At 56.6% G+C, this 115343-nt stretch carries 102 protein-coding genes and 2 pseudogenes (2 of these 104 running past the window's edge); 35 read left to right on the plus strand and 69 right to left on the minus strand.

Annotation, left to right across the window (positions count from 1 at the left end; genetic code table 11):
* Positions 1-669, plus strand: the 3' portion of a protein-coding gene (locus ACI7MX_RS01085; protein WP_314486291.1) for an OmpA family protein. Its footprint begins 111 nt before the window's first position; only the last 669 of its 780 coding nucleotides appear in the window; its start codon lies beyond the left edge, outside the window; its stop codon occupies positions 667-669.
* Positions 670-1084: 415 nt separating this feature from the next.
* Here ACI7MX_RS01085 and ACI7MX_RS01090 read toward each other — a convergent pair whose 3' ends face one another.
* From ACI7MX_RS01090 to prfB, 7 genes are all read right to left on the minus strand, one after another.
* Positions 1085-1408, minus strand: coding sequence for a hypothetical protein (locus ACI7MX_RS01090; protein WP_314486293.1), 324 nt, complete (start codon positions 1406-1408; stop codon positions 1085-1087).
* Positions 1405-2322 (minus strand): alpha/beta hydrolase, encoded by a 918-nt coding sequence (locus ACI7MX_RS01095; RefSeq protein WP_314486295.1) that lies wholly within the window; start codon positions 2320-2322, stop codon positions 1405-1407. Before ACI7MX_RS01095 ends, ACI7MX_RS01090 begins: the two co-directional genes overlap by 4 nt.
* A gap of 191 nt (positions 2323-2513) precedes the next feature.
* Positions 2514-3791, minus strand: coding sequence for a flavohemoglobin expression-modulating QEGLA motif protein (locus ACI7MX_RS01100; protein WP_314486297.1), 1278 nt, complete (start codon positions 3789-3791; stop codon positions 2514-2516).
* A 23-nt stretch (positions 3792-3814) separates the two neighbouring features.
* Positions 3815-4363 carry a hypothetical protein gene (locus ACI7MX_RS01105; RefSeq protein WP_405586165.1) on the minus strand — a complete coding sequence of 183 codons (549 nt, stop codon included), beginning with the start codon at positions 4361-4363 and terminating at the stop codon, positions 3815-3817.
* Between the two features lie 12 nt (positions 4364-4375).
* The gene (locus ACI7MX_RS01110; RefSeq protein WP_314486301.1) at positions 4376-5092 is read right to left on the minus strand and encodes a TetR family transcriptional regulator; all 717 of its coding nucleotides are present in this window, start codon (positions 5090-5092) and stop codon (positions 4376-4378) included.
* 95 nt (positions 5093-5187) lie between these two features.
* Positions 5188-6690 (minus strand): lysine--tRNA ligase, encoded by a 1503-nt coding sequence (gene lysS / locus ACI7MX_RS01115; RefSeq protein ID WP_405586161.1) that lies wholly within the window; start codon positions 6688-6690, stop codon positions 5188-5190.
* A 115-nt stretch (positions 6691-6805) separates the two neighbouring features.
* Positions 6806-7901 (minus strand): peptide chain release factor 2 gene (prfB, locus tag ACI7MX_RS01120; RefSeq protein ID WP_122782459.1). Its coding sequence is split into 2 segments (ribosomal slippage): positions 6806-7828 and positions 7830-7901, totalling 1095 coding nucleotides; the frame shifts between segments, so codons are not numbered across the junction.
* Between the two features lie 548 nt (positions 7902-8449).
* Here prfB and ACI7MX_RS01125 point away from each other — a divergent pair.
* Positions 8450-8812: a DUF3077 domain-containing protein gene (locus ACI7MX_RS01125; RefSeq protein ID WP_314486305.1), complete on the plus strand. Its 363-nt coding sequence runs from the start codon at positions 8450-8452 to the stop codon at positions 8810-8812.
* A 112-nt stretch (positions 8813-8924) separates the two neighbouring features.
* Here the strand turns inward: ACI7MX_RS01125 and ACI7MX_RS01130 are convergent, their stop codons facing one another.
* From ACI7MX_RS01130 to ACI7MX_RS01180, 11 genes are all read right to left on the minus strand, one after another.
* Positions 8925-9926, minus strand: a complete 1002-nt coding sequence (locus ACI7MX_RS01130) for a diguanylate cyclase (protein ID WP_405586505.1) — start codon at positions 9924-9926, stop codon at positions 8925-8927.
* Between the two features lie 50 nt (positions 9927-9976).
* Positions 9977-10987 (minus strand): chemotaxis response regulator protein-glutamate methylesterase, encoded by a 1011-nt coding sequence (locus tag ACI7MX_RS01135; protein ID WP_405586157.1) that lies wholly within the window; start codon positions 10985-10987, stop codon positions 9977-9979.
* Complete coding sequence (locus ACI7MX_RS01140) at positions 10984-13275, minus strand: hybrid sensor histidine kinase/response regulator (RefSeq protein WP_405586154.1); 2292 nt, start codon at positions 13273-13275, stop codon at positions 10984-10986. Before ACI7MX_RS01140 ends, ACI7MX_RS01135 begins: the two co-directional genes overlap by 4 nt.
* Positions 13272-13958, minus strand: coding sequence for a chemotaxis protein CheW (locus ACI7MX_RS01145; RefSeq protein WP_314486312.1), 687 nt, complete (start codon positions 13956-13958; stop codon positions 13272-13274). Before ACI7MX_RS01145 ends, ACI7MX_RS01140 begins: the two co-directional genes overlap by 4 nt.
* Entirely contained in the window at positions 13955-15223 is a 1269-nt protein-coding gene (locus tag ACI7MX_RS01150; RefSeq protein WP_405586150.1) for a CheR family methyltransferase, read from the minus strand. The genes ACI7MX_RS01145 and ACI7MX_RS01150 overlap by 4 nt, the downstream gene beginning before the upstream one ends.
* The gene (locus tag ACI7MX_RS01155; RefSeq protein ID WP_405586147.1) at positions 15220-15735 is read right to left on the minus strand and encodes a chemotaxis protein CheW; all 516 of its coding nucleotides are present in this window, start codon (positions 15733-15735) and stop codon (positions 15220-15222) included. The genes ACI7MX_RS01150 and ACI7MX_RS01155 overlap by 4 nt, the downstream gene beginning before the upstream one ends.
* The gene (locus tag ACI7MX_RS01160) at positions 15735-17357 is read right to left on the minus strand and encodes a methyl-accepting chemotaxis protein (RefSeq protein ID WP_314486318.1); all 1623 of its coding nucleotides are present in this window, start codon (positions 17355-17357) and stop codon (positions 15735-15737) included. Before ACI7MX_RS01160 ends, ACI7MX_RS01155 begins: the two co-directional genes overlap by 1 nt.
* 1026 nt (positions 17358-18383) lie before the next feature.
* On the minus strand, positions 18384-19148 hold the full coding sequence (locus ACI7MX_RS01165) for a tellurite resistance TerB family protein (protein ID WP_405586144.1): 765 nt from the start codon (positions 19146-19148) through the stop codon (positions 18384-18386).
* Positions 19149-19191: 43 nt separating this feature from the next.
* On the minus strand, positions 19192-20298 hold the full coding sequence (locus ACI7MX_RS01170) for an NADH:flavin oxidoreductase/NADH oxidase (RefSeq protein ID WP_405586141.1): 1107 nt from the start codon (positions 20296-20298) through the stop codon (positions 19192-19194).
* Positions 20299-21336: 1038 nt separating this feature from the next.
* Entirely contained in the window at positions 21337-23046 is a 1710-nt protein-coding gene (recJ, locus tag ACI7MX_RS01175; RefSeq protein ID WP_405586138.1) for a single-stranded-DNA-specific exonuclease RecJ, read from the minus strand.
* Between the two features lie 43 nt (positions 23047-23089).
* A complete protein-coding gene (locus ACI7MX_RS01180; RefSeq protein WP_122782471.1) occupies positions 23090-23632 on the minus strand; it encodes a YaeQ family protein in 543 nt (180 codons plus the stop codon).
* 168 nt (positions 23633-23800) lie between these two features.
* Between ACI7MX_RS01180 and ACI7MX_RS01185 the strand changes: the two genes are divergently transcribed.
* The gene (locus ACI7MX_RS01185; protein ID WP_314491669.1) at positions 23801-25000 is read left to right on the plus strand and encodes a CaiB/BaiF CoA-transferase family protein; all 1200 of its coding nucleotides are present in this window, start codon (positions 23801-23803) and stop codon (positions 24998-25000) included.
* Between the two features lie 33 nt (positions 25001-25033).
* Positions 25034-25918: a TIGR02285 family protein gene (locus ACI7MX_RS01190; protein ID WP_314491667.1), complete on the plus strand. Its 885-nt coding sequence runs from the start codon at positions 25034-25036 to the stop codon at positions 25916-25918.
* Between the two features lie 140 nt (positions 25919-26058).
* On the opposite strand, the gene ACI7MX_RS01195 is transcribed toward ACI7MX_RS01190, so the two are convergent.
* From ACI7MX_RS01195 to xerD, 6 genes are all read right to left on the minus strand, one after another.
* Entirely contained in the window at positions 26059-26499 is a 441-nt protein-coding gene (locus tag ACI7MX_RS01195) for a response regulator (protein WP_314491665.1), read from the minus strand.
* A gap of 124 nt (positions 26500-26623) precedes the next feature.
* Positions 26624-28720, minus strand: coding sequence for a transporter substrate-binding domain-containing protein (locus ACI7MX_RS01200; protein WP_314491663.1), 2097 nt, complete (start codon positions 28718-28720; stop codon positions 26624-26626).
* A gap of 119 nt (positions 28721-28839) precedes the next feature.
* The gene (gene thrC / locus ACI7MX_RS01205; protein WP_405586132.1) at positions 28840-30249 is read right to left on the minus strand and encodes a threonine synthase; all 1410 of its coding nucleotides are present in this window, start codon (positions 30247-30249) and stop codon (positions 28840-28842) included.
* 105 nt (positions 30250-30354) lie between these two features.
* The gene (locus ACI7MX_RS01210; RefSeq protein ID WP_122782476.1) at positions 30355-31659 is read right to left on the minus strand and encodes a homoserine dehydrogenase; all 1305 of its coding nucleotides are present in this window, start codon (positions 31657-31659) and stop codon (positions 30355-30357) included.
* Positions 31660-31796: 137 nt separating this feature from the next.
* The gene (locus ACI7MX_RS01215; protein WP_405586128.1) at positions 31797-32528 is read right to left on the minus strand and encodes a thioredoxin fold domain-containing protein; all 732 of its coding nucleotides are present in this window, start codon (positions 32526-32528) and stop codon (positions 31797-31799) included.
* A 169-nt stretch (positions 32529-32697) separates the two neighbouring features.
* Entirely contained in the window at positions 32698-33594 is an 897-nt protein-coding gene (xerD, locus tag ACI7MX_RS01220) for a site-specific tyrosine recombinase XerD (protein WP_314491655.1), read from the minus strand.
* 121 nt (positions 33595-33715) lie between these two features.
* Between xerD and ACI7MX_RS01225 the strand changes: the two genes are divergently transcribed.
* Positions 33716-35521 (plus strand): sodium:proton antiporter, encoded by a 1806-nt coding sequence (locus tag ACI7MX_RS01225; protein ID WP_314491652.1) that lies wholly within the window; start codon positions 33716-33718, stop codon positions 35519-35521.
* A gap of 65 nt (positions 35522-35586) precedes the next feature.
* Here ACI7MX_RS01225 and ACI7MX_RS01230 read toward each other — a convergent pair whose 3' ends face one another.
* From ACI7MX_RS01230 to ffh, 6 genes are all read right to left on the minus strand, one after another.
* Positions 35587-36006, minus strand: coding sequence for an acyl-CoA thioesterase (locus ACI7MX_RS01230; RefSeq protein ID WP_405586124.1), 420 nt, complete (start codon positions 36004-36006; stop codon positions 35587-35589).
* A 97-nt stretch (positions 36007-36103) separates the two neighbouring features.
* Positions 36104-36454: a 50S ribosomal protein L19 gene (rplS, locus tag ACI7MX_RS01235; RefSeq protein WP_003175895.1), complete on the minus strand. Its 351-nt coding sequence runs from the start codon at positions 36452-36454 to the stop codon at positions 36104-36106.
* Positions 36455-36499: 45 nt separating this feature from the next.
* Positions 36500-37252 (minus strand): tRNA (guanosine(37)-N1)-methyltransferase TrmD, encoded by a 753-nt coding sequence (gene trmD / locus ACI7MX_RS01240; protein WP_003440270.1) that lies wholly within the window; start codon positions 37250-37252, stop codon positions 36500-36502.
* 2 nt (positions 37253-37254) lie between these two features.
* Positions 37255-37794 (minus strand): ribosome maturation factor RimM, encoded by a 540-nt coding sequence (gene rimM, locus ACI7MX_RS01245; protein WP_048363294.1) that lies wholly within the window; start codon positions 37792-37794, stop codon positions 37255-37257.
* Positions 37795-37799: 5 nt separating this feature from the next.
* Entirely contained in the window at positions 37800-38057 is a 258-nt protein-coding gene (gene rpsP / locus ACI7MX_RS01250) for a 30S ribosomal protein S16 (RefSeq protein ID WP_262124375.1), read from the minus strand.
* 249 nt (positions 38058-38306) lie between these two features.
* Positions 38307-39683 carry a signal recognition particle protein gene (ffh, locus tag ACI7MX_RS01255; RefSeq protein WP_153379701.1) on the minus strand — a complete coding sequence of 459 codons (1377 nt, stop codon included), beginning with the start codon at positions 39681-39683 and terminating at the stop codon, positions 38307-38309.
* A 207-nt stretch (positions 39684-39890) separates the two neighbouring features.
* Between ffh and ACI7MX_RS01260 the strand changes: the two genes are divergently transcribed.
* From ACI7MX_RS01260 to ACI7MX_RS01270, 3 genes and pseudogenes are all read left to right on the plus strand, one after another.
* A complete protein-coding gene (locus ACI7MX_RS01260; RefSeq protein ID WP_405586114.1) occupies positions 39891-40703 on the plus strand; it encodes an inner membrane protein YpjD in 813 nt (270 codons plus the stop codon).
* Between the two features lie 198 nt (positions 40704-40901).
* Positions 40902-41594: pseudogene (locus ACI7MX_RS01265) on the plus strand (transporter associated domain-containing protein); the annotation flags it as partial.
* Between the two features lie 257 nt (positions 41595-41851).
* The gene (locus tag ACI7MX_RS01270) at positions 41852-43168 is read left to right on the plus strand and encodes an MFS transporter (protein ID WP_314490065.1); all 1317 of its coding nucleotides are present in this window, start codon (positions 41852-41854) and stop codon (positions 43166-43168) included.
* 159 nt (positions 43169-43327) lie between these two features.
* Here the strand turns inward: ACI7MX_RS01270 and purT are convergent, their stop codons facing one another.
* The 5 genes from purT to ACI7MX_RS01295 form a co-directional block, all read right to left on the minus strand.
* Positions 43328-44509, minus strand: a complete 1182-nt coding sequence (gene purT, locus ACI7MX_RS01275; RefSeq protein WP_405586111.1) for a formate-dependent phosphoribosylglycinamide formyltransferase — start codon at positions 44507-44509, stop codon at positions 43328-43330.
* 98 nt (positions 44510-44607) lie between these two features.
* Positions 44608-45072 (minus strand): VUT family protein, encoded by a 465-nt coding sequence (locus tag ACI7MX_RS01280; protein ID WP_314490069.1) that lies wholly within the window; start codon positions 45070-45072, stop codon positions 44608-44610.
* Between the two features lie 300 nt (positions 45073-45372).
* Positions 45373-45576, minus strand: a complete 204-nt coding sequence (locus ACI7MX_RS01285) for a DUF1289 domain-containing protein (protein ID WP_314490071.1) — start codon at positions 45574-45576, stop codon at positions 45373-45375.
* On the minus strand, positions 45569-46096 hold the full coding sequence (locus ACI7MX_RS01290) for a gamma carbonic anhydrase family protein (protein ID WP_314490073.1): 528 nt from the start codon (positions 46094-46096) through the stop codon (positions 45569-45571). The genes ACI7MX_RS01285 and ACI7MX_RS01290 overlap by 8 nt, the downstream gene beginning before the upstream one ends.
* Positions 46097-46137: 41 nt before the next feature.
* Positions 46138-46740 (minus strand): CoA pyrophosphatase, encoded by a 603-nt coding sequence (locus ACI7MX_RS01295; RefSeq protein WP_314490075.1) that lies wholly within the window; start codon positions 46738-46740, stop codon positions 46138-46140.
* Positions 46741-46885: 145 nt separating this feature from the next.
* Here ACI7MX_RS01295 and ACI7MX_RS01300 point away from each other — a divergent pair, with 145 nt between their 5' ends.
* Together ACI7MX_RS01300 and ACI7MX_RS01305 are read left to right on the plus strand one after the other, a co-directional pair.
* On the plus strand, positions 46886-47443 hold the full coding sequence (locus tag ACI7MX_RS01300; protein WP_314490077.1) for an NUDIX hydrolase: 558 nt from the start codon (positions 46886-46888) through the stop codon (positions 47441-47443).
* A 33-nt stretch (positions 47444-47476) separates the two neighbouring features.
* Positions 47477-48043, plus strand: a complete 567-nt coding sequence (locus ACI7MX_RS01305) for a L,D-transpeptidase family protein (protein WP_314490079.1) — start codon at positions 47477-47479, stop codon at positions 48041-48043.
* A 71-nt stretch (positions 48044-48114) separates the two neighbouring features.
* On the opposite strand, the gene ACI7MX_RS01310 is transcribed toward ACI7MX_RS01305, so the two are convergent.
* Positions 48115-48426 carry a YqfO family protein gene (locus ACI7MX_RS01310; RefSeq protein ID WP_314490080.1) on the minus strand — a complete coding sequence of 104 codons (312 nt, stop codon included), beginning with the start codon at positions 48424-48426 and terminating at the stop codon, positions 48115-48117.
* 20 nt (positions 48427-48446) lie between these two features.
* Positions 48447-52343 (minus strand): phosphoribosylformylglycinamidine synthase, encoded by a 3897-nt coding sequence (purL, locus tag ACI7MX_RS01315; protein WP_405586104.1) that lies wholly within the window; start codon positions 52341-52343, stop codon positions 48447-48449.
* Positions 52344-52628: 285 nt separating this feature from the next.
* On the opposite strand from purL, the gene mltF reads away from it, so the two are divergent.
* Positions 52629-54086 (plus strand): membrane-bound lytic murein transglycosylase MltF, encoded by a 1458-nt coding sequence (gene mltF, locus ACI7MX_RS01320; protein ID WP_314490085.1) that lies wholly within the window; start codon positions 52629-52631, stop codon positions 54084-54086.
* Between the two features lie 174 nt (positions 54087-54260).
* On the opposite strand, the gene pdxJ is transcribed toward mltF, so the two are convergent.
* From pdxJ to lptF, 8 genes are all read right to left on the minus strand, one after another.
* Positions 54261-55004 (minus strand): pyridoxine 5'-phosphate synthase, encoded by a 744-nt coding sequence (gene pdxJ, locus ACI7MX_RS01325; RefSeq protein ID WP_314490087.1) that lies wholly within the window; start codon positions 55002-55004, stop codon positions 54261-54263.
* Positions 55005-55054: 50 nt separating this feature from the next.
* Positions 55055-55744: a DNA repair protein RecO gene (gene recO, locus ACI7MX_RS01330; RefSeq protein WP_314490089.1), complete on the minus strand. Its 690-nt coding sequence runs from the start codon at positions 55742-55744 to the stop codon at positions 55055-55057.
* 145 nt (positions 55745-55889) lie between these two features.
* A complete protein-coding gene (gene era, locus ACI7MX_RS01335) occupies positions 55890-56792 on the minus strand; it encodes a GTPase Era (protein WP_122782496.1) in 903 nt (300 codons plus the stop codon).
* Positions 56785-57474, minus strand: coding sequence for a ribonuclease III (gene rnc / locus ACI7MX_RS01340; RefSeq protein ID WP_122782497.1), 690 nt, complete (start codon positions 57472-57474; stop codon positions 56785-56787). The genes era and rnc overlap by 8 nt, the downstream gene beginning before the upstream one ends.
* Positions 57475-57735: 261 nt before the next feature.
* Entirely contained in the window at positions 57736-58590 is an 855-nt protein-coding gene (gene lepB, locus ACI7MX_RS01345; RefSeq protein WP_405586097.1) for a signal peptidase I, read from the minus strand.
* Between the two features lie 5 nt (positions 58591-58595).
* On the minus strand, positions 58596-60395 hold the full coding sequence (lepA, locus tag ACI7MX_RS01350; protein WP_122782499.1) for a translation elongation factor 4: 1800 nt from the start codon (positions 60393-60395) through the stop codon (positions 58596-58598).
* Positions 60396-60557: 162 nt separating this feature from the next.
* Complete coding sequence (gene lptG, locus ACI7MX_RS01355) at positions 60558-61619, minus strand: LPS export ABC transporter permease LptG (protein ID WP_405586093.1); 1062 nt, start codon at positions 61617-61619, stop codon at positions 60558-60560.
* Positions 61612-62730 (minus strand): LPS export ABC transporter permease LptF, encoded by a 1119-nt coding sequence (gene lptF / locus ACI7MX_RS01360; protein ID WP_314490098.1) that lies wholly within the window; start codon positions 62728-62730, stop codon positions 61612-61614. The genes lptG and lptF overlap by 8 nt, the downstream gene beginning before the upstream one ends.
* Positions 62731-63048: 318 nt before the next feature.
* Here lptF and ACI7MX_RS01365 point away from each other — a divergent pair, with 318 nt between their 5' ends.
* The 5 genes from ACI7MX_RS01365 to rlmF all read left to right on the plus strand — a co-directional run bounded on the left by ACI7MX_RS01365 (position 63049) and on the right by rlmF (position 69511).
* Positions 63049-64539: a leucyl aminopeptidase gene (locus ACI7MX_RS01365; RefSeq protein ID WP_405586090.1), complete on the plus strand. Its 1491-nt coding sequence runs from the start codon at positions 63049-63051 to the stop codon at positions 64537-64539.
* A 59-nt stretch (positions 64540-64598) separates the two neighbouring features.
* Positions 64599-65039, plus strand: coding sequence for a DNA polymerase III subunit chi (locus tag ACI7MX_RS01370; RefSeq protein WP_240891778.1), 441 nt, complete (start codon positions 64599-64601; stop codon positions 65037-65039).
* Between the two features lie 7 nt (positions 65040-65046).
* Positions 65047-65415 carry a DNA polymerase III subunit chi gene (locus tag ACI7MX_RS01375; protein ID WP_314490096.1) on the plus strand — a complete coding sequence of 123 codons (369 nt, stop codon included), beginning with the start codon at positions 65047-65049 and terminating at the stop codon, positions 65413-65415.
* A 140-nt stretch (positions 65416-65555) separates the two neighbouring features.
* Positions 65556-68402, plus strand: a complete 2847-nt coding sequence (locus tag ACI7MX_RS01380) for a valine--tRNA ligase (protein WP_405586085.1) — start codon at positions 65556-65558, stop codon at positions 68400-68402.
* 89 nt (positions 68403-68491) lie between these two features.
* Positions 68492-69511: a 23S rRNA (adenine(1618)-N(6))-methyltransferase RlmF gene (gene rlmF / locus ACI7MX_RS01385; RefSeq protein ID WP_405586082.1), complete on the plus strand. Its 1020-nt coding sequence runs from the start codon at positions 68492-68494 to the stop codon at positions 69509-69511.
* 149 nt (positions 69512-69660) lie between these two features.
* Here the strand turns inward: rlmF and ACI7MX_RS01390 are convergent, their stop codons facing one another.
* Positions 69661-69942, minus strand: coding sequence for an HU family DNA-binding protein (locus ACI7MX_RS01390; RefSeq protein ID WP_122782507.1), 282 nt, complete (start codon positions 69940-69942; stop codon positions 69661-69663).
* A 398-nt stretch (positions 69943-70340) separates the two neighbouring features.
* On the opposite strand from ACI7MX_RS01390, the gene yejK reads away from it, so the two are divergent.
* Complete coding sequence (yejK, locus tag ACI7MX_RS01395; protein ID WP_146385357.1) at positions 70341-71345, plus strand: nucleoid-associated protein YejK; 1005 nt, start codon at positions 70341-70343, stop codon at positions 71343-71345.
* A complete protein-coding gene (locus ACI7MX_RS01400; protein WP_314490218.1) occupies positions 71345-71719 on the plus strand; it encodes a glutaredoxin family protein in 375 nt (124 codons plus the stop codon). Before yejK ends, ACI7MX_RS01400 begins: the two co-directional genes overlap by 1 nt.
* A 58-nt stretch (positions 71720-71777) precedes the next feature.
* Here ACI7MX_RS01400 and ACI7MX_RS01405 read toward each other — a convergent pair whose 3' ends face one another.
* The 4 genes from ACI7MX_RS01405 to ACI7MX_RS01420 form a co-directional block, all read right to left on the minus strand.
* The gene (locus tag ACI7MX_RS01405; RefSeq protein WP_405586501.1) at positions 71778-72086 is read right to left on the minus strand and encodes a GIY-YIG nuclease family protein; all 309 of its coding nucleotides are present in this window, start codon (positions 72084-72086) and stop codon (positions 71778-71780) included.
* Entirely contained in the window at positions 72073-72537 is a 465-nt protein-coding gene (locus tag ACI7MX_RS01410) for a nuclear transport factor 2 family protein (protein ID WP_405586077.1), read from the minus strand. Before ACI7MX_RS01410 ends, ACI7MX_RS01405 begins: the two co-directional genes overlap by 14 nt.
* Positions 72538-72602: 65 nt before the next feature.
* Positions 72603-73901 carry a CynX/NimT family MFS transporter gene (locus ACI7MX_RS01415; protein ID WP_314490212.1) on the minus strand — a complete coding sequence of 433 codons (1299 nt, stop codon included), beginning with the start codon at positions 73899-73901 and terminating at the stop codon, positions 72603-72605.
* The gene (locus ACI7MX_RS01420) at positions 73891-74550 is read right to left on the minus strand and encodes a FadR/GntR family transcriptional regulator (protein WP_314490209.1); all 660 of its coding nucleotides are present in this window, start codon (positions 74548-74550) and stop codon (positions 73891-73893) included. Before ACI7MX_RS01420 ends, ACI7MX_RS01415 begins: the two co-directional genes overlap by 11 nt.
* 91 nt (positions 74551-74641) lie before the next feature.
* On the opposite strand from ACI7MX_RS01420, the pseudogene ACI7MX_RS01425 reads away from it, so the two are divergent.
* Positions 74642-75052 (plus strand): annotated as a pseudogene (locus tag ACI7MX_RS01425) (type II toxin-antitoxin system MqsA family antitoxin); the annotation flags it as partial.
* Positions 75053-75155: 103 nt separating this feature from the next.
* Here ACI7MX_RS01425 and ACI7MX_RS01430 read toward each other — a convergent pair.
* From ACI7MX_RS01430 to ACI7MX_RS01445, 4 genes are all read right to left on the minus strand, one after another.
* Positions 75156-75920, minus strand: a complete 765-nt coding sequence (locus ACI7MX_RS01430; protein ID WP_314490206.1) for an amino acid ABC transporter ATP-binding protein — start codon at positions 75918-75920, stop codon at positions 75156-75158.
* A 9-nt stretch (positions 75921-75929) separates the two neighbouring features.
* Positions 75930-77027 carry an amino acid ABC transporter permease gene (locus ACI7MX_RS01435; RefSeq protein WP_314490203.1) on the minus strand — a complete coding sequence of 366 codons (1098 nt, stop codon included), beginning with the start codon at positions 77025-77027 and terminating at the stop codon, positions 75930-75932.
* A 10-nt stretch (positions 77028-77037) separates the two neighbouring features.
* Complete coding sequence (locus ACI7MX_RS01440; RefSeq protein ID WP_405588842.1) at positions 77038-78219, minus strand: amino acid ABC transporter permease; 1182 nt, start codon at positions 78217-78219, stop codon at positions 77038-77040.
* A 68-nt stretch (positions 78220-78287) separates the two neighbouring features.
* Entirely contained in the window at positions 78288-79316 is a 1029-nt protein-coding gene (locus tag ACI7MX_RS01445; protein WP_405588839.1) for an amino acid ABC transporter substrate-binding protein, read from the minus strand.
* 423 nt (positions 79317-79739) lie between these two features.
* Here ACI7MX_RS01445 and ACI7MX_RS01450 point away from each other — a divergent pair, with 423 nt between their 5' ends.
* Together ACI7MX_RS01450 and rhlB are read left to right on the plus strand one after the other, a co-directional pair.
* Entirely contained in the window at positions 79740-80396 is a 657-nt protein-coding gene (locus ACI7MX_RS01450; RefSeq protein ID WP_405588836.1) for an alpha/beta hydrolase, read from the plus strand.
* A gap of 85 nt (positions 80397-80481) precedes the next feature.
* Positions 80482-81972, plus strand: a complete 1491-nt coding sequence (gene rhlB, locus ACI7MX_RS01455; RefSeq protein ID WP_405588833.1) for an ATP-dependent RNA helicase RhlB — start codon at positions 80482-80484, stop codon at positions 81970-81972.
* Between the two features lie 86 nt (positions 81973-82058).
* Here rhlB and ACI7MX_RS01460 read toward each other — a convergent pair whose 3' ends face one another.
* From ACI7MX_RS01460 to moaC, 12 genes are all read right to left on the minus strand, one after another.
* Complete coding sequence (locus tag ACI7MX_RS01460; protein WP_405588830.1) at positions 82059-82652, minus strand: hypothetical protein; 594 nt, start codon at positions 82650-82652, stop codon at positions 82059-82061.
* 127 nt (positions 82653-82779) lie between these two features.
* Positions 82780-83172: a hypothetical protein gene (locus ACI7MX_RS01465; RefSeq protein ID WP_405588827.1), complete on the minus strand. Its 393-nt coding sequence runs from the start codon at positions 83170-83172 to the stop codon at positions 82780-82782.
* A gap of 123 nt (positions 83173-83295) precedes the next feature.
* Entirely contained in the window at positions 83296-84363 is a 1068-nt protein-coding gene (locus ACI7MX_RS01470) for a DUF6708 domain-containing protein (RefSeq protein ID WP_405588825.1), read from the minus strand.
* 78 nt (positions 84364-84441) lie between these two features.
* A complete protein-coding gene (locus tag ACI7MX_RS01475) occupies positions 84442-85506 on the minus strand; it encodes a DUF6708 domain-containing protein (protein ID WP_405588822.1) in 1065 nt (354 codons plus the stop codon).
* Complete coding sequence (locus tag ACI7MX_RS01480; protein WP_405588819.1) at positions 85499-86566, minus strand: DUF6708 domain-containing protein; 1068 nt, start codon at positions 86564-86566, stop codon at positions 85499-85501. Before ACI7MX_RS01480 ends, ACI7MX_RS01475 begins: the two co-directional genes overlap by 8 nt.
* Entirely contained in the window at positions 86559-87284 is a 726-nt protein-coding gene (locus ACI7MX_RS01485) for a hypothetical protein (protein WP_405588816.1), read from the minus strand. Before ACI7MX_RS01485 ends, ACI7MX_RS01480 begins: the two co-directional genes overlap by 8 nt.
* Positions 87269-89962 carry a toxin VasX gene (locus tag ACI7MX_RS01490; protein ID WP_405588813.1) on the minus strand — a complete coding sequence of 898 codons (2694 nt, stop codon included), beginning with the start codon at positions 89960-89962 and terminating at the stop codon, positions 87269-87271. Before ACI7MX_RS01490 ends, ACI7MX_RS01485 begins: the two co-directional genes overlap by 16 nt.
* Complete coding sequence (locus ACI7MX_RS01495; RefSeq protein WP_405588810.1) at positions 89959-90846, minus strand: DUF4123 domain-containing protein; 888 nt, start codon at positions 90844-90846, stop codon at positions 89959-89961. Before ACI7MX_RS01495 ends, ACI7MX_RS01490 begins: the two co-directional genes overlap by 4 nt.
* Positions 90833-92881: a type VI secretion system tip protein TssI/VgrG gene (gene tssI / locus ACI7MX_RS01500; protein WP_405588807.1), complete on the minus strand. Its 2049-nt coding sequence runs from the start codon at positions 92879-92881 to the stop codon at positions 90833-90835. The genes ACI7MX_RS01495 and tssI overlap by 14 nt, the downstream gene beginning before the upstream one ends.
* A 131-nt stretch (positions 92882-93012) precedes the next feature.
* Positions 93013-93465, minus strand: a complete 453-nt coding sequence (moaE, locus tag ACI7MX_RS01505; protein ID WP_314490169.1) for a molybdopterin synthase catalytic subunit MoaE — start codon at positions 93463-93465, stop codon at positions 93013-93015.
* A 2-nt stretch (positions 93466-93467) separates the two neighbouring features.
* On the minus strand, positions 93468-93713 hold the full coding sequence (locus ACI7MX_RS01510; protein WP_314490167.1) for a MoaD/ThiS family protein: 246 nt from the start codon (positions 93711-93713) through the stop codon (positions 93468-93470).
* Entirely contained in the window at positions 93710-94183 is a 474-nt protein-coding gene (moaC, locus tag ACI7MX_RS01515) for a cyclic pyranopterin monophosphate synthase MoaC (RefSeq protein WP_314490166.1), read from the minus strand. The genes ACI7MX_RS01510 and moaC overlap by 4 nt, the downstream gene beginning before the upstream one ends.
* A 158-nt stretch (positions 94184-94341) precedes the next feature.
* Here moaC and ACI7MX_RS01520 point away from each other — a divergent pair, with 158 nt between their 5' ends.
* A complete protein-coding gene (locus tag ACI7MX_RS01520) occupies positions 94342-94788 on the plus strand; it encodes a DMT family transporter (protein ID WP_405588802.1) in 447 nt (148 codons plus the stop codon).
* Here the strand turns inward: ACI7MX_RS01520 and ACI7MX_RS01525 are convergent.
* Together ACI7MX_RS01525 and ACI7MX_RS01530 are read right to left on the minus strand one after the other, a co-directional pair.
* Complete coding sequence (locus tag ACI7MX_RS01525; protein ID WP_314490163.1) at positions 94777-95685, minus strand: LysR family transcriptional regulator; 909 nt, start codon at positions 95683-95685, stop codon at positions 94777-94779. The genes ACI7MX_RS01520 and ACI7MX_RS01525 overlap by 12 nt on opposite strands.
* 223 nt (positions 95686-95908) lie before the next feature.
* Complete coding sequence (locus ACI7MX_RS01530; RefSeq protein ID WP_405588799.1) at positions 95909-97303, minus strand: PhoH family protein; 1395 nt, start codon at positions 97301-97303, stop codon at positions 95909-95911.
* Positions 97304-97777: 474 nt separating this feature from the next.
* Here ACI7MX_RS01530 and ACI7MX_RS01535 point away from each other — a divergent pair, with 474 nt between their 5' ends.
* Entirely contained in the window at positions 97778-98098 is a 321-nt protein-coding gene (locus tag ACI7MX_RS01535) for a hypothetical protein (RefSeq protein WP_314485564.1), read from the plus strand.
* Positions 98099-98132: 34 nt separating this feature from the next.
* Here the strand turns inward: ACI7MX_RS01535 and ACI7MX_RS01540 are convergent, their stop codons facing one another.
* Positions 98133-99260, minus strand: coding sequence for a polysaccharide deacetylase family protein (locus ACI7MX_RS01540; RefSeq protein ID WP_405588796.1), 1128 nt, complete (start codon positions 99258-99260; stop codon positions 98133-98135).
* A gap of 164 nt (positions 99261-99424) precedes the next feature.
* Here ACI7MX_RS01540 and yaaA point away from each other — a divergent pair, with 164 nt between their 5' ends.
* The 12 genes from yaaA to ACI7MX_RS01600 all read left to right on the plus strand — a co-directional run.
* Positions 99425-100204 carry a peroxide stress protein YaaA gene (gene yaaA, locus ACI7MX_RS01545; protein ID WP_314485560.1) on the plus strand — a complete coding sequence of 260 codons (780 nt, stop codon included), beginning with the start codon at positions 99425-99427 and terminating at the stop codon, positions 100202-100204.
* Between the two features lie 658 nt (positions 100205-100862).
* On the plus strand, positions 100863-102179 hold the full coding sequence (locus tag ACI7MX_RS01550; RefSeq protein WP_314485557.1) for a nucleotide sugar dehydrogenase: 1317 nt from the start codon (positions 100863-100865) through the stop codon (positions 102177-102179).
* A gap of 101 nt (positions 102180-102280) precedes the next feature.
* The gene (gene alg8, locus ACI7MX_RS01555; protein ID WP_122786469.1) at positions 102281-103762 is read left to right on the plus strand and encodes a mannuronan synthase; all 1482 of its coding nucleotides are present in this window, start codon (positions 102281-102283) and stop codon (positions 103760-103762) included.
* 34 nt (positions 103763-103796) lie between these two features.
* Entirely contained in the window at positions 103797-104966 is a 1170-nt protein-coding gene (locus tag ACI7MX_RS01560; protein WP_314485554.1) for an alginate biosynthesis protein Alg44, read from the plus strand.
* Between the two features lie 2 nt (positions 104967-104968).
* The gene (locus tag ACI7MX_RS01565) at positions 104969-106189 is read left to right on the plus strand and encodes an alginate biosynthesis protein AlgK (RefSeq protein ID WP_405588791.1); all 1221 of its coding nucleotides are present in this window, start codon (positions 104969-104971) and stop codon (positions 106187-106189) included.
* Positions 106186-107658: an alginate export family protein gene (locus ACI7MX_RS01570; protein WP_405588788.1), complete on the plus strand. Its 1473-nt coding sequence runs from the start codon at positions 106186-106188 to the stop codon at positions 107656-107658. Before ACI7MX_RS01565 ends, ACI7MX_RS01570 begins: the two co-directional genes overlap by 4 nt.
* A 26-nt stretch (positions 107659-107684) precedes the next feature.
* Positions 107685-109256, plus strand: a complete 1572-nt coding sequence (algG, locus tag ACI7MX_RS01575; RefSeq protein ID WP_405588785.1) for a mannuronan 5-epimerase AlgG — start codon at positions 107685-107687, stop codon at positions 109254-109256.
* An 11-nt stretch (positions 109257-109267) separates the two neighbouring features.
* Complete coding sequence (locus ACI7MX_RS01580) at positions 109268-110686, plus strand: alginate O-acetyltransferase (protein ID WP_405588782.1); 1419 nt, start codon at positions 109268-109270, stop codon at positions 110684-110686.
* Positions 110687-110694: 8 nt separating this feature from the next.
* Positions 110695-111816: a mannuronate-specific alginate lyase gene (locus ACI7MX_RS01585; protein ID WP_405588779.1), complete on the plus strand. Its 1122-nt coding sequence runs from the start codon at positions 110695-110697 to the stop codon at positions 111814-111816.
* Positions 111817-112087: 271 nt separating this feature from the next.
* A complete protein-coding gene (locus ACI7MX_RS01590; RefSeq protein WP_314485545.1) occupies positions 112088-113527 on the plus strand; it encodes an MBOAT family protein in 1440 nt (479 codons plus the stop codon).
* 12 nt (positions 113528-113539) lie between these two features.
* Positions 113540-114718, plus strand: coding sequence for an alginate O-acetyltransferase (locus tag ACI7MX_RS01595; RefSeq protein ID WP_314485544.1), 1179 nt, complete (start codon positions 113540-113542; stop codon positions 114716-114718).
* A gap of 31 nt (positions 114719-114749) precedes the next feature.
* On the plus strand, positions 114750-115343 hold the 5' portion of the coding sequence (locus tag ACI7MX_RS01600; RefSeq protein WP_405588858.1) for an alginate O-acetyltransferase AlgF. Its footprint extends 63 nt past the window's final position; only the first 594 of its 657 coding nucleotides appear in the window; its start codon is at positions 114750-114752; the stop codon falls past the right edge of the window.

Consider the following 115343-nt stretch of genomic DNA (forward strand, 5'->3'; position numbering starts at 1 on the left):
CTGCAAACCAACCCTGAAGCCACCAAGGTTGCAGCGCTGGAAACCAAAGACGCCAGCGAGTGGCTGGACAAGGCTGAAAAGGCCTACCTGAATAAAGAGGACGACGCTAAAGTCGACCAGTTGGCTTACCTGACGAACCAGCGCGTTGAAGTCGCCAAGCAAACCATCGCGTTGCGCACGGCTGAAGACAAACTGAAGAACTCCGGTTCTGACCGTGCACAGGCGCTGCTGGATGCGCGTGACGCCCAGATCAAAGCGCTTCGCGGTATGAATGCCAAGCAAACTGAGCGCGGTACGTTGGTGACCTTTGGTGACGTGCTGTTCCAGTTCGGCAAGTCCAACCTGCAACCCAACTCGCGCAACAACATCAACACGCTGGCCAATTACCTGATCCAGAACCCGGATCGCAAGGTGATTGTTGAGGGTTACACCGACAGCGTCGGTTCGGCTGCTTTCAACCAGACTTTGTCTGAGCGTCGTGCTGAAGCCGTGCGTACGGCACTGGTTAAGGCTGGTGTAGACCCTACCCGCATCGTGGCTCAGGGCTATGGCAAGGAATACCCGGTAGCGAGCAACGCCACCGATTCGGGCCGTGCTCAAAACCGCCGCGTTGAAGTGACCATCTCCAACGACAACCAGCCGGTAGCGCCGCGTTCGTCGATGCAGTAAGCGCTTGATCAAAAACCCCGCCTGAGCAATCAGGCGGGGTTTTTTGTTGTCTGTAGGAACGCGACCCTCACCCCAACCCTCTCCCAGAGGGAGAGGGGGCTGTTCAGCGGTGTTGCGAAGATCTGCTCTGGCCTTAAGTCCTCTCTCCCTCTGGGAGAAAGGGCTGTTTAGCGGGGTTACGAAGATTTGCTCTAGCTTTTAGTCCCCTCTCCCCCTGGGAGAGGGGGCTGCTCAGCGGTGTTGCGAAGATCTGCTCTGGCCTTAAGTCCTCTCTCCCTCTGGGAGAAGGGCTGTTCAGCGGGGTTACGAAGATTTGCTCTAGCTTTTAGTCCCCTCTCCCTCTGGGAGAAGGGCTGTTCAGCGGGGTTACGAAGACTTGCTCTAGCTTTTAGTCCCCTCTCCCCCTGGGAGAGGGTTAGGGTGAGGGGCTTTTGCTCTGTGCAATGCAACGAACCGCCTGTTTCTTGTTATTGACCAACACCCCCGTCAGCCCTTTTTGCTCGGTATCAAACAGCACGATAACCCCGTCAATACATTGCGCCACTTCCTTGGCCGGCGTCAGAGACACTTTGTAGTCTTCACCAGGAATCGTCTTGAGCATGGTGAAGTCGCTCAACAGCAAAGCATCTTCAGGCTTGGCGAAATGCAGGTAGCCGTAATACCAGAGGCAACCGACGGTGCCGATGATGCAGCCTATACCGGTGATGATCAGGGGAATGGCGTTACGCTCTTCACTCATTGCGAACTCTCGGGTTGTATCGCTTTATTGGAATTCAGGGGCGCCGGGTAATTGGGGATTTCCCCCAGCCGACGGACGCCATCGAAATGCTGCGGGTCATCCAGATAGCGCAGCATCACCTGACGCCAGATAGGATCGGCAAACGTCTGCACATGGCCACCGCGGGTCAGTTGCAGCACCTTGGGTGGTGGTGCCGCCTTATACAGTTGCAGACCATTGGAGAGCGGGACGATCGGGTCATCCAGACTGTGGAAGATGAGCATGGGCACACCCGTCACCTGGGGTATTGCATACACCGCGCTGTCAGCATCCGGCACCCACCACGACAACGGCACTTGCAGGGGCCAGGTCAACCACGACGTACTCAAGGCGAACTGCCCTACTTCGCGGTAACTGGCCGGCACGCCATCGAGGATCATCGCTTTAAGACGTTCGCGCTGCTCAGGGTGCTGGCTCAGGTAATGCACGCCCATCGCCCCGCCCAGACTTTGCCCCAACACGATCAGCGGCTGACCTTGCGCTTGAGGCTGTTGCTGCAACCATTTGAAAGCGGCGTCGATGTCCTGATAGACAGCGGGCAACGTGGGCGAGCCTGCAGACAAGCCATAGCCACGATAATCAAACATCAGCACTTGGTAGCCTTGCTCGGGTAACCAGGCGGTGGCGCCCAAGTGATAGGCCAGATTGCCGCCATTGCCATGCAAGTGCAGCACGGTGCCTTTAAGGGGCACACCTTTTTTAGCCGGTAGCCACCAGCCGCTAAGGCGCGTGCCATCAGCGGCCGTCAGCGTCACATCGCGATAGTCCAGACCGGCCGCAATGGGCGTGATCGGCTGGCCAGGCTCAGGATAAAACAGCAGTGAACTGCATCCGCTGAGGGCTAACAGCAGGCAGAGTGCAGCCAGGGTTTTCATCAATTGAATACTCGCGTGAGGATGACATACCCCGTAGCAGCTGCCGCAGGCGGCGTCCGGCGACGGAGTCGTCGTGAATTCAAGCGGCGCGCAGCTTCAGGTTGACCGCAACCTGAGGGTTTACGATCGCTGCGCAATCGGACGCAGCCTTCGGCAGCTGCTACGAAACGAAGCAAGCAAGCAAGCAAGCCTTAAAGAATATTGGAATAGTCCGCCTCGATACGGTCCAGGCTCAGGTGGTTGAGGAAGTTGGAGAAACACATCCAGGCTGAAAGCGCATTCATGTCGCGGAACTGATCCGGTAAATACTTAGGCGCAACCACCAACCCTTCATCGACCAACTGGCGCAAGGTACGCATGTCCTCCAGGGTGGTTTTACCGCAGAACAACAGCGGCACTTGTTCCAGTTTGCCTTTACGCACGGCCAACTGAATGTAGTTGTAAACCATGATGAAACCTTTGAGGTAGGACAGGTCTTTGGTGAATGGCAGGCCATTGGGCACCGATCCACGGAAAACCCGACTCGCATTGCCATAGCTTTGCGCCATTTCGAAGCCTTGCTCGCGGAAGAACTGGTACACCTGCATAAAGTCCGCGCCCTCCTCCACCATATGAATGGCACGCGTGCGATTAGTCAGTTTGCGAAGACGGCTGGGGTACGAGGCGAAGGTGATGACTTCCATAAGGATGGCCAAGCCTTCCTGAGTGACCGTTGACGACGGCGGCCCCTTGGACAGAAAGGTACAGATGGGCTGGTTTTGCCCATTCAATGTGGTGCCCACGTGCACCAGCCCTTCATGCACTTCCAGCGCTCGAACGTCACGCTCGTTGAACATCGCGTCAGTACGAATCTTGATGTAGTCCGCACCCGCCGCAGCGTCCGCAACAATGCCGTCCGATTCAAACACGCGAATGGTTTCTTCGGCCTCGCCAAACACTTTGTTCAATCGGGTTTGCAGCATGTTCACGGCATCTTTGGCGGTCAAGGTTTTGGCTTCGTCCTTAAGCGCACCATGGCCGTCTATGTTGTCCAGGTAATCCGACATCATCAGCCCCAGATCAGCCAGCGTCGGGTCTCCGGCATGGAAGGCGTCAGAGGCGGCGCCATACAGCTCCTGGGAAATCAGCCCGAAGTCTTCAGAGCCTCGCGCTTCGAGCATGCGCACCACCATCCGGTACTCTTTGCACATACGTCGCATAATCTGCCCGACCGGGTTGAACTGCCCCAGTTGGCGGGTGATGTCGCGCTCGATGTTCTGAAATTCGGATTTAACCGCCGCAGAATCGAAGGCCAGTGGCCGCCCCTGGTAATACTCACGCGTGACGGCTGGCATCTCCTTGCCCTTGGCCTTGAGAAAGCCCTGGCGGATGCTGTCATCCCACTTCACCGCATCCAGTACACGGATAGGGGTTTGTGCCAGCACAATACGGTCTGACAATGTGCGTATCGTGCGCTGGTAGTCGTCCACCCGCAGCTCCTTCAATAAATGGCTTACTTGGCCACGCGCTTATAGCGGGCCGCTTCGACAAAGACGTCGGAGTTGGCCGGGTCGTCCAGGTAGGCAAACACTTCGGCTGAGGGGCTTTTGATCACAGTCCCGGCGCCTTCGGCGGTTTCGACCGGGTCGCCACTCAACACTGACTGGCCGATGGCTTGCTTGATTTGATCAAGGTCCAGATCGTAAATCACCAGCTCACCGTTATCGGTCAGTTCAAAACCGCTCAACGTGTAATGACCCCCCAGTTTTGCCGGCAGCATTGCCGAGGCATACCAACGACTGCCGTGGCGAGCGACGATAAACGGATAACGTTCGCGGACTTTGGGCTCACCCTTGGGATACGCAACCGCCTGATAGTGCGTTTTGTCGACGGCACTGATCTCAAGATTACGCGCCTGGCCCCAGGCATCCTTGCTGACCCATTTACCCAACAGCTGCTTTGGCGCCGGCTGAGCAATCAACGGCGCCTGACTAAAGGTCACAAGGCACCCGTTCAACATCAAAAACGACAATGCCATGAGCATTACGCGCCAAACTTTCATGCCTGCTTCCTTCTATAGAGCGGCCAACACCAAGTGCATGTAGCGCGTGAGAATAGCCAGACGGTCGTCATCCGCTTCGAGCTGCGCGCCATCCAGTAGCGCCTGATATTCCATCCGTCCGATAATCGCCGTCAACACTTTGGCATCGTGCTGAGGTTGCGTGGAGCCTAGCACTTCAAATATCTGGCCGGTGCCCTGCAGGAAAATTTGCTGGTGCGAACGAACCAGCGCGGCCAATCGCGGGTTGATTAACGCTGCTTGATGGAAGGCTTGCTCTGCCAATAAATAATCACGGCGGGTGATTAATTGATGCTGGAGGTACTCCGCGACCATCAAGGCGATTTCATCGGCCAACGCCGCGCGTGATTGCGCACTGCCATTGCCCTTGGCGACCAGTTCGCGCAGTTTGCCTTCCGTGCTTTGCCACAGCTTGGCCATAAAGGCAGCGCTACGCTCCACGTATTGAGCGAACGTGTCATTGAGCAGGTCGTCAATGTCTTTGAAGTAGTAAGTCGTGGCCGACAACGGCACCCCGGCTTCAGCGGCGACCGCCCGGTGCCGTACACCACGCACCCCGTCACGCACCACAATCCTCATGGCGGCATCGAGAATCAGCTGGCGCCGCTGCTCACTGCCCTGGCGGCTGGCCTTGCGGCCTTGGTATTGAACACTTTCGGCCACGGCCACCGCGACATCGGCCGCACCTTCTGAAGACCTGACAAGGTTCACGATAAATTCCTTTTAGCGTTAAAAGTAATCCCGCAGATGCCGTCAAACAGGCAATAAAAAGCCGCCTCTAGCGGCGGCTTCTTAATAAAGCAATGTTACGCCTGTGGACGCATGTGCGGGAACAGGATGACGTCACGAATCGAGGGTGAGTTGGTCAGCAGCATGACCAGACGGTCGATACCGATGCCTTCACCGGCGGTCGGTGGCATGCCGTATTCCAGAGCACGCACAAAGTCAGCGTCGTAGTGCATGGCTTCGTCGTCACCGGCGTCCTTGTCCGCAACCTGAGCCATGAAACGCTCAGCCTGATCTTCTGCGTCATTCAACTCGGAGTAAGCGTTGGCAATTTCACGACCGCCAATGAAGAGTTCAAAGCGATCGGTCACGTTCGGGTTCTCGTCGTTACGACGGGCCAGCGGCGACACTTCAAACGGGTACTGAGTAATGAAGTGCGGCTGTTCCAGCTTGTGCTCGACCAGTTCTTCGAAAATCATCACCTGCAGCTTGCCCAGACCTTCAAAGCCCAACACCTTGGCGCCGGCCTTCTTGGCGATGGCGCGAGCCTTGTCGATGTCGTTCAGGTCTTCAGCGGTCAGCTCAGGGTTGTACTTGAGGATCGAGTCGAACACCGACAGACGCACGAACGGTTCGCCGAAGTGGAACACCTTGTCGCCGTACGGCACGTCGGTTGTGCCCAGAACCAGTTGCGCCAATTCGCGGAACAGCTCTTCGGTCAGGTCCATGTTGTCTTCGTAATCGGCGTAAGCCTGATAGAACTCCAACATGGTGAATTCTGGGTTGTGACGCGTCGAAACGCCTTCGTTACGGAAGTTACGGTTGATCTCGAACACTTTTTCGAAACCACCGACAACCAGACGCTTGAGGAACAGTTCCGGCGCAATGCGCAGGTACATGTCCATATCAAGTGCATTGTGATGGGTTTCAAACGGCTTGGCTGCCGCGCCGCCCGGAATGGTTTGCAGCATCGGCGTTTCAACTTCCAGGAAGTCGCGTGCCATCAGGAAGCTGCGGATGTGGGCAATGACTTGCGAGCGCACACGGAAGGTGTGGCGCACGTCTTCGTTAACGATCAGGTCAACGTAACGCTGACGGTAGCGCTGCTCGGTGTCGGTCAGACCGTGGTGCTTGTCCGGCAGCGGACGCAGCGACTTGGTCAGCAGGCGCACGTTAGTCATTTCAACGTACAGGTCGCCTTTACCGGAGCGGGCCAACGTCCCTTCAGCGGCAATGATGTCGCCCAGGTCCCAAGTTTTAACGTCGGCCAGGGTTTCTTCCGGCAGGGTCTTGCGATTGACATAGACCTGAATGCGGCCGGTCATGTCTTGAATCACCATGAACGAGCCACGGTTAAGCATGATGCGACCAGCAACCTTGACCGAGATCGCGGCTTCTGCCAGCTCTTCCTTGGTCGCTTCGGCGTACTGCTTCTGCAAGTCAGCGCAGTAGTTTTCACGGCGGAAGTCATTCGGGAAGGCATTGCCCTTGGCGCGCTGAGCGGCAAGTTTTTCCTTGCGCAGGGCGATCAGGGCGTTTTCTTCCTGTTGCAGGTCTTGCGGATCGAGTTGTTGGTCGCTCATGTCTTTAAAAATTCCGTCACAGTTCTGTTACCCCCGCCTTGCGGCAGGGGGAAGCGGGCTTCTGCGCGCCCTGTGGGCATCGCGTCAGCTGCGCACTTGAAGGGTGTTGCGCGACTTACAGCCCTTGTTTCAGGCTGGCTACCAGGTACTCGTCGATGTCGCCATCGAGGACCTTGTCGCAATCGCTGCGCTCAATGTTGGTACGCAAATCTTTGATGCGCGAGGCGTCGAGAACATAAGAGCGAATCTGATGCCCCCAGCCAATATCACTTTTGGTGTCTTCCAGTGCTTGAGAAGCCGCATTGCGCTTCTGCACTTCTTGCTCATAAAGACGCGCACGCAACATTTTCATGGCGGTGTCTTTGTTTGCATGCTGCGAACGTTCGTTCTGGCAGCTCACCACGGTGTTGGTCGGAACGTGGGTAATACGCACGGCCGAGTCAGTGGTGTTTACGTGCTGACCACCCGCACCGGAGGAACGATAGGTGTCGATCCGCAGGTCAGACGGGTTGATGTCGATTTCGATGTTGTCGTCGATTTCCGGCGAAACAAACACGGCCGAGAACGAGGTGTGACGACGGTTACCCGAGTCGTACGGGCTTTTACGAACCAGACGATGGACGCCAATCTCGGTGCGCAACCAACCAAACGCGTATTCGCCTTTGATATGGACGGTCGCACCTTTGATACCGGCCACTTCACCGGCGGACAATTCCATGATGGTGGCATCGAAGCCGCGCTTGTCGGCCCAGCGCAAATACATCCGCAACAGGATATTGGCCCAGTCTTGCGCTTCGGTGCCACCGGAACCCGCCTGGATGTCCAGGTAAGCGTTGTTGGCATCCATTTCACCACTGAACATGCGGCGAAATTCGAGTTTTTCAAGGGCTTCGCGCAGACGTTCCACCTCAGCGGCAACGTCATCCACAGCGGCCTGATCTTCTTCCTCGGCGGCCATCAGCAACAGGTCTTTGGCGTCGGCCAGACCGGTGTGCATCTCATCGAGGGTTTCAACGATTTGCGCCAGCAGGGAGCGCTCGCGCCCCAGTTCCTGGGCATACGAAGGGTTGTTCCAGACACTCGGATCTTCAAGCTCGCGATTGACTTCGGTCAGACGCTCATGCTTTTGATCGTAGTCAAAGATACCCCCGAATAGTTTCGGAGCGCTCTGACAGGTCCTTGATGCTGTTAAGGATCGGGTTGATTTCCATGACTGGCGGCACTCGTAGGCGATTTTTACAAAGCCGGGGAGTATACCGTAAACGTTGCTTATCAGCAGCCCGCTTGGCGGGGGGATGGCTGTTGATTTGATTGGCGTTCCTCACCGATGCGGTGAAGCTCAGAAGATCGCGAGCATGCTTGAACCTATAGAGGCGTAGTACACGCTGAATCCATAGCATTCGCCGAACGTTGCGAGGCTACGTTCTGCTGCGTGGCAATAGCTTTTTGACGCATTCCGTCAGCAATATCCTCTTCCCAATGCAGGACACTTCCTAGAAGATTGCCCCCGCTCGTGAGTCGCTTGCGCCTTGGCAAAACCGGGGTTTAGTCTGCGCCCTTCGTTGAATCTTCAACGGACGGATGTGGAAGTCCGATAACACGAGCGCATTGACCGCAAGCCTGATGTTATGGCGGTTGTGCGCAGGACACCTTCGGGTGTGCCGGTTTCCGTGGCCGGTCTTCCACACCTGCGTACAGCTGCCACCTGTCCATGTGGAAGTGGATGTGACAGCTCCTTAATTGACCACGGAGTTAGCACATGAAAAAGACACATTCAGACCGAACAAGCAGTAAAACGCTGGAAGCCTCTCAACAACGTATCCTCACAGCCCTTAACGCCTCTTCCCCCCAACTTGATTCAACCCTGCCCAACACACGTCAGCGCGCCTTTGGCCCTGTCGATTCGACGTTACAACCCATGTTCAGCCTGCGTGCAGGAATCAGTGCTCACGACGCCTTGATGCATGTGTCGCTGTTGCTGTTGTGCGCCGAGCAGACCAGTGACGAAATCACTGAATTGGGCAGCGGCGTGGAACGCGGATTGATCTGGTCAATGGTGCACTCGGTCGAAATGGCCCGTGCGGTGGTGGATTCGTTGCTGGACGGGGCGTCGACTGTTTAAAGAGGCTGCTGGGTAGGCGCTGCCAGAGGCTGCGATCTTTTGCTTTTCAAGTTCAATAGACCGCAGCCTTCGGGACTCTGCAATGCTGACGAATGGCGTTGCAGGTGTGTCGTTACTCAAGCCCTACCCGATTACGTCCGTTTTTCTTGGCCAGATACAGCCCTTTGTCCGCAGCCGAAATCAGCTCACGACAACGGCTTCCCTGATGTGGGATCAAGGTCGATAAACCAATGCTGATGGTCAGGTAGCTGCCTTCGATCGGGGAGATATGCTGGATTTTCAACGACTCTACAGACTGACGCAGTTTTTCAGCGACCAACCGAGCGCCGCCTTGAGAGGTGTTGGGCAGTACGATGGCAAACTCCTCCCCGCCATAACGGGCCGGCAGGTCCGAAGGGCGACAACTGGCTTCACGGATCGCAGACGCGACTTTACGCAGCGCCTCATCGCCTTCCAGATGGCCAAACGTGTCGTTAAATGACTTGAAGTAGTCGACATCTATCATCAATAACGACATCTGCGTTTGCTCGCGCATGGCGCGGCGCCACTCCAGCTCCAGGTACTCATCAAAATGCCGACGGTTGGACAGCCCGGTCAGGCCATCGGAGTTCATCAATCGTTGCAGGACCAGATTCGTGTCCAGCAGTTGTTGCTGGCTGACGCGCAGCGCGCGGTAAGCCGCATCACGCTGTAACAGGGTCATGTAAGAGCGCGAGTGATAGCGAATACGCGCCACTAATTCGATGTTGTCGGGCAGTTTTACTAAATAATCGTTGGCTCCAGCCGCAAAGGCCGCACTTTTGATCAGCGGGTCTTCCTTGGTTGAGAGCACGATAATCGGTATGTTCTGCGTGGCCGGGTGGTTGCGGTATTCGCGCACCAGCGTCAGCCCGTCCAGTCCCGGCATGACCAGATCCTGCAAGATAACAGTCGGTTTGATCCTGATGGCTTGTGCAATCGCCTGGTGAGGGTCAGAGCAGAAGTGAAAATCGATATTTTGCTCAAGTGCCAGCCCACGACGCACGGCCTCACCGATCATCGCCTGATCGTCCACCAGCAACACCATCGCGAAATTTTCGTCAGTTTTAACGTCGTCCATCTGTAAATCACTCATGCGCTCACCTGAATTACTACTCTCCAGCCCGTCCTGCCGAGTTTTGTCAGTCATTTGCCAAACACCTCCTGCAGGCGTGACGCAATGGTGCCCAATGGGCGAATTTCTACCGCAGCATCAATGGCAGCCGCTGCTTTGGGCATGCCATACACAGAGCTGCTTTGCTGATCCTGAGCGATCGTGAGGAAACCTTGCTGGCGCATGAGCTTGAGTCCTTGTGCCCCGTCACGTCCCATGCCGGTCAATAACACGCCCACCGCCTCGCCATTCCAATACTGGGCAACGCTTTCAAAAAACACGTCGATCGAGGGTCGATAAATTTCGTTAACCGGCTCTGCGGTGTACGCCAATGTTCCGTTCTTCAATAGCCGGATGTGGTGGTTAGTACCGGCCAGCAGCACAACACCCTGCTGCGGGGTTTCACCATCGCGCGCCAAACGCACAATGAGCCCGCACGAAGAGCCCAACCATTCAGCCATTCCGGCAGCAAACACTTGATCCACATGCTGAACCAGCACGATGGCGGCGTTAAAGTCTTTGGGTAAATCTTTAAGCAGGCTTTCGAGCGCCGCCGGGCCGCCGGCAGACGAGCCGATGGCGACTATCCTTGCGCAAGTGCCAGAGACGCGAGGGGGCGTCGACACCGTTTTGACCCGTTTTTCACTTTGGCCGATCAACCAGCCAATGTTGAGGATTTTACGCAGCAAGGGTGCTGCCGCTTCTTTTGGATTACTCCCACCCAGCACCGGTGTGTCGACCACATCCAGCGCACCATAGCCCATGGCTTCGAAGACTCGATGCACATTCTGTTGCCGGTCAATGGTCACAATCACAATGGCGCATGGGCTTTGCGCCATGATCCGGCGCGTGGCCTCAACCCCGTCCATGACGGGCATGATCAGGTCCATCAAGATCAAATCCGGAATGTCCTCAGCACACAGCCGAACGGCCTCCGCCCCATTACTTGCAACCCAGACGACTTCATGGGCCGGTTCAAAGGCCACCGCCCGACGTAACGCTTCCACGGCCAAGGGCACGTCGTTGACGATAGCGATTCTCATGTCTGGGCTCCTCCAATGAGCTCAACCACTGCATCGAGCAGGGCATCGTCATGGAAACTGGCTTTGGCTAGATAATAGTCGGCGCCTGCGTCAAGGCCTCGCCGACGGTCTTCTTCACGGTCTTTATAAGAAACCACCATGACCGGCATGGATTGCAGACGATTATCACGGCGTAACAACGTGACCAGCTCGATCCCGTCCATACGCGGCATGTCGATGTCCGTAATCAACAGATCAAAGTGTTCGGCGCGCAACGCGTTCCATCCGTCCATGCCGTCCACGGCCACCGCCACGTCATAACCTCGATTGATCAACAGCTTGCGCTGCAACTCGCGTACGGTCAGCGAATCGTCCACCACCAGAATGCGCTTGCGCGTCAACTCCGCAGCCTGTCGATGACGTCGATCAATGCGCTCCAGACGTCCCGTATTGAGCAACTTGTCTACCGAACGCAGCATGTCTTCGACATCCACGATCAGTACCGCAGAGCCATCGTCGAGCAATGCACCGGCCGAAATGTCCTGCACCTTGCCCAGACGATGATCGAGGGGCAATACCACCAGGGTGCGCTCACCGATAAACCGGTCGACCGCCACACCATAGACCGCATCGCGCTCGCGAATCACCACGACCTTGAGGGTTTCGTCATCGCCTTGTGCCGCTGGACGCTGGAGCAATTGACGGGCTGCAACCAGCCCGACATGCCGGCCTTCATACCAGAAGTGTTGACGGCCTTCGAGCTGAACAATGTCATCCGACTGCAGCTCACACATGCGCTCGATATGCGCCAACGGGAAGGCATAGGCTTCATCTGCCACTTCAACCACCAGGCTGCGCACCACCGACAGCGTCAGCGGCACTTCAAGGTGAAAACGGCTGCCCTGCACCGAGGTCTGCTCCAGCACCACGGCGCCCCTGAGCAAGCGCACCATATGCTGGACAGCATCAAGCCCGACACCTCGCCCCGAGACTTCGGTGACGGTGTCGCGCAGGCTAAAACCCGGTAAAAACAGAAAGCTGAGCAATTCTTCTTCGCTCAATTGCGCCACGGTTTCAGCGGTCGACAATTGACGCGCAACGATAGCGCGGCGTAAACGGTCAAGGTCGACGCCCGCCCCGTCGTCACTCAGGTCCAGCACCAACAATCCCGCTTGATGTGAAATACGCAGGCGAATCACACCTTCTGCGGGTTTACCGGCCAACAGGCGCTGCTCAGGTGTTTCGATGCCGTGGTCAGCGGCATTGCGCAGTAGATGGGTTAAAGGCGCTTCAAGTTTTTCCAGCACATCGCGATCAACCTGGGTTTTTTCGCCTTCTATTTCCAGACGAATTTGCTTGCCCAAGGCACGGCCCAAATCGCGAACCATGCGCTCCTGCCCCACCAGCACATCGGCGAACGGGCGCATACGGCATGCCAAAGCAGTGTCGTAGAGCAATTGCGCACGCTGACCCGCCTGCCAGCTAAATTCGTCCAGCTCGGCGGCCTGCTCACTGAGCAGTTGCTGTGAATCAGCCAGTATGCGCCGCGTTTCAATCAAAGCCTCTTCAGCTTCATGGCTCAGACCCACCACCTTGAGCTGTTCGCTCAGGGTGTCCAGCGCCCGCAGGCTGCTGCTTTGCATGCGCTTGAGGCGCTGCAAATTGACCAGCCAGGTTTTCAGCCGCTGGGTTTCGACCAATGACTTGCTGGATAAATCGAGCAGGCTGTTAAGTCGTTGCGCGGTGACGCGTAGCACGCGCTCACCGCTTTCCGTCAGGCGTTGAGAACGCTGGGCAGGCGCGGGTTCAGGCGGCTGCGCAGGTTCGCCCTCCACCACCGCAGGCGTGTCCGGTGTCGGCGCCAGCAACAGCTGCGACACATCGAACTCGGGTGGCTTAACCCGTGCAGTGATCGCGTTGGGGTCCAGCAGTCGGTTCATCAACGCAACATAGGCCTCAACCTCCTGCGGGCCGGCATTGGCACTGCCGGGAGTGGCAATGCGCATCAAGAGATCAGTGCCCTGCAACAAGGCATCGATATGTTCTGGTTGCAGGTATAAACGGCCTTCCTGGGCGCTGACCAGGCAATCTTCCATGACATGAGAAACGCTGACGCCGGCATCGACACCGACGATACGCGCCGCGCCCTTGAGCGAGTGCGCGGCACGCATGCAGGCTTCCAGTTGATCAGCCTGCGTCGGGTTGCGCTCAAGCGCCAGCAACCCGGCACTGAGCACTTGAGTCTGCGCCTCAGCCTCAAGGCTGAACAATTCCAGCAACGAGGCATCGCGCATTTGCTCGGGGGTCATGTCAGGCTCCGGCTAATGGCGCCAAGCAGTTGCTCTTCATCCAGTAAGCGCAGGCTGCGGGTTTTCCACTGCAACACACCCCGGGTGTATTTTGCGCTGGCATGTTCGCCCGATGCGGAGGCGGTGCTGAGCACGCGCTCTTCAATGTTATGAATGCCATCCACTTCATCCACCGTTAACACCACAGGCCCGCCGTGGGCGGCCAGAATCAGCATCCGCGGCATGACCCGCAACGAGGTGGGACCGGCCAGCGCAGGGTCCAGGCCCAACAGTTCAATCAGCGACAAGCACGGCACCAGCGCACCTCGCACGTTGGCGACGCCCTGCAGGGCACGCGAACGCTGGTGCGGCAGTGAATGAATCGGTTGCATGGGCGCTACTTCGTCCAGACAGCGTGTGGCCAGCCCTAACCACTCTTCGCCCAGGCGAAAGATCATCATTGATCGCGTCGCGACCTTGCGCTCATCGACTCGCGTGGCGTACTGCTCAACGTGCTCTTGCTCAAAAGAATAGCGATCCAGTAAACGCGTTGCGGCAGCTGAATAGACAGAACAGTTACGGCAATGAATATGCTCTGGCAGCACCGGACACGATTTATCGCCATAGATACCGATGCGATTCCAGCAGTCGTCAATGGCCAGCGCGTCGGTGTGGATCAAACTCTGGGCTGATACAGCGCTCATTGTTTACCCTCACTCTGATCAGATCGCCCATGACGCACAGCACGCTCTTGCAGACGCTTGGCCCCGGCAGCATCGCCTCGTGATTCCAATAAGGCGGCAAGATGCATCAAAGCCTCAAAATGCTGCGGTTCCAGATACAACGCCTTGCGGTAAAACGTTTGCGCTAGAGCGGCCTGCCCTTCGACGTCACTGAGCAAGCCAAGCCAATAAAATGCCTGTGCGTGAGGGCCGTGATGTTTCAATAATTGCTCACAGGCCAAGCGCGCCTCTGTGCTTTTGCCTTCATTGGCCAAGGTGGCGATGTGCTCCAGCTGCGTGTTCAGCGCTTGAGCATTCGCCTGCGGGGCTGGTTCAACCGGAGCCGGGGAACGCGAGACAAATGGCCGAGGGACCACAGCAGCCAAAGGGCGCGCGTGACGCACAGCGGGTTTGGGCTCGGCCGTCATGGGATACGGTGCAGGCTCAGGTTCCAGGTTGTGAGAAAAAGCAAACGACTGTGGCGCGCCAATTGAACGCATCCCGAGTCGCCCCAACAAACTGCCTTCTGCCGGACCAATAAATAAAACGCCATCATCTCGGGTCAGTCGCTTGAGCACGTCCAATGCCTGCTGCTGGGTCTTGAGGTCAAAATAAATCAGCAGGTTGCGGCAGAACACGAAGTCATACGGGACATGACTGCCCAAAATCGCCGGATCCAGCAGGTTACCCACGTTAAAACTGACTTGATCAGACACGCGGTCAGACACGAGGTAACTGTCTTCGTCAGCGCTGAAATGGCGCTCGCGAAAATCAGTCAGCTGGCCTCGAAATGAATTTTTGCCGTACCGCGCACGCTGCGCTTTTTGCACAGAGTGAGGGCTGACATCCAGCGCCTGAACACTGAACTGGTGGGCCGATAAACCGGCATCAAACAACGCCATGGCAATCGAGTACGGCTCTTCGCCCGTCGAACACGGCAAACTCAAAATACGCAGGGTGCGTTGGCTACCCATTTTTGCCAGACGTTTTGTGGCCAGTCGACCCAGTGTGGCAAAGGATTCCGGGTAACGAAAAAACCAGGTTTCAGGCACGATCACGGATTCAATCAGTGCCTGCTGCTCGTCTTCAGAACTGATCAAATGCTGCCAGTACAGGTCGTTATCGGCGACTTTCAGCGCGGTGCACCGTTGGCGCACCGCGCGCTCGATAATGGCCGGACCAACGGAGGCTACGTCCAGACCGATACGCCTTTTGAGGTAATCGAAAAATCGTTGATCGCTGCTCATGCGCTCACCTGCGCGCCGACATCATCGGGGCCGCGGGTAAACAACAAGGCAGACTCGGCCGGACTCAGCAAGTCATCGACACTGAGCCATTGCATCAGGCCATGCTGATCTTTGCGCACAGGGCCTAGATAGGGCGCGTCATGGTTATCCACGCCATGCGGTTGAAACTCCGCCGGATCACAGCGCAACGTATCGCTGGCCTGTTCGAGCATAAGCCCGAGCACCTGCCCCCGATGATTGACCAGTACCAGCCGCGTGCTGGTTCGGGCCACCGAGTGCTGACCGAAGGTCATGGCACTGATATCAATCACCGGCACCATCTGCCCACGGTGCGAAAAAACCCCGGCGACCCAAACTGGCGTGTGAGCAAGTGGCTTGAGTGGCAAACGCGGCAGCACTTCCACCACCTCAGTGGCCGGTAGGGCAAAACGTTCGTCGCCGATGTAAAACACCAGAAAGAGACGTTTTTTTAACGCTGCCCCCGCTGCGCGTTTAGCAAGAGGTTCGCTCATCAGACTTTAAATCGCGAAACGCCACTGCGCAGTCCCACCGCGACCTGACTGAGTTCGTCGATCGCAAAGCTGGCCTGACGCAAGGAATCGACGGTCTGGCTGCTGGCATCCCCTAATTGCACCAACGCAAGATTGATCTGTTCAGCGCCAGTTGCCTGGGCCTGCATGCCTTCATTGACCATCAACACGCGCGGCGCCAAGGCCTGAACCTGGTGGATGATTTGCGATAATTGCTCGCCGACTTGTGTTACTTCGTACATGCCACGGCGTACTTCTTCAGAAAACTTGTCCATGCCCATGACCCCCGCAGACACGGCGGACTGGATTTCACGCACCATTTGTTCAATGTCGTACGTTGCCACGGCGGTCTGATCGGCCAAGCGTCGAACTTCGGTCGCAACTACGGCGAAGCCACGACCGTATTCGCCGGCTTTTTCCGCTTCGATGGCAGCGTTAAGCGACAGCAGGTTGGTCTGATCCGCTACTTTGACGATGGTCACCACCACCTGATTAATGTTACCGGCCTTCTCATTGAGAATCGCCAGCTTGGCGTTGACCAGATCAGCAGCCCCCATGACCGAATGCATGGTTTCTTCCATACGGGCCAGACCTTGTTGCCCGGAGCCCGCCAAAATTGAAGCCTGATCGGCGGCTGAGGTGACTTCGGTCATGGTGCGTACCAGGTCGCGGGACGTGGCGGCAATTTCCCGTGAGGTGGCGCCAATTTCAGTGGTGGTGGCGGCCGTTTCGGTCGCGGTGGCTTGTTGCTGCTTGGAGGTGGCCGCGATTTCGGTGACTGACGTCGTGACCTGTACCGAGGAGCGCTGGGCTTGCGACACCAAGGCAGTCAGCTCGGTCATCATGTCATTGAAGCCGGTTTCAACGGCGCCGAATTCGTCTTTACGCTCCAGGTTCAAACGCGAGCTCAGATCACCGGAGCGCATGACTTCAAGAATCGACACGATGCGTTTCATGGGCGACATGATGGCTTGCAGCAACAGGAAGCCGCACAACGCTGCCGCCAGTACAGCGATTGCCAACGAAATCAGCATGCTGACTTTGGCGGCAGTCACCGCTTGAGCGATGTTTTCAGTCGCGGCGGTGGCCAATGTCCGATTGCTGTCAATCAGCGTGTTGAGCTGTTTGCGTCCACTCGCCCATATCGGTGCCAACTGTTCGCTGACAAGGGCCTCTGCCTGGGCGAACTCCTTGTTTTCATACAACTGGAGTACTTGGGCCAAGGTTTTGCCATACACCTGATGAAGCCGCTCAAATTCATCGAATTCGGCCCGATCCTGATTATCAAAGATGGTGCCTCGATAGTTTTCCAACTCACGATTCAAACGTTCTTCATAACTGGCGTAAAGCTTTCGATCTTCATTGGTCAGATCACGCTGAGTGGACGAGCCGACCAATTGCAGGGTGAGGACAAAACTGTCCACCCAGGCACTGCGAACCATCGAACTGTAGTAGACCCCGGGGATTGAATCAGCGCGTACCGTTTCTTCGCTGGTCTGGATTGATAACAAGCGTGAGTAAGACGCCACAACCATCAACAACATGATGGCAATGATCACCGCAAAGCTTGCCAAAATGCGTTGGCGCAACGTCCAGTTCTTCACAGTCAATCCTCGGGGGCCATTCAAATGATGGGGAGTATAGCCGAGGGTACTCTATGATTCGCATGAACTCTGAGACCAATCTCACAGCGTTTGGCAAAAAAACCTACATGTAATTTCCTACTCGTACACGCTGACGAGAAACGAAGGCTGCAATCGAGCGCGCAGCCACTCAACGTGAGGAGTTGCCTTTGCCTTTGCTGTAGCCACGCGATTTTTGGGTCGACGCGAATGCCCCTCACAGGAGGCTGAACGTAGGTGCTGTTATGGGGGTGGCGAGGCAGGACGCCGAGCCAGCCGCGATCGGGCCAAGGATGGCCCGTCGCGGCGGGCCCCCATAACAGTGCCTTCGTTCTGGCACCGGGCGAGCCTAGGCGAGCTCGGCCGTATGGTAGGGCAAGGACTTTTTGGGTACTTTTGGGATGGTCCGACACTCGGCTGTTTGACAAAAGTACCTCGCCGTAAGGGCGAAACCCTAGAAAGGTTCAATACATCAAATGGATATGTACGCTGGCCAATTTAAAGCTTTGAGTACATATCCATTATTCGCGTCTAGCTGAAGTAATGGTTACGCCCTTACGGCGTGTCACTTTGCAAAAGCAGCAAAGTAACCAAAGTGCTTCCGCCCCCGCGTACGGCCCTCGCTTCGCTCAGGTGTCCCTCACTCCGGTCCCGCTCCGTGGGCACGCTGCGACGGGCCATCCATGGCCCGATCGCAGCTCTCCCGGCATCCATGCCGGTCGACCCACTCCGCGAAACCTCCACTCGGCCTCCCGAAGGGGCGGCAGATCAAGATCAAAACCAGATCAAAAGCCAGATCAAAAGCCAGATCAAAAGCCAGATCAAAAGCAGATCAAAAGCTCGCTTGCGCTCTTGTAGATGCTGACGAGGAACGAAGGCTGCAATCGAAGGCGAGGCCGTCGTAAACCCATGCCATGTGATGTATCCGACACCTCACATGGGAGGGTTTTACGCTTGTTTCGCAACCGATCGCAGCCTCGATCCTCTTCAGCGACTACAGGTACTGCCTTAAGCGGCGGCAGATTGTCTGACCTCTTTCTCAAGCTCGACCTGCAAATCCGGGTCGAGCTTTAAGTGCGCCGCCAACTCGTCCAGATAGTCACGCTCTTGAGGGTGTTCGTCATCGACGACCAGCACACTGGCAAGGTACATTTCGGCCGCCATGCCCGGGGTTGCCGCATAGGCTGCCACGCTTGCGGCATCCAGTGGCGATTTCAACTCCTGCTCCAACCACTGTTTGATGGCGCGGTCGCCGGTCTGTTTGTTCAGCTCACCTACAATCAACTGATACTCTCGTTCATCGACTTGGCCATCCGCCTTGGCGGCCGCAATCATGGCTTTGAGAATGGCCAACGTGTGCTCTTCAACTTCTTGCGGTGCTACCAGGCGCTCAAGGGTTTGCGGCTCGGCCTGAGGGGCCGCAGCCTGGTTGGCTTGCCAATTGGTATAGGCCTTGTAGGCCAGCGAGCCCAAGGCCGCCAACCCGCCATAGGTCAATGCCTGACCACTCCCGCCCTTGCGACCCAGCAACATGCCCAGAACGCTGGCAACCATCGCGCCGCCCCCGGCGCCTGAGAGTAGACCGCCTAATCCTCCAGCGCCTGCTGAACGGCCAGCACCACCCGCTCCGCCCAGCAAATCGCCTAAACCACCCAGCCCCCCCAGGCCTCCTGTACCCGCAGAACCTGCCGCGCTGCCTTGAGCGCCGGTCTTGTCCTGCATCATTTGCTGACCGGACTTGAGTAGCTGTTCGAGCAATCCAATGGTGTTCATGAGGAACCTCTTGCTTGAGGGGGTGAAGGGAAACAGCACGTGTTTAATCTCGCAAATCAGACTCATGAATCGGCTGATCGCGATGGGTCGCACGCTGATACTGGGCCGGCCAAATGGCCTGTCGTCCCCCAAGGTCATCATCTGCGTGCAAAGGCCAATACGGGTCACGTAGCAGTTCACGCGCCAGCAAAATCAAATCAGCCTGACCGGTACGCAGAATATGCTCGGCCTGTGCAGGTTCGGTGATCATGCCGACTGTGCCCGTCGCAATGCCTGATTCTTTGCGCACACGTTCGGCAAATCGGGTCTGATAGCCAGGCCCGACAGGAATCTCGGCATTGGCCGCGGTACCGCCCGAAGAGACATCGATCAGGTCAACACCCAGGCCTTTGAGGCGGCGCGCCAGCTCGACGGTTTCATCAGGGTTCCAGCCGTCCTCGACCCAGTCGGTTGCCGAAACCCGCACGAACACGGGCAGTTCTTCGGGCCACACTTCACGCACAGCTTCAGTAACTTGCAGCACTAAACGAATGCGGTTTTCAAAGGAACCGCCGTATTGATCGCGCCGTTGATTGCTCAATGGCGACAAGAATTGGTGCAGCAGATAACCGTGAGCCGCGTGCACTTCAACCACTGAAAATCCGGCCGCAAGCGCTCGCTTGGCAGCGTCGGCAAAGGCCTGAACGAGATCATTGATCTGCGATTCATCCAACTGAGTGGGCACCGTGTGGCGAGGATCGAAAGCAATAGGGGAAGGGCCTACAGGCACCCATCCGCCCTCCTCCGTCTTGACGCTGCCATGCTTGCCCAGCCAGGGACGATAAGTGCTGGCCTTGCGCCCGGCATGGGCGAGCTGAATACCCGCCACGGCACCTTGAGCCCGGATAAACCGGGTGATGCGCTGCAACGGTTCGATTTGACCGTCATGCCACAACCCAAGGTCTTGGGCAGTGATGCGCCCGTCTGGGGTGACAGCGGTCGCTTCGGTAAAAATCAGGCCCGCCCCGCCCACGGCACGGCTGCCGAGGTGAACCAGATGCCAGTCATTGGCCAGCCCATCTACGCTGGAATACTGGCACATGGGTGAAACGGCAATACGGTTAATGAGGGTCAGTTGGCGCAGGGTATAGGGTTCGAGCAGCAGACTCATGGGTCACCTCTCATTGCAGTGGGCAGGCTCCAGGCATCAAGCATTACCTAGAAGCCTAGTCGACAACGCTGAAAGAGGTGGGGTTCAAATTAAGAGAGATGCCGGGCAGGTTCCCCAAGGCGAGGAGTAACAGTTAGTCCCCCCCTGGGCACCGACCTGTAGTTACCGGCTTGATCCTCACAACTCAACCAGCTGCTGGTGCGGGGAGCTTTTAGCTTATAGATTGCAGCTTTTAAACAATCCCCCTGCCGCCACCGAATTAGTGAAACCAACACTGAGGCCCATCACAGGAGGCTGAACGCAGGTGCTGTTATGGGGGTGGCGAGGCAGGACGCCGAGCCAGCCTAGGCGAGCTCGGCCGTATGGTAGGGCAAGGACTTTTTGCTTACTTTTGTGGTGGTCCGACACTCGGCTGTTTGACAAAAGTGAGCCGCCGTAAGGGCGGAACCCGTAGACAGGTTTAATACATCAAATGGATATGTACGCTGGCCAATTAAAAGCTTCGAGTACATATCCATTATTGGCGTCTAGCTGAAGTAATGGTTACGCCCTTACGGCGTGTCACTTTGCAAAAGCAGCAAAGTAACCAAAATGCTTCCGCCCCCGCGTACGGCCCTCGCTTCGCTCAGGTTCCCTCACTCCGGTCCCGCTCCGTGGGCACGCCGTGACGGGCCATCCATGGCCCAACACGGCTCTCCCGGCATCCATGCCGGTCGACCCACTCCGCGAAACCTCCACTCGGCCTCCCGAAGGGGCGGCAGATCAAGATCAAAAGCCAGATCACAAGCAGATCACAAGCAGATCACAAGCAGATCACAAGCAGATCACAAGCAGATCACAAGCAGATCACAAGCAGATCACAAGCTAGATCAAAAACTCGCTGCCGGTCATGCTTGCGTCGCTGACGAAGGCTGCGATCGAGCGCAAAGCGAATGCATAAACAGACACACTTCGGCGCGTCAGGTGTTACGGCGGCCTTGCCGACGATCACAGCCGTCGTTCTTCGTCTGCAACTCTCGGTTCGCCAAAGCGGTTTAGTCAGCGGGGTTTGATGTGGGCAATCATCAGTTGCACGGTTTCGTTGCCGCGAAACTCGTTGAGATCGAGCTTGTACGCCAGTTCAACCCAGCGGATGGTCGGGTTGGGCCACACTTCACGGTCAATACCGAAGGCGATACCGTCCAGCTTTACGCTGCCACATTCTGTTTTGAGAACGACTTTCAAGTGCCGCTCTCCCACGATGCGTTGTTCCACAAGCTGGAACACCCCGTGAAACAGCGGCTCTGGAAAGTGCTGCCCCCACGGTCCGGCATTACGCAGGGCACGCGCCAGCTCAAGGTGGAATTCTTCGACGGCCAGGCTGCCATCTGAAAGCAAGCGGCCCGTGAGGTCTTCCTGGCTCAGCTGGCGGCGCACCTCTTCGTCGAAGGCCTGGGAGAAAACCTCAAAGTTCGCCGCTGGCAAGGTCAACCCCGCCGCCATGGCATGGCCACCATATTTGGCGATCAAGTCAGGATGTTGTGCTGCGACCACGCTCAACGCATCACGGATGTGAAACCCCGGCACCGAACGCCCCGAGCCTTTGAGCAAACCGTCTCCGGCATCGGCAAACGCAAATGTCGGACGGAAATAGCGCTCTTTAAGGCGCGAAGCCAGAATACCGATCACCCCTTGGTGCCATTCGGGATCAAACAGGCACAAACCAAATGGCAGGCTGTCGACCGGCAGCTCCTTGAGCTGGGCCAGCGCTTCACGCTGCATGCCTTGCTCGATGGACTTGCGATCCTGGTTCATTTCATCCAGTTGCACGGCCATGGCCCGCGCGGCATTAGCGTCATCCGTGAGCAGGCATTCAATGCCTAAACTCATGTCATCCAGCCGACCAGCGGCATTGAGCCGAGGGCCAAGGATAAAGCCAAGGTCTGTGGAGGTGATGCGCGAATGATCGCGCTTGGCGACTTCCAGAATGGCCTTTAACCCCGGTCGCGCACGCCCGGCGCGAATCCGCTCAAGCCCTTGATGCACCAGAATTCGGTTGTTGGCGTCCAGCGGCACCACGTCGGCCACGCTGCCCAAAGCGACCAGATCAAGCAACTCGGCAATGTTGGGAGCCTTGCTGTTTTGATACCAACCCAGGCTGTTCAAACGTGCACGCAAGGCAATCAGGACATAGAAAATCACCCCGACCCCGGCCAGCGCCTTGCTCGCAAACTCGCAACCCGGCTGGTTGGGATTGACGATGGCATCCGCCGCCGGCAATTCATTACCCGGCAAGTGGTGGTCGGTGACCAAGACACTCAGACCGGCTTTTTTCGCCGCCGCCACACCTTCGACACTGGAAATGCCGTTGTCCACCGTGATCAATAACTGCGGCTTGCGAGTCAGCGCCACTTCAACGATTTCTGGCGTTAAGCCATAACCGTATTCAAACCGGTTCGGCACCAGATAATCGACATGGGCTGCGCCCAGCAAGCGCAAGCCAAGCATGCCAACCGTACTGGCCGTAGCACCATCGGCGTCGAAGTCGCCCACGATAAGAATCCGCTGGCGCTGCTCGAGTGCCACCACCAGCAAGTCCACCGCAGCGTCGATACCCTTGAGCTGCTGGTACGGGATCAACCGCGCCAGGCTCTTGTCCAGCTCAGCTTGCGACTGCACCCCCCGTGCCGCGTACAGGCGCGTCAATAAAGTCGGCATTTCGCCTAAAAAAGGCAGGGTTTCAGGCAGTGGACGGGGTTCGATACGCATAAGCGGGTGACGTTACTCGTTGATGTAATAAAAGGGGGGTTGCTTAACCGCGGTCGCCTTGCAGCCATTGCAATTGCACTTCGTGCTGACCACGATCATCGGTCACGAAAATCGTGCCTTCACTGATCATCACGTCCCACTTGATAACACGGGGCATATCTTTGGCCAGCACCTCAAGAATCTCTTGCGGCACGGCAGCGATGTTGACGTTTTTCAGGTTTTTGATGGCAGGAATGACCTTGCCTTCCCAGACACGCAAGCTGCCATAGGCCAGCAGGCTAGTGCGTTCAGTGCGACGCGAACACCAGGTCAGGCGGTCGGCATCGGGCTGGCCGACTTCGATCCAGTGAAGAACCCGGTCATCCAGACTTTTTTCCCAGAGTGCTGGTTCGTCTACATCCGAGAGACCACGGCCAAAAGACAGCTGTTCGTTGTACCACAGGGCATAGGCCAGAAGGCGCACGGTCATGCGCTCTTCCGTTTCCGAAGGGTGACGGGCAATGGTCTGCTTTACGCTTTCATACACATTACGGTCGAGATCGGTGAGATTGAGTTCAAACTTGTAGGTCGTGGACGGCTGGGCCATGAACGGGCTTCTTGATACAGAGAAAGGCGGCAAGTCTAACCGATACGCTGCCCTGCGCCGAACATATCCTGTGAAAGGCGGCGCACAGTGCCAACCAGACCCTCAGCAGGATTTGTACGGTGACCTATGTTAAAACTCTGTACTCGCCTCCACGGACAAGGATCCCTAATGTCAATCGCCACCCACCCGCTTTCAGGCGTCAAAGTCATTGAACTGGGCACTCTGATTGCAGGACCTTTTGCGTCGCGGATCTGCGCTGAGTTCGGTGCTCAGGTGATTAAGGTTGAATCCCCGGATGGAGGCGACCCGCTGCGCAAATGGCGCAAATTGTATGAGGGCACCTCTCTCTGGTGGTTTGTTCAGGCCCGCAACAAAAAGTCCCTGACCCTGAATCTCAAACACCCCGAGGGCCTGAGTATTCTCAAAGCCTTGCTGGCAGACGCCGACATTCTGATCGAAAACTTTCGCCCCGGGGTACTGGAGAAACTCGGCCTGGGTTGGGACGTGCTGCATGCTTTAAACCCAAAACTGGTGATGGTGCGGCTTTCCGGTTTCGGCCAGACCGGCCCGATGAAAGATCAACCGGGCTTTGGCGCCGTAGGCGAGTCAATGGGCGGATTGCGCTACATCACCGGGTTTGAAGATCGGCCACCCGTGCGTACAGGTATCTCTATCGGCGATTCGATTGCGGCGCTGTGGGGAGTGATTGGCGCGCTGATGGCCTTGCGTCATCGTGAGGTCAATGGCGGACAAGGCCAGGTGGTAGACGTGGCGCTGTATGAAGCCATTTTTGCCATGATGGAAAGCATGGTGCCTGAGTTCGACGTGTTCGGATTTATCCGGGAACGCACCGGCAACATCATGCCGGGAATCACTCCCTCCTCGATTCATACGAGCCAGGATGGAAAACACGTCCAGATTGGTGCCAATGGCGACGCCATCTTCAAGCGTTTCATGCTCATCATCGGACGTGAGGATCTGGCCAATGACCCTCAGTTAATCAGCAATGATGGTCGCGACGAGCGCCGTGACGAACTTTACGGAGTCATTGATCGCTGGGTAGCCAGCCAGTCGCTGGAGCGCGTACTTGAGCAATTGAATGCAGCCCAAGTACCTGCCAGCCGGATCTTTTCAGCCGAAGATATGTTCAGTGACCCGCAGTTTTTAGCCCGGGAAATGTTTTTACAGGCCAAATTACCTGACGGCAAAGCGTTCAAAATGCCCGGCATCGTACCAAAGCTGTCCGACACCCCTGGCTCTGCAGAATGGGTTGGCCCCGAGTTGGGCGCTCATAATCACGAAGTCCTGAGCAGTTTAGGCTATGACCCCTGCGCCATCGCTCACCTGAAGCTCACAGGCGCTATTTAAGCAGCATGTTGATTGGCTTGAAGGAAACAGCAAATGGCTAAGACCTGGAATCGGCCTGGCCTGTGGGCGGGGCTTATCATGCCGGCACTGCTTATCTGCGCGCCCGAAAGTCGGGGCACAGAGAAACTCATCTGGCTACTGCGCGACCTTGCGCCCCTCACGGTGTTTGATGGGCCGAAAAAAGGGCAAGGCTTGATTGATCAGCTGATGCCTGTGCTGATCGCCAGCATGCCGAACTATCAACACGTTATTTTGCGGGTGAACAAGGCACGTGCCATTCAGATGCTCAAAGAACAACCGTTGGCCTGCGACCCCACGTTGATATGGAGCGCGGCTCGCGCCCAATCGATAACGTACTCCACCCCCATTATCGGTCTGCACAGCAACGGCCTCGCCATCCGGCGCGAGCAACGGCCACTGCTGGAGCCTTTTGTCCACGACCACCAATTAGACCTGCTGGCCATGCTCAATGCCAAGACAGTAAAACTGGGGGTGATCGCCCAGCGCAGTTATGGCGAATGGATCGATGAGCAAGTGTCACATGGCCCGTTGCAGCAACTCTTTGTCCATTACGGCAGCGATCCACTGGGTAGTTTGTTGCAGATGCAAAGCGCCGGACGGGTGCAGGCCGTTCTGGGGTACTGGCCGGAAATCCTGTCAAAAGCCAGTCAAGTCGGACTGCCAAAGGATGCGCTGATTTTTTATCCGATACACGGCGCTCCGACCTTTCAAATGGTCTACATCGGTTGCTCGGACACTGCGCAGGGCCGCGAAGCCATTCAAACGATTAACGCCGTATTGGCCAATTTGGGTGATAACGTCCTGAACACCTCAACAGCGCAATGGTCTGCCCCGGGTCAAACCGAGGAATATCAGGAACCGGGCCACGTCGTGACAGACCCGTCCATAGAGCATTGACAAAAAAAGCGCAAAAAAAGCCCCGAGCAGTGGGGAGACAACTCGGGGCTTAACAGGGTCTGATGACCTGCTCAACAGGCTTCAAGCATCGGAGCAATATGCATGATCCTGTTGATGCAAAATCTGACAAGCCGTCGTCATTAAAGGTTCCCGGTGATACCTAAACAATTTGTACCCTCAGCCTCCTCCGCTATGCCTGACTGATTGTACGAGGCCAACAAGCGTCCCAAGTGACTGACGGTCACGGGTTTGGACAAACAGCCCAATACCCTGAGTCCTTCCTCGCGCGCCGTATTAACCGCACGCTCCATAACTTCAGGCGCGGCACAGCTAAGAATAATCAAAGCGCGCGCCTCATGATTGATGGCCATTTCGCGAATCAACTCCAAGCCGCTGGCCCCGTCCAGATAGAGATCACAGATAGCCACGTCAATGATCCCGCGCTTGGCAATAGAACCACGGGCAGACTCGATGTCTTCAGCAGCCAGCACATCAAAAATATGAAAGGCATTCAACATTTGGTGCAGCACCATCAGTTGAAAAGGGTTGTCTTCCAGTATCAACACTTTAAGAGAACGCATCACGGGCCTTTGGAACATAACGCGTACTTGGCGCGGGAAAATGACTCTAGAGAGGTTGAACGAAAACCTACATAGGATAATTCCTAAATTTCGGTAGGACTTTTCAACAATAAGATAAGAAGAGCTATTGATCCCACGCTTTATGCCCCGAAATATCGAACCACCCTCCCACGGCACCTTCTAATTGGCCAGAGTCCGAATAAACAGGGACGATCCAGCGGTATATATCCACACTGTGTTTTTTGAATGTTATGCGACGCTTTTCGTACAGCGGTTTTCGACTCTCAAGCACTTGCATTACTTCGGTGTGAAAATGCTCGCCCACTTCGGCGCTGAACATGTCCACTTCGGTAATCCGTTGCCCACTCATGAGTTCATCGCGGGTCGCAAAACACTCACCGTAGGCACGATTACAAGCAATGATTTCGCCCTTCAGCCCTCTTATAACAATCGGATTGGGCACGGCATCGAAATACCGTTGTTGTGACGCCTGACGTTCTTGCACACGATGAAAGGCCAAACGGATGAATCGCAGCTGCTTGATAAGATGCCAATACCAAAAAGCACAGATGACGCCTGACGTGATCCCCGCAGCCGACAGCCAAACCACCCAGGGTGATGCCCCATCATGGGTCACAATGACCGGCGCAATACCAACCCCACCTAGCCACTTGACGCGCAAAGCACGTACTTCAGCCATAGGCAAAGCTTCAAGCCCCTTGTTGAGTATGTCGCGCAACTCCGGGTGCCGGACCGAGACAGCAAAATTGTCAGCGGACCATCGCCCCTCAACACTTCGGCCTACTTTCAGGCGCCCGGGCGGATAAAGATAAGCCTGTGTTTCATTCTGAATCGTGGCGACAGCGTCGCCCCGCTCAACCAGATGGCGAGCCTGGGCATAGTTTTCAACCAGCTTTAATTTTATTTGCGGGTGCTCCTCACGGATCATCGGCACTAACGCATGACGCGCTGGCAGCACCAGTACCTGACCTGCTAATTGAGACAAGGAACCCAGTCGGGAGTCATTGATGCGCACCACAAAGACCCAAGGCGCACCGCCAAAAGAGTACGTAAAGTTCAAGAAGGCTTTGCGCTCAACACTCTCGGTCAACGTCGTGTTCATATGCGCCTGGCCGCTTTGAAGCAGCTCCAGGGTTTGTGCTGTAGAAAAACTCTCACGGTGCACAAACGCCAGACCGGTCATGCGCGAGATGCGAGAGAGAATGTCCTGACTCAAACCCACCCAGCGCTCATCCCCGGTTTTGAACGTATACAGCGGGTATTGCTGAGAAGCGACGGTGACCACCGGGTTTTGTTTGATCCAGTCACGCTCTCTGGATGACAGTTTGATCTGCTTCTGACCAATGCCCCCACCCAGTCCGGTGGTCCAGCGCGCGTGGATCACTTGCGTCAAGCCGGTATCCAGGCTACTCAAGACACCATCAATCAGACTGAGCAATTGCACATCTTCACGTCGGGTAGCAAAGGCAAAGCCCGATGCGGGCAGATTACTCTCTCCTAAAATGCGTAACCCCGAGTTTGGCCTTAAGGTTTTGAAAGACCGTACGACCACCTCATTACCGATAAATGCATCAACTTCACCTTCTGCCAAGGCTTCCAGCGCACTGTTTATATCGGGCATGAGGATAATCTGGCTTTTAGGGTAAAACGCATGGGCAACCAGACTGTCGACCTGGCCCTGCAGAAACCCTATTTTTTTAAGGTCCCGGTTATCCGTGCCACTCTCGTCACTTCCTCGCCCCACAACGACAGACCGATCGGCCATATAGTCCGCTGAGAAAATCAGCCCTTCGAGTCCGCGCTCGTAGCCACTGGCACTGGTTAACAGATCGATCTTGCCCGAGAGCAAAGCAGCAACAGCCTGCTCACGCTTGCTGAAGCCAGACACACTCACTGTGACCCCGAGCGTATCTCGAATGAGGCCTAAATAGTCGGCACTGATGCCCTGATAGCGATTGCGCTCACCGGTAATGTCCAGCGGCGCATAGTCACCCGCGTAGACACCCACGCGCAGAGGGCCCCGTTGCTCCAGCCATTGCTGTTGGTCGCGACTAAAGGTCAAGGATTTGGGGGAAATAAAGCTTTGTGGCAAGTGCAGAGGCAATGCTTGCGCAGCATGGGCAACGGCGCCAAGCGATGCCAGCGTGATGAATAACACGCTCAGAAACCATTCCTTCAGCTCGCGACAAGATCGTGACATGACAGCCTCCTTGACCGACAAATCGCCAGCATTTAGAGGCGAAAACGGGGCAAGTTTGCCATGCACATACAAAAAAGCCCGTCAGATGACGGGCTTCACATTACGTAGGAGAAGTGCCTTTAAAGCGCTTTGCCTCGATTGCCATGCTGGCTGACAAAGGCTTGTACGGCTTTCAAGTCATTGTCCAAAACGGTGTAACGCTCTTCTCGATCAAACAGATCAGAAAGATGTGCGGGCAGTTTAAGCGCCTTTCCTACACCCGCCTTCTCGACCGCTTCCGGAAACTTGACCGGGTGCGCCGTTCCCAGAATCACCATCGGTATATCCAGGCTGCGACGGCACTCGCGTGCCGCTTTGACACCGATCGCGGTATGCGGGTCCAGCACTTCGCCGGTTTCAGCAAACACCTGAGCAATCGTTTCACAGGTTTGCTCGTCATCAACGGCCAGCGAGTCGAACAACCGACGGGCTTCAGTCCAACGGTCGTCTTCAACGCTGAAGTTGCCGGTTTTCTTGAAGGTTTCCATCAGGCCCGCGACGGCCGTGCCATTGCGGCCGTGAAGATCGAACAACAAGCGCTCGAAGTTCGAGGACACCATGATGTCCATCGACGGCGACAGTGTGGCATGCAAGGTCTCTTTGGCGTACTGATTGCCGCTCATGAAACGGTGCAGGATGTCATTACGGTTGGTGGCCACGATCAACTGATTGATCGGCAAGCCCATATTGCGCGCCAGATAGCCCGCAAAAATATCGCCAAAGTTACCCGTCGGCACGGAGAACGATACCGGACGATGTGGCCCACCCAGCTGCAGGGCAGCGTGGAAGTAATAAACGATCTGCGCCATGATGCGCGCCCAGTTGATCGAGTTGACCGCCACCAGACGCGTTCCTTTGAGGAAACCCTGATCGGCAAAACTGGCCTTGACCATTTCCTGACAGTCATCGAAGTTGCCTTCAATGGCAATGTTATGGATGTTTTCGCCGAACAACGTGGTCATTTGCCGACGCTGCACTTCCGACACCCGGTTATTGGGGTGCAGGATGAAAATATCGACGTTTTCGCAGTGCTTGCAACCTTCAATCGCTGCAGAGCCAGTATCACCGGAAGTAGCACCGACAATCACAACGCGCTCGCCACGCTTCTCCAGCACGTAGTCGAGCAAACGACCGAGCAGTTGCAAGGCAAAATCCTTGAATGCCAAGGTAGGCCCGTGAAACAGCTCCAGTACCCATTCATTGCCATTCAACTGGCGCAAGGGTGCAACGGCTGCGTGGGAGAAAACACCGTAGGTTTCTTCCAGGATTTTTTTAAAATCTGCGTCAGGAATGCTGCCGGTCACAAACGGGCGCATGACCCGGAACGCCAGTTCGTGATACGGCAAGCCAGCCCAGGAGGCGATTTCTTCCTGAGTAAAGCGCGGCAGGTTTTCCGGCACATACAAACCGCCATCGGTGGCCAGACCGGCCAGCAATACTTCTTCAAAATTCAGGGCCGGTGCCTGGCCACGGGTGCTGATATAGCGCATGGTTTCAAACCTTCGGTTTGAGCGGCAAGCGGTTGGCGGCAAGCGGCAAGTAAAAGCAGTCTGGCTCTTGCTTGCCGCGGGTAGCTGATCGCTTGCAGCTGTTAATTAATTAAGATGCTCAACGCGGATGCGAACCACAGAGCCCACAACGCCTTGCAACGCTTCGAGCGCCGTAATCGCGTCGTTCATGTGCTGCTCGATCACTCGGTGGGTCAGCAGGATCATTGGCACCAGGCCGTCATGCTCTTCCACTTCTTTCTGCATGATCGATTCGATGTTGATACCGCGCTCGGACAAGATGCTGGCCACTTGAGCCAATACACCCGGATGGTCCTTGGCCTGAATGCGCAGGTAGTAAGCACTTTCGCAGGCTTCAATCGGAAGAATCGGGTGATCAGACAATGAGTCTGGCTGGAAGGCCAGGTGCGGCACACGGTTTTCAGGATCAGAAGTCATTGCCCGCACCACGTCCACCAGGTCGGCAACCACTGACGAAGCTGTTGGCTCCATACCAGCGCCGGCACCGTAGAACAGAGTAGAGCCCGCTGCATCACCATTGACCATGACGGCGTTCATGACGCCATTGACGTTGGCAATCAGACGGTCTGCCGGGATCAGTGTTGGGTGAACACGCAGTTCAATGCCATTGGCAGTGCTGCGTGCCACGCCCAGATGCTTGATGCGATAGCCCAGCGCTTCTGCGTAATTCACATCAGCAGTTGTCAGTTTGGTAATGCCTTCAGTGTAGGCTTTGTCGAATTGCAGCGGGATACCAAACGCAATCGACGCAAGAATAGTCAGCTTGTGCGCCGCATCAATACCTTCCACGTCGAAGGTCGGGTCCGCTTCGGCGTAGCCCAGCGCCTGCGCTTCAGCCAGTACGTCTTCAAACGTACGACCCTTTTCGCGCATTTCGGTCAGGATAAAGTTACCCGTGCCATTAATGATGCCAGCCACCCAGTTGATACGGTTGGCCGACAGACCTTCACGAATCGCCTTGATCACCGGAATACCCCCGGCCACCGCAGCTTCGAACGCAACGATCACGCCCTTTTCCTGAGCCTTGGCGAAAATCTCGTTGCCATGAACCGCAATCAGCGCTTTGTTGGCCGTGACGACGTGCTTGCCGTTTTCGATGGCCTTGAGCACGAGTTCACGAGCGATGGTGTAGCCACCGATCAACTCGATCACGATGTCGATCTCAGGGTTGGTTGCCACAGCGAAGACATCGTTGGTAATGGGGGTACCGGCAATGTCGCACTGAGGGTTTGGCGTACGCATGGCAATTTGCGCAACCTGGATACCACGCCCGGCGCGGCGGGCAATCTCCTCGGCGTTACGCTTTAGTACGTTGAAGGTGCCGCCACCGACGGTCCCGAGCCCACAGATACCTACTTTGACCGGATTCACACTGAACTCCCCATAAAACGGCCGACTCAAGGTCGGCCGTGAAACACAACCGTGGATTGCCACGGTTCTCTATTTAATAGCCAGGCAACTGCGTTGCACGGCCTTGATCGCCACACGTTTAGCGTGGCGATGCAGGATTATTTAGCACCCAGGGCCAGCTTGCCAACCTGTGCAGCAGGCTGATAGCCCGGGATAACCTGGCCGTCAGCCAAAACAATGGCTGGCGTACCGTTCACACCTATTGATTGACCCATGGCGAATTGCTTGGCGACCGGGTTGGCGCACTTGGGCGCTTCAACCTTTTTGCCTGCTGTCATTTTGTCCATCGCGCTTTTCTTGTCAGCTGAACACCAGACCGCTTGCAACTGCTGGTCTCCCGGCGAACCCAAGCCCTGGCGCGGGAAGGCAACATAACGCACTTCAATGCCCATTTTGTTCAACTGAGGCACTTCTTCATGCAACTTGTGGCAATACGGGCACGTGGTATCGGTGAAAACGGTGATGTGCGACTTGGTTTCACCGATTGCAGGGTAAACGACGGTTTCTGCAACCGGAATACCGTTAATCAATTTCGCAACGCCCACACGCTCGGCTTGCTCGGTCAGGTTGACCGGCTTGCCGTCTTTAAGCTGAAACATGTAGCCCTGCACGATGAACTGACCATCGGCGCTGGCATACAGTACACGGCTGCCGCTGAGCTTGACTTCATACAGACCGGCCATCGGGCTGGCACTGATGCTTTCGACAGGGACATCGAGCTTCAGTGCTGCCAGGCTTTTACGGATAGCTTGTTCAGCGCCGGTATCGGCAAACGAGAAGGTACTGACCAACGCAATGGCTGCGGCGGCTAAAATTCGGGTCACGCGCATGAGAACTCCTGAAGGCGGACAAAACGACCAAGTCTGAACGACCCGATAAACAGGGTCGCAACAGCTCGCGTCCTAAACCGGCAAAGCCTACCACAGATGGGTTGCCGGGCCGACCCTGAGACACGACGAACCCTAGGTCATTGCAGCCGCGACGAAACGGGAACAGACCCTAGCCGCGTGGGTGATGGCGGGCGTGCAGGTCTTGCAGGCGAGCCCGCGCCACATGGGTGTAAATCTGCGTGGTCGACAAATCACTGTGCCCCAACAGCATCTGCACCACGCGCAAGTCGGCACCGTGGTTGAGCAAATGGGTGGCAAAGGCATGGCGCAAAGTATGCGGTGACAGTGATTTGTCGATGCCAGCCACTTTGGCCTGATGCTTGATCCGGTGCCAGAAGGTCTGGCGGGTCATTTGCTCACCGCGCTGGCTGGGAAACAGTACATCGCTGGGGCGTCCGTTCAGCAGTTCATGTCGCGCATCGCGCATATAACGCTCAACCTGAACGATGGCCTCCTCGCCCATAGGCACCAGTCGCTCTTTGCTGCCTTTGCCCATTACCCGTAACACGCCCTGGCGCAAGTTGACCTGCTCCAGCGTCAGACTGATCAGCTCGGTCACTCGCAGCCCGCAGGCGTACAGCACCTCAAGCATTGCCCGATCACGCTGGCCAATGGCTTCACTCATATCAGGCGCTGCCAACAAGGCCTCCACATCGGCCTCTGACAGCGACTTGGGCAATGGCCTGCCCAATTGCGGCATATCAACTTGCAAGGTCGGGTCAACACCGATCAATTTTTCACGCAGCAAATATCGGTAAAAGCCTCGAGCGCCGGACAGGAAGCGCGCCGTTGAACGGGGTTTGTACCCTTGATCAAGTCGCCATGCCAGGTGATCAAGGATCATGTCGCGCCCCGTGTTGACGAGGGCGACCTCGCGCTCCTGCAACCAGCCGTTAAACAGCGCCAAATCACTTCGATAAGCATCGCGGGTGTTGTCGGAAAGGCCTTTTTCAAGCCACAGGGCATCCAGGAAACGGTCGATAAGTGGATCATCTATCGCGGGCATTGGCTCTCTAAGCGCAGGTGTAAAGGCTGCGCACAAATAAAAGGTTAAGGTTCAAAGTGACCGCTAGTCTTTCATAGCCCGCCCCCAATGGCCTACACAAAAAGCACGTGAAGGATGCCCTATGAACGAACAACAGATTCTGCTGACGTTTGGCGGTATAGGTGTCGCTGCGCTGGGCTGCCAATGGCTGGCCTGGCGATTGAAACTACCCGCCATTCTGTTTTTACTGCTAACGGGAATACTGATGGGCCCGGTGCTGGGTTGGCTTGATCCTCAAACCCTGTTTGGCCCATTGCTGATGCCACTGGTCTCGCTTGCTGTCGCACTGATTCTGTTTGAGGGCAGCCTCACGCTGCACCTGTCCGAATGGCGCGAGATCGGCAGCGTAGTGCATCGCCTGGTGACCATCGGCGCCTTGTCAACGTGGGCGGTCATTACCCTGGCCACGCACTGGTTGCTGGGGTTTGACTGGTTGCTGGCCTTGCTGTTCGGGACCTTGACGCTGGTGACCGGCCCCACCGTGATTGTGCCGATGCTGCGCGTCGTTCGGCCCAAAGCCTCGATTGCCACCATCCTGCGTTGGGAAGGCATCGTCATCGACCCGATAGGTGCCTTGCTCGCGGTGGTGGTGTACAGCTTTATCATTGCCCGCGCAGCCGGTGATGGCTTGAGTCATAGCTTGCTGACATTTGCCGGGGTCATCATTTGCGGGAGTGTTTTCGGCATCGTCGGGGGCTGGGCATTGGGTAACGTATTGCGTCGTCAATGGTTGCCCGAATACCTGCATAGCCTGGCGACTCTGGCGGCGGTGCTGGGAATTTTCATTGCCGCCAACCAGATCATGCATGAGTCTGGCTTACTGGCTGTCACGCTGATGGGCATGTGGATGGCCAACATGAAGGGCGTAGACGTACGGCATATCTTGCACTTCAAGGAAAACCTCAGCGTACTGCTGATCTCCGGGCTGTTCATCTTGCTGGCCGCCCGCCTCGACCTCAATGCCATGCTGGCGCTAGGACCGGCCGTGCTGGTTCTGTTACTGATCATTCAATTTATTGCGCGGCCTTTGAACGTTCTGCTGTCGACAGCAGGTTCAAAACTGAACTGGCGTGAGCGCACGCTACTGGCCTGGATCGCCCCACGGGGCATCGTCGCAGCAGCTGTATCTGCCATTTTTGCGATAAGGCTGGATGAGGCGGGTCACGAAGGCGCCTTACTGCTGGTGCCATTAACCTTTGCCGTCATCATCGGCACGGTGGTGCTGCAAAGTGCAACGGCACGCCCATTGGCTCGATTGCTGAAAGTAGCAGAGCCGCCGCCTAGCGGCTTTTTGATCGTGGGCGCAAATGGCCCGGCACGCGTGATTGCCAAAGCGTTACAACAATTGGGTATCCGGGTGTTATTAACGGACTCCAATTGGGAGAACATCCGCGCCGCACGCATGGAAAACTTGCCCACCTATTTTGGCAACCCGGCCTCTGAACATGCCGAGTCACATCTGGACCTGGTGGGTTTAGGCCATTTGCTTGCACTGTCCCCGTCAGGGGAATTGAACGCACTGGCGGTCACCCGCTTTCGTCACGAGTTCGGCCCACAACGTCTTTATACCTTGACCAACAGTCAGGAAAGCCGACGCTCTGACAAGCATCGCGCCAGCCATGAACATCGCGGCCAAGTGTTTGGTAAACCTGCAATCACTTATAGCCAATTGATAAACGAGTTACATCAAGGGGCGGAAATTTACAGCACCCATTTGACTGACAGCTTCTCTTGGGACGACTACCAGGCCCTGCACGGAGAACGTGCAACACTGCTGTTTGCACGCGACAGCAGCGGCTGGGTGCACGTGATAACACCCAACAGCGAAGTGAAACCCGCTACGGGGTGGACGGTGTTGGCACTTGTGACACCTGATGCTCCGAGTTGACGGGTTCACGACGACTCTGCCGCCGATCGCAGCCTTCGTTCCTCGTCAACGGCTATGATGGTTATCTACGAAGCCTGCGCAAATCCGGGTAACACCGGAACCGGGCGTTTGTCATCGTCGATGGCAACAAAGCTGAACAGACCCTGGATGGCCAGTTCGCGACCATCACAACTCATACTCTCGACGTACACCTCTACTTCGACCTTGAGGCTGGTATTGCCCACTTTCACCACACGCCCGATCAACTCAACAATGGAACCCGCGGCAATCGGATGATTGAAATCGATGCGATCGGTCGAAACAGTGACCAATGGCAGGCGGCAAAAGCGGGTGGCGGCGATAAACGATACTTCGTCCATCCAGGCCAATGCTGTGCCACCAAACAAGGTGTTGTGATGATTGGTGGTCGAAGGGAATACGGCTTTAGTGATGCGGGTTACGGACAGTTCTGTACGACGTTGAATCTCTTTTTCACGCGAATTCATGCTTTCTACAACCTAACAACTGAACAAAGGTCTGACAAATTTCAGGCAACAAAAAAGCAGCCCGAAGGCTGCTTTTTTCTGCATCGGGAAGCTGGACTTAAGCCAGTTTTTCCTTGATGCGAGCTGCTTTACCGGACAGGTCACGCAGGTAGTACAGCTTGGCTTTACGAACGTCACCGCGACGCTTAACAGCCATGCTGTCGATTTGCGGGCTGTAGGTCTGGAAAGTACGCTCTACGCCAACACCGTTGGAGATTTTACGAACAGTGAAAGCACTGTTCACGCCACGGTTACGCTTGGCAATCACTACACCTTCGAAAGCTTGCAGACGCGAACGATCGCCTTCCTTTACTTTTACCTGAACGACAATAGTGTCGCCCGGGGCAAATGTAGGGATCTCTTTAGTCATCTGCTCTGCTTCGAGTGCAAGGATGATTTTGTTAGTCATGCTGTGCTCCTAAGGTAGGTCATCGGACCTACCATCGATACGTTGTTAACTATCGTCCCGCTCGCGGATATATTCCTCAAGCAGCTTCTTCTCTTCTCCAGAAAGCGAGCGGCTTTCCAGAAGATCGGCGCGTCGTTCAAAGGTCCGCCCTAGGGACTGCTGTAAACGCCAACGCCGGATGTGTGCATGATTGCCACTTAGCAATACGTCGGGAACACGCTGATCCGCATACACCTCCGGTCGGGTGTAGTGCGGGCAATCCAGCAGACCATCCGTGAAGGAATCTTCCTCCGCGGAGTCCGCATGCCCTAAAGCTCCAGGCAGCAGTCGTGTAACCGCATCAATCAGAACCATCGCCGGCAGCTCGCCACCGGAAAGTACATAGTCACCAATCGACCACTCTTCATCGACATAAGCGTCTATAAAACGCTCGTCAATGCCTTCATAGCGACCTGCAATAAGGATTAATGCTTCCTCATTCGCCAGTTCACGTACCGCCGACTGATTCAGTTGACGGCCTTGGGGCGACAGGTAAATAACCTTCGCCGCCTCTCCGGCTGCTTCTCTGGCCTGAACCAGTGCATCTTCCAGAGGCTTGATCTTCATCACCATGCCCGGACCACCGCCAAATGGGCGATCATCCACAGTGTGATGTCGATCCGTGGTGTAGTCTCGCGGGTTCCAACAAGTCAGCTGCAAGAGCCCTTGTTTCACCGCACGACTCGTGATGCCGTAGTCGCTGATGGCGGAAAACATTTCGGGAAACAAACTGATCACTTCTACGCGCAATTTAGCCACGCTTAGAAGTCCGCATCCCAATCCACCTTCATCTCGCCAGCTGCAAGGTCAACGCTCAACACACACTGCTCTGTATAGGGCAACAAGCGATCACGATCATCCAGGCTACCTGGGCAAGGTTTGACTTCCATGACATCGTTCGAGCCAGTTTCCATAAGATCAACAATCTTGCCGAGCAATTGCCCTTCAAGGTTGGTCACTTTAAGTCCCTGCAGCTGGTACCAGTAGTACTCGCCGTCGGTCAGTTCAGGAAACAGGTTACGCGGCACGCAGATTTCGAATTCGCGAAGAAGACCTGCTTCGTCACGGTCATCGAGACCTTTGAGCTTTACAACCAGAAACTTGCCGTTATGAGAACGGCCACTGACCAGCTCAGCCTGTCGTACATCATTACCGCGCCGAAGCGTCAGTTTTTTGTAGTCCAACAGGTTATCAATTGGATCCGTAAAGGAATAAACCTTCACTTCGCCGCGCACGCCGTGAATTGAGTAGATTTTGCCGATAACGATCAAATCATCAGCAGTTTCAGGCGTCACGCTCATATTGCTCAGGCCGCAACCTTAGCTTTTTCGTTTTCTTTAACCAGCTGAGCAACACGCTCAGACAGTTGTGCACCAACGCCCAACCAGTAAGCGAGACGGTCTTCTTTAACGGAGAAACGAACTTCCTGACCACGGGCAACCGGGTTGAAGAAGCCAATTTGTTCCTTGTGGGAACCGTCACGTGGGTTACGGCTGTCGGTAACGGTCAAGTGGTAAAACGGGCGCTTTTTGGAGCCGCCAAGGGCAAGACGGATTGTTAGCATGTGAACATCGTTCCTGTAGTCGGTGCTGCAAATCTAAAGGCACAGCGGGCATAGGTGCCCGAAAGGCCGCATATTCTAAGGAATATCCGGACTTTTGCAAATGTCTTTTTCTGGCGCCTGCCGGCATGCCCTACAGATTTGCAACGAGATCGCCACGAATGGCGACGGGTCAGCTCCCGCACAGTGCGGGTTTGCCGTGTGTCTCGCATGACTGCGAGTTGCCCGGACGCTAGCGCCCGGGCGGGTAAATTACATTTTTGGCATGCCGCCACCGGGCATCATCGAGCCCATGCCGCGCATCATTTTTGCCATCCCACCTTTGGTGGAGAACTTTTTCATCATCTTTTGCATCTGCTTGTGCTGCTTGATCAAGCGGCCGATGTCCTGCACCTGAGTGCCGGAACCCATGGCAATACGGCGTTTGCGCGAACCGCTGATCAGGTCAGGGTCACGGCGCTCGGCCGGTGTCATGGAATTGATGATGGCTTCCATTTGTTTGAACTGTTTTTCTGCTGCACCCTGGGCGTTGCCCATTTGCGCCAGATTGACACCGCCCATATTCGGCAGCTTGTCCATGAGGCCGCCAAGGCCACCCATGTTTTTCATCTGTTGCAGTTGATCGCGGAAGTCTTCGAGGTCGAAGCCTTTCCCTTTCTTGAGCTTTTTAGCCAGCTTGTCGGCTTTGTCTTTATCGAGGGTCTGTTCGGCCTGCTCGATCAGGCTGAGCACGTCGCCCATGCCCAGGATGCGCGATGCAATACGGTCAGGGTGGAACGGCTCAAGCGCATCGCTCTTCTCGCCCATACCGATGAACTTGATCGGCTTGCCAGTGATCGCGCGCACGGACAGTGCAGCACCGCCACGCGCATCACCGTCAACCTTGGTCAGGATCACGCCCGTCAGCGGCAGCGCATCGCCAAAGGCCTTGGCCGTATTGGCGGCATCCTGGCCAGTCATGGCATCCACCACAAACAGGGTTTCTGCCGGCTTGACGGCCGCGTGCAGTTCCTGGATCTCGGCCATCATCTCGGCGTCGATGTGCAGACGACCGGCGGTGTCGAGAATCACGACATCAATAAACTTCAGCTTGGCTTCCGCAATGGCGGCACGAGCGATGTCTACTGGCTTCTGACTCAGGTCTGACGGGAAGAAGGTCACACCGACTTCGTTGGCCAGTGTTTCCAACTGCTTGATCGCTGCCGGACGGTACACGTCCGCCGACACGACCATGACGGTTTTCTTCTTACGCTCTTTAAGGAAGCGCGCCAGCTTACCCGCAGTGGTGGTTTTACCTGCACCCTGCAAACCTGCCATCAATACAACGGCGGGCGGCGTCACATTGAGGACCAAGTCCTCGTTGGCAGCGCCCATCAGGCTTTCAAGTTCAGCCTGAACGATTTTTACAAACGCTTGGCCCGGCGTCAGGCTGCGCGACACTTCAGTGCCGACAGCGCGCTCTTTGACCGCAGCGACGAAGTCTTTGACCACTGGCAAAGCCACGTCGGCTTCGAGCAACGCCATGCGCACTTCACGCAGGGTGTCTTTGATATTGTCTTCGGTCAGCTTGGCCTTGCCGGTGACATGGCGCAGCGTCTGCGAGAGACGGTCGGTTAAATTTTCAAACATGCGCGATCCTTTCAGGCCCAAAGTAGACCGGGGTTATTGCGGCCCAGCCCGTGTAAAACTGATGCTCGGCGAGCCTGCGGCGTGGGCAGGTCGCGGATTATAGCGAAGACTGGCCGTGTCCGACACCTTGCCGTCGGCTTATGTGGCTTTCGTGCATGGTCAGTTGTATGCCAAACTCATGCCTTTCGGGCTTGCCTAACAGGATTTATGCTCCCCTTGTCACCCAGTTTGCTACCCAGTCTCGCCGCCGCCTGCTTATATGCCGCTGCGACCCTTTATCAAGGCACTTGCCTGCGCCAAGGCGTGAAGGCAAATAAAAGCCTGCTGGTGACGCTCGGCATTATTGCCGTGATCGCCCACGCCATCAGCCTGTTCACCCACCTGCTGACGCCGGCCGGCCTTGAACTGGACTTCTTCAGTGCGGCCAGCTTGATCGCCGTCGCGGTCATTTCCGTAACCCTGCTGGCGTGCGCACGCATTCCGGTCGAGAACCTGCTGCTGCTTTTATACCCGTTGGGCATACTCACGGTATTGATGTCCCAGTTTGCCCCGCCTGGCACCGTTCAGGTCATCGATGAAGAGCCGGGCATTCTCGCCCATATCCTGCTGTCGCTTCTGGCCTATGGCATGTTCACCATCGCCGTATTCCAGGCCTTGCTGCTGTCACTGCAAAATTATCAGCTCAAACGCAAACACCCCAAAGCCCTGATCAAGAACTTTCCGCCCCTGCAAACCATGGAAAGCCTGTTATTTGGCTTTTTATGGGCGGGCTGGTCGCTGCTGTCACTGTCCCTGATCTCCGGCTGGCTATTTCTGGGCAACCTGTTCGCCCAGCACCTCGTCCACAAAACCCTGCTGGCCTGCCTGGCCTGGATCGTCTTCAGCGTGTTGCTGCTGGGGCGCCACTACCTAGGCTGGCGTGGGCATAAAGCCATTCGATGGACGTTTGCCGGCTTCTGCCTGCTGATGCTGGCCTACTTCGGCAGCAAGCTGGTTCGCGAATACATTTTGCATATCTGACGGGCGATAAATATGGATAGCTTACCCCCCGGGCCATTGCTTGCACTCTCGGCATTGCTGATCGCTGGAGCCGGGTTACTCGCCGGTTTTTTTATTGGCAAGCGCGGCACAGTGGCACAGCGCGCCCAAGCCCAAGTGCTTGGCGATGAACACACACCGCAAAATGACGAACACACCAACAACCGCCAGCACCTGCTCACAGGCATTCATGCGCTGGACAACATTACAGTCAATGACATCCTGATCCCGCGTAATGAGGTTGAAGGGCTTAACCTCGATGAACCGATCGAAGACCTGATCGAGCAACTGCGCCAGACCCAGCGCACGCGCCTGCCGGTGTTTCATAACGACATCAACCAGGTCGAAGCTATCCTCAACACCCGCCACATCCAGCATATGCTGCCCGATGGAAGCCTGACCAAAGATGCGTTACTGGCCGTCTGCCATGAACCGTATTTCATCCCTGAGAGTACCCCGCTGCAAGTGCAACTGCTGAATTTCCACAAGCAGCAGCGGCGACTAGGGGTGGTGGTGGATGAGTACGGTGAAGTACTCGGCATTGTGACCCTTGAAGACATTCTCGAAGAAATCGTGAGCGAGTTCGAGGATGAGCAGAACATCAACAACCCGCTGATTGATGCTTTGCCCGACGGCCGCTACGTGGTCGATGGCGCCGTATCGATTCGCGAGCTGAATAAGTGCCTGGGCTGGCACCTGCCCTGCGACGGCCCGAAGACCCTCAACGGCTTGGTCACCGAGGCACTGGAAACTATTCCGGAAACCACTGTCTGCGTGAAAATCGGCCGCTATCGACTCGAAATTCTTGAAACCGAAGAGAACCGCGTCAGCCGTGTACTGATCTGGCACAACAGCGTCAAACCCGCGGTTTAATCACCGCACGGGGTCTTGTTACATTCGAACGGGCCTCCCTATACTCCTTCTCGCTTACCCAAGCCTCGCCGACACGCGTGTTACCCACACTCAGCGCTGTCGGCGCGTTGCTTTGCGCAGTACCTGCGTACGTTCCCATCCTGAACTGCGCTTGCACCCTGTTATCCATCAGGGCCAACGACCATAAAAATTGCTCGCCACGTCACGCTGCACAGGCAGACATCGGCACAGAGCGCATAACTGTCAGGGATAAACACATGAGCACCAGCACCACGTACAGCGAAGCTTCGGCCGAGAAACCGGTAAATTCTGCCACCCGCGTTGCCACGGCCAGCTTTATAGGTACGGCCATCGAGTTCTATGATTTCTATGTGTATGCCACCGCCGCTGCATTGGTGATCGGCCCTGTTTTTTTCCCACAGACCTCCGGCACAGCGCAAATGCTGTCGGCGTTTCTGACCTTTGGCATCGCTTTTCTCGCCCGCCCGCTGGGTTCTTTTCTATTCGGCCATTTTGGTGACCGCATCGGCCGCAAATCGACACTGGTCGCCTCTTTGCTGTTGATGGGCGTGTGCACCACCTTGATTGGCGTACTGCCGGGTTACGCCACAATTGGCGCTTGGGCACCGATCCTGCTCTGTGTGCTGCGCTTTGGCCAAGGGCTGGGATTGGGCGGTGAATGGGGCGGCGCGGCTCTGCTCGCAACCGAGAATGCCCCGAAAGGCAAACGCGCCTGGTACGGCATGTTTCCACAGTTGGGGCCTTCTATTGGCTTTCTGGCGGCCAACGGTCTGTTCTTGATTCTGGCCATGAGTTTGAGCGACGAACAATTCCGCGCTTGGGGCTGGCGGATTCCGTTCCTGCTCAGCGCTGCACTGGTGATGGTCGGTCTGTATGTGCGTCTTAAGCTGGAAGAAACCCCGGTATTTGCCAAAGCGGTAGCGCAGCACGAACGGGTAAAAATGCCGATCATCGAGCTATTTAGCCAATATTGGGCACCCATGCTGTTGGGCGCGGCGTCGATGGTGGTGTGCTATGCGCTGTTTTATATCTCGACAGTTTTTTCGCTGAGTTACGGTGTCGCCACGCTGGGCTACACCCGCGAGACATTCCTCGGGCTGCTGTGCTTTGCCGTGCTGTTTATGGCCGCCGCGACACCTTTGTCCGCCTGGGCCAGTGACCGTTACGGGCGTAAACCGGTGCTGATTGTGGGCGGTATTCTGGCGATTCTGTCGGGTTTTTTGATGGAGCCGCTGCTGACACAAGGCTCTACGTGGGGCGTAGCGCTGTTTTTGTGTATTGAACTGTTCTTGATGGGCGTGACCTTTGCCCCGATGGGTGCCCTGCTTCCTGAACTGTTTCCGACCCGAGTGCGCTATACCGGCGCGTCGGCAGCCTACAATCTGGGCGGTATTGTCGGGGCTTCCGCTGCACCGTTTTTTGCGCAAAAGCTGGTGAGCATGGGCGGTTTGAGCTGGGTGGGCGGGTATGTGTCAGGCGCTGCGATCCTGAGCTTGATCGCTGTGCTGTGCTTAAAAGAAACCAAAGAGGCCGACCTGAACAAGGTGGCTTGAACCTCAACAATCCCGTAGCAGCTGCCGCAGGCGGCGTCCGATTGCAAAGCAATCGTAAAACCTCAGAATACGGTTTATCTAATTACCGCAAATTCTGACTTTACGACGACTGCGTCGCCGGACGCAGCCTTTGGCAGCTGCTACGTGTGGGTAAGCGTGTTACAGCTCTACCACGACCGCTTGGGCAGCACGGGTCGCCTTGGCGCGTGCGGCTTCAATCGACTCATCACGCGCCAGGGCTACGCCCATGCGGCGCTGGCCGTTCACTTCTGGCTTGCCGAACAGGCGCAAAGCCGTGTCTGGCTCGCTCAAAGCCCGTTCCAGATTAGCGAAAGCTGTCTGAGTGGATTGGCCTTCGACCAGAATGACTGCCGAGGCAGACGGGCCGAACTGGCGAATCAGCGGAATCGGCAACCCCAGAATGGCCCGCGCATGTAACGCGAACTGTGAAAGGTCCTGCGAAATCAGCGTAACCAAGCCCGTGTCATGAGGACGCGGCGACACTTCGCTGAACCACACTTGATCGCCTTTGATAAATAGCTCAACCCCAAACAAACCACGGCCACCCAGCGCTTCGGTGACCGCCTTGGCAACGCGCTCGGACTCTGCCAGCGCAACCGGGCTCATGGCCTGCGGCTGCCAGGATTCTTGATAGTCGCCTTTCTCTTGACGATGACCGACCGGGGCACAGAACGTGGTGCCACCCACGTGGCGCACCGTCAGCAAGGTAATTTCATAGTCGAAGTCGATAAAGCCTTCGATGATGACCCGACCTTTGCCTGCCCGGCCGCCCTCTTGTGCGTAGTCCCAAGCAGCTTTGACATCGTCGGCAGTGCGCAGCAGGCTCTGACCTTTGCCGGAGGAACTCATCACCGGCTTGACCACACACGGGAAACCCAAGTCCTGCACCGCGCGGCTGTAGTCCTCGAAGGTGTCGGCAAAATGGTAAGGCGAGGTCGGCAAGTCCAGCTCTTCTGCCGCCAGCCGACGAATGCCTTCGCGGTTCATGGTCAGCGAGGTGGCGCGGGCAGTCGGGATGACGGTGAAGCCTTCTGCTTCCAGCTCAAGCAAGGTCGCGGTAGCGATAGCTTCGATTTCCGGAACGATGAAATGCGGCTTTTCCAACTCGATCACCGCCCGCAGTGCAGCGCCGTCGAGCATGTTGATCACGTGGCTGCGATGAGCAACCTGCATGGCCGGAGCGTGTTCATAGCGATCAACGGCAATCACTTCAACGCCCAAACGTTGCAATTCGATGACGACTTCTTTGCCCAGCTCGCCGCAGCCACACAGCAATACACGGGTCGCGGTCGGCGACAATGGAGTTCCGATACGGGTCATTTCAGGTCCTCAAGGAAGCAAATCATCGAAGGCGCTCGCAACGCTTGCGCCTGCTGGGTAGAAAGACCGGCATTTTACATGATCCGGGCGCTCAGGCCTTATTGAGCTGCGGCTTTGCGCAAACGCCAGGCCATCGCCAGCCACACACAGGTCACGCCGGCGAATTTCGAACCCATCGCAGTGAGAATCACGCCCGGCGTAAAGGCGTCGATCATGCCGAAGAAGATGAAGGTATCAATCGGGATACTCAGCGCCGAGCTGATCCACAGACGGTCATGCAACGGTCGTTTGGTGATACTGAAGACCAGCCAGTCAATGCACTCGGACACCGCGAAGGCGGTGGCGCTGGCCAGCGCAATCGAGGGGTCGGAGGTGATGTAAGACAGTACCAGCGCCGCCAGCATGGCCAGCAGTGCGCCGTGGCCGAAGCGGGTTTGCACCATGTCGCGCAGAACGAACACCAGCCCGCCCCAGGCTGACCAGATAATGTCCAGATCGGGCGCCGAGGAGAAGGCGTAGTTGATCAGCACGACGCTGGCGATATAGGCGATAAGAAACAGCATGGCAGCGGGCGACACCTCTGAATAAGGCGCACAGGGTACTTGAGGGCGCGTGCGGGGCCAAGACCCTCACCCCAACCCTCTCCCAGAGGGAGAGGGAGCCGATTTGCGGTGTTCGTGAATCCGCGCGCGGCCAGTCCCCTCTCCCAGAGGGAGAGGGAGCCGATTTGCGGTGTTCGTGAATCCGCGCGCGGTCAGTCCCCTCTCCCGGAGGGAGAGGGGCCGATTTGCGGTGTTCGTGAATCTGCGCGCGGTCTGTCCCCTCTCCCTCCGGGAGAGGGTTAGGGTGAGGGCGCTCTCAGGTTAAGAACCCAGCATCCACACCACACCACTGGCCTTCGCCCGCTCATGGCACAACACCAGCACCTCGCGACGCTCCACGTTGCTCATGCGGCTCCAGCGGGTGATTTCGGCAACCGTACGTTGGCACCCCGAACACACATCATCGTCATCCAGCGCACAAATATTGACGCAAGGCGAGGTAACCGGCCGCTCCACCTCAGTCATCGGCCTGTACCTCAAGGTCACGGGCATAACGCTGGCCATTCTTGACGTAGTTCGCCGCACTGGCCTCCAGCTTGAGCTTTTGCGCTTCGGTCAGTTCACGCACCACTTTGCCCGGCGAGCCCATGACCAGCGAGCCATCGGGTATAACCTTGCCTTCGCCGATCAGGGAGTTAGCGCCAATGATGCAATGCTTGCCGATTCGCGCACCGTTGAGGATCACCGCATTGATGCCGATCAGGCTGTAATCACCGACCGTACAGCCGTGCAACATGGCTTTATGGCCAATCGTTACACCTGTCCCGAGCGTTAAGGGATAACCCATGTCCGTGTGCATGACGGCACCGTCCTGCACATTGCTGTGCTTGCCAATCAGAATCAGCTCGTTGTCACCGCGCAACACCGTGTTAAACCACACACTGGCGCCCTCCTCCAGGCGCACGTGGCCAATCAGCACAGCGGTGGGAGCAATCCAACTGTCAGGGTGTGTCTCGACGAGTGAATCACCCAGGCGATATTTCATGCGTTTGTCCTCAAGGCAGGCGCGGCCGTGTACTGACAGCTCTATATATTGATAAACCGTTGCGGCGGGGTGTGCAGGCAGATATTCACGTCGTCATACAGCAGGTTCATCAGCTCAACGATCATGATTGCCGTCAGCCCCCAGATTTTGTAAACGCCAAAACGGTAGCTGGGCACATACCAACTGCGCCCCTGATAATCAATCCGGTGCGTGTGCTCACGCGGGTCTTCACGGAAAAACTTCAACGGAACACTGAAGACTGCGGCAATTTCGGCATCGTTAGCCACGTACTCAACGTAGTCCGGCACCAAACCGACATACGGCGTGACGCGTATTCCGTGCAGTGACACAAGAGGACTGAGCGGCCCGATCACTTCAACCAAACCAGGCGGCAGGCCAATCTCTTCTTCGGCTTCACGCAGGGCGGTGAACACCAGGTCAGGGTCCTCAGGATCACGACGTCCGCCGGGAAATGCCACCTCACCGCCATGAGTCGACAGACCGCTGGCGCGCAGGGTCAAAATCAACTCGGGCTCAGCACTTCGCGTCACCGGCAACAGCACCGCAGCCTCAGGGAAATGGCGGTCTGTTTCCAGCGTCCTCGGTGTGTAACGACTCACTCGGCTAAGTAGCTCGTCCAGCATAGGTCATCTCGATCCGTCACTTATCGGGCATCATGCACCAATTCACCCGCGGCACCCAAGCCCCACACTGTCGCAGGCTGATAAGCGCAGCTTGCCGTTACCCCGTAATACCCCCCAAGATAGGGGACGCCTCCGAGATCCCAGCATGAAATTTTGCAGCCAGTGCGGCCATTCTGTCAGCCAACATATCCCGCCGGGCGACTCACGCCTGCGCTACGTCTGCCAACAGTGCCAGACCGTTCATTATCAGAACCCCAATATTGTCGCCGGTTGCCTGCCGACCTGGGGCCGTCAGGTGTTGTTGTGCCGGCGCGCCATTGAGCCGCGCAAGGGTTACTGGACGCTGCCCGCCGGCTTTATGGAAAACGGCGAAACCGTCGAACAAGCCGCCCAGCGCGAAACTCGCGAAGAAGCCTGTGCCGAAGTCACAAACCTGAACATCTATACCCTGATCGATGTACCGCACATCAATCAGGTGCATATTTTCTACCGGGCCGAACTGCAAAGCACCGACTTTGCCGCAGGCGAAGAAAGCCTGGACGTGCGCCTCTTCGATGAAGCAGACATCCCTTGGTCTGAGCTGGCTTTCCGCACGGTCAGCCGTACCTTAGAATGCTTTTTTTCCGATCGCCACGAGAACGCTTATCCCGTGCGCAGTGAGGCCGTACCGCCTCTGGCCGGCCTGGTCACCCCCAAACAATAATGTTGTTCGCCACCCTTCAGGGATACCGCTCCAATGCGCTGGTTGCTTGCTGCCCTTTGCTTGTCATTTGCCGTTATCTGCCAAGCGGCTGTTGTCGTCACCGTTAACGGCAAACCCGTCAATAAATATGAAGTGCTTAAACCGAAGCTCGCGCCGCTGCCCGAAACGATCAGCACCAGCGTCGAAAAAATCCTGGTGCTCAAATCAGCGCGTCAATTGCAGCTGATCCAGAACGGTCGAGCCATCAAGACTTACCGCATTTCGTTGGGTAAACAACCCAAGGGCCACAAGCTGCGCGAGGGCGACAAGCGCACGCCCGAAGGCATCTACTGGGTCGACTGGCGCAAAAAAAGCGACAAGTTCAACCTGGCAATGCACATTGACTACCCCAATGTCAGTGACGCCGCGACCGCGCGACGAGAAGGCGTGGATCCTGGTGGCATGATCATGATCCACGGCACGCCCGACACCGAAGAAAATCCCGAGTCACTGTTTCATACGCTGGATTGGACCGATGGCTGTATTGCCATGAAAAACCATGAAATGCGCGAAGTCTGGAATCTGGTCAAAGACGGCACAATGGTTGAGATACGCCCTTAACGCCTCTGGACACAACAATAAAAAACCCGCTGACCGTTACCGGTTCAGCGGGTTTTTTAATGGGCAAGCGACTAGAAATCAGCCAGCTGCGACACCTCATACGCAGGCGTTTCATACGGGTGGCTGAGCTTGAGCGCAGCCACCACCGCCTGAATCAGATCATCGGCAACGACCAGCTCAACTTTCCATTCCCCGACATATTCGACCTGACCGGTTTGCCCGATAAACGGCTGACTGCCGTCCAACGCACGAAACTGGCCCTGACCCATGGTTTGCCAGGCGCAGTGGTCGTAGTTGCCGATTCGACCACCACCGGCAGCGAATACGGCGTCTTTGACCCCATCCACATGGCTGGGCGGAACAAAAAAACTGAGCTTGTACATTCTATTAATCCACCCAGCTTTTAGTTCACCCAAGCGCGCGCATTACGGAACATGCGCATCCACGGTGCATCTTCGTTCCAGTCTTCCGGGCGCCACGAGTTCTGCACGGCGCGGAACACACGCTCCGGGTGCGGCATCATGATGGTCACACGGCCGTCACGGCTGGTAAGTCCGGTAATACCGCGCGGCGAACCATTCGGGTTAGCCGGATAGTTTTCAGTCACTTTGCCGTGGTTATCGACGAAGCGCAGTGCCACTGAACCGGACAGATCCGCTTGCAGCATGGCCTCTTCGCTGGCGAACTCGGCATGACCTTCACCGTGAGCAATGGCGATTGGCATGCGCGAACCGGCCATGCCTTGCAGGAAGATCGAGTTCGATTCTTGCACTTGAACCATCGCTACGCGGGCTTCGAACTGCTCGGAGCGGTTACGCACAAAGTGTGGCCACAGCTCGCTACCCGGGATCAACTCGCTCAGGTTGGACATCATCTGGCAACCGTTGCACACACCCAGGGAGAAACTGTCGGAGCGTTCAAAGAAGCCCTGGAACGCATCGCGTGCCCGGGTGTTGAACAAGGCCGACTTGGCCCAGCCTTCACCGGCACCCAGTACGTCGCCGTAGGAGAAGCCGCCACAGGCGACCAGACCCTTGAACTCGTTCAGGTCAACACGGCCCGCGAGAATGTCACTCATGTGCACGTCGATGGCATTGAAACCGGCACGGTCGAATGCCGCAGCCATTTCAACTTGCCCGTTCACACCTTGCTCACGCAGCACAGCCACCTGAGGGCGAATGCCTTTCTTGATGTACGGCGCGCTGATGTTGTCATTGACGTCAAAGCCCAGCTTGACGGTCAGACCCGGATTGTCTTCTTCCAGCAGCACGTCGAACTCTTGATCTGCACATTCGGCGTTATCACGCAGGCGCTGGATCTGGTAGCTGGTCTCGGCCCACTGACGCTGCAAGGCACCGCGTTGACCTTCAAAGACGGTCTCGCCGTTCAAGCTGATGTTGATTTCGCTGTTGTTCAACGGCTGGCCAATCACGGCCACGCACTCACCCAAACCGGCAACGCTGAACTGGGTCAACACGTCCGGGGTTTCGTCATGACGCACTTGAATCACGGCACCGAGTTCTTCGTTGAACAGGATCGCCGGGATTTCACTGATGTTCTCAGTCAGGCAATCCAGGTTCAGGTTCAGACCGCAGTGACCGGCAAACGCCATTTCCATCACGCTGGTCAGCAAACCACCGTCGGAACGGTCGTGATAAGCCAGCAGATGACCGTCAGCATTCAAACCCTGAATCACGGCGAAGAAGGCCTTGAGGTCTTCTGCGTCGTCAACGTCCGGAGCCACCTTGCCCAACTTGCCGTACGTCTGGGCCAGAATCGAGGCGCCCATGCGGTTTTGGCCACGGCCCAGGTCGATCAGGATCAGGTCGGTTTGACCTTTATCCATACGCAGTTCCGGGGTCAATGTCTGGCGGATATCGAGCACAGGCGAGAAGCCGGTGACGATCAGCGACATCGGCGAGGTGACGCTCTTTTCAGTGCCGTCTTCGTTCCAGCGGGTCTGCATCGACATTGAGTCTTTGCCCACTGGAATCGTGATGCCCAGTTCCGGGCACAGTTCCATGCCAACGGCTTTGACCGTGTCGAACAAACGCGAGTCTTCACCCGGGTGGCCGGCAGCGGACATCCAGTTGGCAGACATTTTGATGTCAGAAATTTTGCCAATGCGCGAAGCAGCGATGTTGGTCAGGGTTTCGCCGATGGCCATACGGCCCGATGCCGGAGCATCCAGCAGCGCAAGCGGCGTACGCTCGCCCATCGCCATGGCTTCACCGGTGTACACGTCAAAGCTGGTCGCCGTCACGGCAACGTCAGCCACCGGCACCTGCCATGGGCCAACCATTTGATCGCGCGCCACGAGACCTGTGATGGTGCGGTCGCCAATAGTGATCAGGAAGCTTTTGCTGGCCACCGCCGGGTGATGCAGAACGCGCTCGACACATTCAGCGATGTTCAGCTCAGCCGGGTCGAAATCATCACCCAGCTCTTGCTCGCGAACGGCCGAACGGTGCATGCGTGGCGCCTTGCCCAGCAAGACTTCCAGCGGCATGTCGACCGGGTTGTTACCGAAATGGCTGTCGGTCACGGTCAGTTGCGGCTCAGCAGTGGCTTCACCGACTACCGCATACGGGCAGCGCTCGCGCTCGCAGATGGCCTGGAAGCGGGCGAAATCTTCAACGCCCACGGCCAGCACGTAACGTTCCTGGGATTCGTTACTCCAGATTTCGTGCGGGGCCATGCCCGGCTCGTCGTTTGGAATGTTGCGCAGTTCGAAGCGGCCACCGCGGTCGCCGTCATTGACCAGCTCCGGGAAAGCATTGGACAGGCCACCCGCGCCCACGTCGTGGATAAAGCTGATCGGGTTTTTGTCGCCCAGCTGCCAGCAGCGGTCGATGACTTCCTGACAGCGGCGCTCCATTTCCGGGTTTTCACGCTGTACCGAAGCGAAGTCCAAGTCAGCCGAGCTTGCGCCGGTGGCCATCGAAGAAGCGGCACCACCGCCCAGACCGATCAGCATGGCCGGGCCGCCCAGCACGATGAGCTTGGAGCCCACAGTGATTTCGGCTTTCTGTACGTGTTCGGCGCGGATGTTGCCCATGCCGCCCGCCAACATGATCGGTTTGTGGTAACCACGCACTTCATCACCGTGCGGCGTGGTGATGGACTGCTCAAACGTACGGAAGTAGCCGGTCAGCGCCGGACGACCGAATTCGTTGTTGAAGGCGGCGCCGCCCAGGGGGCCTTCAATCATGATGTCCAGCGCGGTCACGATGCGCTCAGGCTTGCCGTAAGGCACTTCCCACGGCTGTTCGAAGCCCGGAATTTGCAGATTGGACACGGTAAAGCCGGTCAGACCTGCTTTTGGCTTGGCACCACGACCGGTTGCGCCCTCATCACGAATCTCGCCACCCGAACCTGTCGCAGCACCCGGAAACGGGGCAATGGCGGTCGGGTGGTTGTGCGTCTCGACTTTCATCAGGATGTGCACAGGTTCCTGTACCGCACCGTACTGGCGGGTTTCAGGGTTGGGGAAGAAACGCCCCGCTACGCTGCCGACAATCACCGAGGCGTTGTCTTTATAAGCTGACAGAACGCCTTCGCTGTGCATCACGTAGGTGTTCTTGATCATGCCAAACAGGCTTTTTTCCTGGCTTTGACCGTCGATGTCCCAGCTGGCGTTGAAGATCTTGTGGCGGCAATGCTCGGAGTTGGCCTGAGCAAACATCATCAGTTCGATGTCGTGAGGGTTACGACCCAAACCGTTGAAGGCATTGACCAGATAATCGATTTCGTCTTCTGCCAAAGCCAGGCCCAGCTCGACGTTGGCTTTTTCCAGCGCTGCGCGCCCGCCACCCAACACATCAATCGCGGTCAGCGGCTTCGGTTCGGCATGGCTGAACAGACCGCTAGCCTGCTCTAGGTTGCCCAACACGATTTGCGTCATGCGGTCATGCAGTGCGCCTGCAATCAGCTCGGCCTCAGCATCGCTGAATTGACCCGCCACATAGAAAGCAATACCACGTTCCAGGCGCTGGATTTTATCCAGGCCACAGTTACGGGCAATGTCGCTGGCCTTACTCGACCAAGGGGAAATAGTGCCAAACCGCGGTAACACCAGAAACAGTCGTCCGTTTGGCTCTTGAACCGGCACGCTAGGGCCGTATTTCAAAAGACGAGCCAGGACCTGTTGTTCATCGCTGGTCAGTTCGCCGGTGGCATCGGCAAAGTGGGCGAATTCAGCATACAAACCAGTGACAGCTGGAACCTTGAGGTTCAGTTGTGCAAGCAGTTTGCTGTGGCGAAAGGCAGAAAGGGCAGGAGCGCCGCGCAGGATCAACATCTTCGGGACAGCCTCGGGAGGGGTATGCTTTGAGGCCCGGCATTCTATCGTAAACCGCCGCTGACGGCACCCGAAACGGAACAGCTGACACGCACCTGACGTCACTAACCGACAGAGGCCTTATTCTTTATGGCTATCAGAGTCATCTGACATGGAGCAATCAGCTCTTTAAACCGTGCCTAACCCCCCATTCCACGGGGGTTTAGGCTGTTTTCCCGGCTGTTATCAGAATGACCACACATTGTCGAGATATGGCACCCGCGCTGCTTTGCGTATACTGCGCGAATGTTTTCTCTAACCGTAATCCGCCCGCGCTTCGCCAAATGGCTAATCGCAACCGGACTCTTCCTGATGCTCGGTGCCTGCGTTGAAAAACCCAGCACCCTGGAGCGCATAAAGGAGGACGGGGTACTGCGGGTCATCACCCGTAACAGTCCAGCCACTTACTTTGAAGATCGCAACGGCGAAACCGGCTTTGAATATGAGCTGGTAAAGCGCTTTGCCGATGATCTGGGTGTCGAACTCAAGATCGAAACAGCTGACAACCTGGACGACATGTTCACCAAGCTGGGCCAACCTGACGGCCCGGCTCTGGCTGCTGCCGGACTGGTCAGCAGCGAGAAACGCCTGCAACAAGCGAAGTTCTCCCATCCTTACCTCGAAGTCACCCCGCAAATTATCTATCGCAACGGCCAATCGCGCCCCACCTCTGCGGCAGACCTTGTGGGCAAACGCATCACCGTTCTCAAAGGCAGCTCCCACGCAGAGCAGCTCGCCGAGCTCAAGAAGCAGTATCCGGGTATCGACTATGAAGAGTCTGACGCCGTTGAAGTCGTCGACTTGCTGCGCATGGTCGATGAAGGCCAGATAGACCTCACACTGGTCGACTCCAATGAAGTGGCGATGAATCAGGTGTACTTCCCCAATGTGCGCGTGGCTTTTGACCTGGGTGACGCCCGCAGCCAGCGCTGGGCGGTGATGGCCGGCGAAGACAACAGCCTGTTGAACGAGATCAACAGCTACCTCGACAAAGTCCAGAAAAACGGCACCCTGCAACGCTTGAAGGATCGTTACTACGGGCACGTAGACGTGCTGGGCTACGTGGGCGCGTACACCTTCGCCCAGCACCTGCAAGAACGTCTGCCCAAATACGAAAAATTCTTCAAGGAAGCGGCCAAAAAGGAACAGATTGACTGGCGATTGTTGGCCGCCATGGGGTATCAAGAGTCGTTATGGCAACCTGCTGTTACCTCTAAAACGGGCGTTCGCGGCCTGATGATGCTCACCCAGAACACCGCGCAAGCCATGGGCGTTTCTAACCGGCTGGATGCCAAACAAAGCATTATGGGCGGGGCCAAATACATCGCTCAGATCAAAAGCGAGCTCGACGATGACATCAAAGAGCCGGATCGCACCTGGTTTGCCCTGGCGGCTTATAACGTGGGCGGCGGCCATCTTGACGACGCGCGCAAGCTGGCCAAAAAAGAAGGCCTGAACCCGAACAAGTGGCTGGATGTGAAAAAAATGCTGCCTCGCCTTGCGCAGAAGCAGTGGTACAGCAAAACCCGCTATGGCTACGCCCGTGGGGGTGAGCCGGTACACTTTGTGGCCAACATCCGTCGTTACTACGACATTCTGACGTGGGCCACACAGCCGCAGCTTGAAGGCGATGAAGTCACCGACGGCAAGCTGCACATCCCCGGCATCGACAAGACCAAGCCTAAAGAAGAACCTGCGTTGTAGATTCAACACAAATCCCGTAGCAGCTGCCGCAGGCTGCGTCCGATTGCGTAGCGATCGTAAATCAGAGTTTTGGGAAAGCCTGAAAGATCGCACTCGCAGATTTTACGTGGGCTACGCCCACGGACGCAGCCTTCGGCAGCTGCTACCGGAGTTGGGCGATTTTCAAAGCCTGGTTTAAACCTTCGCAGCCGCCACGATAAGCGCTTTCATTTCGGCCACTGCCGATTTGAAGCCCACGAACAAAGCGTGCGCCACCAAGGCATGGCCGATATTCAACTCGTTGATGCCTTTGATGGCCGCGACCGCTTCTACGTTGTGGTAATGCAGGCCATGACCGGCATTCACAATCAACCCTTGAGCCAGACCAAACGCCACGCCCTCTGCCACGCGCTGCAACTCTTCAGCGACTTCAGTCGGTGTTTGCGCATCGGCATAACGTCCGGTGTGCAGCTCAATCGCCGGAGCACCTACGCGCTTGGATGCTTCGATCTGGCGCTCGTCAGCATCAATGAACAGCGACACTTCACAGCCTATTTTCGCTAAACGCTCGACGGCCGCCTTGATGCGCGCCTCTTGACCCGCCACATCCAGACCGCCTTCGGTGGTGAGTTCCTGACGGGTTTCAGGCACAAGGCAGATGTGCGCCGGGCGAATATGCTCGGCGAACGCCATCATTTCTTCAGTCACGCCCATTTCGAAGTTCATGCGGGTTTGCAGCACATCCTTGAGCAGCAACACGTCGCGCTCCTGGATATGACGACGATCTTCACGCAGATGCACAGTGATGCCATCAGCGCCCGCCTCTTCGGCATCCAGCGCGGCCTTGACCGGGTCAGGGTAACGCGTACCGCGTGCCTGACGCAGTGTGGCAACGTGATCGATATTGACGCCGAGAAGAATGCGATTGCTTGTGGTCACGGAGGCTCTCCTGAAGAGCTGAAGATTCGGCGCACAGCATACCGATCTATTCAGGGCTTGCGAAACAACTCACGACTGGCCAATGGCTTACCTGCCAGATGGACTGCCAAAGCCTGACGCATCAAGCGCTTGGCCGCCGACAACGCGCCCGGGACGGCCCAGTCGGTCTGAGCCATCGCATGCAATTCGGCACCGTGGAAGAGCCCTGGCTGAATCAGGTAAATACGCTCAAGCCCGGCATCCACTTGCAAGCGGTACATGCCGTCAATGGCCACCGGTTCGCCATGAATGTCCTGAGTCAGAGAGAAGCCGTAACCGATGTCGTCCAGCAGACGCCATTCAAAAGCACGCAACAAGGGTTCCAGCGCCCGCCCTTCGGCCAATGCCAACAATGTAGCGGCGTAGTGATTGAATAAACCGGGGTGGGGATCTTCGGCGGGTAACAGGCGAATCAGTAGCTCGTTAAGGTACAAGCCGCTGAACAGCGCCTCGCCATTGAGCCAGGTTGAGAGGCCGGCGCTTTCCATGCGGCCCACGTTTTTAAGCTCACCACGGCCGCGAAATTCAATTTCGAGCGGGACAAAGGGCCGGGCCAATGTGCCTGCTTTACCTCGCGCACTGCGCAAGACCGCACGCAACCGACCTTGTGGCGTGATGAAGTCCACCAAGGCGCTGGTTTCGCGGTAAGGGCGACTGTGCAGGACGTAGGCGAGTTGTGCGGCAGGTGGGTTGCTGGACATGGGTGGCAGGTATCTCTGGACACTAAAGCTTCCCTCACCCTAGCCCTCTCCCGGAGGGAGAGGGAACTGACCGCATGCGGGTTCGAAAACACCGACATTCAGCCCCCCTCTCCCTCCGGGAGAGGGTTGGGGTGAGGGCAACGGATTACAGGTCGCCGTAACCCAGTGAACGCAGGGCGCGCTCATCGTCGGACCAGCCGCCTTTCACTTTCACCCACAGGTTAAGCATGATCTTGGAGTCGAACAGCAGCTCCATATCCTTGCGCGCTTCGGTACCGATACGTTTGATACGCTCGCCCTTGTCGCCAATGATGATTTTCTTCTGACCATCACGCTCAACCAGAATCAATGCGTGAATATGCAAGGTTTTACCTTGCTGCTTGAATTCTTCGATCTCGACCGTGATCTGGTACGGCAGTTCGGCACCCATTTGGCGCATGATCTTTTCACGTACCAGCTCAGCGGCCAGAAAGCGGCTGCTGCGGTCAGTGATCTGATCTTCCGGGAAAAAGTGCTCGTTTTCCGGCAAGTGTTCAGCGATCACGCGCTCAAGCGCGTCAAGGTTGTGACCGTGTTGAGCAGAAATCGGGATGATCTGGGCGTTCGGCAGTTGCTCCTGAAGCCAGCTCAGGTGCGGCATCAGCTCGGCCTTGTCTTCAATACGGTCGGTCTTGTTCAGCGCAACGATCAACGGCCCGGTCACGTATTGAACGCGCTCCAGCACCATCTGGTCTTCGTCGGTCCACTTGGTGCGGTCAACAACGAAGATCACCACGTCCACGTCTTTCAACGCGGCCGACGCGGTTTTGTTCATGTAGCGGTTCAGGGCCTTTTCGCCGCCTTTGTGCATACCAGGGGTATCTACATACACCGCTTGCACGTTGCCTTCGGTCTTGATGCCCAGCATGTTGTGACGGGTGGTCTGAGGCTTGCGCGAAGTAATCGCCAGCTTTTGACCGAGGATGTGGTTCAGCAGTGTGGATTTACCCACGTTTGGTCGACCAACAATGGCGACATAGCCACAGCGTGTTGCAGTTGTATCATTCATGGCCATTCTCCACGCCAAGGGCAATCAATGCTGCGGCGGCCGCTACCTGTTCGGCAATACGACGACTCACACCCTGACCTCGGCTTTTTTCATTCAATAGGGCAATTTCGCATTCAACGAAGAAGATGCGGCAATGCGGTTCGCCCTGGATATCTACCACTTCGTAACGTGGCAGCTCACAGGCACGCGACTGCAAGAATTCTTGCAGGCGGGTCTTTGGATCTTTGTTGGTGTCGACCAGTGTCAAGGTCTCGAATTCGCTGGCCAGCCACGCCAATACCCGATCACGGGCAGCTTCCATGCCGGCGTCCAGATAAATGGCGCCGATCAACGCTTCAAGGGCGTCGGCCAAAATCGATTCACGACGAAAACCACCGCTCTTGAGCTCGCCCGAACCCAGGCGCAGATACTCGCCCAACTCGAAACCACGGGCCAAAACAGCCAGGGTTTCGCCTTTAACCAGACGGGCACGCAGACGCGACAGCTGGCCTTCGCGAGCCAACGGGAAGCGGTCAAACAACGCTTCGCCGGCAACAAAATTGAGGATGGCATCACCCAGGAATTCGAGACGCTCGTTATTGCGCCCCGCAAAACTGCGGTGTGTCAGGGCCAGAACCATCAGTTCCTGGTCTTTGAAGGTGTAACCGAGCTGACGCTCTAAACGACTTAATGGAAAACTCACGATTTACCCACGCTGAGTTCGTGGCCGAATGTCACCACCGGACCGATATAAGGGATCAGTGATGCTCTCTTATCGCATAGCAAATGGACCGGGAACCGGCAGTTCGCCGCCGTCACACTTAACGCTTTGTTCAAATCCACATCCTGAATACAGTTGATCGCTCGCCTGAAGCGGCAAAGCGATCTTGAGAGCCGACTGATCTGCGAACCTGTTCGTTCGCCTGAAAAGCAGTCGGCGCTGTTATTAACAGCGCCGTCTTGGCTACTTGATCAGACCAACCCGCGACAAGCTCGGCAGGTTGCTCATTTTAGGTTCTGGCCAGCTCATCCAAACAGCGAAGGCCTTGCCGACGATATTTTCGTCAGGAACCATGCCCAACTCGCTCTTGGGAATGTTGGGGTCGTCCCAGTAACGGCTGTCGTTCGAATTGTCGCGGTTGTCACCCATCATGAAGTAGTGCCCGGCCGGAACCGTCCACTCCTTGCCAGGTGGCGCACGATAGCGGCTCATTTCCTTGCGGATCATGTGCTCAACTTCGCCCAGCTTCTCTTTGTACAACGCTGCACTGCCCAATGTTCCAGGCTCATTACCCACCAGTTGCTCGGCAACCAGTTGGTCATTGATGTACAGCTTTTTGTCACTGGTGTAACGAATCTTGTCGCCCGGCAGACCGACTACACGCTTGATGTAGTTAACGGTCGGGTCACTTGGGTAGCGAAACACCATCACATCGCCGCGTTGCGGATCACCCACTTCGATGATTTTCTTGTCGATGACCGGCAAGCGGATACCGTAAGAAAACTTGTTCACCAAGATGAAGTCGCCCACATCCAGGGTCGGTTTCATCGAGCCGGACGGAATCTGGAACGGCTCAACCAGAAACGAACGCAGCACCAGCACGATGAACAACACCGGGAAGAACGACTTGCCGTATTCAACCAGCAGCGGTTCCTTGTTGAGCTTCTCGATAACCTGAGCATCAGCCGGCTTGACGCTGGCTTGATACTGGGCGATGGCCTTGCGCCGGCGAGGTGCCAGAAAGACCAGATCGAGCAGCGCCAGCAAACCGCAGACGGCAACAGCAATGACCAGCAACAGCGGGAAATTTAGTGACATAGGACCTAGCTATCCAACCTGAGCACTGCAAGGAAGGCTTCTTGTGGAATCTCCACGTTACCCACTTGCTTCATGCGTTTTTTACCGGCTTTCTGCTTTTCCAACAGCTTGCGCTTACGGCTAACGTCACCACCGTAGCATTTGGCCAGTACGTTTTTTCTGAGCGCTTTAACCGACGAGCGCGCAATGATTTGGCCACCAATTGCAGCCTGAATTGCTACATCGAACATCTGACGCGGAATCAGCTCTTTCATTTTCTCGGTCAGCGCGCGCCCTTTGTAGTGAGCGTTGTCGCGGTGAACGATCAGTGCAAGGGCGTCAACTTTCTCGCCGTTGATCAATACATCGAGCTTAACCAGATTCGCCGATTGATAACGGTCGAAGTGGTAATCCAGCGAAGCATAGCCGCGACTGGTGGATTTGAGACGGTCAAAGAAGTCCAGAACCACTTCGTTCATCGGCAAATCGTAAGTCACTTGCACCTGTGAGCCGAGGAACAGCATGTCGTGCTGAACGCCACGCTTCTCGATGCACAGAGTAATGACGTTACCCAGGTGCTCTTGAGGCACAAGAATATTGGCGCGCACGATCGGCTCGCGAATATCTTCGATGGACGACACATCCGGAAGCTTGGACGGGTTATCCACGTAAATCGTTTCGCCGGATTTGAGCAGCAGCTCAAAAATAACGGTCGGCGCGGTGGTGATCAGGTCCAGGTCGTACTCGCGCTCAAGGCGCTCCTGGATGATCTCCATGTGCAGCATGCCCAGGAACCCGCAACGGAAGCCGAAGCCCAGTGCGTCGGAGCTTTCCGGGGTGTACTGCAGCGACGAATCGTTCAGCGTGAGCTTTTGCAGCGCTTCACGGAAGTCTTCGAAGTCGTCGGAGCTGACAGGGAACAGACCGGCATACACCTGCGGCTGAATGCGCTTAAAGCCTGGCAGAACGTCAACATCAGGGGTGCTGCTCAAGGTCAGGGTGTCGCCCACTGGCGCGCCGTGAATGTCCTTGATGCCCGCGATGATAAAGCCCACTTCACCGGCTTTGAGGTCAACGGTCGCCGTGTGCTTGGGATTGAATACACCCACGCTGTCCACCAGGTGCATCTTGCCGGTGGACTTGACCAGAATCTTGTCGCCCTTTTTCACGCGGCCGTGGCGCACGCGAACCAGAGACACAACGCCCAGGTAGTTATCGAACCAGGAGTCGATGATCAACGCTTGCAGCGGATCTTCGTAATTACCGGTCGGGGCTGGAATGGTGTGTACCAGACGCTCGAGCACTTCGTCGACGCCAAGGCCCGTTTTGGCACTGCACGTCACGGCATCAGTGGCATCGATGCCAATGATTTTTTCGATTTCGTCTTTTACACGATCAGGATCGGCCTGCGGCAGGTCGATCTTGTTCAGTACCGGCATGACCTCAAGGCCCTGCTCGATAGCGGTGTAGCAGTTGGCTACGGACTGAGCTTCAACGCCCTGCCCCGCATCCACCACCAGCAACGCACCCTCACACGCCGCCAGAGAACGGCTGACTTCATACGTGAAGTCGACGTGGCCTGGGGTATCAATGAAGTTCAGCTGGTAGGTAATGCCGTCTTTGGCCGTGTAATACAAGGTAACGCTGTGCGCTTTGATGGTGATCCCGCGCTCACGCTCGAGGTCCATGGAATCCAGCACCTGGGCTTCCATTTCACGGGCAGACAAACCGCCACACATCTGGATGAAACGATCGGCCAGCGTCGACTTGCCATGGTCAATGTGGGCGATGATGGAGAAATTGCGGATATGACTCAAATCACTCACGGGTCAACACTCAAAAAAAGTCGCAGGCAGACTGCCCGCCGAAAAATAGCCGGGAATTGTACCTGATGATCGCGCCAAGCGTCACGTTCACAGGCCAACGGACACCGACAAAAAAGCCCCTACCATGAGATAGAGGCTTTTGAGTGACTCAATAACGGCGCATCAACCCGCTCGACGCAACAGCCAGAGCCCCGCCAACGCGCAGATAGCAGCCGGTAGCAGCACCGCAAACAGTGGCGAGAAGCCGAACACCAGGCTGGAAGGGCCAAGCAAGTCCTGGGCGATCTTGAAGGCAAAGCCGACCAACACCCCGGTAAATACCCGTTGCCCCAATGTCACGGAGCGTAGCGGGCCGAAAATGAACGAGATTGCCATCAACACCAGTGCAGCCGTGACCAAGGGTTGTAACACCTTGACCCAGAACGCCAGCCAGTAACGACCGTTGTTCAGGCCTTGATCCTTGAGGTAGTGGATATAGCTCCACAAGCCGCTGATGGACAGGGCGTCAGGCGCCATGACCACGGTATTGAGCAACTGCGGGCTCAGCAGTACGTCCCAACGCTCTGCGGGAACCTTGACGACTTCGGTGCTGCGATCATGGAAAACCGTGGTAGCAACGTCGGTCAGCTGCCAGTGATCCTGATCGAACTGCGCCTTTTTGGCGAAGCTGGACGACAGCATGTGGCGCTCTTTATCAAAGCGGTAGCGGGTTACGCCCAGCAACACACCATTGGGCTGAACGGCGTTGATATGGATGAACTCATCGCCCTGACGGTGCCACAAGCCATGCTTGGAGCTTTGCGCATCACCGCCACCCTGTGCCAGTGCGCGATTGGCCTGAGCCATGGTTTCAGTGGCCGGTGCGACATATTCACCGATCAGCAGACCGGCCACCATCAGCACCAGCATCGGTTTCATGACCGCCCACACGATACGACCGATAGAGACACCGGCCGCCCGCATGATGGTCAGTTCACTGTTGCTCGCCAAGCTGCCCAGACCGATCAGACAGCCGATCAAGGCCGCCATCGGCAGCATGTCGTACATGCGGCGCGGTGCCGTGAGCAAGACAAAACTCAGTACATCCATGACGGTATAGGTGTCACTGACGCTGCCCATTTCGTCGATAAACGCAAACAGCGTGGCCAGCCCCAAAATAATCCCCAGTACCGCCAGGATCGCCAACAACACACTTTTACCAATGTAGCGATCGAGCTTAACCACGGGCCATCTCCTTCACGCTACGACGACTCGCCAACTTCAAGCGCAACGGTTCCCAATACAACAGCCCCAGACCAATCGCCAGGAACAGAATATGCACCCACCACAAGCCCAGCACCGGTGACAGCTTGCCTTTCTCAAGGGCACCACGGGCCGAAATCAGCATGGTCAGGTAACCCATATAAAGCAGAATGGCCGGCAATAGTTTGAGGAATCGACCCTGACGTGGATTGACCCGCGACAGAGGCACCGCAATCAAGGTCACGACAAACACCAGCAACGGCAAGGAAATACGCCATTGCAACTCGGCAATGGCTCGCGGCTGCGGGTTGCCAATCAGGTCGAGCGTAGGGATTGCATCGCGATCCGTGACCTCGTCACTGACGTCAGGCTTGGGCAGCAACACACCGTAGGTGTCGTACTGAATGGCGCGATAGTCGGCCAGACCGGGCTGCCCGTCATACCGGTAACCGTTGTCCAGCACCAGCCAGCGACTGCCGTCCGGTCGCACTTCCTGACGGCCTTTTTCAGCCACCAGCACCGAAATTCCACGGTCTTTGGCATCCTGGCCGAGGTTTTTCTGAGAGATGAACACGCCGGACAGGTTAGTACGGTCGTTGGTCAGCTCTTCGGTGTAGGTCACCCGCGAGCCGTCACTCAAGGACTGAAAGCGCCCCGGTTCCAACGTGTCGAACTCGGTCAGGGCATCTTGCTTGTTAAGCAGCAACTGAAACTGATTGGCGCCTTGCGGGGCCAGACTCAAGCTCAGCCATGCCACCACCAGCGCAACAAACGCCGCAGGCACCAGGGTCATGCCCAACAAGCGCTGCTGGCTCATGCCGGTGGCTGACAAAACGGTCATCTCGCTTTCCAGGTACAACCGGCCATACGCCAGCAAAATACCCAAAAACAGACCCAGCGGCAGAATCAGCTGCATGAAACCCGGCAGTCGGAACCCCATGATCAGGAACAACGAGCCAGGATCAAGCGCGCCGGAAGCCGCCTGTGCCAGGTATTTAATGAAACGACCACTCATGATGATGACCAGCAGCACAGCACTGACTGCACTCAAGGTAACCATGACTTCGCGGGATAGATAACGGAAGACGATCAAACCAGACACTCCAGGGGTCGTCAGGCAAAGGCGGCCAAACAAACGGCATAACGAGTGGACACAGACTCAGATGAAGAGCCTAGCCGTTAAAAAAGATGGCGCATTATCCTGTGAATGAGTGCGCCTGTCACTGCGCTTGCTCACCCAACGCTTCAAAGCATGACAGACACGGCAATCGAGGGTTGTCAGGCTCTGCCGACGAGGTTCAAACTGCCCGCCTTGACGCCTGTCCGAACGGCAGGTGAAGCGCTTCATCTATATAAGCAAGCAAACACCTCGTTTGTGCGCACGTTGACCATTTGATTCAGGGACCCGGACATGGAACTGGTTGTAAAAAGCGTTAGCCCAGAAACGTTGAAAACGGCCACTCTAGTGGTCGCCATCGGTGAAGACCGCACACTCGGCAACACGGCCAAGGCCATTGACGAACTCACTGGCGGCGCCATCAGCGCTGTACTCAAGCGTGGCGACATTGCCGGCAAAACCGGTCAAACTCTGCTGCTGCACAGCCTGCCCAACCTCAAAGCCGAACGCGTGCTGCTGCTGGGCACCGGTAAAGATGCCGAGCTGGGTGACCGCCCGTTTCGCAAAATTATCAGCAGCGCCCTCAACGTACTGAAAGGTCTGGGCGGCAGCGATGCCGTTCTGGCGCTGGACGAACTGGTCGTCAAGGACCGCGACAGCTATGGCAAAACCCGCCTGCTGGCAGAAACACTGGTTGATGGCGAATACACCTTCGACCGCTTCAAAAGCCAGAAAGCCGAACCGCGCGCGCTGAAAAAAATCACCCTGCTGACCATCAAGGCTGCACAGGCTGAAGTGCAACTGGCCGTCACCCATGCTCAGGCGATTGCTGCCGGCATGTCGTTCACCCGCGATCTGGGCAACCTGCCGCCGAACATCTGCCACCCGACTTTCCTGGCTGAACAGGCCAAGGATCTGGGCAAGGAATACAAAGGCCTGAAAGTCGAAATCCTTGACGAGAAAAAGATCAAGGATCTGGGCATGGGCGCGTTCTACGCCGTGGGCCAGGGCAGCGACCAGCCACCTCGCTTGATTGTCATGAACTACTCGGGCGGCAAAAAATCCGAAAAGCCATACGTTCTGGTCGGCAAAGGCATCACCTTTGACACCGGCGGCATCAGCCTCAAGCCGGGCGCCGGCATGGACGAAATGAAGTACGACATGGGTGGCGCTGCCAGCGTGTTCGGTACGCTGCGCGCCGTGCTTGAGCTGAAACTGCCGATCAATCTGGTGTGCATTCTGGCCTGTGCCGAAAACATGCCAAGCGGCGGTGCCGCGCGCCCAGGTGACATCGTCACGACCATGAGCGGTCAAACCGTCGAAATCCTCAATACTGACGCCGAAGGCCGTCTGGTGCTGTGCGATGCCCTGACCTACGCCGAACGTTTCAAGCCACAAGCCGTTATCGACATTGCCACCTTGACCGGCGCCTGCATGGTTGCCCTGGGCGCTCACACGTCCGGCCTGATGGGCAACAACGACGAACTGATCGGCCAACTGCTCGAAGCCGGCAAACAAGCCGACGACCGCGCCTGGCAACTGCCGCTGTTCGACGAATACCAGGAGCAGCTGGACAGCCCGTTTGCCGACATGGCCAACATTGGCGGCCCTAAAGCCGGTGCAATCACCGCTGGCTGCTTCCTGTCGCGCTTCGCCAAGGCCTATCACTGGGCTCACCTGGACATCGCTGGCACCGCATGGGTCAGCGGCGGCAAGGACAAGGGCGCCAGCGGCCGCCCGGTGCCTCTGCTGACCCAGTACCTGCTGGACCGCGCCAACGCTTGACGCTGACAATCGAAGGCTGCGCGGCTTGATGACCGCGCAGCCTCGGTTCAGGAATCGCAATGACCACTGAAACAACCAAAATCGACTTCTATATTCTTCCAAGCGCGGCCACATCGGCGCGGCTGGATTTTGCCTGCAAGCTCACTGAAAAAGCCTGGCGCCTCGGGCATCGGGTCTACCTGCACTGTAGCGACGCCGCGCAACGCCAGGATCTGGATGAGCGCTTATGGCGCTTCAAGGGCGAGAGCTTTGTGCCCCACAGCCACTTCGAAGATGAACCGGATGGCGTGATTGTCATGGGCCTGGGCGAAGCACCGGCCAGCCACCAGGATTTACTGATCAACCTGGACCTTAAAGTCCCTGAATTTTTTAAACGCTTTGCCCGCGTGGCCGAAGTCGTGGTCGAAGACCCTGTCGTGCGACTGGCGGCACGAGAGAGTTTCCGCTTCTACCGCGAACAGGGCTATCCTCTGCAAGACCACAAGCTGCAACGACTCTGAGCACACGATGGACACCTCCAACGCCTCACAAAAAGCTGCGCACCTGCTCGACGACCTTGAATCCATTCGCCAATTGCTGGGCGATGATGGTCTGCAGCCGCCGCTACTGACCGAAATGGTGGGCGCCGAAGGGGCCCAGATCCCCTTGCTGTCCGAAGCCATCGACGACGAAAACCAGATACCGCTGGTCGGTATTGAGCCCGCGCCGACGGTGCAAAAACAGCCGGACGCCCTGCTCGTGCATCTGGACAACGAACTGCGAACGGCGGCGCACTCGATCATGCAGGACGTGATCAACGACTTCACGCCGCATATCGAAACCGAAATCAAGCGGCGCCTTGAAGCGCACATGGAGCGCCTGTTGGCGCAGCGATAAGCGGCAAGCCTCAAGCAACAAGCGGGGCTGCATGCCCGCAGCTCTTGCTTCTCCTTGACGCTTGCAGCTAGAAACTTGCCGCTGCCGAAGGCTATACTTGCCGGCTTTCCTGAATTAATGCCAATAGGGTCCCGCCGCGCATGGATAAGACCTACCAGCCGCACGCCATTGAAACTTCCTGGTACAAAACCTGGGAAGAAGAGAATTATTTTGCCCCGCAAGGCGCGGGCGACCCGTACACCATCATGATTCCGCCGCCGAACGTCACCGGCAGCCTGCACATGGGTCACGGCTTCAATAACGCGATCATGGACGCCTTGATCCGTTTCCGCCGCATGCAGGGTCGCAACACCCTGTGGCAACCGGGCACCGACCACGCGGGTATCGCCACCCAGATGCTGGTTGAGCGCCAAATTGAAGCCCAAGGCCTGAACCGCCACGATCTGGGCCGCGAGAAGTTCCTCGACAAGATCTGGGAATGGAAGGAGCAGTCCGGTGGCAATATCAGCCGTCAGATTCGTCGCCTCGGCTCGTCCGTAGACTGGAGCCGCGAGCGTTTCACCATGGACGACGGCCTGTCCGAAGCCGTGAAAGAAGCGTTTGTGCGCCTGCACGAAGACGGCCTGATCTACCGCGGCAAGCGTCTGGTCAACTGGGACACCAAGTTGCACACGGCCATTTCCGATCTTGAAGTGGAAAACCACGACAATAAAGGTTTCCTGTGGAACCTGCGTTACCCACTGGCTGACGGTGCGAAAACCGCCGAGGGGCTGGATTATCTGGTCGTGGCTACCACCCGCCCTGAAACCCTGCTGGGCGACGCAGCCGTTGCCGTGAACCCGGAAGATGAGCGCTATAAAGCCCTGATCGGCAAATGTGTCGAATTGCCTTTGGTCGGCCGCCGTATCCCGATCATCGCTGACGACTACTGTGACCCTGAGTTCGGCACCGGCTGTGTGAAAATCACCCCGGCTCACGACTTCAACGACTACGAAGTCGGCAAGCGCCACAACCTGCCGCTGCTCAACATCTTCGACAAAAACGCCGCCGTACTGCCTGCCGCTCAAGTGTTCAACCTTGATGGCACGCTGAACGACAGCGTCGACGGCACCCTGCCGGCCAAGTACGCCGGTCTGGATCGTTTCGAAGCGCGCAAGCAAATCGTCGCCGATCTGGATGCCGCCGGTTTGCTGGTCAGCGTCGATGATCACGCCCTGAAAGTGCCAAAAGGCGACCGTTCGGGCACCGTGATCGAACCCTGGTTGACTGACCAGTGGTACGTATCGACCAAGCCGTTGGCCGAGCCCGCCATTGCTGCCGTTGAAGACGGTCGCATTGCGTTCGTGCCTAAACAGTACGAAAACATGTACTTCTCGTGGATGCGCGACATCCAGGACTGGTGCATCAGCCGTCAACTGTGGTGGGGCCATCGCATTCCGGCCTGGTATGACGAGTCGGGCAAGGTCTATGTGGGCCGCGACGAAGCTGAAGTGCGTGCCAAGCACAACCTGGGGCCGGACGTTGAGCTGCAACAGGACAACGACGTACTCGATACCTGGTTCAGTTCGGGCCTGTGGACCTTCTCCACCCTGGGCTGGCCGGAAAAAACCGACGCGCTGAAAACCTTCCACTCCACTGACGTGCTGGTGACGGGCTTCGACATCATTTTCTTCTGGGTTGCCCGGATGATCATGCTCACCATGCACCTGGTGAAAAACGAAGACGGCACCCCGCAAGTTCCGTTCAAGACGGTGTATGTACACGGTCTGGTGCGTGACGGTCAGGGCCAGAAGATGTCCAAGTCCAAGGGCAACGTACTGGACCCGCTGGACATCATCGACGGTATTGAACTCGAAGACCTGGTGGCTAAACGCACCACGGGCCTGATGCAGCCAAAACTGTTGAAGAAAATCGAGAAGCAGACCCGCGACGAGTTCGCTGACGGTATCGCCAGCTACGGCACCGATGCCCTGCGTTTCACCTTCTGCTCGCTGGCGTCCACCGGTCGCGACATCAAGTTCGACATGGGCCGCGTTGAAGGCTATCGCAACTTCTGCAACAAGATCTGGAACGCTGCACGCTACGTGCTGGACAAGGGCGAAGACTGCGGCCAGAACGGCGAAGCCTATGAGCTGTCGCTGGCAGACCGCTGGATCATCTCGCAGTTGCAACGCACCGAAGCCGAAGTGACCCGTCACCTCGACCAGTTCCGTTTTGACCTCGCGGCACAAGCCCTGTACGAGTTTATCTGGAACCAGTACTGCGATTGGTACCTGGAACTGTCCAAGCCTGTGCTGTGGGACGAGAACGCCCCGGTTGAACGTCAGCGTGGCACCCGTCGTACGCTGGTTCGGGTGCTGGAAGTGGCATTGCGCCTGGCCCATCCGTTCATGCCATTCATCACCGAAGAAATCTGGCAGCGCATCGCGCCGCTGGCCGGCGTTGAAGGCAAGACCATCATGCTGCAACCGTGGCCAGTACCGAACGAGGCGCGCATCGACCAGGCCGCTGAAGACGATATCGAATGGCTCAAGGGCCTGATGCTGGGTATTCGCAACATCCGTGGCGAAATGAACATTGGCCCAGGCAAGCCTTTGCAGATCTACCTGAAAAACGTCAGCAGCGAAGATCAGCGCCGTCTGACCGAGAACGATGCCTTGCTCAAAAAGCTGGCTAAACTCGAATCGATCACCGTGCTGCAAGACGGCGCCGAAGCACCGCTGTCGGCCACCGCACTGGTAGGCGAGATGGAAGTGCTGGTGCCCATGGCCGGTCTGATCGACAAAGATGCAGAGTTGGCGCGTCTGGACAAGGAAATCCAGCGTCTGAACGGCGAAGTGGCCCGCGTAGGTGGAAAACTCTCTAACGCCGCGTTCGTTGACAAAGCTCCGGCCGAAGTCATCGAAAAAGAACGAACCAAGTTGGCCGAAGCCGAACAGGCCTTGAGCAAATTGGCCGAACAGCACGCGCGGATTTCCAGCCTGTAATAAAGCTGCGCACCTGATCGCGGGCAAGCCCTTAGCTCTGAAAGGAACTAAGGGCTTGCCCGCGATTGCTTTTGTGGAATGAATTGAACATGACAACCCCACGCACCTCCAAAGCCACACGCCACAAGCCCAAGGCCGCCAGCGAAAAAACGCCAGCCGCCCCACGGGTCAAGCCGAGCCTGCACCCGCGCAACCGCCATCAGGGCCGTTACGACTTCCCGCAGTTGATTTCGGTCTGCCCTGAGCTGGCAGAATTCGTGATCATCAATCCGTACGGCAAAGAAAGCATCGACTTCGCCAACCCGGATGCCGTGCGCGTATTCAACCGCGCGTTGCTCAAGGCGTTCTACGGTATCGCCCACTGGGACATTCCGGCTGACTACCTGTGCCCGCCTGTGCCTGGTCGCGCTGACTACGTGCACTTCTTGGCCGACCTGCTGGCTACCCTGAACGATGGCGTCATCCCGCGTGGCCCAGGCGTGCGCGTGCTGGACATCGGCATGGGTGCAAACTGCGTTTACCCGCTGATTGGTCACAGTGAATACCGCTGGCAGTTCTTGGGCACCGAAGTTGACCCGACTGCCGTTAAGGCAGCCAAGGCAATCGTGCAATCCAACGGGTTGAACAAAGCCATCAGCCTGCGCTTGCAGCCTGACCCGAAGAAGATCCTGCTGGACGTTCTGGACAACACCGAGCGTTTTGACCTGAGCATGTGCAACCCGCCGTTCCACGCGTCTATCGACGAAGCCACACGCGGCAGCGAGCGTAAATGGCGCGCACTGGGCAAGGCTGATCCCAAGCGCAAACTGCCGGTACTGAACTTTGGCGGTCAAGCGGCTGAATTGTGGTGCGAAGGGGGTGAGCAGCGCTTTGTGACCCAACTGATTCGTGAAAGCGTGCAGGTGGGTCGTCAGGTGCTGTGGTTCAGCGTGCTGGTGTCCAAGGCGTCCAACTTGCCGGCGATCCAGACTGCCCTCAAAAAGGCCGGTGTGCGCGAAAGCCAGGTGGTCGACATGTCACAGGGCAACAAGCAAAGCCGCTTTGTCGCCTGGACATTCCATGACAAAGAACAGCAACAGCTGTGGCGCGAGAAGAATTGGACGAAGTGAATTCGAGTGGCAAGCTTTAAGCGGCAAGCCTCAAGTTAAAAGCGCTCTGCTTTCACTTGTAGCTTGGCGCTTGCAGCTCGCAGCTTCGCTGCGCCCATAAAAAAGCCGCGCTTCGGAGTGATCCGAAGCGCGGCTTTTTTACAACAGTCTTACTTGTTAACAGCGTCAGTCAGGCCTTTGGCCACAACGAGCTTGATAACTTTTTTGGCAGCGATTTCGATGGCAGCGCCAGTCGAAGGGTTACGGCCAGTACGGGCAGGACGCTCGGTCACTTTCAGTTTGCCAATACCTGGCAGAGTGATTTCGCCGCCATTTTCCAATTGATCAGCAACGATCTGAGCCAGTTGGTCCAGAGCGTTACGCGCGGTTGTTTTCGGCGCGTCGATAGCTTCAGCGATATCAGCGATCAGTTGGTCTTTAGTCATAGCCATTGAGATGGTCCTTCCCTATCAAATTCATTTGGTTTGCAGAGTGCAAAGTCAGCTATCGAGCCAGATCTCAGGGGTCTGGCACGCCCGTTGGCTTTCACGACGAATCGCGGATGTAGAGTGCTAAAACGGGGTTTGGTTCGACCTGACACTTGCTGAATGCATGCTTTGCGCCATTACACAGCGCAAGACGGGGCAAAACTAGCACAGAGACGGCTAAATATCCGCTTCTACCTAGCCATTTGGTCAGCTTTATCGCTCTAAATCAGTAAAAAAGGCCATCCGGGCCATCACACGCCCCCTAAACCCGGCCGCAAAGGCTGCCCCGGCGCTCAGGTGGGTTACACTTGGCGCTTTTGCGGGGTGTGCGCCCTGCCCTCTCATTACTCACCGAGAAGCCCATGCCGATCCGTCATTGCATCGTCCATTTGATTGAAAAAAAACCCGACGGTACGCCCGCTGTTCTCCACGCCCGCGACTCTGAACTGGCCGAGTCCCAAGCCATCGAGAACATGCTCGCTGACCTCAACGAAAGCTATAACGCCAAGCAAGGTAAAGCGTGGGGGTTTTTCCATGCTGAATCTGGTGCGCACCCGTTCAGTGGATGGCTCAAGGAGTATCTGGACGGCGGCAAGGATTTCACCGCGTTCAGCCGTGTCGCCGTCGAGCACCTGCAAAAGCTGATGGAAGAATCCAACCTTTCAGTGGGCGGGCACGTGCTGTTTGCTCACTACCAGCAAGGCATGACTGACTATCTGGCCATCGCCTTGCTGCACCACAGCGACGGCGTGGCAGTGAACCAGGAACTGGATGTGACCCCCTCGCGTCATCTGGATCTTGGCCAACTGCATCTGGCCGCACGCATCAACATTTCCGAATGGCAGAACAACAAGCAGTCCAAGCAATACATTTCATTCATCAAAGGTAAAAACGGTAAGAAGGTTTCGGAATACTTCCGCGACTTTATTGGCTGCCAGGAAGGTGTCGACGGCCCCGGCGAAACCCGAACGCTGCTCAAAGCCTTCAGCGATTTTGTTGAGAGCGAAGACCTGCCGGAAGAGTCCGCACGCGAAAAGACCAAAACGCTGGTTGATTACGCCAGCAGCCAGGCCAAGATCGGTGAACCGATGGGCCTCGAAGAATTGTCCGAGCTGATTGACGAAGAGCGCCCCAAAGCCTTTTACGACCATATCCGCAACAAGGATTACGGCCTGTCGCCAGAAATTCCGGCTGACAAACGCACCCTTAACCAGTTCCGTCGCTTCACTGGCCGCGCTGAAGGCTTGTCCATCAGTTTTGAAGCGCACCTGCTGGGCTCCAAGATCGAGTTCGACGAAGAGGCCGGCACCTTGGTGATCAAGGGTCTACCGACTCAACTGCTCGACCAGCTCAAGCGCAGCAAATAATGTTCAACGGGATTCTGAAGAAAGTCCTGTTTGTTCTGATCGTGGTGGTGGTGTTTCAGAATTGGGGCAAAATCCAGCGGGTATTGAACCCTTCGGGTGTGGTCTCAGAGCAAACCCGGGCCGACGCCCGGGTCGTGCTGTATGCCACCGAGTGGTGTGGCTACTGCAAGGCCACGCGGCGTTTTCTGGACGAGAAAGGTATCCCGTTCAAAGAGTTTGATATCGATAAGGACGCCACCGCACGTGAGGCCTACGAGGCGCTGGGCGGACGTGGGATACCGATACTGGATGTCAACGGGACGTTGATCAGAGATTTCAAGCCAGAGGCGATAGAGGCGGCGTTGCAGTCACCCTCAAAAGCGCCCTCACCCTAACCCTCTCCCAAAGGGAGAGGAGACTAAAAGCAGAAGCAGATGCGCGCTACGCCTCAGATCAAGCCCCCTCTCCCTCTGGGAGAGGGCTGGGGTGAGGGTTTGCGCACCCCACCTGACTCAGCACCAGACACTCCTTGGCGCTCTTCCTGAGCTTTTTGATCAGGCGCTCCTGACGCAACGCTTCGCCTTTATCAGGCCACGATTCGACATACACCAGCGCCACTGCCGGGCTCGACGCAAAAAATCGCGCGCCCTTGCCCGTTTGATGCTTGGCAAAACGGCGCACGGGATCATCGCTGATCCCGCAATACAACGAACCATTGGCCGCCCTGACCAAATATACGAACCAGGGTTTACTCACGACCAGCCTGAAAGGCTTTAAGGCCTTTTTGAGCCTGCCCCCGTATCGCGTTTTTTACCCACGGCGTCCACCCAAGCAGTAATCCCTTGATCCCCAAGGCCTGACGTGACCAGCGCCATAGATCAAAGTGGTCGCGGTGCTCGCAAATCCTGCCATCACGAAACACAAACCGCGCCTCAATATCATTGACCACCACCGCCCCGCTCTGGCCGAACACATACGTCGCCAGCCAATGAGCGCTCACCGTCTGCGCGTTGGCCTGCACCCGATCAAAGGTCAGCGTAAAGTCCTTGGCCCGGGCTGTCAGCATGCGCCACATATCGCTGACATCTCGGCCACGCAACTCACCGAATACCGGGTCGCTGAACACCACGTCGTCGGTATAACAGGCAGCCATTGCTTCGGCATCAAGGCGTTGGAATGCTTCATAGAAATGAGTGATCAACGCTTGGCTCATGACAAGGTCCGTTCGGCTGGAGAATCTGAGCACGATAATCTGCAATCTGCAGAAACACTACGCCTTCAGAGTCGTTCGCTTTGCACATTCACGTAACGCATGCGCCCCGCTCCCAATCCGGCAACGATGGCAGCGACGCCAATCACCCCGAAAATCCAGCCCAGCGCACTCCAGCCCCCTGTCACTTCATGCACCACACCGACGGCCAACGGCCCCATGGACGCCACGGTGTAACCAATGCCCTGAGCCATCCCCGACAGGTTGGCCGCCACGTGAGCATCGCGCGAACGCATCACAATCAAGGTCAACGCCAGGCTGAATGCTCCGCCCTGCCCCAACCCCAGCACAATCGCCCAGCCCCATAAACCGTCAAGCGGTGCGTACAGACAGCCGAACAGGCCGGCCAGGGTCATGCTCATCACCAACACGATCGCCAACCGCTGATCCTTGCCGCGCGTGGCCAACCAGGGCGCCGTCAGTGCCGTAATCAATTGCACGATGACTGAACCCGACATCACCAGCCCGGCCTGAGTTGCCGTCAAACCGCGCCCCATCAAAATGGAAGGCAACCAACCAAAAACGATGTACGACAGCGAAGATTGCAAACCCATGTACAACGTCACTTGCCACGCCAGAGGATCACGCAGTAAGCCTCGCACTCGGTAAGCCACTTTATGGGCGCCTTGACGCTTGCCCGTTTGCGGCAACCAGAAAATGGCCGCGATCAGTGCCGGCAATGCCCAAAAGCCCAAGCCCAACGCCCAGCTATTGCCCATTGCATGACTTAACGGCACCGTGGCACCTGCCGCCAATGCAGCACCGAGACAGAGTGCCATGGTGTACACGCCGGTCATCGTGCCCGCATGCCCGGCAAAATCGCGCTTGATAATGCCCGGCAGCAGCACACCGATCACGCCAATACTGGCGCCCGCCAAAATGCTACCGGCAAACAGCCCCACCTCCCCCAACGAACTGCGCAGTGCAATGCCGCCGCCCAGCGTCAGCAATATTCCCAACACCACCCGCTCAGTCCCGAAACGCCTCGCCAGTACGGGCGCCAAAGGTGCGAACAGTCCCAGACACAGCACCGGCAAGGTGGTCAACAAACCCGCCTGTGCCGCAGACAAACCCAGGCTGTCAGACACTTGCGAGAGTAAAGGCGCCATGCTCGACAGGGCCGGGCGCAGATTCAACGCCACCAGCACCAAACCCAGCAACAGCAACCACGGGCGCACGACAACGGGAGGTATGGGCGGCACCTGCTCGTCATCGACTTCGGCGTCAATCAGCAGTTCTTCAAGATCGTCCACAGGGTGAACAGGCTCGGTGAAACGGGCCATGGTTTTCTCCGGTTCAGGGTTCATTGATCAACGTCCGGCAAAGCGCCATCGCCCGTTGCGGATCTTGCTGTTCAACAGCCGCCAGCAGGTCAATGTGCAAATCAAACACCGACTGGCGACGAGGCTGGGCGGCCAGCGTCGAGCGTAACTGGCTGGTAACGATGCTTGAGGTGTAGCGATACAACTCACTCAGTGCGGGGTTGTGCGCGGCATCTATCAAGCGTTGGTGAAACAGCAAATCGCAGCCAATAAACGTATCGAGCTCACCGTGGTAATGCTGGGCACTTTCCTTCAGAGCCAGATGCAGCAGACGCAAATCCTCGTCAGTGCGCCGCAAAGCCGCCAAGCCAATGGCTTCAACTTCCAGGATGTGCCGCGTCTCGCGTATTTGCTCCAGCGAGCAGGAAGACAACGCGCGCAAGGTATCCATCGGATCGATGCGTCCTCGTAAATAACTGCCGTCGCCCTGGCGGATCTCGATCAAACCGGCAAAAGCCAGCACGCGCATCGCTTCGCGCACGGTATTACGGCTGATACCCAGCTCTGCGGCCAGTTCGGGCTCGGTCGGCAAACGCTGCCCGACCTCCCAAGCGCCGTCTTTTATGCGCGTGCGTAGTTGTTCAAGGGCCTGATCGACCAGTGAACGTTTAATCAGTGGAAAAGCTTCTGTCATGAAATTCGCCTTTTCATCCAATCATTGGATGAATTTTCCGACATGTTAGTCAGACCCACGCGATCGGGCAATCCGCTAGAGATAAGTGGTCAAAAAAATGACTCGATCCGTACACGATCTGGCGGGCCATGAATGCATGAAGTGCGGCGAAGTCGAGTTCGACGCTCCCAGCGCAGAGCGCTATGCCCAGGCAGGAGATGAACTGATAGAAGATGCCAAGCGGGTCATGGCTGACGAGATGAAACGCATTCGGCGCAAGTTGCAATTCACCCAGAAAAGCGCGGTACAACTCTTGTCCGGGGGTGGTCACAACGCCTTTAGCCGCTACGAACGGGCCGAAGTGGAGCCACCAAAGCCCTTATTTGTGCTGATGCGCCTACTCGATCGCCACCCTGAACTGGTGGCTGAGTTAGAGACGCTCAATGAATATGCAGACATCAATGCGCTGCTGGAGCAGAAGCAACAGCAGCGCGAGAAAGCACGCCACCCGCTCTCCCTGTAGCCGCTGCCGCAGGCTGCGATGGGTTGCGAAGCGACCCCGACAAACGAAGGTCCTTCGGCCCTTATCGCAGCCTGCGGCAGCGGCTACACGTAGTGCGTTTGGATCAATGCAATATCTGATTCAAAAACAGCTTGGTCCGGTCATTTTGCGGGTTGTCGAAGAAATCATTCGGCGCGGCCTGCTCTACGATTTCACCCTTGTCCATAAAGATCACCCGGTTGGCCACCGTACGTGCAAAACCCATTTCATGAGTCACACACAGCATGGTCATGCCGTCTTCGGCCAACCCGATCATGGTATCGAGTACCTCCTTGACCATTTCCGGATCTAGAGCTGACGTCGGTTCATCGAACAACATGATCTTAGGCTTCATGCACAGCGCCCGGGCAATCGCTACCCGCTGTTGCTGACCACCCGACAACTGCCCCGGATACTTGTGCGCCTGCTCCGGAATGCGCACCCGCTCCAGATAATGCATGGCAATTTCTTCAGCCTGACGCTTGGGCATCTTGCGCACCCACATCGGTGCCAGTGTGCAATTTTGCAAAATGGTCAGGTGCGGGAACAGGTTGAAGTGTTGAAACACCATGCCCACTTCACGGCGCACGGTTTCGATTTGCTTGATGTCATTGGTCAACTCAACGCCGTCAACCACGATGCGCCCTTGCTGGTGCTCTTCGAGGCGATTGAGGCAACGAATGGTCGTCGACTTGCCCGACCCCGAAGGCCCGCACAATACAATGCGCTCCCCCGGCTGCACGTTAAGGTTGATGTCCTTGAGCACGTGAAACTGGCCGTACCACTTATTAACGTCCTGCATCTGAATAATGCCTTCAGCGCTCGCAGGTTTTTTGATGGCTTCACTCATGTCGCACTCCTAACGCTTATGACCAGTGTCCAGCTTGCGCTCCAGATGCATGGAGTAGCGGGACATGCCAAAACAGAAAATCCAGAACACCAACGCCGCAAACACATAGCCTTCCGTTGCCATCCCCAACCACGTCGGGTCGGCGGCCGCTTGCTTGACGCTGTTGAGCAGGTCGAACAGGCCGATGATGATCACCAGGCTCGTGTCCTTGAACAGGGCTATAAAGGTGTTAACGATGCCCGGGATGACCAGCTTCAAGGCTTGCGGCAAGATCACCAGGCCCATGCTGCGCCAATACCCCAAGCCCATCGCCGCCGCGGCTTCGTACTGCCCCTTGGGGATAGCCTGCAAGCCCCCGCGCACCACTTCCGCGACATAGGCCGACTGGAACAGAATCACTCCGATCAAGGCGCGAAGCAGTTTGTCGAAGTTCATGCCCTCGGGCAGAAACAGCGGCAACATCACCGAAGACATAAACAGCACGGTGATCAGCGGTACACCGCGCCAGAATTCGATAAAGGTCACACACACCACGCGAATGGCCGGCATGTCCGAACGCCGTCCCAGCGCCAGCAAGATCCCCAGCGGCAAAGCACCGGCAATGCCGACTGTGGCAATCACCAGCGTCAGCATCAGACCGCCCCACTGGCTGGTGGCCACGTTGCTCAGGCCAAAGTAACCGCCATGCAACAGGCTGTACGCCACAATCGGGTACACCACCAGAAAGCCCAGCCCGTAGATCGCTTTGTGCTTGAAGCGCGAGATGAACAGCGGCGCCACACCGACCACGGCCAAAATCACCGTCAGATCGACGCGCCAGCGCAGTTCACGCGGGTAATAGCCGTACATGAACTGGCCAAAACGCTGCTGGATAAACACCCAACAGGCGCCCTCCTTGGTGCAGTCCGCCCGCGTGCTGCCGACCCAGTTGGCATCGAAAATCGCCCAGCTCAGCAGCGGCGGCACGATCAGCCAGATCAGGTAGAAGGCAAACAGGGTCAGCAGTGTGTTGAGCCAGCTGGAAAACAGATTGGCCCGCGCCCAGGCGACGATGCCGATGCGGTTGCCCGGCGGCGGCATGTCGGGTTTGAAAACATGAGTCGTCATAGTCGCGTCCTCATCGCTCGATCAGCGCAATGCGCGTGTTGTACCAGTTCATCAACAGCGAAATGCTGATGCTGATGGCCAGGTAAACGCTCATGGTGATGGCGATGACTTCAATGGCTTGCCCGGTCTGGTTCAGCACCGTACCGGCAAACAGAGAAACCATTTCCGGGTACCCGATGCCCGCCGCCAGCGACGAGTTTTTCACCAGGTTGAGGTATTGGCTGGTCAGCGGCGGAATAATCACCCGCAATGCTTGCGGGATAATCACCTTGCGCAGGGTTGGCCCCGGCCGCAGCCCCAAAGAACGCGCGGCTTCGGTCTGGCCATGACTGACCGACTTGATGCCCGATCGCACGATCTCGGCGATGAATGCAGCGGTGTAAACGGTCAAGGCAATGGTCAAAGCCAACAGTTCAGGGATCAGCACCCAGCCACCGACAAAGTTGAAACCTTTGAGCTGTGGCATTTCCCAATGCACGGGCGAACCGAACATCAGCACGCACAGCCCCGGGATCACCAGCAAGAGCGCCAACCCGGCCCAAAACTTGTGGAAGGGCACGCCCGTGTCTTCGAAGCGTTTGTTGGCCCAGCGAACCATCAGCACAATCGCCACCAGCGCCAGCACCACACTGAACACAAAAGGCCAGAACGCGTCGGTGCCAATGGCCGCCGGCATGTTCAGACCACGGCTGCTCATGTAGAAAATGTCGCCGAAGCTATGACTGTTACGCGGGCCGGGCATGGTCAGAAAGACGGCGAAATACCAGAACAGGATTTGCAGCAACGGCGGGATATTGCGAAACACCTCCACATACACCGTCGCCAGCTTGTTGATCATCCAGTTCGGCGAGAGCCGCGCAATGCCGACGATAAACCCGAGGATCGTCGCCAGAACCACGCCGATGGCCGACACCAGTAACGTATTCAACAACCCGATAACGAATACGCGGGCATAGCTGTCTGACTCGGTGTAATCAATCAAATGCTGCGCAATGCCAAATCCGGCACTGCGTTCAAGAAAGTCAAAACCCGAAGTAATACCGCGATGTTGCAGGTTGGTCTGGGTATTGTTGAACAAATACCAGCCCATGAAGACCACCAACGCGACGGTGATGATCTGAAATAACCACGCACGCACACGTGGATCGCTGAGGCTGAGCCTCGGCTTGGGTGCGCCGACTTTTGTCTGCATGAAATGCCCCAGGAAAGATGAATCAACACAACATCACCCGGCAGTTGGCCTGCCGGGTAACAGGGCTATCAGCGCACAGGCGGTGCGTATTGGATGCCGCCGTTGTTCCACAAGGCGTTCAGCCCGCGATCAATGGCCAGCGGCGTGCTTTTACCGAGGTTTTTCTCGAACACTTCACCGTAGTTACCGACCTGGCTGACGATTTGCACGACCCAGTCCTTCGGCAGTTTCAAGTCTTTGCCGTACTCACCGTCAGCGCCCAGCAAACGGGCCACGTCCGGGTTTTTGGTGGATTTGGCTTCTTCCACAACGTTCTTCGAGGTTACACCCGCTTCTTCGGCATTGAGCATGGCAAACAGCGTCCACTTCACAATGCTGAACCAGTCTTCGTCACCCTTGCGAACCACTGGCCCCAGAGGTTCTTTGGAGATGGTTTCAGGCAACACCACGTAATCGTTCGGGTTAGCCAGCTTGCTGCGCTGTGCGTAGAGCTGGGACTTGTCAGAGGTCAGTACGTCGCAACGGCCGCTTTCAAGCGACTTGGCGCTTTCATCGGAAGTGTCGAAAGTGATCGGGGTGTATTTAAGATTATTCGCGCGGAAATAATCCGACACGTTCAATTCAGTGGTGGTACCGGCCTGGATGCAAATGGTCGCACCGTCCAATTCCTTGGCACTTTTTACGCCCAGCTTCTTATTGACCAAAAAGCCAACGCCGTCGTAATAGGTCACACCCGCAAAGACCATGCCCATGCCCGCATCACGGGAACTGGTCCAGGTGGTGTTGCGCGACAGCACATCCACTTCACCTGATTGCAGCGCAGTAAAACGCTCCTTGGCGTTCAACTGACTGAATTTGACCTTAGTCGCATCGCCAAATACGGCCGCCGCTACGGCGCGGCAAATATCAGCATCGATACCCAAAATCTTGCCGTCTTTGTCAGGCACCGAAAAACCGGGCAAGCCATCGCTGACACCACACTGCACAAACCCTTTCTTTTTAACCGCATCGAGCGTCGCGCCGGCGTTGGCAAAACCGCTGACACTTAATACGATCGCGGCGGTGGCCAAAGCCAGGGTGGATTTCAGTTGCTTCATTCAAACCTCCAAGTGCTGCTTATGTTGTGTTTGAACAAGACCCGCCGCCCCCTTGTGAGGCACTGTTGACCCGTGTTGGCTTTTTATTGGGTCAAGCGGCATAAGCCTTGAGCGATGGGTGCATCGCACGAACCTTCACACTGAAGCGCTCACTTGAGCTGTTGCTGTCCCTGTCTAACTTCACCGTCCAGCTTTTTTTGCAGCCCCCCACGTCGGCAGTTGCCTGTTAGTGTTACCGCCGAGGGTGAATGCATTAACATCCCTGACTCGTTAGCAAAGCGCGTACCACTCTTGCGCCACTGGGCATTGCGCCTTATTTTTTAGATAAAACTTTCAAGCGCATCCCGGATTTTTTACAAACCCGACGATTACGCACCTTTGTCGCGCACCCGATTCGCGCGCACGCACAACGATGGAGCAGCCATGACCGATCCCCTGATTATCCAGCCACGTAATACTGCAGACGCTTGTGTTATCTGGCTCCACGGCTTGGGTGCAAACAAGACCGACTTCGAGCCAGTGGCCCAAATGCTGGTGAAGACGCTACTGACGACGCGCTTTGTTTTACCTCAAGCACCGAACCGTCCCGTTACCATCAATGGCGGATATGACATGCCCAGCTGGTACGACATCAAGGCCATGAGCCCGGCCCGATCCATCAACATGGCTGAGCTGGAAACGTCGGCTGAGACGGTGATGGCCTTGATCGAAGCGCAGAAAACCGCCGGAATAGACGCCAGCCGGATATTTCTCGCGGGTTTTTCCCAAGGCGGTGCCGTGGTCTATCACACCGCCTATTTGAAATGGCAAGGCGCACTGGGTGGCGTTATTGCCCTGTCCACTTATGCACCGACCTTCGACGATCAGCTGGAACTGTCCGCCAGTCAGCAACGCACCCCTGCTTTATGCCTGCATGGCCAGCACGATGATGTCGTTCAAAACGCGATGGGCCGTTCGGCTTATGAGCATTTGAAACAACGGGGTGTATCGGTTACATGGAAGGAATACCCAATGCGCCATGAAGTGTTACTGGACGAAATCACCGACATAGGAAATTGGTTGAAAGCCCGTCTGGGCTAAAACCGAAACATCCTGTCGTTCACCTACGCCGAGCACGCGACTTGCATTACACTGCCCGGCGTACACTCCTTAACCAACTGATGAGATGACCGTGCTCAAAGCACTCAAAAAAATATTTGGTAAAAGCGAGGCTGAGCCGCTCGCGCCAGCTTCAACCACGCCTGAAGCCAGCCAAGGCCCGCGTTCTGATGCACAACAGCCTGCCTGTCCGGCGCCTGAATCCGCCGCGGTGAATACCCCCGCAGCCTCTTCGGCCCCTGAACCGCAGCGCATCGAAAAACCCAAAGTGACAAAACCACGGCGTGAGGTGGCGCCCACGCCGCCGGTCATTCCCTGGAAACTCGAAGATTTCGTCGTTGAGCCGCAAGAAGGCAAAACCCGCTTTCACGACTTCAACCTGGCCCCTGAACTGATGCACGCCATTCAGGACCTGGGCTTCCCGTATTGCACGCCGATTCAGGCACAGGTGCTGGGTTATACCCTGAGCGGCCGTGACGCCATTGGCCGCGCCCAGACCGGCACCGGCAAAACCGCTGCCTTTCTGATTTCGATCATCAGCCAACTGACGCAAACCCCACCGCCCAAAGAGCGGTACATGGGTGAGCCGCGCGCGTTGATCATTGCGCCGACCCGCGAGCTGGTGGTGCAAATCGCCAAAGACGCTGCTGACCTCACCAAGTACACCGACCTCAACGTCATGGCGTTCGTAGGTGGCATGGACTTCGACAAACAGTTGAAACAGCTCGAAGCCCGCCACTGCGACATCCTGGTCGCCACACCGGGCCGCTTGCTGGACTTCAACCAGCGCGGCGAAGTTCACCTGGACATGGTCGAAGTCATGGTGCTCGACGAAGCCGACCGCATGCTCGACATGGGCTTCATCCCGCAAGTGCGCCAGATCATTCGTCAGACCCCGCCGAAAGCCGAGCGTCAGACCCTGCTGTTCTCTGCGACCTTCACTGAAGACGTGATGAACCTGGCCAAACAATGGACCACCGACCCGGCCATTGTTGAAATCGAAGCGCCAAGCCGTGCCAACGAACTGGTTGAACAGCATGTCTATGCCGTGGCCGGTGCTGACAAATACAAATTGCTGTTCAATCTGGTGAACGACAATGGCTGGGAACGCGTGATCGTGTTCGCCAACCGTAAAGACGAAGTGCGCCGCATTGAAGAGCGTCTGGTGCGCGACGGCATCAACGCCGCGCAACTGTCCGGCGACGTGCCGCAGCACAAACGGATCAAAACCCTCGAAGGCTTCCGCGAAGGTAAAATTCGCGTTTTGGTGGCGACAGACGTAGCGGGTCGCGGCATCCACATCGACGGCATTAGCCACGTGATCAACTTCACCCTGCCTGAAGTGCCGGACGACTACGTGCACCGCATCGGCCGAACTGGCCGAGCGGGCGCCAGCGGCGTTTCCATTAGCTTTGCTGGCGAAGACGACTCCTACCAACTGCCGTCCATCGAAGCCATGCTGGGCCGCAAAATCAGCTGCGAAACCCCGCCGACTGAACTGCTGCGCCCGGTGGTACGCGCTGTGCGCAAGCCGCAGGACCCAACAGAAATGGCGTAATACTCGCTACGCTCGTTATGTAGGAGCGAGCGTGCTCGCTCCTACAGGTGTTTTGACCAGCACCGTCAGTGAATGCCCAAACACCTCTATACGCCACCGTAACCAACATCGCCGAAGAGCATAATCCCTAGCACAACAACCCAATACACCCCTCCTAACATGATCCAAACAACATTGGCTGTCGTGAACTTACGGTTGCTTGTGCCTTCAGGATCACCGGCAAGTCGATTGATCGCCCTCTGAGCACCGATAAAGCAATAGGTCGTTACGGCAAGGGTTGTGACATCGATTGCGAAAGCCAACCTAGTGTCTGCAGGGGCATCGAGAAAAAAAGGGGCTATAAACGATAGGACAGTCACTCCTATAAGCGAAACTCCTCGTAATGTTGGATACCAACGACACACTTCGCCGGTTGTTTGGAGCCCAGCATTGATTCGCTCAAACAACGGCATAATAAAGAACGGCCAAAAAATGCCACGCATAAAAGGAGTGACCTCAGCGCCTCTGGCATCCCTATAAAATACCCAATTGCGATAAGACCAATACATTGCGTAACCACCTATAGTGATCACAAACAAGATAAAAAACTTAGTGAGAGACACCACATACAAATCCGCGTAAGCATTCGTTGCGTGTTCTTCCGTGGATAAAGGGACATCTCGTTTATTGTTATCGTACATACACTGACCTTCACTTTATAAAAAGCCAGCAATAAACCACACATCAGCCCACAGAGTATGCAGAACACTTCTTTATAATCCGTAGGATGTTTCTATAAGTCAGGAAAAATCAAAAACAATGAACCCCTTAACCTTCTTCTAACCGCACATCGAATATTTTATGCCCCACAAAAGTGACTTTAAACGCCCACACCCCAAAAATAATAGCGACCAACATCATATTTCCCGCCAAATTGCCTACCCATTCGAAAACTGCGCCCACAGCCACTGTCCCTATTAACGCGCCCACCACCATAAAACTCCATTTCAAGCTGTGCCTGGCCAAGGCATATTTAATTCTCATTCTTTGATCAAAGGCCGCATGCAAATGAGCGTTACAGTTAATACAGGGTATACGCTCCGCCCGCAACAACTCAAAAAGACCTCCATAAGTAGACGGCCACACGCACTCGCAACGTGAGCAGTAGAAATCAATAAACGGGCAACGATCTTCTGCAGAAGATGACGGAAGGTTATTCATGGGTGTCCTGTGTTCACAGTTTTTTGATTAAGCACTCAATGCAACCCTGCCTCTTTACAATCAGCCGAAAAGTCGCGCGCTGTGAATCCATTGCGCAGCGCACCTGCTGGATTGTATTTTGAATCACCCATTGTTTTCACCCGTGGGCTCGGGCTCTGAAAACTTGATATTGTAATACTCTTTCCAGCTCTGCCCTTGGCTAAATGCCTCGTTTATTTTGGCACTTTCATGCCCTAACTCTGCGCTGGGCTGAGTGTGCTGCTCAATGGGTAAGGGTTTCGACCATTCACGAATCGATTCTGGAAAGGCGGCCTTCGGGCGGGTGTTTACCCATTGTGTAATCCGGCAGGGCAGTGTCCAGCCGCTGCAAAACTGAACGATTAAAAAGCCAAATGCATATACCGGCCAAGAATGCATGTCCCGATATACGCCCCGGCACATATGGAAGTATGCCACGGTGCCTTCTTGAAATTCTTCATCTGACAAGAATGCCGTGGGGACCGCTTCGGGACCAATTTCCATATATACACGCAAAGTCTCCCACTCGCCGATAGCAAGACTCGGATTATCAATAGAAAGTGGCACCCACACTACTTCTTCACTTCGGGCATCACGCATTCCTATCATGAGTGAAAATTCAAGCGTAAAGGTCTGTTGATTAGAAACTATACTAGCCTTTACACAGGCAATCACTTCTTCCCATGAAACAATTATAGGTGGCTTACCTTTTTTAGGAACATACGCAACTTCTCTGCGCTGACGATTAAATCGAATGGGTGATCTTGATGATGTTTTGTAGATGCCCTTGCAAAGGGGAACACCTAAAAATAGAATGTAAAAAACAACCAATCCTAACAAAGGGTAATTTTGCCAAAACAGAGCTATTAAATGCTTAAAAACTGACGAGCCATATACAATATAATCATTAACCCCCATAGCAACGCCCAACACTAAAAATACCAACGGCATAAGCGCGGCAGCCCCAAAAGTCAATCTAATAAAATACTCCAAACCTCCATTATCGTGATCAAAATCCAAAAACACATCATTGACCTCACGGTGCATTTTTCGCCCATTAAAAGCTGCCGAACCAGTGGGCAAAGGTTTAGGAGAAAGATAAAGGGTCTCTGTATATTCTTCAGCTACAAAATCTCCGGCCTGAGGGAGCCGATCGCATGTAGAATCACTCATTAAAATATCTCCCCAGCAAGGCCAACACTACATCCCATTAAGTAGTAGGAGTCATAGTTCCACAACAAACATTCAATTTCAGACATCTTCATTTTCACCATGAAATTCAGGCTCTGAAAACTTGACCTTGTAATAATCCATCAGGCTTTGCCCTTGGCTTAGGGCTAAATTCACTTCGGCACTTTCTTGCACTAACGCTGCGCTGGGCTGAGCGTGTTGTTCGGCGGGTAAAGGTTTAGACCATTCACGAATCGATTCGGGAAAGGCAGCCTTCGGGCGGGTGTTTATCCATTGGGAAAACCGGCAAGGCAATGTCCAGCCGCTGCAAAACTGAATGGTCAAAAAGCCAAAGGCATACACCGGCCAGGCGTGCATTTCGCGGTAAACCCCCCGGCACATATGGAAGTACGCCACGGTGTCCTCTTGAAACTCTTGGTCTATCAATAAGGGCGTCGGCAAGGCATCCGGGCCTTGCTCCATATACACCCGCAGCGCTTCCCATTCGCTGAGGGCCAAACTTGGATGACCTGTGGACAGTGTCAACCACAACACCTCGCCGCTGTTGCTGTCACGCAACCCAATCATCAGGGAATAGCTGGACATCACGGCGTATTGGGTCACAAGGGTGCCCGCTGTGACACAGGCAATGACTTCTTCCCAGGGAACAATCAGCGGAGGTTGGCCTTTTTCTCGGACGTAGACGACTTCTCGGCGTTGACGGTTAAAGCGGATAGGGGGTGTAGATGTTTTCTGATGGATGCTTCGGTAAAGGGGAACACCTGCCATAATCATTAGAACTATAAGAAAACCCCACATTAACGGGTTTTGAATAAATTTAAATAAAGTACTCCAAAATGGCCAGCCATAACTAAAAGTTGAATAAGCTAAAACAACATTCACTACAGCAAAGAAAATCGCCATAAATATTATAGAACCTAACGAAGCGCGAACAGCGAACTCCAAGCCTCTGACACCCTGAGCGAAATCCAAATAAACATCATTTACCTCTCTATGCATTTGCAACCCAGTAAAAGGAGCTGCTCCCGTGGGCAAAGGCTTAGGTGAAAGATAAAACGCCTCTGTGCCGTTTTTATTTTCAAAATCCCCGGCATGCGGTAGCCGATTGTATTTAGAATCACCCATTACTTTCACCCGTGAGCTCAGGCTCTGAAAACTTGACCTTGTAATAATCCATCAGGCTTTGCCCTTGGCTAAGGGCCAAATTCACTTCGGCGCTTTCTTGCACTAACGCTGCGCTGGGCTGAGCGTGTTGTTCGGCGGGTAAAGGTTTAGACCATTCACGAATCGATTCGGGAAAGGCAGCCTTCGGGCGGGTGTTTATCCATTGGGAAAACCGGCAAGGCAATGTCCAACCGCTGCAAAACTGAATGGTCAAAAAGCCAAAGGCATACACCGGCCAGGAGTGCATTTCGCGGTAAACCCCTCGGCACATATGGAAGTACGCCACGGTGCCTTCTTGAAACTCTTCGTCTATCAGTAATGGCGTTGGCAAGGCATCCGGGCCTTGCTCCATATACACCCGCAGCGCTTCCCATTCGCTGAGGGCCAAACTTGGATGACCTGTGGCCAGCGTTAACCACACCACTTCGCCGCTGGTGCTGTCACGCAGCCCAATCCTCAGGGAATAGCTGGATATAACGGCGTATTGGGTAACAAGGGTGCCCGCTGTGACACAGGCAATGACTTCTTCCCAGGGAACAATCAGAGGAGGTTGGCCTTTTTCTCGGACGTAAACGACTTCGCGGCGTTGACGGTTGAAACGAATCGGGGTGTTGGAGCTTATTTGGTGGATAGTTTGATACAGGGGGACGCCATACATAATCATAAGAATGGCTAGGAATCCCCATAAATAATAATTTGGAAGAACTAAATTAAGAAAAACTCTAAAAGGTGAAAATCCATACTCTACATATTCATGAATCCCCAATGCCAACCCTGAAATACAAAAAAAGATAACCATAAACATTATCGATCCCACAGCAGCTCTAACCATAAACTCAAAACTGCTGGCGCCCTGACCAAAATCTAGATAAACGTCATTTACCTCTCTATGCATTCGCAACCCATCAAAAGGAGCGGCTCCCGTCGGCAAGGGCATGGGAGAAAGATAAAACGCTTCTGTGCCGTGTTTATTTTCAAAATCCCCGGCATGAGGTAAGCGTTCATATTTTGGCTCATTCATTGAGGTGCTCCAGCTTTAGCTCATACCCTTCAACAGTTCCAATATGAGGGACGCCCGCAACTCCTTTAATGGGCGCATTAACACTCCCAAGATCCAAAGGAATTCGGTATTGCAGAAATAAATTGTTATTGTTAAGTGGTTTGATTGCCAGTTCAGGCTGGACCGAAATCCGCATTAAGAGCATTGCTTGTGGGCCACACCATTCATACGGTAAGTTGATCTGCACTGCGAGAGGGAAATTACTAACAAGCTTGCAGCTTTTGCGAACTTCTTCACCGACTTCTTTCAGGGCGGTGAAATTATCTCGTTGCCACTGTGCTGTAAATTCAATTGGTTTTTCCGCCAAAGCCCGTACATTCATGCCCGGAAAACTCACGGTCAAAGTACGAAAACTGTCCAATTCATCTTCAGGCTGCTTAATACCTTGATCTGTAATAATTGGCTGCAATGTAGCCTCGGCTAACCGTTGCGCATGGGTGGGCCAATCCCATTCTTGATCTTCATTCCCCCAGCAACAGTTCAACAACCATCGTTGGTTTTCATCAAGATTGTAATATTTATAAATAGTCTCCCCTCCGAAACTCAACGCCATAAAACCTAGCATCCATGGTGTGAGTCTGGCGGTATTGAACATGTAGCGGCTATTGCCCAATGCCCAAGCTTCACCCAACGCTTTTGCACCCTGATGTTTTGCTACGGCAACTAAACGATAATCCATAATGGTTTTACCGTCCACATGCCTGTTGATACGCTATTACCTGTATCTCCACTAAGCGCTATAAATGCTCCGGCCCTTTCACCAACACTACCTGTACGAATGGCTGAAATCCATTTGTTGAAATTGCTTATCGATATACCCAGAGCTGAGAGAAATGATAATGGAGCGATAATAATCCCAACCCCTAAACCCAGCTTCCCCATTTTCACTGCCAATAACATTCCATTGGCATTTCCACTGCCTAATTGAACAGCCTTGAATGCTTTGTCGATGATAGCGATATGCACGCTCTGATAAACCGATAAAGCCGATGCCCCTGTCCCCGATATAACTCCCATGCCAATTAATACTTCTTTAACACCTCCCACGCCTGATTGCTTCCCCCACGCCACCCAAGCATCCCTCAACGCCTGCGTCTGCCATAACATCAACGCCAGCGGCAGCCAGCCACTTTTAAACGCTGCCACACCCGCGTGGCCTTCGCCGTAGCCTCCGCGCACGCCGGAGCGCAGCCGTTTTATCTCTTCATCCAGATAAGCCTTTTGCTGTGGATCAAGATCAAGTTTGACCCCAATAAAACCGGCCGCCTGGCTGCTGGTGACCGTCAGGCTGCTTTGAATCTGTTGCACCAACTGCCAGCGCTGCGAACGAGCTTCGTTCCACAAGTTGTAGTAACGCTCAACGTTGAGTCGGGCGCGTTCTCGCTGCAGGTCGCTGAGGTATCTGCGGTTGCTGTCTTTTTGGGACAGTTTGAAGTTGTACTTGTAGGTGTCTTCGTTTTTCAGCAACACATTCAGGTTGGCCATGCGGATGCTGAACTCCTGCACGTGCTGTGCACTGGCCACGTGTAAGGTCGCGCCTGAATGTTCCAGTGCGATCAGACCGGCTAAACGATGAGCGCGATTGCTGACGGTGTTTAAATCGTCCAGATGCGCTTTGAGCGTGGGGTTGTTCAGTTCGGTTTGCAGTTTGATCAGCCATTGCTCTGTGCGCAGCGCGGCCGCAGGCGCATAGATGGCCTGCACCAACAGGCTGTTGTTGGACGCTGGCTGATTGAGCGTCACGCTGTTACCCCAATACCGCCCCATCAGTTCACTCACTTGCACCCGGTGAGCTTGGGCCTTGGCAATGTTTTCCTGCGCGTGGAGGCTGTCATCCAGAAGCTTGATGAGGTCGGGCGCTTTGCTGTTGAGAAAGGTCCAGTCCAGTCGGCTGCCGAAGGCGGGTAACAGGTAGTACGGGTGCGCGTGCAAGTATTCGCTGACCGCTTCAAGGCTTTCATCGGTGCGGCACAGGTCGCGCAGGCAGTTGTGCTCGGCCACCAGCACGGCGTGCAGTTGTTCTTCGATGCTGGGGTCGTAGGCCCACAAGCTACGGTGCATGTCACCGCGGGTTAAGAGGTGCGTGCGGTCGACAGTGATGCGGTCCAGTCGGGCGGTCCAACGCTTGATGTGTACCCGTTGCGCTTCGAGGTAGGCGGTCATTTCCTGATGCCGGACCAAATCATGAATGCCGCGAGCGCCCAACCCTTTGCCTTGCAGCGTGGCATCGCCGTGGTCTTGCAGGGCTTCGATGTCGTCTTCCAGTTCGTCATGCAGCGGTTGGCCAAGGGCGTCGTGCATGGCCTGTTTTTTGTCGTCCATGGTTTGTCGAACCGCCCGGCTGTTGGCGTCGTAACCCTGTCCGGGGTAGGCGGCTTTCTCCGGGCGGGCACTGCTGGGCAGGCCTTTTAACGTATTGCGCGCATTCAAATAGTCGTAAATCGCTTCACGCTGTTGCGCTGTGGTTTTTTCGAACAGTTTGGGGCTCACCCCCGCGCTCGGGGCGCTTTGGTCGTTCAGGACCATCAGGGTTTCGATGTAGCTGCCCACCAGGTATTTCAGTTCATGTTTTTCCTTGGCCACCCACTCATCGATCCAGCTCACCACGGTGTCTTGTTCTACGGCCAGGTCGCGCATGACCCCAAGGGTGTCGTTGAACACCAGGTACAAATGGTCGTATTCGTAAGCTGCCAGCATCTGGCGTTTGACCGCGGCCATGGGTGTCTTATTGAACAGTGGCGTGTCTTCCCAGACGTAGTCATGGGTTTCCTGCGGGTGAAAGCCTTCTGACGGAGCAATGCTGGAGGGCGCTTCGGCGACTTCGGCCAGCCACTGCTTGGCTTGCGCGTCGGTCAGCAAATGCGCCCCGCCTTTGACGCAATCGGCGCTGCTCAAGTCGACGCATTGCATGAAGTGATCACGGTCGGGGCGGCTGTCGATCATTTTTGAGCATTTGTTGGCCGTCCACTGAACCTCGCTGTAGGCGATGTGCAAGGTGGTGGCGCGTGAGAACAGCAATACATGCTGGGTGTCCATGCCTTGGCGGTGGTCCTGGCTGGCCTCGTTGCCTTGCCAGACAAATTGGCTGACTTCACCGTTTTCAACCCGGTATTCGTGCAGGTAGCCGCTGGTGTTGTCGATCACGTACAGCCAGCCATCTCGCACCAGACGTATGCCCATTGGCCGTGAGGTGGTCTGGTAAGGCAAGGACAACGCCGCCCCCGGGTCGAGCCGCTCGACCAGGCCATAGCGCAGCGGTAACAGTTGCACCTTGGGTTTGCGCAAGGGGCATACGCCCAGGGCCGATTTTGCATCACTGCGACGCAAATCCAGATGGTTAGGGTTTGTCAGCGTCATGGGCGTTTGCTCCCAAGGCTCTGGAATCTTGAGAAGGCGAGTGCAACGGCTTTCTCAAGGCGCAGTGATGCAGTGAGTTCGGACGGTTGAGTGATCAACGCGGCAATATCGGGGTGGCGCTGCAAAACCTCGTTGCCCAACATCAGGCCGAGCGTGGTGTAACGCCATATGTCCAGCTCTCCCGTATAGCCCGCGTGATAGGCCTGATTGGCGAGTTCATGGATCCATTGCCATCGCGCCTCCGGTGGTAAACCGGCGCCAGCGTCGGGGAATGTGTTTCGAAGGTGCTTTTCCAGCTCTTTGATGACCCCGCGAAAGCTCACGTCATCCAGCTTCGCCTGCTGCGCTTCGCACACGCCGTAAGGCCCGTCAGGCAAGCCCCGTACTGTGCCTTCGGGGCGAGTGTGTTGGTGCCAGCCATTGCGGATCACATCGGGCAGGACGACCCGCTCCATCGGGCCAAACACTTCAGGTTTACGGGTGTCGGTGGCTTGGCTTAAAACGGCGTGCATCACCGCTGGATCGCCAACCCGTAGCCATACGTTCAGCCCTTGCGGCTGATACTGGGCATTGAGCAACAGGCGCAAGTGGCGGATGACGTCGAACGCATTAGCTTGGCTGAAAATCAAATAGCCCCATTCTTCACCGCTATGGGCCAGGTAGTGGCCAAGGCCGGGCGTGTGCGGGCCATTGAGCGTGATCAGGCAGGGAGAAATTTCATTGCAAAGTGCCAACGGTGTGGTCGCGTACAGCAATTGAATTTCCGGCGTGCCGTACCATTCGGTGATCCTGGCTTGCAGGTTGTTCACACTCACGCCGTCGAGCAGCAGATAAGCATGGGTCTGCCAAGGCAGATCGTCAGGCAGCGTTTCAAGCGTCGACATGGTGGACTCCTTGAACAGTGGCTTGCTTCAAGGCTTCGCATTGCGGGCAAGCCGGGTGCTTCTGCAGTAACGCCTGCATTTGCGTCGCAGACGCCAACACAAGGCTGTGCAAGGCCTCGACTTCACCCGGTATTAACGGACTGGCCGGCGTACCCGGCACTGCCGCCCCGCCCAGCACAATCGGCGTGCTGCTGAAAATCCCCCCGGCGCCAATCACCAGATGCTGACCTCCCGCCATCAACGTGATACTCGCGCCCGCCTCCAGCACCACCCGAGCACCCGCCTGGATGCTCACTTCTTGCCCGGCCTCGGCGGCCAGAAGTTGCCCCACCCGGGTGTGGCTGCTGGTGGCCACCTGCAAATGGTCGCTGGCTTTAAGCTGCACTTTGCGATCGCCCGTGACGGTGTGTTGCTCCTGCGCCTTGAGCACCACCACGCTGTTGCCCGTGACCCGGGTTTCGCTGGCGCCTTCGATGTGCACGCGGCTGTCGTTTTTGATGTGCTGTTGCAGGTCGCGCTGGGCGTGCAGGTAAATCAGTTCCTGCCCTAGACGGTCCTCGATGCGCAGTTCGTTGTAGCCGCCACCACCGGGGGTGCTGCGGCTGCGAAACACGCTTTGGGATTTATGGGCGGGCAGTTCGTGCGCGACCGGGTTGATGCTATTTGGCAGGCACGCCGATATGACCGGAAAATCCGGGTCTGAATTGAGGTATTCCACCAGCACTTCCATGCCCACCCGGGGGATGGTCACGGCGCCATAGCCATCCCCGGCCCAACTGGACGACACCCTGACCCAGCAACTGCTTTGCTCGTTGTTGAGGTCGCTGCGATCCCAATGAAACTTGACGCGAACCCGCCCGAATTCATCGCAATGGATTTCTTCGCCCGCCGGCCCGGTGACACGGGCGGTCTGGCTGCCAATGATGCGCGACTTGGCGTAGACCTTTTGCGGCCGGTAAGTCACCACTTCGGGGATGCCCTCAAAGGTGTTGCGATAGCCTTGGGTAAATTCGCCGGGCTGTGCAGTCTGGCCGCTGCGGCCCTGTTCTTCGAGGACTTGCGGCTGTTTGCCTTCATGGTGAACGAGGGTCAGCAACCAGCGCCCATTCCAGGCGGTGTTTTTATGCTCGCTCAGGGTCAGAAAGTGGCCACTGCACAGGCGCGGCAGATTGCTGCCGCCAATGGCCTGTCGATGGCCGCTCTGGTGACGCTCCAGCGCGCGCTGGCTCAGGCGTTCGCCATCGGCTTTCTCTTTGAAGCCACCGGGGTAGCTGTAATCCTCAAGAACGCGTTCCTTGCCTTCGAAATGACTGTCGGCCTCCAGCGTACGGCTGGCCTTCTGGAAGTCGTAGTCGCGGCGCACGATGTGGTTGGTGCCGATTTTCAGTTTTAGCTTAAAGCAGTCGATTGAGGGTTCGGCGGCGACCATGCCGTTATTGGGTACGTAAGGCGTGGGGTGTTTTAGCGGAGTAAAGGCCTGCTGTTTGTCACCGAATACAATCGTGTGGCCGTCCGGCGAATGCTTGAAGTAATAGTGAAAACCCTCTTCAAAACACAGGCGTTGAATAAAGTGCAAATCGGACTCGTTGTATTGCACGCAGTATTCACGCGGCAAGCAGGGCGAAAAGGCATTGAAGGCGTAGGCATCGCTGAAAATGCCGTGCTCTTCGAGCAGTTGTTCAATGATTTGCTGGACGGTCAGGTTCTGAAAGATACGGTGGTTGATGCGATGCACCAGGTTGGCCAGATGCGGTGTCAGGGTCAGGCCATAACGGGTCAGACGGCTATCGGAGTCGCCCTGCTCAATGGCCGATATCTGCCCGTGAATACCGCTGCCTTGACTGTCGAAGGCCAGAAAAGCGCTGTGGCTCAACAGGGTGTCGAGATCAATACCGGCCTGCTCGCAGACCAATTCAACCTTGAAGGCAAAGGGCGTGCTGATGGCCTCATCGCCGGTGAATTCCAGAACCCTGAAATCATGCTTAACGTTGGGAATGTGCAGGGTGAAGGGGTGTTGACGGGCAGATGTGGACATGCAGCGTTCCTCCCTAAATGAAGGGCTGAACGCTAACGGATAGAGGGGTAAGGAGGTTGTAGGAGGATTCTGAATTTTTTAAAAGATACGTCTTGGATCGTTACGGAGCACCGGCAGGTGCTCGTAAACCGTCATTTCAGCCAGCGGTCAGCCGCGGCGCCATCGCTGGCCCGTCCTTCGACCCAGCGCGGGCCATCGCAGGTCTGTTCTTTCTTCCAGAACGGCGCACGGGTTTTCAGGTAGTCCATGACGAAGGCGCAGGCATCGAAGGCGGCTTGACGATGGGCACTGGCTACGCCAACAAACACAATGGGTTCGCCCGGTTCCAGCGCGCCTACACGGTGCAGCACGTGCAGCTTGAGCAACGGCCAGCGCTGCTCGGCTTCGGCAATAATCTTGCTCAGGGCTTTTTCGGTCATGCCGGGATAATGCTCCAGAAACAGCCCCGCCACGTCGCGCCCGTCATTGAAGTCGCGCACATACCCCACAAAGCTCACCACCGCCCCGACCCCCAGATTGGCCGCGTGCAGGGCGTTGACTTCGGCGCCCGGATCAAACGCCGCTGCTTGTACCCGAATCGACATGTTCAGCCTCCCGTGACCGGTGGAAAAAACGCCACCTCGTCGCCTTCCGCCAAGGGTTCATCGAGCTTGCACAGCGCTTCATTGCGCGCGCACATCAGGTTGCGCTCTGCCAGTACTTGCCAGACGCCTTTGCGTTGCAGCAAATGCCCACGCAAGTGCTCAAGGGTGGCGAACTCGCCTTCGACCGTTTCGCTCTCCAGCCCCAACGCTTCGCGGTAACGGGCGAAGTACATGACGTTCAGTTTCATGCCTGGTCAGCCTTGAAGTGACCGCTCTTGCCGCCTAGTTTTTCCAGCACACGCACGCCTTCGATGGTCATGCCACGGTCGACCGCTTTGCACATGTCGTAAAGGGTCAGCGCTGCCACACTGGCGGCGGTCAGGGCTTCCATTTCAACCCCGGTCTGCCCGGCCAGCTTGCAACGCGCGACAATCAGCACCGCCTCGGTGCCTTGGGCGCTGAGTTCGACTTTGACGCTGGTGAGCATCAGGGGATGGCACAAGGGAATGAGGTCAGCGGTTTTTTTCGCCGCCTGAATTCCGGCAATACGGGCCACGGCGAAAACATCGCCCTTGGGGTGCCCGCCATTGACGATCATGGCCAGGGTTTCGGGGCGCATGCGCACCACCGCTTGAGCGACTGCTTCACGGGACGTCACGGCTTTGTCGGTGACGTCGACCATGTTGGCGCGGCCTTGGGAATCTAAATGAGTCAGCACGGGAATACTCCAGACAAGAGCGTCGAGTTTAAACCCGACTGTTGGCTTTGCCCACGCCCGCCGGGCCATCCATCCCGCGAATAGCGCGCATCAGAACATCGAATTGGTCACCCGCCCTCCTACGCCGTAAAACGGTACAAACTTCAGAGGGTGCAGAGATGCCGTTTTTTATTGCGATAGTGTTAAGCCTGCTGGCCGGTGCCGCGGTGCCTATGCAGGCCGGGAGCAACGCCCGCCTGGGGGGGTTACTGGGCCACCCGTTCTGGGCCACCGCGATTTCGTTGTGTGTCAGTGGTGCCGCCATTGCCGTGGTGATGCTGCTCATCAAAGTGCCCCGCCCCAATGGTGCCGCGCTTCTCGGCGCGCCCTGGTGGGTATGGCTGGGCGGGCTGACCGGGGTGTTTTACATCACCGTGGCGCTGATGATTGTGCCGCGTCTGGGTGCGCTGAATTTCATCATGGCCGTGGTGGTCGGCCAGTTGCTGATTTCAGTGCTGATGGACTATTTCGGGTTGTTCGGTTTGCCTCGGCATATGCCCAGCTTGCAAAAGCTGATCGGCGTCAGCGTGGTGCTGGCCGGGTTTTTCATCGCTTCACGGGGTTGATGCCGCCACCTGTTTGACTAACGCGCGCAGCCAGCGATGAGCCGGGTCGTCGTTTAAACGCGGGTGCCAAACCTGCACGTAGTTAAAGGGCGCAATGGCCAAGGGCGGCGGCAGGGTGACCAGACTGTCGCCCATCGCCAGATTGTCGAGGGTGCGGGTGGCCACGGTGAGGATCAAGTCCGTGCCGACAATCATGGCCGGGGCTGCGCTCCAGTGCGGCACGTTGACCACCACCCGACGCTGCAAACCCCGCGCTCGCAGCACGCTGTCGACTTCGCCCTGCGTACTGCCGTCGGTGGAGACCAGCAAGTGCGCACGCGCCAGATAACCCGTCAGATCGAACTCGCCCTGCTCAGGCAGCGAGTGCCGGTTTAACAGGCAGGTAAAGGTCTCCTCAAACAGCACCTCACTGCGTACCTGATCGGTCAGGCTGGTAAACACCCCGAGGGCGAGGTCTATCTTGCCCTGCTCGATTTGCTCCAGCATGCCCGCGCGGCTGTCTTGCACCACCACTAAGGAGATGCCGGGCGCTTGTGCGCGCAGTTGCACCAATAAGCCGGGCAGTACAATCGACGCACCGTAATCCGACATGGCGACACGAAAGGTGCGTTGCGACTCGCCCGGTACAAAGTCGATGGACTGGCCGAGCAAGGATTCGATCTGTCCAAGGATGGCTTTGAGCGGGGCCTGAAGGTTTTGTGCCCGAACACTGAGCACCACCTCGTTGCCCTGGCGGATCAGCAAGGGATCGTCCAAAAGCACCCGCAGTTTGTTCAATGAGTGGCTGATGGCCGGTTGGCTGAGGTGCAAGCGGATGCCCGTGCGGGTCACGTGCTTTTCCGTGAGCAACGCGTCGAGCACCACCAGCAGGTTTAAATCGATGTTGCGCAGTAACATCCTGACGATCCTGTCATGCCTGTGCCGTGCAGCTTAACGCGATTTGGTCATACCCGTAGCAGCTGCCGAAAGCCGCGTGCGCTTGCGTAGCGACCGTAAATCCTGAAACCCTGCTTTGCGGTTTTACGACGGCTTCGCCGCCGAACGCAGCCTTCGGCAGCGGCTACAGATCGGGGGCGGATCGGGGGTGAAACCGGGCGGCTTAACGCCGCCCGGGTCCGGGTCACAGATGGGATTCGGCGTATTCGGCCAGAATCGAACGAGGCACCCCTTGCAGGGCAATGTGCACGCCATTGGGGAAGTCTTTGAAACGCTCCGTCAGGTAGGTCAGCCCCGAACTGGTGGCCGACAGGTAAGGCGTATCAATCTGCGCCAGGTTGCCCAGGCACACCACTTTAGAGCCCGCACCCGCACGGGTAATGATGGTTTTCATCTGGTGCGGTGTCAGGTTCTGGCACTCATCAATCAAAATCAGGCTTTGCTGGAAGCTGCGGCCCCGAATGTAGTTCAGGGATTTGAACTGCAAAGGCACTTTGCTAAGGATGTAATCAACGCTGCCGTGAGTGCTTTCGTCCTCCATGTGCAGGGCTTCAAGGTTGTCGGTGATCGCGCCCAGCCAAGGTTCCATCTTCTCGGCTTCGGTGCCCGGCAAAAAGCCGATTTCCTGATCCAGCCCTTGTACGCTGCGGGTACAGATGATGCGCCGGTAGCGTTTGCTGACCATGGTTTGCTCAATGGCCGCCGCCAACGCCAGGATGGTTTTACCCGAACCCGCCGCACCCGACAGGTTGACCAGGTGAATATCCGGGTCCAGCAAGGCAAACAGCGCCAGCCCCTGATAAATGTCCCGAGGTTTGAGCCCCCAGGCTTCCTGATGCAGTAACGGCTCCTGATGCAAGTCGAGAATCAACAGGTGGTCTTTGCGAATTTCCTTGATCCAGCCGACAAAGCCCTGTTCATCAATGATGAACTCGTTGATATGCACAGCGGGCAAATTGTCCACCAGTTGTACCTGATGCCAGGTACGGCCATGCCCCTGACGGGTTTCAACTTTGCTGACACGGTCCCAGAAGGAGCCGGTCATGGTGTGATAGCCGCGAGACAGCATCGACACGTCATCAACCAATTGGTCGGTGCTGTAATCTTCGGCTTCGATCCCGCAGGCACGCGCCTTGAGGCGCATGTTGATGTCTTTGGTCACCAGCACCACATGCCAGTCGGGGCGACGGGCATGCAAGTCGATCAACTGGTTGATGATGATGTTGTCGTTGAGGTTTTCGGGCAGCAGCGTATTGGGTTCTCTGCGCTTGTTCATCAAGATGGAGAGGAAGCCTTTAGGGCCGCTTTTACCACGCTGGATGGGCACGCCTTTTTCGACATCTTCGGGGCAAGCAACGCCCAACAACTGATCGATCAGCCGGATCGCCTGGCGGCACTCCGCCGCCACCAGTAATTTACCGGCTTTAAGTTTGTCGAGTTCTTCGAGCACCGTCATCGGGATCGCGACGTGGTGTTCCTCGAAGTTGAGCAACGCGTTTGGATCGTGAATCAGAACATTGGTATCGAGTACATAAAGGATTGGCTGGTTGGAAGAAGGAATGCGTCCGTGATCATCCATACTCGGTCACCTTTGTGGGAGCCATTCGACGCAATACCTCAACAGTGCTGCGCCTCGAAGTGACTGCCTATTCACCTGAACCTGCCAGATGAATGTCCTGCCCGATGGGTCTTGGAAGACGCCACCTGTGTTGCAGGTTTCGGCTGTCTGTCTTCGTAATACTCCAAATTGTGTGACAAAAAAAAGCTTTTCTTGTGCTTTTTAACTATTTTTTTCTAACGGCCAAAATGGGCTTGGCGTCATCTGAAATCGCTACTAGGCTTAGTCATCACCTGAAACACAGTCATACGCTTTTGAACCAAAAATTGGCTATCTCTGCTTCAAATCGCCAAATTTATTCTGCTGACAAAAATGCCAGAACCCTCTGACAAAAAGCGCGGATGCGTCTTGTCCGCCCTCCTTGAAGGCGCACGTAAGCTTCGTGGCAGGCTGCTTTCAGCCTGATTCCTCAATGCTTAAGCCGAAGGAGGCCGTATGATCCCGATTTCCAAAACCCTGGAAGACATGCTGCGTGATATTTATAAAGACGCCAGCGTGTCTTTTACCGAATACCAACAACTTCGCGACAATGCAGACGAACGCATGGAGGCGGTCATTCGCGAGTTTGGCCTGCACAACAACATCACCGCCTTCCAAAAGGCGATGGACGTTGCCATGCAGTTGCTCCAGCTATCCGTGATTGATGCCAAAAAAGCCAAGCTCACTGACACCGGTGAGGCCATCGTCAAGGACGCTATCGTGGCTCAAGTTGAATACCTTCGCGTCGGTACCGACCTGGCCTTGCGCCTTCTGTGACGCCCTCGCCCGCCTTCACCGGCGGGCACTCCCTTCACGGGTGACCCATTGCCCCGCATTCTTGCCAGCCCAAACCGCTCTGGGCGGTCGCCTTCAGTAACCAAGGCACTGCGCTGCGCACTTTGTCTTGAGTGTCGTGAAAGGTAATCACCCCATGACGCCACAACAGCATCAGGGTCAACACCCGATGCGCCGACTGCTCGCCGGTGAGGCTGGCGGCCATGTCTTGCGAATCAATGTTCCACAAGGCCACTTGCAAACCATGAGACTTGAAAAATGCGCCGCTGTCTGCACGTCGATGCCCATAGGGGGGTCTGAACACAGGCACGTAATTGTCGGGTAGCTGCTGTTTGACCAGTGCGGTACTGCGCACAATCGAGTCCTGCCAGTCTTGCCAATGGCTGTGCGAGCGGTATTCCCAGCCTTGCACCCCAACGCACTGGCCCTTGTACAGCGATTGAACGGCCTGTTCAGAGGTTTTGCCGAGGCGCGCTTGCAGACTATTGCCGAGTACAAAGAAGGTCGCGCTCATGGATTGCTTGCGTAAGTAGTCGGTCAGCCAGTCTGTTGTGCCCGGTGACTGGCTGGGGCCACTGTCGAGCGTCAACATAAAGAGTCGGTCGCTCATTTGATCGCCGCTGAACTCCTGCTCACCGAACACAGCGACTTCACTGGCAATTTGCGGGAACAACGCCGCCATTCGCAGCTGTTCATCCAGATAACGGCGATGGAACTCACGGCTCGGCTCGGCCCATGCGGCGTAAAACGAGTCGTCGGCCACGACAAATTTGCCGGCCTGTTCGCGCAACGTGGGCATGTCTTCGACGTAGTAACAAAACGACGCATCCTGATCACAGCTCTGTTGGGCGGCGCTGTAGTTGGCCAACAGCCGTTGCCACATGCGTTCACGAACGGCGTCTATGGCGTCAATATTGATGTACTTCAGGTTGAGGCGCTGTTTGAGGGCGTCTGCATCCAGTGCCTCTGTGTCTAGCAAGGCATGGGCGAAAGTGAGGATTTCTGCGCGTGAGGCCACGTCAAACAGGGCCGGGCTGCTCAGTTGTTCCGGCCAAGTGCTGCGGTCCAGGGTGGCCGGTTCGTTGGGCGCCGCCATTGCACCTAGACACAACAGCCAGGTCGATAAAAAAAGAGCCACACGCACGGGTTGTTCTCCCAATAAAAAACTGCCAGCACTATAACTGCGGAGCTACAAGCCACAAGCCTCAAGCTTGAAGCTTGAAGCTTGAAGCTCTCTATAACGCTGATAGGTGGAGTCAAACCGCCCAACTCCCTACAATCGCACCCACGCTTAAAGGAGACGACCCCATGCTGATGGTGATTTCACCCGCTAAAACCCTCGATTACGAAACGCCGCCAGCCACTGCGCGCTTTACCTTGCCTCAGTACCTGGACCACTCGCAGGCGTTGATCGAGCAATTGCGTGAGTTAAGCCCGCAACAGATTGGCGAGCTGATGCACCTGTCCGATAAGCTTTCAGGCCTCAATGCTGCCCGTTTCGGCAGTTGGACACCCGACTTCACGCCCGAAAATGCCAAGCAGGCGCTGCTGGCCTTTAAAGGCGATGTGTACACCGGACTCAATGCTGTGGACTTCAATGAAGACGACTTTGACTATGCGCAAACCCATCTGCGTATGCTCTCGGGTCTTTACGGACTGTTGCGTGCGCTGGACTTGATGATGCCGTACCGGCTGGAGATGGGCACCAAGCTGGCTAACGCCCGCGGCAAGGACTTGTACGCCTTTTGGGGGACGCGAATCAGCGAATGGCTGAATGAAGCACTGGCCGAACAAGGCGACGATGTGTTGCTCAATCTGGCGTCCAACGAATACTTTTCAGCGGTCAAAAAATCAGCCTTGAACGCGCGCATCATCAATACCGAATTCAAGGACCTGAAGAACGGTCAGCACAAGATCATCAGCTTTTATGCGAAAAAAGCCCGAGGCATGATGAGCCGCTTTGTGATCAAGGAACGCATCAACAACCCTGAACACCTCAAGCAATTTGACGCTCAGGGGTATTGCTACAGTGCCGAGCAATCAAAACCCGACCTGCTGGTTTTTTTACGCGATCACGCCCCCGAATAACCCCTCCTTTTTTCGACGCACCTCAGCTCACTGAGGCTGCGTCACCCCTCGTTTCGCCCTCCCCACCCCTCGGTAAATATAAATTCACTCGACAAATCGGATTTTTTTTCATAGTGGCACCTAATTTTTTTTGAATAGTGGCACTTAACTATCGCAACGAATGAACTCCCTGCAACTAAAGGGCGAAACCTTTGGGGCCATCACTTTGCAACCAGTGCCATCATTTAAAACATATCCAGTAATAACTAAAAACGAGATAGGCGGGCCGGAACTATGTACCGAAGCACCGCTCATAGAATCCGTAACAATTATTACCGAGCTTGTAGGAAATGACTTACGCAGCATCCATAAAATAAACGCTTAACACGCTCTGGTTTGCCGGGGTGTGGTGATCAAAAGCGAATCACTACTCAACGTCTTCGTGCCATATAAATCAATGGCTTGAGGTATCCCCCTGCGTGTATCTGCGGAGGATGCCAAGCTGAATTGTCCTACAAGACATTAAGTAGCTGCACTTTTAAAGTGCAACTTAAACAGCGTTGAAACATAACAGTGCCTGTTTACGGTATTGCGGGTTACTTACGCCGTAATTCCAAGTTCGCCCTTATTTTTTAACTTAGGCCACTCAGTGGCTTGAACATGACAGAGGTCAATTACGATGCGCATCAGCATATTTGGTTTGGGTTACGTCGGCGCCGTTTGTGCCGGTTGTCTTTCTGCCCGCGGCCATGAAGTTATTGGCGTTGATATTTCTCAAGACAAGATTGACCTGATCAACCTCGGCAAATCGCCCATCGTTGAACCGGGCCTTGGCGAACTGTTGGCTCAGGGTATTCAAACAGGCCGTCTGCGCGGCACCACCAACTTTGCTTCGGCCATCCGTGACAGCGACCTGTCGATGATCTGCGTCGGCACGCCGAGCAAGAAAAACGGTGATCTGGAACTCAACTACATCGAAGCCGTGTGCCGCGAAATCGGCGCTGTGCTGCGTGAAAAAACCAGCCGCCACACCATCGTGGTGCGCAGCACTGTGTTGCCGGGCACTGTGAAAAATGTCGTGATCCCGATTCTCGAAGAATGCTCGGGCAAGAAAGCCGGTGTTGATTTCGGCGTCGCCGTAAACCCTGAATTCCTGCGCGAAAGCACGGCCATTGCCGACTACGACCAGCCGCCAATGACTGTCATCGGCGAGTTCGATACCGCCTCTGGCGATGTGCTGCAATCGCTGTACGAAGAACTCGACGCACCGATCATCCGCAAGGACATCGAAGTGGCCGAGATGATCAAGTACACCTGCAACGTATGGCACGCCACCAAAGTGACCTTCGCCAACGAAATCGGCAACATTGCCAAAGCAGTGGGTGTCGATGGCCGTGAAGTGATGAACGTGGTCTGCCAGGACAAAACCCTCAACCTGTCGCAGTACTACATGCGTCCGGGCTTCGCGTTCGGCGGCTCCTGCCTGCCTAAAGATGTCCGCGCCCTGACCTACCGCGCCGGTTCGCTGGATGTTCAAGCGCCGCTGCTCAACTCGCTGATGCGCAGTAACGAATCGCAAGTGCAGAACGCATTCGACATCGTTGCCAGCCACGACAAACGCAAAGTCGCCTTGCTCGGTTTGAGCTTTAAGGCCGGTACAGATGACCTGCGCGAAAGCCCGCTGGTTGAGCTGGCCGAAATGCTGATCGGTAAAGGCTACGACCTGAGCATCTACGACACCAACGTCGAATACGCCCGTGTGCACGGTTCGAACAAAGAGTACATCGAATCGAAAATCCCTCACGTGTCGTCCCTGCTCAACTCGGACTTCGACGCAGTGATCAATCACAGCGACGTGATCATTCTGGGTAACCGTGACGAGAAATTCCGTGCCCTGGCGCAAAACGCACCGGCCGGTAAACAAGTCATCGACCTGGTTGGCTTTATGGCCAAGGCGACTAGCACCACCAGCCGCACCGAAGGCATCTGCTGGTAACAGCAGCCGTCAGCTTCAAGCAGCACGTCGCAAGTTTACAGCGCTTCACTCGTAGCTTGCGGCTTGCAGCTCGAAGCCCTCTTCACCTTCGGATGACGCAAATGTCCAAGTTAAAAAACGTGTTACTTCAATCCGCGGGCTGGCTGTTTTTTCTAAGCCTGTTGATGGGCCTCGCGCTAGCGTTGCCGACCTCTACCTTTGACTCAGAGTCGAAGAACTTTATTTTCCTGATTGGCGCCGTGGGTATCTGGCGCTACTCAATGGGTGCCACGCATTTTCTGCGCGGCATGCTGTTTTTATATGTGGTGTACCCCCACTTGCGCCGCAAGGTACGCAAGCTGGGCAAGGCGGCTGACCCGTCTCATGTGTTTCTGATGGTCACCAGTTTTCGAATCGACGCACTGACCACCGCGCAGGTGTACAGCTCGGTGATTCGCGAAGCCATTGACTGCGGCCTGCCTACCACCGTGGTGTGTTCGCTGGTGGAAATGTCCGATGAGCTGCTGGTCAAAAGCATGTGGCAGCGCCTCAACCCGCCTGACCGCGTCAAGCTGGACTTTGTGCGCATTCCCGGCACCGGCAAACGTGACGGCCTGGCCTATGGCTTCCGCGCCATCTCGCGGCACATGCCCGACAACCGCGCAGTGGTAGCAGTGATCGACGGTGACACCGTGCTCGCTCAAGGCGTAGTGCGCAAAACCGTGCCGTGGTTCCAGCTGTTCGGCAATGTCGGCGGCCTGACCACTAACGAGTTCTGCGAAGTACGCGGCGGCTACATCATGAGCGAATGGCACAAACTGCGCTTTGCTCAACGCCACATCAACATGTGCTCGATGGCCCTGTCCAAGCGCGTCTTGACCATGACCGGACGCATGTCAGTGTTCCGTGCCAACGTGGTGACTGACCCCGACTTTATTGCCGATGTGGAAAGTGACTCGCTGCAACACTGGCGTCTGGGCCGCTTCAAGTTTTTGACCGGCGACGACAAGTCCAGCTGGTTCAGCCTGATGCGTCTGGGCTACGACACCTTTTACGTGCCGGACGCGGCGATCCATACCGTGGAACACCCGCCTGAAAAGAGCTTTATCAAAGCCAGCCGCAAGCTGATGTTCCGCTGGTACGGCAACAACCTGCGCCAGAACGCCCGCGCATTAGGGCTGGGTGTTAAACGCCTCGGTGCCTTCACCAGCCTGGTGCTGTTCGACCAGCGTGTGTCGATGTGGACCTCACTGCTGGGCCTGACCGTAGCGCTGATCGCTACGGCCAAATACGGCATCACGTTCCTTATTGCCTACCTGCTGTGGATTGGCATAACCCGCTTGATTCTGACCCTGTTGCTGGCCTGTTCTGGCCACAGCATCGGCCCGGCTTACCCGGTGATTCTCTATTACAACCAGATCGTTGGGGCACTGGTGAAGATCTACGTGTTCTTCCGCCTAGACCAACAATCCTGGACCCGTCAGGACACTAAATTGACCCGTGATCTGGCCAGCTTTCAACGTTGGTTCAACACCTGGTCGTCTCGAACCATGACCTTCTCGGCTGCCAGCATATTTGTTGCTGTGTTGCTGACGATGGTCTGAACCGACCCGACCGAATTAATCAGGAATAAGACCCATGAACACTCAAGTTAACGCCAACGTTGTCCACGAATCCGAAGCCCAGCGCCAGCATGCGCGGGTCAAAATCCCGGCCAAGCTGCGCTTTCTCACGGCCGAACGCGCGCCGATGGAAGCCAGCCTGATCGACCTCTCGGCCGGTGGCCTGAGCTTCAACGCGGCCAACCAGACGTTCAAAGTCGGCGACGTGTTTAAAGGCCGCCTGCAATTTCTGGTGGATAACCTCGGCCTGACCATGGACGTCGACCTGCTGGTGCGCAATGTTGACCGCCAGACTGGCCGCGTCGGCTGCCAGTTCCAGAACCTGGACCTGCAAGACATCGCCACCTTGCGCCACTTGATCACCTCGCACCTGAGTGGCGACATCGTGACCATGGGCGAAATGCTTGCCACCCTGCAACGTGACAACTTCACCAAAGCGCGCAAGGTCAAGGATGGCGGCAGCGGCATGAGCCCGTTCGGGCGCATGAAAGCCGTGGTGCTCAGCGCCGGTGTGTTTGTCGTCGGTCTGGTGGCGTTCGGTTTTATCGTCAAATCGGTGTACGGCCTGTATTTCGTCACCCACGCGCAATCGGCGCTGGTCAGCGTGCCCGCCTTGAACATCACCATGCCCCGCGATGGCACTGTGCAAAGCCTGGTCAAAGACGATCAGCTGGCCGCCAACGGCGCTCCGATCGCGACCTTCAGCACCAGCATGCTGGACGTGCTGAAAGGGCATCTGGACGAAAATCAGCTGCAACCGCAGAACATCGAAACCCTGTTCGGCAAGCAAATGACCGGCACCCTGACCTCGCCATGTGATTGCGTGGTAGCGGAGCAAGTGGTTGCCAATGGTCAATACGCCAGCAAAGGTGATGTGATCTTCAAACTGGTGCCGCGCACCAGCGAAGCCGGGATTGCCGCACGCTTCAGCTATCGCCAGTTCGGTGACGTACTGCCGGGTACCCGTGTGAACTTCCAGATTGCCGGTGAAGACGGCCAACGCAGCGGCAAGATCATCAGCAGCACCAGCCTTAACAGCGATGACCTGTCGTCTGACATTCGCGTGCAAATCAAACCTGACGCGCCGCTCGACAGCGCCCTGGCTGGCCGTCCGGTAGACGTGCGCAGCGACCGTGGGCCATCGTTGAACTGGTTGATCGACAAAGCCTCGGCTGCGGGTTTGTAAGCATGACAAACCCATCCCCCATTTCCGCACTTTACGGTGGCTTGGCAACCGATCGCAGCCTGCGGCAGCGGCTACAAGGGCCGGCGTTGTGCCTGCTGGCCATTGCATTGGCCGGTTGTGCGGGCCTGCCTGATCAGCGTCTGGCCAATGAAGCCCTGAAACGCGGCGACACCGCCACCGCTCAGCGTAACTATCAAGCGTTGTCGGATCTGGGCTACACCGAGGCGCAGGTCGGACTGGCGGACATCTGGATGACGAATCCAGACGCCGATCAGCTGAAGAAAGCCGAAGCCGCTTACCGCGCGGCCGCACAAACCTCACCCCGTGCTCAGGGCCGTCTTGGCCGCCTGCTGGCAACCAAGCCCGATGCGACCGAGGCCGAGCTGCTTGAAGCACAGGGCTTGCTCGAACAATCCCTGGGCAACGCCGGTTATTACCCCGAGCTGGCCGCGATTTACCAAAAACGCGGTCAAACCGAGCAACTGGCCGAGCTGGTCAAGCAGTTGCAAGGCGCGTATCGCAGTGGAGCAGCCTCGGCCAAGAAGGTCGACGGTGTAGCCCGGGTATTGGCCGATCCGACGTTGGGCACGCCCGATCCCGAGACGGCTAAATCGCTACTGGAAAATATCGCCCCCGGTTACCCCGCCGCCTGGGTCAGCCTGGCGCAATTGCTCTATGACTTCCCGGATCAGGGCGACACCGCTCAGTTGCAGGAATACCTGGACAACGGCCGCGCCGCCGATCTACCCCGCGCCGAGCTGTTGCTGGGGCGGATGTATTACGACGGCAAGTGGATAACCCCGGACGCGAAAAAAGCCGAGGCGCACTTCCAGCGTGCCGTGGACAAAGAAGTCGCGGCGGATTACTACCTGGGTCAGATTTACCGTCGCGGTTATCTGGGCCAGGTGTATCCGCAAAAAGCCCTCGACCATTTGCTCAAGGCTGCACGTAACGGCCAAAACAGCGCCGACTTCGCCATCGCCCAGTTGTTCTCCCAAGGCAAAGGCACTCAGCCCAACCTGCTGAACGCTTATGTATTCGGCCAACTGGCGAAACTCCAGGACACCCCGCAGGGCAATGAACTGGCGAGCCAGCTCGACGAGCAACTGCCGCCTGAACAACGCGCCGAGGCCGAACGCCTGCTGGAAAAAGAACGCACCCTGCGCGCCAACCTGTTGCTGCGTGCACAGCTAGAACAAGAACACGGCGAGGAAGCCCTATGACCCTCAATCCCTTTGTGAAAGCGGGCATTGGCCTGTCTTTCGCGCTGCTGTGGTCATGCCCGACCCTGGCCGCCCTGACCGATGAAAAGAACTTCGGCCTTGAGACCAAAATCACCGCGCAGTCCGAAGACGACCGCGACCTTGGCACCCGTGACGGCGGTGACGTCAACGGTATCGCCCTTGACCTGCGCCCATGGGCGTATTTCGAGCATGGCAACTGGAGTGCCTACGTGATGGGGCAGGCGGTGACGTCCAGCGACATCATCGAAACCGACACCCTGCAACAGGCCGATGAGCAACAAACCAGCAGCAACGATTCGCGCACCCCGGATAAAAGCTACCTGGCCCTGCGTGAATTCTGGGTCGGCTACAAAGGCTTCACCGCCTACCCCGGCGAAGAGCTGCGATTGGGTCGCCAGCGCCTGCGCAACGACGACGGCCTGTGGCGCGACACCAATATTGAAGCGCTGAACTGGACGTTCGACACCACCTTGCTGAAGGCTAATCTGGGCGCCGCTGAACGCTTCAGCGAGTACCGCACCGACCTTCACGATCTGGCCCCGGATGACAAGGATCGCCTGCACCTGTTCGGTGATATTTCGGCACAGTGGACACCTGGCCAATGGGTCGGCCTGCGCGCGCATCACACCCACGACGATGGCAAGCTCAAGCATCAGGGTGAAGAAGTCGACGCACTGGATAAAACCGAGAACGGTGACCTGACCTGGCTCGGCATCGAAGCCAACAGCGACGCTTACAACTACCGCAACACCAACACCGTCAATTACTGGGCCAGCCTCACCGGCATGACCGGCAAACGTGACAACTTGGCCACGTCCAGTGTGGACGGGCGCACGCTGGCGGGTGACAAAACCAGTGACAACGTAGACGGCTGGGCCACCGATCTGGGCATTCGCTTGCGCCTTGATCCGAACTGGCAAGTCGGTGCGGCCTATTCGCGCGCCAGCGCCGATTACCAACAGACTGGCCTTGAGAGCAACCGCTCGAACTTCACCGGCACCCGCTCGCGGGTTCACCGTTTTGGTGAGGCATTCCGTGGCGAAATGCAGAACATGCAGAGCGCCAGCGTGTTCACCTCGTGGCAACTGCGCGACGACTATGATGCCTCGCTGGTCTACCACAAGTTCTGGCGCGTAGACGCCAGCAAACCGGTGGGCAGTAACGGTATCAACGCCGTTGAAAACACTGAAGACCCTACCAGCGGCTTGCTGTCCAGCACGTCACTGCCGTTGATCGACGGTAAAAACGACCTCGGTCAGGAAATGGATCTGGTGGTCACCAAGTACTTTAAACAGGGCCTGCTGCCAGCGGCATTGAGCCAGTCGATTGACGAACCTTCAGCGCTGGTGCGCTTTCGTGGCGGCGTGTTCAAGCCGGGCGATGCCTACGGCAAGAACGTCGACTCGTACATGCACCGCGCGTTTGTTGACGTGATCTGGCGCTTCTGATGACTACGCCAACGGGAGTGCGTGACATGAATCATCCTGCCCACAAAGGCGCGATCAGCCTGCTGGCTGGCGCGCTACTGCTGGCCAGTTCGGCCGCCTTTGCCTCCGTCTCGCCGGTAGAGCAGACGGTGGCCAAAGAGCTGCAACAAGCCAAAACCTACACCGTCAGCACCGCCCCGTCGGCGCCGCTGGACATTGCCAAGCCCGCCCTGCCCGACCTGTCGGGCTACACCCGCGAAGCCGCTGCGGCCAAGATTGTGCGCAGCAAAGCCGGCAAAGTCAGTGTGCGCCGCATGATGCAAGAAAACGCCCTGAAAGACTTTATCGGCGGCGATAACAAAATGGCCGAATGGGTGGTGCGCCAAGGCGGTATTCCCCAGGCGATTTTCATCGACGACGGCTATGTAAACCTCAAGGATCTGGCCAAACGCCTGCCCAAACAATACTTCAGTGAAACCGCACCGGGTGTGTACCTGGCGCGCTTGCCGATTGTGGTCGGGCATCAAGGCATTCTGGACATCGACAGCAGCACCAAAGAGCTGCGCCTGTCCGAAGAGGGCGGCTCCTTTATGGTCAACGATGGCCAGTTGTTTGTGCGTGACACCCAAGTCACTGGCTGGCGTGAAAAGGCCAACGGCCCGGCCACTTTCCGCGACGCAAAAGAATTTCGTCCGTTCCTGCTGGCCTGGGGCGGCACCCAGACCTACATCGTCAACAGCAAGATGGCCAGCTTTGGCTACGCCAACAGTAAGTCGTACGGGGTGAGTATTTCTCAGTACACGCCCAACATGGCCAAGGTGGTCAAACGCGATGAGCCCACGGGCTGGATCGTCGACTCCGAGTTCTCGGACATGTGGTACGGCTTCTACTGCTACGAAACCCGCGACTTTGTGGTTAAGGGCAGCACTTACCGCGACAACATCGTCTACGGCATTGACCCCCATGACCGTTCACACGGCCTGATCATTGCCGAGAACGACGTGTTCGGTACAAAACGCAAACACGGCATCATCATTTCCCGTGAAGTGGATGACAGCTTCATCTTCAACAACCGCAGCCACAACAACAAATTGTCGGGGCTGGTGATCGACCGTAACAGCGTTAACAACCTGATCGCCGACAACGAGATTTTCCAGAACCACACCGATGGCATCACCCTCTATGAGAGCGGCGACAACCTGTTGTGGGGCAACAAGGTTTTCAACAACCGTCGCCACGGCATCCGGGTGCGTAACAGCGTGAATATTCGCTTGTATGAAAACCTCTCGATGGCCAACGGTCTGACGGGCGTTTACGGCCACATCAAAGACCTGAGCGACACCGACCGCGATATTCACCTCGACCCGTTCGACACCGAAGTGTCGCTGATTCTGGTGGGTGGCGAGCTGGCCGGTAACGGCAGCGGCCCATTAAGCATCGATTCGCCTCTGAGCATCGAGCTGTACCGGGTGTCGATGCTGGCCCCGACCAAATCCAGCGGTATCAGCCTGAACGGGATTCTGGGTGAGCGTCAGGACGAGATTCTCGACCTGATGGTGCGCCAGCAAAAAGCCGTGTTGATCGACCCCGTTGAACGCCAGACTGAAATGCGCGACTGAGGATGACTGTTATGCCCCCCCATTTGATCACGTTGCTGACCGCCGGCCTTCTGCTTGCCAGCGCAGGCGTGCAAGCCGATGAAATCGAAGCCCCGACGTTCACCGCCGAGGAGTGCTGCAACCTGTGCCCCGAAGCCCACGACGCGAAGAACTACACCACGCGTTACCAGCAAAACTTCACCACGTTGGTGCAGGCCAAAGGTGACTGGTTGTTCCGCACCCAGGAAGACCTGCGCACCCAATTCGAAACCACGCCCGCAGGCTACAAGCGCATGCAGCAACTGCACGATGCGTTCAAAAGCAAAGGGGTGGAATTGGTCGTGGTTTACCAGCCGACTCGCGGGCTGGTCAATCGCAGTAAATTGATGCCAGCCGAGCGCGCATCATTCGACTACGACACGGCCCTGAAAAACTATCAGGCCATGCTCGGGCGCTTTGCCAAAATGGGCTACTACGTGCCCGACCTGTCACCGTTGACCGACGAGCAACAGGCGCACGATTTCTACTTCCGCGGTGACCAGCACTGGACACCTTACGGCGCCGAGCGCACGGCCAAAATCGTTGCCGAAACGGTGAAAAAAATCCCCGGCTTTGCCGACATTCCCCAGCGCGAGTTTGAAACCAAAATTTCCGGGCGCATGGGCAAAACCGGCACCCTGCACAACATGGCCGGGCAACTGTGCGGCACCAGTTACGCCGTGCAGTACATGGATCAGTTCAGCACCGAGCCCAAAGGCGAAGCGGGCGACGGCGACCTGTTCAGTGACGAGGCCAACCCTCAGATCACCTTGGTGGGCACCAGCCACAGCGGCAAAAACTACAACTTTGCCGGGTTCCTGGAGCAATACATCGGCGCTGACGTGCTCAATGTCGCCTTCCCCGGCGGCGGTCTCGAAGGGTCGATGTTGCAGTACCTGGGCAGCGACGAGTTCCAGAAGACCCCGCCCAAGGTGCTGATCTGGGAATTCTCGCCGCTGTACCGTCTCGATCAGGAAGTCACCTACCGCCAGATGATGTCGCTGCTGGACAACGGTTGTGAAGGCAAGCCTGCACTGTTGAGCAAGAGCACCACACTCAAGCCCGGCACCAACCAGCTATTGGTCAATGGCACCAACAAGCCGTTGCACAACGCCAACCATCAAATTGACATCCGCTTCGCCGACCCGTCGGTGAAAACCTTGCAAGCCACCCTCTGGTATATGAACGGTCGCCACGAGACTCTGAAAATCGACAAGCCGACAACCTCCGACACAGACGGACGTTTCGCCTTTGAACTGCGCACCGATGAAGACTGGGCCGACCAGAACCTGCTAGCCCTTGAAATTCAGGGCCCGGATGACGCGGGTGACGCGCAGCAAGTCGAAGCCAAACTCTGCACACGCAACGTATTCCCCTCCTCTGCGCAGCACACCGCGCAGGCCGGACGATGAGGTTTCTGATGCCTACTGCACCGATCAACTTACGCACACTGCTGGCGCCGACCCTGTTGGGCTTGGCGATGTTTGCCAGCAACGCCCACGCGGCCGCGCCCCTGCGGCCTCCGCAGGGGTATTACGCCCCGATCGAAGCCTTTAAAACGGGCGACTTCAAAAACGACTGCACGGCCATGCCGCAGCCGTATACCGACAAGCTGGAATTTCGCAGCAAATACGAAGGTTCGGACAAGGCCCGTTCCACCCTGAATGTGGATTCGGAAAAAGCCTTTCGTGAAGCCACCAAGGGCATTACCACACTGGAGCGCGGCACCAGTAAACAGGTCATGCAATTTATGCGCGACGGCCGCCCCGAGCAGCTCGATTGCACATTGAACTGGCTGAGCGCCTGGGCCCAGGCCGATGCGTTGATGAGCAAAGACTTCAACCACACCGGCAAGTCCATGCGCAAATGGGCGCTGGGCAGCATGGCCTCGTCTTACTTGCGCCTGAAGTTTTCCGAGTCGCAACCGTTGGCCAAACACCCTGAGCAGGCGCAGATGATCGAAGCCTGGTTCAGCAAAATGGCCGATCAAGTGGTCAGCGACTGGGATGACCTGCCATTGGTCAAAACCAACAACCACTCGTACTGGGCCGCCTGGTCAGTGATGGCCACGTCCGTCGCCACCAACCGCCGTGACCTGTTCGACTGGTCGGTGAAAGAGTTCAAGGTGGGCGCCAATCAGGTCGACGCCCAAGGTTATTTGCCCAACGAGATGAAACGTCAGCAACGGGCACTGGCTTACCACAACTACGCCCTGCCGCCGTTGGCGATGATCGCCAGCTTTGCGCTGGTCAATGGCGTGGACCTGCGCAACGAAAACAATGCAGCGCTCAAACGCCTGGGCGAACGGGTGTTGAGCGGGGTGAAAGACCCGGACGAGTTTGAAGACAAGAACGGCAAAGAACAGGACATGACCGACCTGAAGGTGGACGCCAAATTCGCTTGGCTGGAACCGTTCTGCACGCTCTACACCTGCGCGCCTGATGTGATTGAACGCAAGCGCGAGATGCAACCGTTCAAGACATTTCGACTGGGCGGGGATTTGACCAAGGTGTACGACCCGGCTCACGACAAAGGCAAATAACGCGGCCCTCACCCTAGCCCTCTCCCAGAGGGAGAGGGGACTAAAAGCAAAAGCAAACAAAGCCCCTCTCCCTCTGAGAGAGGGGACTAAAGGCAAAAGCAGATCTGCGCAACACCACACATCTGCCCCCTCTCCCTCTGGGAGAGGGCTGGGGTGAGGGTCGATCAAACGACACCCTCCCCCCAAAAGAAACACAAACACCCTCCCACTATTCACGGGGGGGTTTGGGGGGGCTGAGCCCTTTACTGTTGGTCCACACGGAGAGGTCAGGATGGTTTTTTCATCCAATGTGTTCCTGTTTTTATTTTTACCGGTGTTTCTCGCCCTCTATTACTTGAGCGGCCAACGCTATCGCAACCTGCTGTTGCTGATCGCCAGCTATGTGTTCTATGCCTGGTGGCGCGTGGACTTTTTGGCGCTGTTTATCGGTGTCACCGTCTGGAACTACTGGATCGGCCTCAAAGTCGGTGCCGCCGGTGTGCGCACCAAACCCGCACAACGCTGGCTATTGCTGGGCGTGGTGGTCGATCTGGCGATTCTCGGTTATTTCAAGTACGCCAACTTCGGCGTCGACAGCATCAACGCGATGATGAATTCGGCCGGTCTCGACCCGTTTATCCTCACTCACGTGCTGCTGCCGATCGGTATCTCGTTCTACATTTTCGAGTCCATCAGCTACATCATCGACGTGTACCGCGGTGACACCCCGGCCACCCGCAACCTGATCGATTTTGCCGCGTTTGTGGCGATCTTCCCGCACCTGATCGCCGGCCCCGTGCTGCGCTTTCGTGACCTGGCCGATCAGTTCAACAACCGCACCCACACCCTCGACAAGTTCAGCGAAGGTGCCACGCGGTTTATGCAGGGCTTTATCAAAAAGGTGTTTATTGCCGACACCCTGGCCGTGGTCGCCGATCACTGTTTCGCCTTGCAGAACCCAACCACGGGCGATGCCTGGCTCGGCGCTCTGGCCTACACCGCGCAGTTGTATTTTGACTTCTCCGGTTACAGCGACATGGCCATCGGCCTGGGCTTGATGATGGGTTTCCGCTTTATGGAAAACTTCAAACAGCCGTACATCAGTCAGTCGATCACCGAGTTCTGGCGGCGCTGGCACATCAGCCTCTCCACGTGGCTGCGCGACTACCTGTACATCACGCTGGGCGGTAACCGTAAAGGCACGCTGACCACCTACCGCAACCTGTTCCTGACCATGTTGCTGGGCGGTCTGTGGCACGGCGCGAACATCACCTACATCCTCTGGGGTGCCTGGCACGGCATGTGGTTGGCGATCGAAAAAGCCTTGGGCCTGAACACCAACCCACGTGCGCTCAATCCGATTCGCTGGGCGCTGACCTTCCTGATCGTGGTGATCGGCTGGGTGATTTTCCGCGCCGAAAACTTGCACGTGGCTGGCCGCATGTATGGCGCCATGTTCAGCTTTAGCGACTGGTCGCTGTCGGAACTGACCCGCGCCAACCTCACCGGCCTGCAAGTGGCAACGCTGGTGGTGGCTTACCTGACGCTGGCCTTCTTCGGCCTGCGCGACCTGTACCGCCGACCGACCGAACTGGACGTCAGCAAGGCGCAGACGCTGCCAGCCGACTGGTCACGCTACGCACTGCGCAGTGTTATCGGCCTGCTGTTTATGGCTTCGATTTTCAAACTTTCGGCGCAAAGCTTCTCGCCGTTCCTGTACTTCCAGTTCTAAGGGGAGCCGACCATGAACCGAACATTACGCATCGTCTACGTCACCAGCTTCTGCGGCCTGTTACTGGGGTTGGGAGCGGTCTCGCTGCGCAGCTTTATGGGCTTCAGCACACCGCCCGAAACCACCGTGCTCAACGGTCATTGGAGCAAAGCGGTCGAGACCCACTACGACGACGAGTTCCCGATCAAGCGGCTGGGCACCAACCTTTGGGCCGCGCTGGATTTCACCTTGTTCAATGAAGGCCGTCCGGGTGTGATTCTGGGGCGCGATCAGTGGCTGTTCAGCGATGAAGAGTTCAAACCCTGGCCGAATGCCGAACACAACGTGTCGAGCAATTACGCGCTGGTTGAAGGCGTACGCCAAACCTTGAAAGCCCACGGCGTTAAGCTAGTGATGGCTGTGGTGCCGTCCAAAGTGCGCTTGTACCCCGAGCACATGGGCGACAAACGCCCTGCGTCGATCCATGCCGACCTGTACCGCGACTTTCATGCGCAACTGGCGGCCAGCCAAGTGATCGCCCCTGATCTGCTCGGCCCGCTGCAACAGGCCAAACAGGCAGGCGCGCAGGTGTTTTTGCGCACTGACACGCACTGGACGCCAGACGGTGCGCAAATCGCCGCACAGCAACTGGCCAAGGCAGTCGGTGCTCAGTTCCCCCTGAGCGGCGAGCCGCAGCAGTTTGTCACCGAAGTTGAAACCACCGAGCAGCACAACGGCGATCTGGAGCGTTTCTTGCCACTGGACCCGCTGTTCAGCCACCTGCTGCCGCCGTCCGAACCGCTGGAAAAACGCACCACCCGCGTCGCTGACGGCGCCCCTGAAAGCGCCGACAGCTTGTTCGCCGACAGCGAAGTGCCGGTCACGCTGGTGGGCACCAGCTACAGCGCCAACGCCAACTGGAACTTTGTCGGTGCCTTGAAACAAGCGCTGCGCAGCGACGTGATCAACGACTCCAAGGACGGCCACGGCCCCATCCTGCCGATGCTCGCCTACCTGAAAAGCGATGCCTTCAAGAACACCCCGCCGCAAGTACTGATCTGGGAATTCCCGGAGCGTTACTTGCCGGTCGACAACGAAATTGGCGACGTCGATCCCGAATGGGTCGCGAGCTTGAAAGAAGCCGGCGCACGCGCGCCGCAACTTGCACAGAACACAGCCAAATCCGAGACGCCCAACCGGGCGCAAAACTGAAAGAGAGGTTCAACTTATGTCCATTAAAGCGATGCCGTTCAAACCTGCTCCACGTCGTCTCGCCAAATCTTTCGCACTGATGGCTGGCCTGAGCCTGTTGTCACTGCAAGCCTGGGCCGGTGGCGATGCCGCGCTCTATGGCCCGAGCGCGCCTAAAGGCTCGAGCTTTGTGCGCATCTTCAATGCCAGCAACCAGGAAGTCAGCGCCACCGTGGGCAACACCGCACTGGACGATGTGGCGCCACTGGGCAGCAGCGATTTCAGTTTTATGCCCCAGGGCGATTACAGCGCCAAGATCGGTAGCCAAAACGTACCGGTCAAACTGGCGGCAGATCACTACTACACCCTGGTCAACACCGGCAGCGGTCAACCGCAGCTGATTGAAGAGCCTCCATTCAAGAACAAGCAAAAGTCGCTGGTACGGGTGCAGAACCTGACCGACAAAGCGCTGACCCTGAAGACCGCAGACGGCAAGACCGAGGTGGTGAAAACCGTCGCGGCGAAGAGCCGTGGCGAACGTGAAATCAACCCAGTGAAGGTCACTTTCGCCCTGTTTGACGGCGACAAGAAAGTCAGCGACCTCAAGCCAGTGGCTCTGGAACGCGGTGAAGCCGCCGTTCTGTAC

The sequence above is a fragment of the Pseudomonas sp. 2024-210 genome, assembly GCF_045062345.1.
Classification (GTDB): domain Bacteria; phylum Pseudomonadota; class Gammaproteobacteria; order Pseudomonadales; family Pseudomonadaceae; genus Aquipseudomonas.

What these genes read in the sequence shown, in the direction of transcription:
- ACI7MX_RS01535 (WP_314485564.1), top strand. Translation starts at nt 97,778, where the DNA reads ATGATCCCGATTTCCAAAACCCTGGAAGACATGCTGCGTGATATTTAT.
- ACI7MX_RS01520 (WP_405588802.1), top strand. Translation starts at nt 94,342, where the DNA reads ATGCCGTTTTTTATTGCGATAGTGTTAAGCCTGCTGGCCGGTGCCGCG.
- ACI7MX_RS01390 (WP_122782507.1), bottom strand. Translation starts at nt 69,942, where the DNA reads ATGGCTATGACTAAAGACCAACTGATCGCTGATATCGCTGAAGCTATC.
- ACI7MX_RS01180 (WP_122782471.1), bottom strand. Translation starts at nt 23,632, where the DNA reads ATGGCCCAGCCGTCCACGACCTACAAGTTTGAACTCAATCTCACCGAT.
- moaE (WP_314490169.1), bottom strand. Translation starts at nt 93,465, where the DNA reads ATGTCGATTCGGGTACAAGCAGCGGCGTTTGATCCGGGCGCCGAAGTC.
- ACI7MX_RS01560 (WP_314485554.1), top strand. Translation starts at nt 103,797, where the DNA reads ATGAACACTCAAGTTAACGCCAACGTTGTCCACGAATCCGAAGCCCAG.
- ACI7MX_RS01460 (WP_405588830.1), bottom strand. Translation starts at nt 82,652, where the DNA reads ATGTACGATAACAATAAACGAGATGTCCCTTTATCCACGGAAGAACAC.
- ACI7MX_RS01215 (WP_405586128.1), bottom strand. Translation starts at nt 32,528, where the DNA reads ATGCGCGTGACCCGAATTTTAGCCGCCGCAGCCATTGCGTTGGTCAGT.
- ACI7MX_RS01155 (WP_405586147.1), bottom strand. Translation starts at nt 15,735, where the DNA reads ATGAGCGAACCTCTTGCTAAACGCGCAGCGGGGGCAGCGTTAAAAAAA.
- ACI7MX_RS01365 (WP_405586090.1), top strand. Translation starts at nt 63,049, where the DNA reads ATGGAACTGGTTGTAAAAAGCGTTAGCCCAGAAACGTTGAAAACGGCC.
- yejK (WP_146385357.1), top strand. Translation starts at nt 70,341, where the DNA reads ATGCCGATCCGTCATTGCATCGTCCATTTGATTGAAAAAAAACCCGAC.
- ACI7MX_RS01105 (WP_405586165.1), bottom strand. Translation starts at nt 4,363, where the DNA reads ATGAAAGTTTGGCGCGTAATGCTCATGGCATTGTCGTTTTTGATGTTG.
- ACI7MX_RS01550 (WP_314485557.1), top strand. Translation starts at nt 100,863, where the DNA reads ATGCGCATCAGCATATTTGGTTTGGGTTACGTCGGCGCCGTTTGTGCC.
- algG (WP_405588785.1), top strand. Translation starts at nt 107,685, where the DNA reads ATGAATCATCCTGCCCACAAAGGCGCGATCAGCCTGCTGGCTGGCGCG.
- ACI7MX_RS01290 (WP_314490073.1), bottom strand. Translation starts at nt 46,096, where the DNA reads ATGAAATATCGCCTGGGTGATTCACTCGTCGAGACACACCCTGACAGT.
- ACI7MX_RS01580 (WP_405588782.1), top strand. Translation starts at nt 109,268, where the DNA reads ATGCCCCCCCATTTGATCACGTTGCTGACCGCCGGCCTTCTGCTTGCC.
- ACI7MX_RS01185 (WP_314491669.1), top strand. Translation starts at nt 23,801, where the DNA reads ATGTCAATCGCCACCCACCCGCTTTCAGGCGTCAAAGTCATTGAACTG.
- rpsP (WP_262124375.1), bottom strand. Translation starts at nt 38,057, where the DNA reads ATGCTAACAATCCGTCTTGCCCTTGGCGGCTCCAAAAAGCGCCCGTTT.
- ACI7MX_RS01095 (WP_314486295.1), bottom strand. Translation starts at nt 2,322, where the DNA reads ATGAAAACCCTGGCTGCACTCTGCCTGCTGTTAGCCCTCAGCGGATGC.
- ACI7MX_RS01375 (WP_314490096.1), top strand. Translation starts at nt 65,047, where the DNA reads ATGGACACCTCCAACGCCTCACAAAAAGCTGCGCACCTGCTCGACGAC.
- ACI7MX_RS01225 (WP_314491652.1), top strand. Translation starts at nt 33,716, where the DNA reads ATGAACGAACAACAGATTCTGCTGACGTTTGGCGGTATAGGTGTCGCT.
- ACI7MX_RS01145 (WP_314486312.1), bottom strand. Translation starts at nt 13,958, where the DNA reads ATGAGCGCTGTATCAGCCCAGAGTTTGATCCACACCGACGCGCTGGCC.
- ACI7MX_RS01490 (WP_405588813.1), bottom strand. Translation starts at nt 89,962, where the DNA reads ATGACGCTGACAAACCCTAACCATCTGGATTTGCGTCGCAGTGATGCA.
- ACI7MX_RS01140 (WP_405586154.1), bottom strand. Translation starts at nt 13,275, where the DNA reads ATGACCCCCGAGCAAATGCGCGATGCCTCGTTGCTGGAATTGTTCAGC.
- ACI7MX_RS01510 (WP_314490167.1), bottom strand. Translation starts at nt 93,713, where the DNA reads ATGAAACTGAACGTCATGTACTTCGCCCGTTACCGCGAAGCGTTGGGG.
- ACI7MX_RS01450 (WP_405588836.1), top strand. Translation starts at nt 79,740, where the DNA reads ATGACCGATCCCCTGATTATCCAGCCACGTAATACTGCAGACGCTTGT.
- ACI7MX_RS01485 (WP_405588816.1), bottom strand. Translation starts at nt 87,284, where the DNA reads ATGGATTATCGTTTAGTTGCCGTAGCAAAACATCAGGGTGCAAAAGCG.
- rimM (WP_048363294.1), bottom strand. Translation starts at nt 37,794, where the DNA reads ATGAGCGTGACGCCTGAAACTGCTGATGATTTGATCGTTATCGGCAAA.
- ACI7MX_RS01470 (WP_405588825.1), bottom strand. Translation starts at nt 84,363, where the DNA reads ATGAGTGATTCTACATGCGATCGGCTCCCTCAGGCCGGAGATTTTGTA.
- ACI7MX_RS01280 (WP_314490069.1), bottom strand. Translation starts at nt 45,072, where the DNA reads ATGCTGTTTCTTATCGCCTATATCGCCAGCGTCGTGCTGATCAACTAC.
- rplS (WP_003175895.1), bottom strand. Translation starts at nt 36,454, where the DNA reads ATGACTAACAAAATCATCCTTGCACTCGAAGCAGAGCAGATGACTAAA.
- ACI7MX_RS01370 (WP_240891778.1), top strand. Translation starts at nt 64,599, where the DNA reads ATGACCACTGAAACAACCAAAATCGACTTCTATATTCTTCCAAGCGCG.
- ACI7MX_RS01125 (WP_314486305.1), top strand. Translation starts at nt 8,450, where the DNA reads ATGAAAAAGACACATTCAGACCGAACAAGCAGTAAAACGCTGGAAGCC.
- ACI7MX_RS01200 (WP_314491663.1), bottom strand. Translation starts at nt 28,720, where the DNA reads ATGTCACGATCTTGTCGCGAGCTGAAGGAATGGTTTCTGAGCGTGTTA.
- rlmF (WP_405586082.1), top strand. Translation starts at nt 68,492, where the DNA reads ATGACAACCCCACGCACCTCCAAAGCCACACGCCACAAGCCCAAGGCC.
- ACI7MX_RS01410 (WP_405586077.1), bottom strand. Translation starts at nt 72,537, where the DNA reads ATGAGCCAAGCGTTGATCACTCATTTCTATGAAGCATTCCAACGCCTT.
- thrC (WP_405586132.1), bottom strand. Translation starts at nt 30,249, where the DNA reads ATGCGCTATATCAGCACCCGTGGCCAGGCACCGGCCCTGAATTTTGAA.
- lysS (WP_405586161.1), bottom strand. Translation starts at nt 6,690, where the DNA reads ATGAGCGACCAACAACTCGATCCGCAAGACCTGCAACAGGAAGAAAAC.
- tssI (WP_405588807.1), bottom strand. Translation starts at nt 92,881, where the DNA reads ATGTCCACATCTGCCCGTCAACACCCCTTCACCCTGCACATTCCCAAC.
- lepB (WP_405586097.1), bottom strand. Translation starts at nt 58,590, where the DNA reads ATGTCACTAAATTTCCCGCTGTTGCTGGTCATTGCTGTTGCCGTCTGC.
- ACI7MX_RS01595 (WP_314485544.1), top strand. Translation starts at nt 113,540, where the DNA reads ATGAACCGAACATTACGCATCGTCTACGTCACCAGCTTCTGCGGCCTG.
- ACI7MX_RS01170 (WP_405586141.1), bottom strand. Translation starts at nt 20,298, where the DNA reads ATGAGTCTGCTGCTCGAACCCTATACCCTGCGCCAACTGACCCTCATT.
- recO (WP_314490089.1), bottom strand. Translation starts at nt 55,744, where the DNA reads ATGTCCAGCAACCCACCTGCCGCACAACTCGCCTACGTCCTGCACAGT.
- ACI7MX_RS01495 (WP_405588810.1), bottom strand. Translation starts at nt 90,846, where the DNA reads ATGTCGACGCTTGAAACGCTGCCTGACGATCTGCCTTGGCAGACCCAT.
- ACI7MX_RS01165 (WP_405586144.1), bottom strand. Translation starts at nt 19,148, where the DNA reads ATGAACACCATTGGATTGCTCGAACAGCTACTCAAGTCCGGTCAGCAA.
- alg8 (WP_122786469.1), top strand. Translation starts at nt 102,281, where the DNA reads ATGTCCAAGTTAAAAAACGTGTTACTTCAATCCGCGGGCTGGCTGTTT.
- ACI7MX_RS01415 (WP_314490212.1), bottom strand. Translation starts at nt 73,901, where the DNA reads ATGAACCCTGAACCGGAGAAAACCATGGCCCGTTTCACCGAGCCTGTT.
- ACI7MX_RS01135 (WP_405586157.1), bottom strand. Translation starts at nt 10,987, where the DNA reads ATGAGAATCGCTATCGTCAACGACGTGCCCTTGGCCGTGGAAGCGTTA.
- ACI7MX_RS01465 (WP_405588827.1), bottom strand. Translation starts at nt 83,172, where the DNA reads ATGAATAACCTTCCGTCATCTTCTGCAGAAGATCGTTGCCCGTTTATT.
- ACI7MX_RS01130 (WP_405586505.1), bottom strand. Translation starts at nt 9,926, where the DNA reads ATGAGTGATTTACAGATGGACGACGTTAAAACTGACGAAAATTTCGCG.
- yaaA (WP_314485560.1), top strand. Translation starts at nt 99,425, where the DNA reads ATGCTGATGGTGATTTCACCCGCTAAAACCCTCGATTACGAAACGCCG.
- rhlB (WP_405588833.1), top strand. Translation starts at nt 80,482, where the DNA reads ATGACCGTGCTCAAAGCACTCAAAAAAATATTTGGTAAAAGCGAGGCT.
- ACI7MX_RS01565 (WP_405588791.1), top strand. Translation starts at nt 104,969, where the DNA reads ATGACAAACCCATCCCCCATTTCCGCACTTTACGGTGGCTTGGCAACC.
- ACI7MX_RS01090 (WP_314486293.1), bottom strand. Translation starts at nt 1,408, where the DNA reads ATGAGTGAAGAGCGTAACGCCATTCCCCTGATCATCACCGGTATAGGC.
- ACI7MX_RS01525 (WP_314490163.1), bottom strand. Translation starts at nt 95,685, where the DNA reads ATGTTACTGCGCAACATCGATTTAAACCTGCTGGTGGTGCTCGACGCG.
- ffh (WP_153379701.1), bottom strand. Translation starts at nt 39,683, where the DNA reads ATGTTTGAAAATTTAACCGACCGTCTCTCGCAGACGCTGCGCCATGTC.
- ACI7MX_RS01430 (WP_314490206.1), bottom strand. Translation starts at nt 75,920, where the DNA reads ATGAGTGAAGCCATCAAAAAACCTGCGAGCGCTGAAGGCATTATTCAG.
- ACI7MX_RS01305 (WP_314490079.1), top strand. Translation starts at nt 47,477, where the DNA reads ATGCGCTGGTTGCTTGCTGCCCTTTGCTTGTCATTTGCCGTTATCTGC.
- ACI7MX_RS01440 (WP_405588842.1), bottom strand. Translation starts at nt 78,219, where the DNA reads ATGCAGACAAAAGTCGGCGCACCCAAGCCGAGGCTCAGCCTCAGCGAT.
- ACI7MX_RS01570 (WP_405588788.1), top strand. Translation starts at nt 106,186, where the DNA reads ATGACCCTCAATCCCTTTGTGAAAGCGGGCATTGGCCTGTCTTTCGCG.
- ACI7MX_RS01195 (WP_314491665.1), bottom strand. Translation starts at nt 26,499, where the DNA reads ATGCGTTCTCTTAAAGTGTTGATACTGGAAGACAACCCTTTTCAACTG.
- ACI7MX_RS01270 (WP_314490065.1), top strand. Translation starts at nt 41,852, where the DNA reads ATGAGCACCAGCACCACGTACAGCGAAGCTTCGGCCGAGAAACCGGTA.
- ACI7MX_RS01300 (WP_314490077.1), top strand. Translation starts at nt 46,886, where the DNA reads ATGAAATTTTGCAGCCAGTGCGGCCATTCTGTCAGCCAACATATCCCG.
- recJ (WP_405586138.1), bottom strand. Translation starts at nt 23,046, where the DNA reads ATGCGTATCGAACCCCGTCCACTGCCTGAAACCCTGCCTTTTTTAGGC.
- ACI7MX_RS01585 (WP_405588779.1), top strand. Translation starts at nt 110,695, where the DNA reads ATGCCTACTGCACCGATCAACTTACGCACACTGCTGGCGCCGACCCTG.
- ACI7MX_RS01150 (WP_405586150.1), bottom strand. Translation starts at nt 15,223, where the DNA reads ATGAGCAGCGATCAACGATTTTTCGATTACCTCAAAAGGCGTATCGGT.
- purT (WP_405586111.1), bottom strand. Translation starts at nt 44,509, where the DNA reads ATGACCCGTATCGGAACTCCATTGTCGCCGACCGCGACCCGTGTATTG.
- ACI7MX_RS01435 (WP_314490203.1), bottom strand. Translation starts at nt 77,027, where the DNA reads ATGACGACTCATGTTTTCAAACCCGACATGCCGCCGCCGGGCAACCGC.
- purL (WP_405586104.1), bottom strand. Translation starts at nt 52,343, where the DNA reads ATGTTGATCCTGCGCGGCGCTCCTGCCCTTTCTGCCTTTCGCCACAGC.
- ACI7MX_RS01530 (WP_405588799.1), bottom strand. Translation starts at nt 97,303, where the DNA reads ATGGATGATCACGGACGCATTCCTTCTTCCAACCAGCCAATCCTTTAT.
- ACI7MX_RS01445 (WP_405588839.1), bottom strand. Translation starts at nt 79,316, where the DNA reads ATGAAGCAACTGAAATCCACCCTGGCTTTGGCCACCGCCGCGATCGTA.
- era (WP_122782496.1), bottom strand. Translation starts at nt 56,792, where the DNA reads ATGAATGATACAACTGCAACACGCTGTGGCTATGTCGCCATTGTTGGT.
- ACI7MX_RS01310 (WP_314490080.1), bottom strand. Translation starts at nt 48,426, where the DNA reads ATGTACAAGCTCAGTTTTTTTGTTCCGCCCAGCCATGTGGATGGGGTC.
- ACI7MX_RS01380 (WP_405586085.1), top strand. Translation starts at nt 65,556, where the DNA reads ATGGATAAGACCTACCAGCCGCACGCCATTGAAACTTCCTGGTACAAA.
- ACI7MX_RS01190 (WP_314491667.1), top strand. Translation starts at nt 25,034, where the DNA reads ATGGCTAAGACCTGGAATCGGCCTGGCCTGTGGGCGGGGCTTATCATG.
- xerD (WP_314491655.1), bottom strand. Translation starts at nt 33,594, where the DNA reads ATGCCCGCGATAGATGATCCACTTATCGACCGTTTCCTGGATGCCCTG.
- ACI7MX_RS01420 (WP_314490209.1), bottom strand. Translation starts at nt 74,550, where the DNA reads ATGACAGAAGCTTTTCCACTGATTAAACGTTCACTGGTCGATCAGGCC.
- ACI7MX_RS01590 (WP_314485545.1), top strand. Translation starts at nt 112,088, where the DNA reads ATGGTTTTTTCATCCAATGTGTTCCTGTTTTTATTTTTACCGGTGTTT.
- ACI7MX_RS01230 (WP_405586124.1), bottom strand. Translation starts at nt 36,006, where the DNA reads ATGAATTCGCGTGAAAAAGAGATTCAACGTCGTACAGAACTGTCCGTA.
- ACI7MX_RS01260 (WP_405586114.1), top strand. Translation starts at nt 39,891, where the DNA reads ATGCTCCCCTTGTCACCCAGTTTGCTACCCAGTCTCGCCGCCGCCTGC.
- ACI7MX_RS01475 (WP_405588822.1), bottom strand. Translation starts at nt 85,506, where the DNA reads ATGGGTGATTCTAAATACAATCGGCTACCGCATGCCGGGGATTTTGAA.
- ACI7MX_RS01480 (WP_405588819.1), bottom strand. Translation starts at nt 86,566, where the DNA reads ATGAATGAGCCAAAATATGAACGCTTACCTCATGCCGGGGATTTTGAA.
- ACI7MX_RS01400 (WP_314490218.1), top strand. Translation starts at nt 71,345, where the DNA reads ATGTTCAACGGGATTCTGAAGAAAGTCCTGTTTGTTCTGATCGTGGTG.
- ACI7MX_RS01285 (WP_314490071.1), bottom strand. Translation starts at nt 45,576, where the DNA reads ATGACTGAGGTGGAGCGGCCGGTTACCTCGCCTTGCGTCAATATTTGT.
- mltF (WP_314490085.1), top strand. Translation starts at nt 52,629, where the DNA reads ATGTTTTCTCTAACCGTAATCCGCCCGCGCTTCGCCAAATGGCTAATC.
- ACI7MX_RS01295 (WP_314490075.1), bottom strand. Translation starts at nt 46,740, where the DNA reads ATGCTGGACGAGCTACTTAGCCGAGTGAGTCGTTACACACCGAGGACG.